This window comes from Variovorax sp. Soil_C_26 (assembly GCF_057657075.1).
In genome coordinates, this window is record NZ_JBDGJC010000006.1 from 109,350 (window position 1) to 219,412 (window position 110,063).

Below are 110,063 nucleotides of genomic sequence, written 5' to 3' on the forward strand. Positions count from 1 at the left end.
GCTCACCTCGGCCGGCACGCCGGTGGTGTTGAGTTCGCGCAGCTTGGCCTGCAGCGCGACGGCCGACGCCTCGGCCGCAGCGGTGGTGTCGAGGTCGAGCGCCACGCCGTCGGCAATGGCGCGCAGCGCCTCGGCATCCATGAAGTTGCGCAGCCGCGCGATCACGGCCTCGGCCAGCTGGTGCTTGCGCGCCAGCTCGGCCAGGGTGTCGCCGGAGAGCGTGGTCGAATTGGGCCCGCCCGTTTCGACGCTGGCATCCTTGAGCGCGACCTTGAGCAGGAAGGCGTCGAGCGCGGGGCCGTCCTTCAGGTATTGCTCTTCCTTGCCGACCTTCACCTTGTAGAGCGGCGGCTGCGCGATGTAGATGTGGCCGCGCTCGACCAGCTCGGGCATCTGCCGGTAGAAAAACGTGAGCAGCAGCGTGCGGATGTGGGCGCCGTCGACGTCGGCGTCGGTCATGATGATGATGCGGTGGTAGCGCAGCTTGGCGACGTTGAAGTCGTCGGCCCCGCCGCCTGCACTGCTGCCGCCCGCGCGGCCGATGCCGGTGCCCAGAGCGGTGATCATGGTGAGGATTTCGTTGCTGGTGAGCAGCTTCTCGTAGCGCGCCTTCTCGACGTTCAGGATCTTGCCGCGCAGCGGCAGGATGGCCTGGAACTTCCGGTCACGGCCCTGCTTGGCGGAGCCGCCGGCGGAGTCGCCCTCCACCAGGTAGACCTCGCACAGCGCCGGGTCCTTCTCCTGGCAGTCGGCCAGCTTGCCCGGCAGGCCCATGCCGTCGAGCACGCCCTTGCGGCGTGTCATTTCGCGGGCCTTGCGCGCGGCTTCGCGGGCACGGGCCGCTTCGATGATCTTGCCGCAGATGGTCTTGGCGTCGCTCGGGCGCTCCTGCAGGTAGTCGGTGAGCAGGCGCCCGACGATGTCCTCGACCGGCGCGCGCACTTCGCTCGACACCAGCTTGTCCTTGGTCTGGCTCGAGAACTTGGGCTCGGGCACCTTCACGCTCAGCACGCAGCACAGGCCCTCGCGCATGTCGTCGCCGGTGACCTCGACCTTCGCTTTCTTGGCGAATTCGTTTTCTTCGATGTACTTGTTGATGACGCGCGTCATCGCCGCGCGCAGCCCGGTGAGGTGGGTGCCGCCGTCGCGCTGCGGAATGTTGTTGGTGAAGCACAGCACCTGCTCGTTGTAGCCGCTGTTCCACTGCATGGCGACTTCGACGCCGATGTGCGTGCCCGGGATGCCGCCGTAGGTGTCGGCCGGCTTCTCGCCCATGGCGTAGAAGACGTTCGGGTGCAGGACGGTCTTGCCCTTGTTGATGAAGTCGACGAAGCCCTTGACGCCGCCGGCGCCAGAGAAATCGTCTTCCTTGCCGCTGCGCTCGTCCTTCAGGCGGATGCGCACGCCGTTGTTCAGGAAGCTCAGCTCGCGCAGCCGCTTCGAGAGGATCTCGTAGTGGAAGTCGGCGTTCTCCTTGAAGATCTCGGCGTCGGGCAGGAAGTGCACCTCGGTGCCGCGCTTGTCGGTTTCTCCGATGATCCGCATCGGCGACACCTCGACGCCGTTCACGGTCTCGAGCAGCCGGTTCTGCACGAACCCGCGGCTGAACTCGAGCTCGTGGATCTTGCCTTCGCGCCGCACCACCAGGCGCAGCATCACGCTCAGCGCGTTCACGCAGCTCACGCCCACGCCGTGCAGGCCGCCCGAGACCTTGTAGCTGTTCTGGTTGAACTTGCCGCCCGCGTGCAGTTCGGTCAGCGCGATCTCGGAGGCCGAGCGCTTGGGCTCGTGCTTGTCGTCCATCTTCACGCCGGTGGGAATGCCGCGGCCGTTGTCGGTGACGGAGATCGAGTTGTCGGAGTGGATGGTCACGACGATGTCGTCGCAGTGCCCCGCGAGCGCCTCGTCGATCGAGTTGTCGACCACCTCGAACACCAGGTGGTGCAGGCCCGTGCCGTCGGAGGTGTCGCCGATGTACATGCCAGGGCGCTTGCGCACGGCCTCCAGCCCCTCGAGGATCGTGATCGAGCCTTCGCCGTAGCTGCTGTCGGCGGGCGTGATCTCGAACGGCACCGCACCCTCGATTTCGGGCGTGTAGACCGGTTCGGTGTGGGGTACTTCGGGCTTGTTGTCTTCTGCACTCATTCGGATATTCCTCTGTCGCTCACGGCATTCACGGGATGTTTCGGGCTTGGGGAGCCTGTTTTTCCTGCCTCTTGAAAGCGCAAACCCGCGGAGGGCCGCGGGCTGTCTGCGCAAGGCGCTGTGTTTCTTTTCGTCTAGATCCGCATCGGCATCACGACGTACTTGAAGGATGCGTTCTCGGGGATGGTCAGGAGCGCCGAGCTGTTCGAGTCGGCGAGGTCCAGCTTGACCATGTCCTGGCCCATGTTGGTGAGCGCATCGATCAGGTAGGTCACGTTGAAGCCGATCTCGATGCTGTCGCCGCCGTAGTCGATGTCGAGCTCGTCCTGCGCCTCTTCCTGCTCGGCGTTGTTCGACGCGATGCGCAGGGTACCGGGCTCGATGTTGAGCCGCACGCCCTTGAACTTCTCGCTCGTCAGGATGGCGGTGCGCTGCAGGCTCGCGAGCAGCGGCGCGCGGCCGAGCGTGACGCTGTTCTTGTGGTTCTTCGGGATCACGCGGTTGTAGTCGGGGAACTTGCCCTCGACCAGCTTGGTGACGAATTCCATGCCGCCGAAGCTGAACTTGGCCTGGTTGTTCGCGAACTGCATCTCGATGGCGCCCTCGGCGTCGGACAGCAGGCGCTGCATCTCGAGCACGGTCTTGCGCGGCAGGATCACCTCCTGGCGGGGCACTTCGACGTCGAGCGTGGCCGACGAGAATGCCAGCCGGTGGCCGTCGGTGGCCACGAGGCTCAGCTGCTTGCCTTCGGCCACGAACAGGATGCCGTTGAGGTAGTAGCGGATGTCGTGCACCGCCATTGCGAACGACACTTGCGAGAGCAGGTCCTTGAGCGTCTTCTGCGGCACGCTGAAGACAGGACCGAAATTGGCGGCTTCCTGCACCAGCGGGAAGTCCTCGGCCGGCAACGACTGCAGCGTGAAGCGGCTCTTGCCGCCCTTGAGCACCAGCTTGCTCGCGCTCGACTCGAGGCTCACGGTCTGGTCGGCCGGCATGGTGCGCAGGATGTCGATCAGCTTGCGCGCGCCGATGGTGGTGGTGAAGTTGCCTTCGTCGCCGCCGAGTTCGGCCGTGGTGCGGATCTGGATCTCGAGGTCGCTGGTGGTCAGCTGGATCTGGCCGCCGGTCTTGCGAATCAGCACGTTGGCGAGGATCGGCAGCGTGTGGCGCCGCTCCACGATGCCCGCCACCGACTGCAGCGCGGCAAGGACCTTGTCCTGGGTTGCCTTCAAAACGATCATGTCTTCTTCCTCTTCTCTTTTATCTCTTCGAATCCGCTGAAGGTGCCATTCTCCGCTGTCGCGAGGCGCCGTTTCGGCCATTCCGATGACATTCGCGTGTCAGCCCTTGAGCGTCTGCTCGAGCACGTGGAGCTGCTGGTTGAGCTCGGTGAGCTGCTGGCGCTCGCCCGAGATCTTGCGCACCGCGTGCAGCACCGTCGTGTGGTCGCGCCCGCCGAACAGCTCGCCGATTTCCGGCAGGCTTTTCTGGGTGAGCTCCTTGGCCAGGTACATCGCGATCTGCCGCGGCCGCGCGATGCTGGCCGGGCGCTTCTTGCTGTACATGTCGGCGACCTTGATCTTGTAGTAGTCGGCCACCGTCTTCTGGATGTTTTCGACCGAGATCTGCCGGTTCTGGATGGACAGCAAGTCGCGCAGCGCCTCGCGCGCCAGGGCGATCGAGATCTCCTTCTGGTTGAAGCGCGAGTACGCAAGGATCTTGCGCAGTGCGCCTTCGAGCTCGCGCACGTTCGAGCGCACGTTCTTGGCGACGAAGAAGGCCACTTCCTCGGGCATCTCGGCCGATTCGGCGCGCGCCTTGTTGATCAGGATCGCGACGCGCATCTCGAGTTCGGGCGGCTCGATGGCCACGGTCAGGCCCGAATCGAAACGCGAGACCAGCCGCTCGTGGATGTCGGCCAGGCCCTTCGGATAGGTGTCGCTGGTCATCACGATGTGCGACTTCTTGGCCAGCAGCGCCTCGAACGCGTTGAAGAATTCTTCCTGCGTGCGGTCCTTGTTGGCGAAGAACTGCACGTCGTCGATCAGCAGCAGGTCGAGCGAGTGGTAGCGTTCCTTGAACTCGTCGAAGGTCTTGCGCTGATAGGCCTTGACCACATCCGAGACGAACTGTTCGGCGTGGATGTAGAGAACTTTGGAATCGGGCCGGTCGGCCAGCAGCCGGTTGCCCACCGCATGCATCAGGTGGGTCTTGCCCAGCCCCACGCCGCCATAGATGAACAGCGGGTTGTACAGGTGACCCGGCATGCCGGCCACGTGCATGGCCGCGGCGCGCGCCATGCGGTTGGCTGTGCCCTCGACCAGCGTGTCGAAGGTCAGGCCCGAGTTGAGGCGGTTCTTGAAGCCGGCAGCGGCCGGCTCCTCGCCGGGGCCGGCCACGTCGCGGGGCACATCGGTTTCGGCCAGCACCGCGACCGGTACAGAGCGCACGGGCGCCTCACGCGGAGCAAGCGCTAACTCTACTGTGACAGGCTGGCCGTACATCTTCTCGGCCATGGCGGCGATCTTGCCGGCGTATTGGGCCCGGATCCAGTCGAGCTTGAAGCGGTTCGCCACAAACACCGTCATGCGCGAGAGATCGTCCGCGACCTGCGCCGTCAGGGGCTTGATCCAGGTGTTGAATTGCTGCTCGGACAGCTCTTGGGCGAGCTGGTCGACACAGGCCTGCCAGAGGCTTTCACCGATGCCGTCAGTCGACATGGGTGCTTGTAAAAGTAGTGTGTCCCTCGTCCATTTTTTGGTATATGTATTGTGGATATTCTCTGCTGCAAGCGGCCTGCATTCTAACTTGTCAAAACCTTATCCACACCCCTGGAAGGGCACATAAAGGCCCGCAATCCTGCTGGAAGTTTGGCGGCGCGCCGAATGTTTGCGATAATTTCGGGTTTCCCTGAAAACCTTGTTGCGTTCTTCGGGGAGCCTTCGAACCCGGTTCGATACAAGAGTCGAATAACGCTCCCAGCGCCCGCATGACTGCTGCGGCCTTCCAGGCCCGGCGGGGATACTGCGGATCTCGGGGGCACCAGCAGGAAATCTCATCATGAAACGCACTTACCAAGCTTCCAAAGTCCGCCGCGCCCGTACCCACGGCTTCCTGGTCCGCATGAAGACCCGCGGCGGCCGTGCCGTCATCAACGCACGCCGCGCCAAGGGCCGCAAGCGCCTGGCCGTCTGACGACAGCCGATCCCCTGCCGTTGCCAGCAGCCGAACCGCCCGCGCCAGCTCCCGCAGCCAGCGTTCCCGGCGCGTCCGGCCCGGCTTCCATGCAGCGGCTCAAGACCCGCGCGCAGTTCCAGGCCGTCCTCGCAGGTGCAACCGTGGCGCGCACCGCGCATTTCGCATTACATCGCTGCGCGCTCGACACCACGTCGAGCGCGCAGCCCTTGTTTGCGTCCGATGATGTCTGGCTCGGGGCCATGGTGCCCAAGCGCTGGGCGCGTCGCGCGGTCACGCGCAACGCGATCAAGCGGCAGATCTATGCCGTGAGCGCCACGCACGGCGGCGGCCTGCCGCATGCCGCCCATGTGGTGCGCCTGCGCGCAGCCTTCGATCGCAAGGAATTCGTGAGCGCCACCTCGGACCGGCTCAAGGCCGCCGTGCGTGCCGAGCTGCAGCAGTTGCTGGCGCGCGCCGCACGCCCCGCTCCGGCGCCATCGCGATGATGAAGCGCCTGCTGATCGCGCTCGTGAAGGGCTACCGCCTGCTGCTGAGCCCCTGGCTCGGCCAGTCGTGCCGCTTCGCGCCGACCTGCTCGGTCTATTCGATCGAGGCGCTCGAGGTCCACGGTGCCTGGAAAGGCAGCTACCTGACCCTGTACCGCATTGCGCGTTGCCAGCCCTGGTGCCAGGGCGGGCACGATCCGGTTCCACCGAAATCACAGCGTCGCACTGAGCGGTCAGGCTCGCTGTTTTCGTCTCTTCTCTCCTCCGACAAGAAGTCTTCGTCATGAACGATATACGCCGCACGATCCTGTGGGTGATCTTTGGTTTCTCGCTGGTGCTGCTGTGGGACCAGTGGCAGGTCTTCAACGGCAACAAGCCGACCTTCCTGCCTTCGACCAAGCCGGCCGCCGTGGCCGCCAACACCCCTGCCGACGCCGCACCCGGCGCCGGCAGCAGCGTGCCAGTTGCCGCCGCCCCCGCGGGCGCCGGTGCCGTGCCCACGCAGACCGCGCCGGCGGCGCCGCGCGAGCAGGTCAGCGTGACGACCGACCTGTTCAAGGCGGTGATCGACAGCGAGGGCGCGACGGTCAACCACCTCGAGCTGCTGCAGTACGAGGAAACGGAAGGCAGCAGCAAGCACGTCGTGCTGTTCGACAGCAGCTCGCCGGCCACGCGCTACGTGGCCCAGACCGGCCTTTTGAACCAGGCCGGGAGCGAGCGCTTCCCGAACCACCTGACGCCGATGACGTCGAAGGCCGGCCCGCGCGAGATGGCGCCTGGTCAGGACACGCTCGAGGTGAGCTTCGAAAGCGAGCCCGCCGGCGGCCTCAAGTACGTCAAGACCTATGTTTTTCGGCGCGGCGACTACGCGATTCGCGTGCGCCATGAGGTCGTCAACGTGAGCGACCAGCCGCGCGACGCGCAGCTCTACCTGCAGCTGCTGCGCCACGGCACCGTGGCCTCGAGCACGATGTTCGGCACCAACACTTTCACCGGTCCGGCAGCCTACACCGAAGAGAAGAAGTTCCATAAGCTCGACTTCGCGGACATCACGAAGAACAAGGTCGAGCCGCCGCCCGCCGCGAACGACGGATGGATCGCAATGGTCCAGCACTACTTCGTCTCGGCCTGGCTGCTCAAGGGCGACCCAGCCAGCGAACAGCTGCGGCGCGAATTCCGCGTCAAGGACCTGGGCAACAACCTCTACACCGTCGCGATGGTGGCCACGCTGCCGAAGATCGACCCGGGCCAGACCCAGGTCGTCAACACGGCGCTGTTCGCCGGCCCCGAGGAAGAGCAGAAGCTCGAGGCGATCGCGCCGGGCCTCGACCTCGTCAAGGACTACGGCATCTTCGCGATCATCTCCAAGCCGCTGTACTGGCTGCTGTACCAGCTGCACGGCATCCTGGGCAACTGGGGCTGGGCGATCGTGGCGCTGGTGGTGCTGCTGAAGGCGGCCTTCTACTGGCTCAATGCCAAGGCCTACGCGAGCATGGCCAAGATGAAGGCCGTCAACCCGAAGATCATGGAAATGCGCGAGCGGCTCAAGGACAAGCCGCAGGAGATGCAGCAGGAAATGATGCGGATCTACAAGACCGAGAAGGTCAACCCGATGGGTGGCTGCTTCCCGATCCTGATCCAGATCCCGGTGTTCATCGCGCTCTACTGGGTGCTGCTCTCGTCGGTCGAGATGCGCCATGCGCCCTGGATCGGCTGGATCACCGACCTGTCGGCGCCCGACCCCTGGTACATCCTGCCGATCGTGATGACGCTCACTTCGCTGTTCCAGACCTGGCTCAACCCGACGCCGCCCGATCCGATGCAGGCCAAGCTGATGTGGATCATGCCGCTCGCGTTCAGCGTGATGTTCATCTTCTTCCCGGCCGGCCTGGTGCTGTACTGGATCACGAACAACGTGCTGTCGATCGCGCAGCAGTGGTTCATCAACAAGCGCCTGGGCGTGCTCGGCAAGTAGCCGCACAGCGCCCCAGCCATCCCCGAAGGGCCGCGCAAGCGGCCCTTTTTTGCTGAAAGAATCCACCCATGCTCGCCCGCACCACCGATCCCATCGCCGCCATCGCCACCGCCCCGGGGCGCGGGGCGGTGGGCATCGTGCGCGTGTCGGGCGTACGGCTGGCGCCGCTGGTCGATGCGATCTGCGGCCGCCCGCTCAAGCCGCGCGAGGCGACCTACCTGCCGTTCCGCGATGCCGAGGGGGCGCCGATCGACCATGGGCTGGCCATCCACTTCCCGTCGCCGGCCTCCTTCACCGGCGAGGACGTGCTCGAGCTCCAGGCGCACGGCGGCGCGGTGGTGCTGCAGCTGCTGCTGGCGCGCTGCCTCGAGGCCGCGGCCGAACCCGATCCGGTCACTGGCCGCCCCCGCCTGCCCGGGCTGCGCGTGGCCGAGCCTGGCGAGTTCAGCCAGCGCGCCTTTCTCAACGGCAAGATCGATCTCGCGCAGGCCGAGGCCATTGCCGACCTGATCGACGCCAGCACCGAGGCGGCCGCGCGCAGCGCCGGGCGCTCGCTGTCGGGCGCCTTCTCGCGTGAGATCCATGTGCTGCGCGATGCGCTGATCCACCTGCGCATGCTGGTCGAGGCCACGCTCGACTTTCCCGAGGAAGAGATCGACTTTCTCCAGAAGGCCGATGCCGCCGGCCAGCTTGCCGCGCTGCAGGCGCAACTGGCGGCGGTGCAGCAGCGTGCGCGCCAGGGCGCGCTGCTGCGCGAGGGCATCAAGGTGGTGATCGCCGGCCAACCCAATGCGGGCAAGAGTTCGCTGCTCAACGCGCTGGCGGGCGCCGAACTCGCCATCGTGAGCGCGGTCGCCGGCACCACGCGCGACGTGGTGTCGCAGACCATCCAGATCCACGGCGTGCCGCTGCATGTGGCCGACACCGCGGGCCTGCGCGAGAGCAGCGACGAGGTCGAGCAGATCGGCGTGGCGCGTGCCTGGGGCCAGATCGAGAGCGCCGATGCGGTGCTCTTCCTGCACGACCTGACGCGCGCGGACCAGCCGGCGCACGCTGCCGCCGACGCCGACATCCTTCGCCTGCTGCAGCAGAAGCTGCCCGCCAGCGTGCCGGTGCTGCACGTCTGGAACAAGCAGGACGCCGCGTCCGCAGCGGCCCCGCCGGAAGGCCTCGCGCTGTCGGCCAAGACCGGCCTCGGCATCGAGGCGCTGCGCGAGCAGCTGCTGGCGCTGGCCGGCTGGCAGGCGGTGCCCGAAGGCACCTACCTCGCGCGCGCACGCCATGTGCAGGCTCTGGGCCGGGTCGAGGGCCATCTCGCACTGGCTGCCGACCACCTGGCGGCGCGGGCCCAGTCGCTCGACCTGCTCGCCGAGGAGCTGCGCCTGGCGCAGAACGCGCTCAACGAGATCACCGGCGAATTCGGCGCGGACGATCTGCTGGGCGTCATCTTTTCGCGCTTCTGCATCGGCAAATAGCGATCCGGGTCGCGAAAACCTCACGACATGTGATCGAAACCCGCGTCCTTCGCCGATACTCCGGCGCAAAGATCCGGGGGTTGAGGAACACATGTCCATCCAGAACCTGAGCCGCGCCATTGCGGACAACAACAGCAGCGACGCCTTTGCGCTCACGCTCAACGTGCAGCAGTGGGAAACGCTCGCAGGCTACCTGCAGCCGATCGACACCGCGGTCGGCGACATCCTGATCGAACAGGGCACGCACGACCGCTCGGTGTACTTCGTCGAGAGCGGCGCGATCAGCGTGCACCGCGTGAGCAGCAAGGAGCAGATGAAGCTCGCCGTTCTCATGTCAGGCGCGGTCGTCGGCGAGGGCTCGTTCTTCTCGCGCGAGCCCCATCCGGCCAACGTGGTGGTCACCGGTGCGGGGCGCGTCTGGCGCCTCACGGCGATCCGCTTCGCCGAGATGTCGAACCGCCAGCCGAACCTGGCGCTCGAGATCGCGATGGGGCTCGGTGCGGTGATCGCCAAGCGCATGGCGCACCGGTCCAAGCGCGTCGCGGTGACCTGAGCGGGTCGTCCCACCAAGGTTTTCGGCGCAAGCGGCTCAGCCCTTCTGCAGTCGCTCGATTGCCACCGCGAGCGCGGCGGGCTTGCCCGAGAGCACCAGGGTGTCGCCGTCCACCAGCACCGTGTCGCCGTTCACCGCCTGGGCGTGGCCCTGGCGCCGCAGGGTCGCGACGCGCACGCCGAGCGTGTCGAGCGCCAGGCGCGCGAGCGACTGGCCGACCGCGCGTGCGCCGGGGTTGAGCGTGAAGGTGTTGAGCCGCTCGTGGTCGATCTCGTCGGCGTTGTCGTCGTCGGCACCGTGGAAGTAGCCGCGCAGCAGGTTGTAGCGCGCATCGCGCAGGTCCTGCACCACGCGGATCACGCGCCGCATCGGCACGCCGACCAGCGCGAGCGCGTGGCTCGCGAGCATCAGCGAACCCTCGATGGCTTCGGGCACCACCTCGGTCGCGCCGGCGGCGCGCAGTTTCTCGAGATCGAGATCGTCCTGCGTGCGCACGATCACCGGCACCTGCGGCGCATGGGCGCGCGTGTTGGCCAGCACCTTCATTGCGCCTGGCACGTCGAGGTAGGTCACCACTACGGCGCTCGCGCGCGCCAGGCCCGCGGCCATCAGCGCCTGCAGCCGCGCGGCATCGCCGAACACCACGGAGTCGCCCGCGGCGGCGGCCTGGCGCACGCGGTCGGGGTCGAGATCGAGGGCCATGTAGGGAATGCCCTCACGCTCGAGGATGCGCGCGAGGTTCTGGCCGCAGCGCCCGTAGCCGCAGATGATCACGTGCTGCGCGGTGTTGATGGTCTTGCGCGCGATCGTGGTCATCTGCAGCGACTGCTGCAGCCAGTCGCTCGCCACCAGCTTGCGCACGATGGCGTTGGTGTACATCACGATGAACGGCGTCGCGAGCATCGAGAGCACCATCGAGGCCAGCACCGGATGCGCAAGCCATTCGGGCAGCAGCGCGCGGTCCTGGGCCAGCGTCAGCAGCACGAAGCCGAATTCGCCCGCCTGCGCGAGGTAGAGGCCGGTGCGCAGCGACACCCCGGCCGTTGCCCCGAGCACCCGTGCCAGCAGCGTCACGAGCGCCAGCTTGAATGCCAGCGGCAGCACCAGCAGCACCGCCACCAGGGCCCAGCGCTCGACCACGATGTGCCAGTCGAGCGACATGCCCACCGTGATGAAGAAAAGCCCCAGCAGCACGTCGTGGAACGGGCGGATGTCGGTCTCGACCTGGTGCTTGTATTCGGTCTCCGACACCAGCATGCCCGCGATGAAGGCGCCGAGCGCCAGGCTCAAGCCCGCCAGTTCGGTCAGCCATGCAAGCCCGAGCGTCATCAGCAGCACGTTCAGGATGAAGAGCTCTTCGCTGCGCCGGCGCGCCACCAGCGTGAGCCACCAGCGCATGACGCGCGGCCCGCCATAGAGCAGCACGCCGATCAGCAGCACCGCCTTGACCAGCGCGTAGCCGAGGGCCGTGGCCAGCGTCTCGGGCGGCGCCCCCAGCGCCGGAATCATCACCAGCAACGGCACCACCGCCAAATCCTGGAACAGCAGCACGCCCATGACGCGCCGCCCGTGCTCGCTTTCGAGCTCGAGCCGCTCGGCCATCAGCTTGACCACGATCGCCGTGCTGCTCATGGTCAGCGCGCCCGACAGCGCCAGCGCGGTCTGCCAGCCGAGCTGCCAGGCCGCCGGGAGCCAGGAGGCGATCAGCAGCGCCCCGGCCGTGGCGAGCGCCATCGTCAGCAGCACCTGCAGCAGGCCCAGCCCGAACACATGCTTTCGCATCGCGCGCAGCTTGGGCAGGCTAAACTCCAGCCCGATCACGAACATCAGGAACACCACGCCGAACTCGCCGAGATGGCGGATGCCTTCGGAGTTCTGTGCCAATGCGAACGCATGCGGCCCGATCAGCACGCCGGCCGACAGATAGCCGAGCATCGGCGGCAGCTTGAGCGAGCGGCACGCCACCACGCCGATCACTGCGGCGAGCAGGTACAACAGCGTGAGGTCGAACGAAGACATGGCTGGATGCTAGTCGAAGGGACTACAGCAATGTCCGTGCCCTGCGCCGCCCCGTAAAATCCGGCGATGAGTTCCGCTCCCCTGCCCCCCGCGGTCAACGCCGATGCCGTGCTCGCGCGGGCGCGCGCCACCTTCGACATCGAATCCGAGGCCGTGAGCGGCCTCAAGTCGCGCGTGGGCCCGAGCTTCGTCGAGGCGGTGCAGAAGATCCTCGAGGTGCGCGGGCGCGTGGTCGTCATGGGCATGGGCAAGAGCGGCCATGTCGGGCGCAAGATCGCCGCCACGCTCGCCTCCACCGGCACACCGGCGATGTTCGTGCATCCAGCCGAGGCCAGCCACGGCGATCTCGGCATGATCAAGCCGGTCGACTTGGTGCTGGCCATTTCCAATAGCGGCGAGGTCGACGAACTCACCGTGATCCTGCCGGTGGTCAAGCGTCAGGGCGTGCCGCTGATCGCCATCACGGGCCGCCTCGAATCCACCCTTGCGCGCCATGCCGACATCGCGATCGACGCGGGCGTGGCGAAGGAAGCCTGTCCGCTTAACCTGGCGCCGACGGCAAGCACCACGGCCCAGATGGCCATGGGCGATGCGCTGGCCGTGGCCCTGCTCGACGCGCGCGGTTTCGGCTCCGAGGACTTCGCGCGCTCGCATCCGGGCGGCGCGCTCGGCCGCAAGCTGCTCACCCACGTGAGCGATGTCATGCGCTCGGGCGACGATGTGCCGCGCGTGCCGCCCACGGCCACCCTCAGCGACCTGATGCGCGAGATGAGCGCCAAGGGACTGGGCGCGACGGCGGTGGTCGATGCGGAGGGCCGTGCCATCGGCATCTTCACCGACGGCGACCTGCGCCGCCAGGTCGAAACCGGCGGCGACCTGCGCGGCCTCACCGCGGCCGACGTGATGCACCCCGGCCCGCGTACGCTGCGTGCCGATGCCCTGGCGGCCGAAGCCGCCGAACTGATGGAAGAGCACCGCATCACCAGCGTGCTCATCGTCGACCCGGCGGGGCTCCTGATCGGCGCGCTCAGCATCAACGACCTGATGCGCGCGAAGGTCATCTGATGCCGATCGACTTCCAGGCCGAGACCTTGCTCGCCGCGCAGGACGTGCGCATCGCGTTCTTCGACATCGACGGGGTGCTGACCGACGGCGGCGTCTATTTCACCGAGCATGGCGAAACCCTCAAGCGCTTCAGCATCCTCGACGGCTACGGCCTCAAGCTGCTGCGCCTGGCCGGCATCACGCCTGCAGTCATCACCGGGCGCGACTCCAAGCCGCTGCGCGTGCGGCTCGAGGCGCTCGGCATCGAGCACGTGCGCTACGGCACCGAAGACAAGCTGCCGGCGGCCGAGGCCATGCTCGCGCAACTGGGCTTCAGCTGGGCGCAGGCCGCAGCCATCGGCGACGACTGGCCCGACCTGCCAGTGCTCGCGCGTGTCGGCTTCGCGGCGGCTCCGGCCAACGCGCACGCCGAGGTCCGCGCCACCGCGAACTACGTCACCCGCGCCCGCGGCGGCGAGGGCGCGGCGCGCGAATTCTGCGATCTGCTGCTGACCGCCTGCGGCCAATACCGGCGCCTGCTCGACGCCGCGCGGGGTCCGGCGCCATGAAGCGTGGCTGGGACCTGCTGCGCGACGGGCTCGATCGCGCCACCATCTACCTGCCGATCATCCTGACCGCGGCGGTCGCGCTCGGCACCTACTGGCTGGTGCGCAACGCGCCCAAGCTGCTCGAGCCCACCGTGAAGGTCGCGCCCACGCACGAGCCCGATTACTTCATGCGCGGCTTCGTGATCAAGAACTACCTGCCCAACGGCGACCTGCGCAGCGAACTCCACGGCAAGGAAGGCCGGCACTACCCCGACACCGACACCATAGAGGTCGACGAGCTGCGCATGCGCTCGGTGTCGCCGCAGGGCTTCACCACGCGCGCCACCGCGAACCGCGGGCTGTCGAACTCCGACGCCAGCGAGATCCAGTTGTTCGGCAATGCCATCGTCATCCGCGACCCGGCCCTGCAGCCCAACGGCAAGACCACGCCGCGGCTCGAGTTCCGTGGCGAGTTCCTGCATGTGTACCTCGACACCGAACGGGTCACCTCGAACAAGCCCGTCACGCTGATCCGCGGTACCGACCAGTTCACCGCCGACAACCTCAATTACGACAACCTGAGCGGGGTCGCCAACCTGACCGGCCGCGTGCGCGGCGTCCTCGTGCCCTCGGCGGCCGCCGGCAAGGCGCGCTGAACGAGGCCGGGCACCGAAGAAGGCAACCATGGGCACCGCCGCACCACCGCTTGTCTTCATCACCGGCGCTTCGAGCGGCATCGGCCAGGCCCTGGCCGCCTGCTTCTACGACGCGGGCTACCGGTTGGCCCTGGTGGCCCGGCGTACAGCCGAGATCGAGGCCTGGGCCGCCACGCGCCAGCTCGATGCGTCGCGCTGGCGCATTTACGGCGCCGACGTGGCGCAGACCGACAGCATCGTTGCCGCGGGCGAGGCCTGCATCGCCGAGCAAGGCCTGCCCGACGTGGTGATCGCCAATGCCGGCATCAGCGTGGGCGTCGACACCGCCGAGCGCGACGACATCGAGGTGATGGCGCGCACTTTCGCCACCAACAACGTCGGCCTGATGGCCACCTTCCATCCGTTCGTCGCCGCCATGCGCCAGCGCGGCAGCGGGCGGCTCGTCGGCATCGCGAGCGTGGCGGCCATCCGAGGTCTGCCGGGCCACGGCGCCTATTGCGCCAGCAAGGCCGGCGTGGTCGCGTACTGCGAAAGCCTGCGCGGCGAATTGCACAAGAGCGGCGTCAGGGTCGTGACGATCTGCCCGGGTTATATCGACACGCCGCTGACGCGCGGCAACCGCTATGGCATGCCCTTCCTCATGCAGCCCGAGGACTTTGCGGCGCAGGCGCTGCGCATCATCGAGGCCGGCAGCAGTTACCGCGTGATCCCCTGGCAGATGGGCGTCGTCGCCAAGCTCATGCGCATGGTGCCGAACGCGCTGTTCGACCGCGCGGTGCAAGGGCGCGGCCGCAAGAAGCGCAGCGGCGAGCGCTGAACGCCCTGTCGCCGGATAACGAAAAAGGCTCCCGAAGGAGCCTTTTCTTTGCGTGTCCGTGCGCGTGCAGGACTCAGTAGCCGCCGTTGCCGCCACCGCCATAGCCGCCACCACCGCCCGAGCGGCCGCCGCCGCGGGGGCCGGCACCGTAGGGGCTGCGGAAACCGCCGTCGCCACCACCACCGCCGCCGCCACTGCGGCCACCGCCGCCGTAGCCCCCGCCACCACCGGAGCGGCCGCCGCCACCACCGCCGCCGCCGTAGCCGCCACCACCACCGTTGCCACCGCCGCCGCCATAGCCACCACCGCCGCCGCCGTAACCACCACCGCCGCCACCGTAACCGCCGCTGCGCGGGGGACGCGCTTCCATCGGGCGCGCTTCATTGACAACGATGCTGCGGCCACCGAGCGGCTGGCCGTTCATGCCATTGATGGCCGCCTGCGCTTCCGCGTCGCTGCCCATTTCGACGAAGCCGAAGCCCTTGGAGCGGCCCGTGTCGCGCTCCATCATGACCTTGGCGCTGGCCACCGAGCCGAATTGTCCGAAAGCCTGTTCGAGATCACCGTCGCGCACCGAGTAAGGCAGGTTGCCGACATACAGTTTGTTGCCCATCCAGGGACTCCTATAAACACATGGCAGGAAAAGCGACGGAGTCCCGAAAGCATGACTCAAACGAGAGCTGTCGAGTCGCGCGAAACTGACCGATCACCGAACTGCCTCCTCGCAAATTGAAGAGGGAGGCTCGTGCATTATGGGTGAAATATGTGAAATGCAAGCAGGAATTTGCTGCCGCCTGTAGTGCCTTCAAAATTTAGAAAAAGTTAGCGCACGCTTTCGGCTGAGGGAGGGCGACCGGCCGCAGCAGGTAGAATCTGCCGCGTCATTGGGGAGTAGCCGCCTTCCATTTGCGAGAAGGGCCCGCGTCAACAGACTTGTCCTGCCCCACACGGGACATGGCGCGTGCAGTGAACACACCTGGCGAGACCTTTGACCGTGCAACTTCGGGAATTTGGCCGAAGGTGTTGCACGGTCAATTGCGTCCTTCGGCCCAAGGAACCCTTTTTCTCATGGAAGCTTTTCTCGTTGCAACCGGCGTGGTCGCGCTCGCCGAAATGGGCGACAAGACCCAGTTGCTGGCCCTTCTGCTCGCGGCGCGTTTCAGAAAGCCCTGGCCGATCGTGCTCGGCATCCTTGTCGCCACGGTCGTCAACCATGCGCTGGCCGGTGCCGTCGGCAACTACATCACGCGCTGGGTCGGCCCCGAGATGCTGCGCTGGATCCTCGGCGGGTCGTTCGTCGCGATGGCGGCATGGATGCTCATTCCCGACAAGCTCGACGACGACGAGGCACCCGCTACCTCCCACTACGGCGTTTTCGGCACCACGCTGGTCGCCTTCTTCCTCGCCGAGATGGGCGACAAGACGCAGATCGCAACGGTGATGCTGGCGGCCCGTTTCACCGAGGCGTACCTCTGGGTGGTCGTGGGCACCACGCTCGGCATGATGCTGGCCAACGCGCCCGTGGTGTGGCTCGGCGAGCGGATCGTGCGCCGGGTGCCGATCAAACTCGTGCACGGCATCTCCGCGGCAATTTTCCTCGTGCTCGGCATCGCCATGATCGCCGGCTGGCCCTGAACGAGCGGCGCCGCGCACCGTTGCGCGGCTATACTTTGTCTTGCGCCGATTTGCTTCAGCTTGCGGGCGCTTTATAAATTCAGCTAAAGACAGTCAGTTGGCGAACAACCCGGCTCGTTTTTGGCGAGGCCGGGTTTTTTCATTCATGTCGTCAACTCCTTTGGTTGTCTCCGCGCAGTCGATGCAGTTCGCGGGCCCGCTGGCCCTGCGCAGCGGTGCCTCGCTCGCGGACTACACGCTGGCCTACGAAACCTACGGCACGCTGAATGCCGAGCGAAGCAACGCGGTGCTGGTGTGCCATGCGCTCAATGCCTCGCACCACGTGGCCGGCACCTATGCAGGCCAGGACCGCTCCGAGGGCTGGTGGGACAACATGGTCGGGCCGGGCAAGCCGGTCGACACCGACCGCTTCTTCGTGATTGGTGTGAACAACCTCGGCTCCTGCTTCGGATCGACCGGGCCGATGCACGTCAATCCGGCCACCGGGCGCGTGTACGGCGCCGACTTTCCCGTCGTCACGGTCGAGGACTGGGTCGACGCCCAGGCCGTGATGCTCGATGCGCTCGGCATCCGCACGCTCGCGGCCGTCATGGGCGGCAGCCTCGGCGGAATGCAGGCGCTCTCGTGGACGCTGCAGTACCCCGAGCGCGTGCGCCATGCGGTGGTGGTGGCCAGCGCGCCCAACCTCACGGCCGAGAACATCGCCTTCAACGAAGTGGCGCGCCGCGCCATCGTCACCGACCCTGATTTCCACGGCGGGCATTTCTACCAACACGGCGTGGTGCCCAAGCGCGGCCTGCGCATCGCCCGCATGATCGGCCACATCACCTACCTCAGCGACGACGTCATGAACGCGAAGTTCGGCCGCATCCTGCGCAGCGCCGTCGAGGGCGAGGCCGAGGGGCTCGACTACCGCTATTCGACGCAGGAGGTCGAGTTCCAGATCGAGAGCTACCTGCGCTACCAGGGCGACAAGTTCAGCGAGTACTTCGATGCCAACACCTACCTGCTGATCACGCGCGCGCTCGACTACTTCGACCCCGCGCGCGCGCATGGCGGCGACCTCAGCGAAGCGCTGGCGCGCGCCACGGCCAAGTTCCTGCTCGTGAGCTTCAAGACCGACTGGCGTTTTTCGCCGGCGCGCAGCCGCGAGCTCGTGAAGGCGCTGCTCGACAATCGCCGCAACGTGAGCTACGCCGAGATCGACGCACCGCATGGGCACGATGCGTTCCTGCTCGACGACGTGCGCTACATGGGCGTGGTGCGCTCCTATTTCGAGCGCGTGGCGCACGAGATCGAGGCCGAAGCGAGCACGGAGGTGGTGCAGTGAGCGACATCGAAACCCAGCGCGTCATCGCGGCGCTCGTGCCCGAGGGCGCGCGCGTGCTCGACCTCGGCTGCGGCGACGGCGCCCTGCTCGACCTGCTGCAGCGCGAGCGCGGCTGCAGCGGCTACGGCGTCGAGATCGCCGACGGCAACGTGCTGAAGTGCATCCGGCGCGGCGTCGACGTGATCCAGTTGAACCTCGACGAGGGCCTCGCGATGTTCGACGACGCTTCGTTCGACGTGGTGCTGCAGATCGACACGCTGCAGCACCTGCGCAATGCCGAAGTGATGCTGCGCGAGACCGCGCGCGTCGGCCGCATCGGCATCGTGGCTTTTCCGAATTTCGCGCACTGGCCGAACCGGATCAGCATCGCGCGCGGGCGCATGCCGGTCACCCGGCGCCTGCCCTACCAGTGGTACGACACGCCCAACATCCGCGTTGGCACCTTCAAGGACTTCGAAGTGCTTGCGCAGAAGAACCAGCTTCGCGTGCTCGACGCTTTCGGCCTGCAGGACGGCCGCTCGGTGCGCTGGCTGCCCAATGCCCGCGCGGGCACGGCCGTGTTCAAGTTCGAGCGGGGCGGTTGAACGCGCTCGGCGGAACGTGAGCTTCACGCTGGCGCAACCGGTCCACAGCGAACTGGTCATCCGCAAGAGCCGCTTCATCGGCTGCGTGCAGTCCGTGCCCGACCGCGCGGCCGCGCAGGCCATCGTGGCCGCGCTGCGCACCGAGCACCCTGCGGCCGCGCATGTGTGCTGGGCCTTGATGGCGGGCGGCCAGTCGGCTGCGAACGACGACGGGGAACCGGGCGGCACGGCGGGCAGGCCGATGCTCGAGGTGCTGCGCCACCAGCAGATCGAAGGCGCACTCGCAACGGTCGTGCGCTACTTCGGCGGCGTGAAGCTCGGTGCCGGCGGCCTGGTGCGGGCCTATACCGACGCCGTGGCGCAGGCGCTGCTCGGCGCTCCGCTCGTGCCGTTGGTGCGCCAGCGCAGCCTGCAATGCGCCGTGCCTTATGCGCTCGAAGGCCTGGTGCGGCGCGAACTCGCCGCAGCGGGGGCGGTGCTCGACGGCATCACGCACGGGGATGTGGTGCGCTTCGACTTCAGGCTGCCGGAGTCGGATGCCGAGGCCTTCATCGCACGCCTCGGCGATGCTGCGCAAGGGCGCGTCGCCTGGCAGCCGGTGTGAGCCGGCGCGGCGGCGGTGCGGGCGGCGTGGGCGGTGGCGTCATCGCGAGGATGCCGCGGCCTGCGAGCGGCACGTCGTCGTCGTCGCCGGGTCCGCGGCGCGCCATCTCGGCCGTGACGATGCCCGTCGGTACCGCCAGCACACCCCAGCCGAGCAGCATCATGACCGACGCGATCGCGCGGCCGAGGTCGGTCTTCGGCACCAGGTCGCCGAAGCCGACCGTGGCCATGGTCGAGATGGCCCAGTAGATCGCCACCGGAATGCTCGTGAAGCCGTGGACCGGCCCTTCGACGACATACATCAGCGTGCCCATCACCAGCACCACCAGCATCACGAAGCCCACGAACACCGTGATCTTGCGCCGGCTCGCCGCCACGGCAGACACCAGCGCGCGGTATTCCACCGAGTAGCGCGAGAGCTTGAAGATCCGGAACACGCGCAAGAGCCGCAGCACGCGTACGTCGATCAGGTAGGCGAGCTCGGGTGCGAAGGCCACCAGGTAAGTCGGCAGCAGCGCGAGCAGGTCGATCACGCCGTAGAAGCTCAACGCGTAGCGCAGCGGCCTGTTCACGCAGGCGAGGCGCGCGATGTACTCGAGCGTGAACAACGCGGTGAACGTCCATTCGAGCGCGCTGAACAGCGGGCGCCACTGCTCGCGAATCGACTGCACGCTGTCGAGGATCACCACCAGCACGCTGGCCACGATCACCGCGATCAGTGCCAGGTCGAACGCGAGCCCCGCTCGCGTGTCGGCCTCGAAGATCACGGTGAACATGTCGCGCCGCCAGCCGCTCGCCGGCTTGTCGAAGCGCGCGTCGGTGGTCGACGAGACGGCGAAGGTCCGGGCAGCGGGAGCGGAATTCGGTCGGGTCATCTGGATGAAGCTGGCGAGGTCGCGGGATGACTGCGATTGTGGCAATGTGCACGCAGCCGCGATTTATTCAGTTACGTTTATTGCGCAATTAAGTGTCGTGCGCGCCAATGGCGTTCTTACGATAGACCCTTTGTTGAGGAGCTCCCCATTGGCTACACAGTCCCCCTTTTTCGGCAAGCGTGATCGTGACACCGATTCGTTGACCTCCCGTCCCGCGCCGCTGGTGGGCTCGGGCACCAATCTGTCGGGTTCGCCCGTCAATCCGTCGTCGCTCGCCGGCCAGCAGGGCGGCCTCGGCGCCACCGCGGCGGCACCCGCTGCCAAGGAAGGCGGCAGCAAGCTCACCGTCGGCCCGAACATCAAGCTCAAGGGCGTTGAGATCACCGATTGCGACACGCTCGTCGTCGAGGGTCTGGTCGAAGCCACGATGGATTCGCGCCTGATGCAGATCGCCGAACAGGGCGAGTTCAAGGGCTCGGCCGAGATCGACATCGCCGAGATCCGCGGCATCTTCGACGGCAACCTCACGGTGCGCGAAAAGCTCGTGATCCACGCGACCGGCAAGGTTACCGGCAAGGTCCGCTACGGCAAGATCGTGATCGAGGAAGGCGGCCAGATTTCCGGCGAGATCAGCTTCGGCGCCAAGGCTTCGCAAGCCTAAGGGCGCGCCGCGCCTGCTACGCGGCGGGCGGGGTCCATCCGAGGCGCTCGAGCAGGGCGCCGGCCGCGGCTGGTGCCTTTTCCTTGGCGCCATTGATGAAATAGACGAACACCTCGCGCTTCTTCGGCGACGCGGTCCATGCCTGCGCGCGCTCGGCCCAGGCGTCGAGCGCCTTTGGCGCATAGCCGGTCTTCTGGCTCGCATCGGCCATCATGAGCCGCGCATAGGCGACGTCGCCTTCGGGTTCCTCGAACGAGGGGAACTTGTCCGCGTCGGTGAACACCGTCGACACCTTGTATTTCTTCGCGAGCGCCTTGTAGGCCGGCGTGATGAAGCTCTCGTGGCGCACGTCCATTACATGGCGCAGCGTGCGGCTGCCCTCCTTCTTCGGCAGCAGCGCAAGGAAGGCCTCGAAGTCTTCGGCATCGAACTGCTTCGTCGGCATGAACTGCCACACGATCGGGCCGAGCTTGTCGCCGAGTTCGCCCACGCCGCTGTCGATGAAACGCGCGATCGACTCGCCCGCGGTGGCGAGCACCTTGCGGTTGGTCGTGAAACGCGACGCCTTCATCGAGAACACGAAATCGTCGGGCGCCTCGCCATGCCATTTGCGGAAGGTCTCGGGCTTGAAGGTGCTGTAGTAGGTGCCGTTGACCTCGATGGCGCTCACCTTGCGGCTCGCATAGCCGAGCTCCTTGGCATGGGCGAGTCCCTTGGGATAGAAGTTGTCGCGCCAGGGCTCGTAGGTCCAGCCGCCGATGCCCACTCTGATGTCCGTCGTCCGCGTCGATGTTGCCTTGGTCACGTTGCGCTCCGGGTTGGGAACGCCGCACTCTACGCGGGGTTGGCGCGAGGCGCAAAATGCGCTTTTGCCTTCCTGCGGAGAACCCCGATGAACGCCCCCCTGCACCGCGAAATGCCCGCCGGCACGCTCGACGCCCAGCGCGCTCTGTCCGACGTCACCACCCAATGGGATGGCGACATCCTCCGGCAGCTCACCGACTACATCGCCATTCCAGCCAAGTCGCCGGGCTTCGACAAGGATTGGTCGGCCAACGGGCACCTCGAGACCGTGCTGCGCAATGCGGCGGCCTGGGTCGAGGCGCAGAAGGTCGAAGGCCTGAAGCTCGAGATCGTGCGCCTCGAGGGCCGCACGCCGGTCTTATTCTTCGAAGTGCCGGCCACCGGCACCGACATGACCGGGACGGTGCTGATGTACGGCCATCTCGACAAGCAGCCCGAGTTCACCGGCTGGCGCAACGACCTCGGCCCCTGGACGCCCAAGTACGAGAACGGCCTGCTCTACGGCCGCGGCGGCGCCGACGACGGCTATGCGGTCTACGCGAGCATCGCGGCGCTGAAGGCGCTCAAGAACCAGGGCGCAGCGCATCCGCGCATCGTGGGCCTGATCGAGACCTGCGAGGAAAGCGGCTCGTACGACCTGCTGCCCTACGTCGACGCGCTGCGTGCGCGGCTCGGCGAGGTCGAGCTCGTGATCTGCCTCGATTCGGGCGCCGGCAACTACGACCAGCTGTGGCTCACGACCTCGCTGCGCGGCATGGCCAGCGGCACGCTCAAGGTCGAGGTGCTGACCGAAGGCATCCATTCGGGCGACGCCTCGGGCCTGGTGCCCTCCAGCTTTCGCATCATGCGGCAGGTGCTCGACCGGCTCGAGGACAGCAAGACCGGCCGCCTGCTGCCCGCGAGCTTCCACTGCGAAGTGCCGCCCGACCGCCTCGACCAGGCCAGGGCCACGGCCGCGATCCTCGGCGAAGAGCTCTACAAGCGATTTCCGTGGGCGCATTACGACTGCGGCGGCTCGACCATGTTCGCGCTGCCGACCACCACCGACCCGGTAGAGGCGCTGCTCAACCGCACCTGGAAGCCCACGCTGTCGGTGACCGGCGCCGAAGGTTTTCCGGCACTGAAGGATGCGGGCAATGTGCTGCGTCCCTACACCGCCTTCAAGCTGTCGCTGCGCCTGCCGCCGCTCGTCGATGCGGCCCAGGCGGTGCAGGAGCTCAAGACCTTGCTCGAGGACAACGCCCCCTACCAGGCCCGCGTCACCTTCGAAAGCGGCGGCGGCGCCACCGGCTGGAACGCGCCCACGATCACGCCATGGTTCGAGGACGCGCTCAACAAGGCCTCGAACGCGCATTTCGGTGCCTCCTGCGGCTACATCGGCCAGGGCGGCACGATCCCGCTGATGAACATGCTGAGCGCCGGTTTCCCGACCGCCCAGATGATGGTCTGCGGCGTGCTCGGGCCCAAGAGCAATGCGCATGGCCCGAACGAGTTCCTGCATGTGCCCTATGCCAAGAAGCTCACCGCCGCCGTGGCGGAGGTGATCGCGGCGCTGCCGGCGGCCCACCGCGCCGCGGCCGCCGCGTAGGGTCGGTCAGGCCTTCGCGGCTGCCGCTTCTGCCGCGGCGCGCCGGTTGCGCTGCGCGAGCCACAGCAGCGCAGCGCCCGTGATTGCCACCGGCACCAGCGAACCGTAGTTCAGCAGCTGCCAGCCCTGCGTGGTCACCAGCACGCCCGAGGCGAACGAGGTCACGGCGAGCGTGCCGAAGATGCAGAAGTTGAGCGCACCCTGCGCCCGGTCGCGCTCTTCGGCGGTGTAGGCCGTGAGCGAGAGCGTCGTGCTGCCGGTGAAGAGGAAGTTCCAGCCCACGCCCAGCAGGAACAGCGCCACCAGGAAGTGATGCAGGTCCACGCCCGAGAGTGCGACGGCGATGCAGGCCAGGTTGAGCGCCAATCCCACGCCCATGATGGACAGCGCGCCGAAGCGGCGGATCAGGTGGCCGGTGAAGAAACCGGGCGCGAACATGCCGATCACGTGCCACTCGAGCACCAGCGCCGCGTCCGAAAACGGCAGGCTGCAGACCTGCATCGCGATCGGGGTCGCGGCCATCAGCAGGTTCATCACACCGTAGCCCAGCGCGCCCCCCGCTGCGGCGACGATGAACACCGGCTGCCGCATGATCTCGGCCAGCGGCCGCCCGCTCCCGCGCGCGCCCTCGCGGCGCGGCGGTGCCGGCGGAAACTCGATGAAGCGCATGAACAGCATCGACAGCAGCGCCACCGCAGCAAGCGCCACGTAAGCGCCCGCGAACGGCACCGTCAACGCCTCGCGCGTGGCGGTGGCCAGGTTGGGACCGAGCACCGCGCCGATCAAGCCGCCCGCCATCACCAGCGAGACCGCTTTCTCGCGCCATTCAGGGCCCGCGAGCTCGGCCGCCGCAAAGCGATAGAGGCTCGCATTGGCGCTGTAGTAGCCGGCCACCACCGTGGCGAAGCACAGCAGCCAGAAGTTGTGGGTGACCGCCGCAAAGGCGCACAGCAGCGCCGAGCCGAACGCCACCGCGAGGCCGATCTGGAACGACCCGCGGCGACCGAAGCGCCGCTGGGTGCGCGCCACCACGCCGGTGGCGAGCGCGCCGCCCACCACGTAGCCCATCACCGGCAGCGTCGCCATCCAGCCCACCGGCGCGATGCTCAGGCCGACCAGGCCATTGATCGCGATGAAGGTGACGTTGTTGGTCAGGAACAGGCCCTGGCAGATGGCAAGCAGCCAGAGATTGCGGTTCATGGCGGTACGGCAAGAAAAAGCGCCCCGGAGGGCGCGGGATCCACGGCGTGCAAGGCGGGGCTCACCCCTGCCTGTTCTGCAGCAGGCCGCCGAGCGTTCCGAGCAGGTCGTTCGGGTTGTCCACGCCTTGCTCCGGCAGCTTGCCGTTGGGCGTGAGCTGATCGATGAGCACCGGCAGCATGGTGGCCAGCATCGGCAGCAGCGATTGCGCGTTGATGCCGAGCTTGGCCGCGATGTTGGCGATGGTGTCGCTGCCGAGCGCGTCCTGCAGCTGGCCGCCGGAGACCGGCTGGTTCTCTCCCTTGCCGATCCACGAGCCGACCACATCGCCCATGCCGGCCTGCTCGAACTTCGAGACCAGCCCGCCGAGCCCGCCCTGGCCGCCGCTGTTGGAAAGCAGGCTGCCGAGCACGCCCGCGAGCCCGCCGAGTTCTCCCATGCCTGCGCCTGGCGACGACGGCTGCTGCTGAGAGGCGGCGCCGCCGAGCACTTGACCGAGTACCGAATCGAGCATTCCCATGGCCATTCCTTAAGAGAGTGAGAGGACCTGACGGAGCTTACTTGGTGCGCGCCGGCCGCTTGGGCAGCAGCGCAGGGCTCACGTTCTGGACGCCGACCAGGCCGAGCACCGTCACGAGCGAATTCTGCGCGCCCTTCCATGCATCTGTCACGTCGATCGATTCGCTCAGCGCGTGGAAGCCCGCGGCCTTGCCGCCGCCGCCGATGATGATGGCCGGGATGCCGTACGACATCGGCACGTTGGCGTCGGTGCTGCCGCCGCGCAGCAGCGTCTTGTGGCCGAAGGCGCTGTTCGAGCGCGTGGCCGCCTCGACGATCACCGAGTCGGCCGGCGTGCGCCCGCCGGGCCGGTCGCCGATCAGCTTGTTGCTGGCGCTCAGCGTACCGACGCTCCAGCGCTTGTTCTCCTCGGCCACGGCTTCGTCGATGGCGGCGAGGATCTTCTTCTCGGTCTCGAGCAGCGAGGCCATGTCGTCCGAGCGGATGTCGATCGCCATGCGCGCGTCGGGCGCGATGGTGTTGACCGAAGTGCCGCCGCCCACCGTGCCGACGGTGAAGGTGGTCTTCGGGAAGCTCGGCGTGCGCACCTCGGCGATCTTGGCGATCGCGCGGCCCATGCCGTGGATCGCGCTCGGCACCTGGCCGAAGGCCGCGAAGCTGTGCCCGCCCGGCCCCTTGAACGTGACTTCGTAGCGGTGGCTCGCGGTGCCGAGGATCAGCACGTTGCCGTCGGGCGAGGGCTCGAGCCCGACCATGCCGTCGATGTCCAGGTGGTCGCGGAAGATCGCCTTCATGCCGCGCAGGTTGCCGAGCTCTTCCTCGCCGACGTTGCCGACGAACAGCAGGTCGCCCACGGTCTGGACCTTCTGCTCGTTGAGCACCTTGAGCCACGACAGCAGCACCGCGAGGCCGCGCGTGTCGTCCGCGATGCCGGGCGCGTGGAGCTTGCCGTCGCGCTCCTTCACCTTCACGTCGGTGCCGGCGGGAAACACGGTGTCGAGGTGGGCCGACACCAGCAGCTTCGGGCCGTTACCCGTTCCCTTGCGCAAGCCCACCACGTTGCCTTCGGCGTCGATGCGCGCATCTGCGAGGCCGAGCGCCTTCATGCGCGCGAGAAAGGCCTCGGCACGCTTCTGCTCCTTGAACGGCGGCGCTTCGATCTCGGTCAGCATCTTCAGGTCGTCAACCGAGCGCTCGTGGTCGGCCTTGACCGCCTCGAGCAGCTTCTGCACCGTGGGCGCCGCCATCAGCTGGCTGAAGGCCTTCTCCACCTCGGGCGACACCTGGACCGGCGTGGGCGCCACGGCATTGTTCTGGGCCTGCGCGCCCTGCACCGCGCAGAACATCGCGAGGACCAGCGGGGCGAGCGGAGCAAGGCGGCGAAGGGTGCGTGGCGAGCGAAGCATGGCGTGAAGGTCCTTGTCGTGTCGTGGTGAATATCGGTGAAGAAGCAAGGCGGCCCGCGGTGGCGCTACGGCCCGGCGAGCGAGACCAGCGCGGCGAGCGCCGCGGTCTCCGCGCGCAGCACGCGCGCGCCGAGCGTGACCGGCGTGAAGCCGCAGGCCAGCGCCTCCTGTTCCTCGGTGCTGCTCAAGCCGCCTTCGGGGCCGCTCAGGACCCGCACCGCGCGGTCGGCCGGCAAGGATGCGGCGGCCTCGCCGAGGCGCCGCGTGCCATCGGCAAGGCTCAGCACCAGGCGCAGTGCGGCGTCGTTCGTGCCGGCGCCGGCCGCGGCCCAGTCGGCGACCTTCGAGAAGGCCCGCACCGGATGAATTAGCGGCACGCGGTTGCGCCCGCACTGCTCGCAAGCCGCGATCGCGATGGCTTCCCAGTGCGCCCGCTTCTTCTCGGCGCGCTCGCCCGAAAGGCGCAGCACGCCGTGCGCCGTGGCCAGCGGCTGGATGCTCGCCACGCCGAGTTCGGTGGCCTTCTCGACCAGCCAATCCATGCGCTCATTGGCCGGCATGCCGACCGCCAGGTGCACCGGGCGCGGGGCTTCGCGTTCGATCGGGGTGTGGCCGCCGACCACGACCGAGACCTCGCTGCGTCCCATGCGCTCGACCGTCGCCTGGTATTCGCCGCCCGCGCCGTCGAACAGCGTGATCGCGTCGCCCGGCTGCAGCCGCAGCACTTGCACATGGCGCGCCGCGCCCGGCGGCAGTGCGAGCGTGGTGCCGGCGGCCAGGGGGACGGCGCAGTGGAAACGGGGCACCCGTTCTAGACCCGGCCGTAGGCAAAGCCGACCAGCGGCGAGCTGCCTTCGATCTCGTCGATCACGCGCAGCAGTGGCGTGAGCTCCATGTAGCGGCTGGCGGTGGAGCGGATGTAGCCGATGAAGCGCGGCGTGTCGGCCAGGTAGCGCGGCTTGCCGTCGCGCAGCGTGAGGCGCGCGAAGATGCCGGCCACCTTGAGGTGGCGCTGCAGCCCCATCCACTCGACCGCGCGGTAGAAGGCGCCGAAGTCCGCGTCGACCGGCAGCCCGGCCTTGCGCGCGGCCTCCCAGTAGCGCACGGTGACGTCGAGCACGAATTCCTCGTCCCAGCTCAGGAAGGCATCGCGCAGCAGGCTCGCGATGTCGTAGCTGATCGGGCCGTAGACCGCGTCCTGGAAGTCGAGCACGCCGAGGCCGGGGCCGGCCGAGCCGCCGCCGGGCCGCCCCAAGGCGGCGAGCGCCCCCTCGGGGGGCAGCGAGGACACGCCAGTGCCGAGCGTGGGGGCCACATCCATCATGAGGTTGCGCGGCATGAAGTCGCGGTGCACGTAGACGCTCGGCGACGCGAGATTGCTCTCGACGATCAGCCTGAAGCTGCGCTCCAGCCGTTCCTTGAGCTTGCCCTCGACGGCGATGCCGCGATGCCGCCCGATGTACCACTCGGGGAACAGCGCCAGCTCGCGCTCGAGCAGCGCCCGGTCATAGAGGGGCAGCACGCCGGGCCTGGAGGCCAGCTGCCAGCGGATCAGCGCGTCGATGGCCTGGCCATAGAGCGGGCGGCTCGCCTCGGGGCGGGCCGGGTCGATCACGTCGAGCATGGTCTGGCGGCCGAGGTCGTCGAGCAACAGGAAGCCGTTGGCCCGGTCCCATTCGAGCACCTGCGGCGCCTTCACGCCGGCCTCGGCCATCAGGCGCGCGACCTGCACGAAGGGCTCGCTGTTCTCCTTGTCGGGCGGAGCGTCCATGACGATGCGCGTGCCCGCGGCGCCGCTGGCATCGACACGGAAATAGCGCCGGAAGCTCGCATCGGCCGAGGCGAGGCGCACGCTGCCGGGCAGCAGGCCGTGCGCGCCGGCGATGCCCGCCAGCCATGCGTCGAAGGCCGCGGCGCGTCCGGGATCGGCCCAGGTCACGGGAATGGCAGGGGCGGCGGGCTTGGCGGCCGGGAGCGAAGGTGCTGTCATGGATAATCGATTCTACAAATCCGCCTGGCGCGGCAACTCCGGCGGCCCTTGCAAGTCGAACGGGTTGCCGCCGGCTCCCGCAAACCGGCCGGCCTGCCGCGCCGTCCTCCCGACGATCCTTCGTTCTGACCGATGCCTACGATCCAAAGCTTCCCCGTTTGGCACCTTGTGCATTCGCAGCGCCGCCCTGCCAGCGTGCGGGCTGCCTGCGGAACGACGCGGCGGGAGGCCTGATGCGCCAGCGTGCAGTCTTCAGGCGCTCCGGTCCGCCCCTGCCGTTGGCGCTGCTGTCGCTGGCGCTGCTTCATGCGCACGGCGCCTGGGCGCAGCCGGCCGGCGGCCTCGACGGCCCGCTCACGCTCAAGCGCACGCCGCAGCTCACCGAGACCTTGCCCGAGGCCGTGCGCAGCCAGCTGCCGAGCCTGATCACCGGCGACCGCCTCTCGGGCCGCCAGGACCTCGAAACCGTCGTCGAAGGCAACGCCACGCTGCGGCGCGGCGATCTCGCCATCTCGGCCGACCGGCTCGAGTACTACCAGCCCGACGACCGCGCCAAGGCGCGCGGCAACGTGCGCGTCAACCAGGCCGGCAACGTGTACGAGGGCCCCGAGCTCGAGCTCAAGCTCGAGACCTTCGAGGGCTTCTTCAACAACGTGCGCTACAGCTTCCTCGCGACCGGCGGCCACGGCGACGCGCAGCGCATCGACTTCGTCGACAGCAACGTCTCGGTGGCCCGCACCGCCACCTACACCACCTGCCGCCGCGAGGACTTTCCCGGCTGGATGCCGGCCTGGCTATTGAGCGCGGCCACGCTGACCACCGACACCGAGGAGAACGTCGGCGTCGCGACCGACGCGCGGCTGAGCTTCATGGGCATCAGCACGCCGCCGCTGCCGAGCGTGAGCTTTCCGCTGTCCAACGAGCGCAAGAGCGGGCTGCTGCCGCCCACGATCGGGATCGACAACACCAACGGCATCGAAATCTCGCAGCCGTACTACTGGAACATCGCGCCGAACCGCGACGCCACGTTCACGCCCACGCTCATGAGCAAGCGCGGCCTCAACCTGGGTTCCGAGTTCCGCTACCTCGAGAAGGACTACAGCGGCAGCATCCGGCTCGACCTGATGGGCAGCGACCGCCTGGTGGGCCAGCGCTACAACGAGGCGAGTGCGCTGCAGCAGCAGCAACTCGCCAACGGCGAGATCTCGGCGTCGGACCTGTCGTTCGGCCGCAGGCCCGGCACCAAGCGCTGGGGCATCTGGGCCAACCACCACCAGGATTTCGATGCCCGGGCGCTGGGGCTCGATTCACTGTCGGCCAACATCAACATCAACCGTGTCAGCGACGACGATTACTGGCGCGACTTCACGCGCACGCCGACGCTGGCGCAGCGCCAGCTGCCCAACGAAGCCTCGCTCAACTGGAGCAAGGGCGACTGGAACGGCGGCATCCGGGCGCTGCGCTACCAGACGCTGCAGTACAGCCTGGCGCCGATCGTGCCGTCGTACGACCGGATGCCGCAGATCACGGCCAACTACAACAAGTACGACTGGCACGGTTTCGACGTTGCGCTGAACCTCGACTACACGCGCTTCCGCGTCAACAGCATCCTGGCTGGCCAGCCGGGCTTCGACGTGGTCCAGCAGTCGCAGCCCGACGGCGACCGGGCGCTCGCGGTGGCCACGATCAGCCGGCCGTTCATCACGCCGAGTTCCTTCGTCATTCCGAAGCTGCAGCTGAACACGGCCTCGTACAACTACTACCGGCCGCAGGCCGACGTGCCGCGGCTCACGCTCAACGGGATCCAGTACGTCAACGGCGTCCCGTACAACCCGAACGCGCTGTATTTCTTTCCGACCTCGAGCAACCGCACGGTGCCGACCTTCAGCCTCGATAGCGGGCTGATCTTCGAGCGTGACGCGAGCTACTTCGGGCGTGCCTTCCGCCAGACGCTGGAGCCGCGCGCGTACTACGTCTACACGCCGTTCCGCAACCAGAACATGCTGCCGAACTACGATTCGGCAGAGAACGACTTCAGCTTCGCGACCATCTACACCGAGAACGCGTTCTCGGGCAACGACCGCATCTCCGACACCAACACGCTCACGCTCGGGGTGACCTCGCGCCTGATCGACCCCGACACCGGCGTCGAGGCCGCGCGTTTCGGCGTGGCGCAGCGGCTGCGCTTCAGCGACCAGCGCGTCATCCTGCCGGGCGGCGCACCGGTGACCGACCGTGCGAGCGACCTGCTCGTCGGCGCACAGATCAACTGGACGCCCAAGTGGAGCCTGGACACGGTCGTGCAGTACAACCCCGACACGCAGCGCTCCGAGCGCGCGGCCATCAGCGCGCGCTACAACCCCGGGCCGTACCGCAACCTCAGCGCCGCGTTCCGCTACCAGGCGCCGAACACGTCGAGCACCACGAGCATCCCGCTCTCCACCGACGGCAACAAGTCGATCGACGTCGGCTGGCAATGGCCGATCAACGACCTGTGGGGCGACAAGGGCAAGGACCTCGGCCCCGGCAAGGGCCAGGGCGGTGGCCGCTGGTACGCGGTGGGTCGGCTCAACTACAGCCTGCAGGACAGGAAACTCACCGACGGCGTGCTCGGCCTCGAGTACGACGGCTGCTGCTGGATCGGCCGCGTGGTGCTGCAGCGCATCACCACCGGCCAGGTGACGGCCAACACCCGCATCATGTTCCAGCTCGAATTCGTCGGCTTCTCGAGCATCGGGTCGAGCCCCATGCAGGCCTTGCGGACGAACATCCAGCGCTACCAACCCCTGCGCCAGCCGACCGAAGGGCCGAGCCGCTTCACCAATTACGACTGAGACGAGATTGAGCAACGCCATGAAACACACACGTTCCATCCTGACCCTGGGCTGCCTGCTGGCAATGGCCGCAAGCGCGGGCGCGCAGCAGGGGCTGCGTCCCGGCGGCGGCAGCGGCATCACGGACATCATGCGCGCAGGCCCTCGCCTCGCGCCGCCGGCGCCGCGCACCGCGCCGTCGAGTGCGCCACCGGTGCAGCGCGCGGCCGAATACATCGTCGCACTGGTCAACTCGGAGCCGATCACCAACACCGACGTGCAGTCGCGCGTGACGCGCCTGGTCCGCGAAAACCCCGAGGCCGAGCGCGTGCCCCGCGCCGAGCTCACGCGCCTCGTGCTCGAGCGCCTGATCTCCGAGCGCGCGCAGCTCCAGCTGGCGAAAGAAAGCGGCATCAAGGTGGACGACGTCGCCATCGACCAGGCCGAGCAGACCGTGGCGCGGCAGAACCAGCTCAGCGTCGAGGAGTTGCGCCGCCGTGTGATGGCCGAAGGCCTCTCGCCGCGCCAGTTCCGCGAAGACCTGCGCGACCAGCTGCTGCTCACGCGGCTGCGCGACCGCGAGGTCGAGTCGAAGGTCAAGGTCAGCGACGCCGAAGCCGACGAGTACCTGCGCGACCAGCGCAACGCGCCCAACAAGGACGCGTCGCTGCAGAACATCAACCTCGCCCACCTGCTCGTCGCCGTGCCCGAGAACGCCACCGAAGCCCAGCTGGCCACGCTGCAGCAGAAGGCGCAGGGCCTCGCGCAGCGCGCCCGTTCGGGCGAGGACTTCGCCAAGCTGGTGCAGGAGAACTCCGACTCGCCCGACCGTGCCAATGGCGGCGCCATCGGCATGCGCACCGCCGACCGCTATCCGCCGCTGTTCGTTGAAGCCGTCCAGTCGACGCAGGTCAACGGCATCGCCGGGCCCATCCGTTCGGGCGCGGGCTTCCATGTGCTCAAGGTGCTCGCCAAGGCGCAGATCGGCGCGGCCGATGCCACCGTCACGCAGACGCAGGTGCGTCACATCCTGCTGCTGAACGACCCCAAGCGCACCACCGCCCAGGCCGTGGCGCAGCTGGCCGAGTTCAAGCGCCGGCTGCAGGCCGGCACGGCGGATTTCGCCGGCCTCGCGCGCGACAACTCGCAGGATGCGAGCGCCAAGGAAGGCGGCGATCTCGGCTGGTCGCGGCCCGGGCAGTTCGTGCCCGAGTTCGAGGAAGCCATGGACCGACTCGCGCCCGGCCAGATCAGCGACCCCGTGGTGTCGCGCTTCGGCGTGCACCTGATCCAGGTGGTCGGCCGGCGCGAAGCCAAGCTCACCCAGGAAGAGCAGCGCGAGGCCGCCCGCGCCGTGCTGCGCGAGCAGCGCGTGGAGGAAGCTTCCAACACCTGGATGCAGGAAGTGCGCGCGCGCGCCTACGTCGAGTACCGCGAACCGCCGCAGTCCTGATGGCACGGCACGTCGCCCGCAAGCGGTTCGGTCAGCACTTCCTGTCCGACGGCGGGATCATCGATGCGATCGTCGGCGAGATCGCGCCGCAGCCCGGCGATGCCATGGTCGAGATCGGCCCGGGGCTCGCGGCGCTCACGCAGCCGCTGGTCGAACGGCTCGGCCGCCTCACGGTCATCGAGCTCGACCGCGACCTCGCGAAGCGCCTGCGCGAGCATCCGCAGCTCGACGTCATCGAGTCGGACGTCCTCAAGGTCGACTTCGTCGAGGTGGCGGGCCGGTTCGCCACGCCGCTGCGCGTGGTGGGCAACCTGCCCTACAACATCTCGACGCCGATCCTGTTCCACCTGCTGGGCGTCGCCCACCTCGTGGCCGACCAGCACTTCATGCTGCAGAAGGAAGTGATCGATCGCATGGTGGCCAGGCCCGCCACGGCCGACTACAGCCGCCTGAGCGTGATGCTGCAATGGCGCTACGACATGGCGAACGTGCTGTTCGTGCCGCCCGAGAGCTTCGATCCGCCGCCCCGTGTCGACAGCGCCGTGGTGCGCATGGTGCCGCTCGCGCAGCCGCCGGCCGTCGACGCCGCCCGCCTCGGCGAGATCGTCCAGGTGGCGTTCAGCCAGCGCCGCAAGATCATGCGCCACACGCTCGGCAAGTGGCTCGAGCAGCACGGCTTCAACGGCGAGTTCGACCTCCAGCGCCGCGCCGAGGAAGTCCCGGTGCCCGAATACGTCGCCCTCGCCCAAGCCGTCCCCCCACCCCAATAGGAAAAGCCCGCCGGAGAGGCGGGCTTTCGTTCGGGAAACACCGCGGAACTGGCTTCGCCAGGCCGCAGGTGTTGCCCCCTCGAGGGGGAGGCGGCTACACGAAGTGAGCCGCTTCGGGGGTGGGTCAGGCTGCAGCGAGCCAGTAGCCCGCGTTGAAGGGGCTGCTCATGCGCAACGCCAGCGGCGAGACGTCGACCAGTTTGTCGGTCGGCATTTTTTCGCCTTCGGGTTCTGCAGCGGCCGCATTCGCGGTGTTGCCGTTGTTGATGTCGATGCCATCGAGTGCTGCGCCGTTGGTCGGCTGAGCCTCGTTCGCCCGTTCTGCTTGGCTGGTGGATGCAGAACGGGCTACAGAAAAGAATAGAAGCACCGGAATGGGACTTTCCGGTCTCCCCAGTAGTCGGCGGCATCCCGGAAGATGTCGAGCAGTTGCTCGCGCGCTTCCTTGTCGAACTTGACGTTGGCCGGGATCTGCTCGAGCACGATCACGAAACCGGGCTGCGGGCCCGATTTATGCAACGGATCGGTCATGCAGTCGTACAGCGCGTCGAAGTTCTTGCCGAAGTGCGCCGGAAAGGTGAATTGCTGGGCGATCAGGTCTAGCACGTCCTGCTTGGTCTGGGCATTGCCCAGGTTCGCATACAGGAAATGCTGGCCCGCCGCGTTGGCGGCGTCCTGCAGTTCGTTCACGCGGAAGGCGCGAATCGACTGCACGATGTTCGGTCTCACGGAACGAAGGGGTTGAGTCATCTCCGCTGTTTTTTCCATAGTCATCATCATTTCTTCGCAGCGCCTCGGGGCGCCGCTCATGTCTTTGTCATCGCTCATGGCGCGATTCGCCTGAAACTCGCATAGTGGTCCGCCGTGTACCAGCAGGCCTCGGGGGCTGTTTTCTGCGCGCCGCCGCAGACGATGCGCCGCGCACCGCGGTCGCGCGAGCCCGGCGTTGCCACCGTGTACTCGCGGTAATGACCGCGCCGCGCCGGCGGCAAGAGTCGCTCGCGGTTGCCGAATACCGTGCCGTCCTTGTCGTATCGGAAGGGGCCGCCGTTCAGAATGGCCTCATAGGTTCGCCGGCCCTGTGCCGGCAATTCGGACAAGGCGATGGTTTCCTGGGCAGACTTTCCGGTGCTGAACCATTCGCGGGCCCCCGCCCCCGTCGCCAACGCCGCCAGCATCAAGCCGGTGAGCGCAAACTTAGTGACTGAGGACGTGATCGAGGCGTAAGCCGCCATGGGGCACCACAAGAAAAGAGCGGGGATTCCGAACCGCGGTCAACCTTGGGGTTAACCCGCAAATTCAAGCCCGCGAGTGTGCACCACGCTGGCGAAAATAGCAAGCGACTGCTCAAAGTTTGAGCAGTGCAATGGGATGGTGCGTGGCGCCTCAAGTGGGCGGCCACTTCCCTCCATTCGCCTATCGTTCCGCGTTGGCGTCGGCCACTGTCAAGGCCGTCATGTTCACGATGCGCCGAACAGTCGCGCTGGCCGTGAGAATGTGCACAGGTTTGGCTGCGCCGAGCAGCACCGGCCCGATCGCGATGTTGCCGCCGGCCGCTGTCTTGAGCAGGTTGTAAGAAATATTGGCTGCGTCGATGTTCGGAAAAACCAGCAGGTTGGCATCGCCCGCGAGCGCGCTGTGCGGCATGACGACCGCGCGCTGCTTGCTGTCGAGCGCCACGTCGCCGTGCATCTCGCCGTCCACCTCGAGCCAGGGCGCCTGCACGCGCAGCAGGTCGAGCGTGCGGCGCATCTTCACCGCGCTGGGCTCGTTGCTGGTGCCGAAGTTCGAATGCGACAGCAGCGCCGCCTTGGGCTTGAGGCCGAAACGCATCATCTCCTCCGCCGCCATCGTGGTGATCTCGGCCAGTTCCTCGGGCGAGGGGTCGTAGTTGACGTGGGTGTCGACCAGGAACACCTGGCGGTCGGGCAGCAGCAGGCCGTTCATGCAGGCGTAGACCGGCACGTCCTGGGGCGTGCTGGCGCAGCCGCCGGGGCGCTTGCCGATCACCTGGTCGATGTAGTGCAGGTGGATCAGCGTGGTGCCCCAGGTGCCGCAGATCATGCCGTCGACCTCGTCCTTGTGCAGCAGCATCGCGCCGATCAGCGTGAGGCGGCGGCGCATCTCGATCTTGGCGGTCTGCACCGTCTGGCCCTTGCGCTCGGTCATGCGGTGGTAGGTCTGCCAGAAGTCGCGGTAGCGGTGGTCCTGCTCGACGTTGACGATGTCGTAGTCGAGCTCTTCCTTCAGGCGCAGGCCGAACTTCTCGATGCGCTGCGCGATGATGGCCGGGCGGCCGATCAGCGTGGGCCGCGCAATGCCTTCGTCGACCACGATCTGCGCGGCGCGCAGCACGCGCTCTTCCTCGCCCTCACAGTAGGCGACGCGCTTCTTGGCCGCGCGCTTGGCGGCGTCGAAGATCGGCTTCATCGTGGTGCCCGAGGCATAGACGAAGCTCTGCAGCCGGTCGCGGTACGCGTCCATGTCCTTGATCGGACGCGAGGCCACGCCGCTCTCCTCGGCGGCCTTGGCCACCGCCGGCGCGATCTTCATCATCAGGCGCGGATCGAAGGGCTTCGGGATCAGGTACTCGGGGCCGAAGGTCAGCTTTTCGCCGACGTAGGCGGCCGCCACGCGCTCGCTCTGCTCGGCCTGGGCAAGTTCGGCGATCGCATGCACCGCAGCGATCTCCATCTCGTCGGTGATCGTGGTCGCGCCCGAGTCGAGCGCGCCGCGGAAGATGTACGGGAAGCACAGGACGTTGTTGACCTGATTCGGGTAGTCGGTGCGGCCGGTAGCCATGATCACGTCGGGACGCACCGCATGGGCCTCTTCGGGCGAGATCTCCGGGTTCGGGTTGGCGAGCGCGAAGATCACCGGACGCGGCGCCATGCGCGCCACCATTGCGGACTTGAGCACGCCGCCGGCCGACAGGCCCAGGAACACGTCGGCGCCCTCGATCACCTCGGCCAGCGTGCGCGCCGAAGTCTTCTGCATGTACACGCGCTTGTCGTCGTCCATGAGCTCGGTGCGGCCTTCGTAGACCACGCCGGCCAGGTCGGTCACGAAGATGTTCTCGCGCTTCAAGCCCACCTTGAGCAGCAGGTTCAGGCAGGCCAGCGCCGCGGCGCCTGCGCCCGAGGTCACGAGCTTGACGTCGCTGATGTCCTTGCCCGCGACCTTGAGGCCGTTGAGCATGGCCGCGGCCACCGTGATCGCGGTGCCGTGCTGGTCGTCGTGGAACACCGGGATCTTCATGCGCTTGCGCAGCTCGCGCTCGATGTAGAAGCAGTCGGGTGCCTTGATGTCCTCGAGGTTGATGGCGCCGAAGGTCGGCTCCAGTGCCGCGATGACCTCGACGAGCTTCACCGGGTCCTTCTCGTCGATCTCGATGTCGAACACGTCCACGCCGGCGAACTTCTTGAACAGCACGCCCTTGCCTTCCATCACCGGCTTGGAGGCCAGCGGGCCGATGTCGCCGAGGCCGAGCACCGCGGTGCCATTGGTGATCACCGCCACCAGGTTGCCCCGCGCCGTGTACTTGAAGGCATTGGCCGGGTCCTTGACGATCTCCTCGCAGGGTGCGGCCACGCCGGGCGAATAGGCCAGCGACAGGTCGCGCTGGTTGACCATTTGCTTGGTGGCGGCGATGGCAATCTTGCCCGGCACCGGAAACTCGTGGTACTCGAGGGCAGCGCGCCGCAACTGCGCGCGCTTGTCTTCGGGCGTGGGGGTCGAGGGGGTCGAATCGGACATGGGCCGTTGCTCCTAGCAGCGCTTCTTCTGGGGGCGCCGATTGTAGACCTGGGCCTGTGGCGGCAGGCCGCGAGGCTGCGGGTGACGCCATTCTGTTAACACGCTGTGGCAATATGCGCGGTCTGGGGAAAAACACACGAGGAGCGACCATGGCCCTGATGGATTTCATCAAGAAGCAGTTCATCGACATCATCCAGTGGACCGAGTCGGGCGACGGCACGCTCTCCTGGCGCTTCCCGATGGCGGAGATGGAAATTCAGCATGGCGCCTCGCTCACCGTGCGCGAGTCGCAGGTCGCGGTGTTCGTCAACGAAGGCCAGGTGGCCGACGTGTTCGGCCCCGGCATGTACAAGCTCACGACACAGACCCTGCCGGTGCTCACGTACCTGAAGAACTGGGACAAGCTGTTCGAGTCCCCGTTCAAGAGCGACGTCTACTTCTTCAGCACGCGCCAGCAGGTCGACCAGAAATGGGGCACGCCCCAGCCGATCACGATCCGCGACAAAGACTTCGGCGCCGTGCGCCTGCGCGCCTTCGGCAACTACAGCTTCCGCATCGGCGATGCCAAGCGTTTCCACACCGAGATCTCCGGCACGCGCGAGATCTACAGCGTCTCGGACCTGGACGGCCAATTGCGCGGGCTGGTGCTGCAGAACATCAGCAATGCCATTGCCGCGAGCGGCGTTCCCTTTCTCGACCTGGCGGCCAACCAGATCCAGTTTGCGCAGGCGCTCGCCGCGCAGCTCGTGCCCGAGTTCGAGAAGATCGGCATCAAGCTCGAGAACATCACGGTGCAGAACGTCTCGCTGCCCGAAGAGCTGCAGAAGGTGCTCGACCAGAAGATCGGCATGGGCATGGTCGGCAACGACATGGGCAAGTTCATGCAGTACCAGACGGCGCAGGCCATCCCGAAGTTCGCCGAGGGTTCGGGCAACGGCGGCGGCGGCATCGCGGGCGACGCCATGGGGCTCGGCGCCGGCGTGGCGCTCGGCCAGGTGCTGGCGCAGAACCTCGCGCAGGGCCTGAGCCCGAATGCGGCGGCGCAGGCGGCCGCCACGCAGCAGCAGCCGGCCGTGGCGGTGGTGAGCCCGAACGACGTCATGACCACGCTCGAGAAGCTCGGCGAGCTCAAGACCAAGGGCATCCTGACGCAGGAAGAGTTCGACGCCAAGAAGGCCGAACTGCTGAAAAAGCTGGTTTAAACACCGGCGATGGCTGAGCAACCAGGCGCCCAGCGCGCCTACCGTGCGCCCTGCCCCGGCTGCGGCGCGCCGGTCGAATTCAGGTCCGCGCAATCGACGCATGCGGTGTGCCCGTATTGCCAGAGCACCGTCGTGCGCCAGGGCGAGACGCTCGCGCGCATCGGCAAGATGGCGGAGCTGTTCGACGACTTCAGCCCGCTGCAGTTGTTGGCCGCCGGACGCATCAACGATCAGCCGTTCACCCTTGTCGGGCGGCTGCAGTACGGCCATGCCGGCGCACGCTGGACCGAATGGATCGCGGCGCTGGAGGACGGCCGCAGCGGCATCCTCAGCGAAGACAACGGTGCCTACGTCTTCTCGCTGCCCTACGACTTGCAGCGCACCGCGCCGCCCCCCGTCGACCTGCGCGTGGGCGCGACCAGCGCCTTCAATGGCCAGAGCTTCACCGTGTCGTCGAACGAGCAGGTCGCGCTGCTGTCGGCCCAGGGCGAACTGTCGCACTTGCCCGAACTCGGCCGCGCGTTCCCGATGGTCGAGCTGCGCAGCGAGAACGGGCTGGTGCTCGGCATCGACTACGGCACGCATCCGCCCACGGCCCATCTCGGGCGTTCGGTGCAGCTCGAAGACCTGCAGCTCACGGGCCTGCGCGACGAATCCGCCAAGGACGAGAAGGGCCGCGCGTTCAACTGCCCGAACTGCGGGGCGCCGATCACCGTCAACCTGGCTGACAGCAAGAGCATCACCTGCCGCTCGTGCAACAGCATCGTCGACCTCACGCACGGCATTGGCGGCGAACTGCGGCATGCGGCGCAGGACGAGCCGGTCCGTCCGCTGATTCCGCTCGGCAGCATTGGCCAGCTGCAGGGCGTGCAATGGCAGGTGGTGGGTTTTCAGCACCGCATGGGCGTGGAGCCCGGCGACGACGAGCACTTCGGCTGGAACGAATACCTGCTCTACAACCAGAAGCGCGGCTTCAGCTTCCTGGTCGACGCCGAGGACGGCTGGAGCATGGTCAAGCCGACCACCGGCGCGCCGCGGATGGCCGAGAACGGCAGCAGCGCCACCTACCTCGGCAAGCGCTACCCGCAGCAGTACGCCTACAACGCCGAGACCACCTACGTGGCGGGCGAGTTCTATTGGCAGGTCGAGCGCGGGCAGAAGACGTTCAACCGCGACTTCGCCGACGGCCGCTCGCTGCTGTCGATGGAGCGCTCGGCCAACGAACTCACATGGTCGTCGGGCAACAGGCTCGACAGCGGCGCGGTCTCGGCCGCCTTCAAGCTCGACGACAAGAAGGACATGTTCACGCGCAGCGACGCGCTGCCGGTCAGCGCTGCGTCGGGCATGGGCTGCGGCACCATCATCCTGATCATCGTCGTGCTCTTCATCGTGCTGATCGTGCTGAGCACCTGCAGCGGCCGCAGCAGCGGTTCGTCGACCGGCGGCTACCGCGGATCGGGCGGCTCTTACGGCGGCTACTCGAGCGGCGGCGGCCACAAATGAGCAACAACCCCACACCAACTACGACTGGAGGTCCCCATGGGATTTGAATGGCTGAAACCGGGCGTGGTCCTCGGATCGCTCGTCTATGCGCTGATCGGCGTGCTGATCTTCTGGCTGTGCTTTCTCATCATCGACAAGCTCACGCCCTACGACCTCTGGAACGAGATCGTCGAGAAGCAGAACGTCGCGCTCGGGCTGGTGGTGGCGGCGATGAGCCTGGGCATCAGCATCATCGTGGCGGCCGCCATCCATTGACGGTCGCGCAGTCCGGCCCGAAGGGCCCGCAGCCGGTCGAGATCGCGCTGCTCGCCAGCGTCTTCGTCGTGGCCGCCTGCGGACTCGTCTACGAGCTCACCGCGGCCGCGCTGAGCTCGTACCTGCTCGGCGACTCGGTGCTGCAGTTCAGCACCATCATCGGCACCTACCTGTTCGCGATGGGTGTGGGCTCGTGGCTGTCGCGCTACTTCGAACGCCAGCTGCCGGCGCACTTCCTGCGCATCGAGCTGCTGGTGGCGCTGATCGGCGGCGCGCTGCCCGCCGTGCTGTTCCTGGCCAACGCCTACGTGCCCGGCGCCTTCCGGCTGCTGCTGTACGGGCTCGTGATGGTGGTTGGCACGCTGGTCGGGCTCGAGATCCCGCTCGTGATGCGCATCCTCAAGCGCAACGTGGTGCTCAAGAACCTCGTGTCGCAGGTGCTGACCTTCGACTACCTCGGCGCGCTCGCCGTGTCGGTGGCCTTTCCGCTCGTGCTCGTGCCGCAGCTCGGCATGATCCGCACCGGGCTGCTGTTCGGCATCTTGAATGCGGCGGTCGCCCTGTGGGCGCTCTGGCTGTTTCGCCACGAGATGCGGCGGGTCGGCGCGCACTTCGTCGCGTGCCTGCTCTCGCTGGCCGCGCTGGTGGCGGGCTTTGCAGGCGCCGACCACATCACCACGCTGGCCGAAGACCGGTTCTACCAGGAGCCGATCGTCTTCAGCGCCAGTTCGCCCTACCAGCGCATCGTGGTCACGGGCGGGCCGCTCGGCCACCGCCTGTTCCTCAACGGCAACCTGCAGTTCGCGGAGCGCGACGAGTACCGCTACCACGAGGCGCTGGTGCACCCAGCGATGGCCGCCCACGGCGCGCCGAAGAAGGTCGCGGTGCTCGGCGGCGGCGACGGCATGGCGGTGCGCGAGGTGCTCAGGTACCCGTCGGTCGAATCGGTCACGCTGGTCGAGCTCGACCCGAACATGACGAAGCTCTTCACCGGGCACGAGACGCTGGCCGCGCTCAACGGCCATGCGCTGTCGTCGCCGAAGGTGAAGGTCGTCAACACCGATGCGTTCCAGTGGCTGCAGCAGCAAGGCGGGGCGGACGACACCTATGACGTGATCGTGGTCGACTTTCCCGACCCCACCAACTTCGCGATCGGCAAGCTCTACACCGGCAGCTTCTACGCGCTGCTCGACCGGCGGCTCGCGGCGAGCGGCTACGCGGTGGTGCAGACCACGTCGCCGCTGGTGGCGCGCAAGAGCTACTGGACCGTGGCGACCACCATCGAATCGGTCGGCCTGCGCGCCGCGCCGTACCACGCGCATGTGCCGAGCTTCGGCGAGTGGGGCTTCATCATCGCGAGCCGCCGTCCTTACCGGCTGCCCGACGCGCTGCCTTTGGGCCTGCGCTTTCTCTCGCCCGCCACGCTGCCCCTGATGTTCGACTTCCCGGTCGACATGGCGCGCGTGCCGGCCGAGGTGAACCGGCTGTCCAACCAGGTCTTGGTCACCACCTACGAGCGCGAGTGGGGCAAGGTGATGGGGCACGAGTGAACAGAGGCCCTGGCATGCAGCGACGCGAATTCCTCGGCGTGGCGGCGGGCGCGGCCGGGGCCTTGGCGCTGGCCGGCTGCGAACCGGCGCCTTCGGCCATCGAGGGCGGGTTCGTCGGCAGCGATGTGGCGCGCGGCCATGCACTGCGCGACGGCGCGCTGAACGGCCGGCCGGTCGCGGCCACGCGCAAGGTGCGCGTGGTGATCGCCGGCGGCGGCGTGGCGGGCCTCGCGGCGGCGCGCGCGCTGCGCCTTGCGGGCATCGAGGATTTCGCCCTGCTCGAACTCGAGGACGCAGCGGGCGGCAACGCGCGCGGCGGCATGCTCGGTGGCGTGCCCTGCCCGCTCGGCGCGCACTACCTGCCGGTGCCCGGCGACGATGCGCACGAGGTGCAGGACCTGCTCGAGGAGCTCGGCCTGCGCCGGCGCGAGGCGGGCCGCTGGGTCTACGACGAGCGCACCCTCTGCCACAGTCCGCAGGAGCGTCTGTTCTTCCAGGGCGAATGGCAGGAGGGCCTGCTGCCCGTGCAGGGCGTCGGCGCGGACACGCATGCGCAGTACCGCCGCTTCGCCCGCCGCATCGGCGAACTGCAGCGCGCCGCGCGCTTCGCCATTCCCACGCTGCGCGCAGCGCTCACGCCCGCGCTGCTCGCGCTCGACGCCCTGCCCTTCTCGCGCTGGCTCGACGGCGAAGGCTTCGGCGATGCGCACTTGCGCTGGTACCTCGACTACTGCTGCCGCGACGACTACGGCGCCGGCATCGACCATGTGTCGGCCTGGGCCGGCATCCACTACTTCGCGAGCCGGCACGGCTTCCATGCGCCCGGCGAGAGCGATGCGGATGCGTCGGAGCGCGAAGGCATCCTCACCTGGCCCGAAGGCAACGGCTGGCTCACCCAACAGCTCGCCGCGCCGCTCGGCGAGCGGCTGCGCACCGGCCAGGTGGTCGCGCGCATCGCGCAGCTGCGCGGCGGCGTCGAGGTCGATGCGTGGGACGCCGCATCGCAGTCGCTGGTGCGCTGGCAGGCCGAGCGCTGCATCGTTGCACTGCCGGTGTTCATCGCCGCGCGCGTGGTCGAGAACGCGCCGCGCGTGCTCGCCGACGCCGCGGCCCACATCGGCCATGCGCCCTGGCTCGTGGCCAACGTGCACCTGCGCGCGCCGCTCGCCGACCGCCCCGGTGCACCGCCGAGCTGGGACAACGTCGTCTATGGCACGCGCGGCCTCGGTTACGTCGATGCGCGCCACCAGTCGCTCGACCCGACGCCGCGCGGCACGGTGCTGAGCTGGTACCGGCCGCTCGGCCCGAGCCGCCACGACGAGGGCGCGGATGGCCGGCGCCTGCTGCTCGAACGGCCGTGGACCGGTTGGCGCGACGAGCTGCTCGCGGAGTTGTCGGTGCCGCATCCCGACCTGGCCGCGCTCGCCACACGCATGGGGATCGTGCGCTACGGCCATGCCATGGCCGTGCCGGTACCGGGCCTGCTCGCGCGGCTCGGCGCGGCCGACGGCGATGCCGCGCACCGCGGCCACATCACCACGGGCCGCCTCTCATTCGCGCACGCGGACTGGTCGGGCTATTCGATCTTCGAAGAAGCGTTCACGCGCGGGCACCTGGCGGGGGCGGCGGTGGCATGACGCTGCCGGCCCGTGTCACTGCGCCGTCACGGCGCGGCGGCATCGTCTCGCGTTTCGAGCGAGACCTTTCGATCCATGAAGATGCGCCTTTCCGTTCTTTCCTTCGCCGCCGCTGCCGGCGCCCTGGCCGGTGCCGCCGCCGCGCAGGCCCAGACCGCGTTTCCCGCCACGCTCGCCGGCCACGCCGTGCTGCCCGCACAGAGCTTCGTCGCCGTGCCCAAGGACGCGCCGGCCGACTTGCGGCTGAGCGGCAAGTTCACCTCGGGCAAGCGCGTGGAAGCGTCGGGCACGGTCGAGGGCCTGTCGGGCGGCCGCGGCACGGGCGTGTCGCTGCCGTTCCAGGGCCAGCCGCTGCAGGGTCACTCGGGCATCAAGAAGATGGACGATGGCTCGTTCTGGGTGCTCACCGACAACGGGGCCGGCGCCAAGGCCAATTCGCCCGACTTCATGCTCTACCTGAACCGCTACAAGGTGGATTTCGCGAGCGGCAGGTTCGATCGCCTCGACACGGTCTTCCTGCACGATCCCGACAAGAAGGTGCCGTTCCGCATCGTCCATGAAGGCACGAAGCAGCGCTACCTCACGGGCTCGGACTTCGACCCCGAGAGCTTCCAGTTCGCGGGCGGCGCGCTGTGGATCGGCGACGAGTTCGGCCCGTTCCTGATCAAGGCCGACCTGAAGGGCAAGGTGCTCGCGGTGTTCGACACCCAGGTCGGCGGCAAGGCCGTGCGCTCGCCCGACCATCCGGCCGTCACCACGCCCGGCGCGCCGGGCGGCGCGGTCGATTTTCAGGTCAGGCGCTCGAAGGGCTTCGAGGGCATGGCCGCGTCGAAGGACGGTACCAAGCTCTATGCGCTGCTCGAAGGGCCGGTGTGGAATGCCGAAGCCAAGGACTACGAGCGCGTCGACGGCAAGGAGGCGCTGCGCGTGTTGGAGTTCGACGTGGCGAGCGAGAAATGGACCGGGCGCCACTGGCACTACGTGCTCGAGGCGAACGGCCACGCCATCGGCGACTTCAACATGATCGATGGCACCACCGGCCTGGTCATCGAGCGCGACAACGGCGAAGGTACGGCCGACAAGGCCTGCCCCGAAGGCCAGAAGCGCAGCGACTGCTTCCACGACCTCGCGAAGTTCAAGCGCGTCTACAAGATCGAGATGGGCGACGCAAACGTGGGCGCCGCGGTGCGCAAGATCGGCTACATCGACCTGCTGAACATCGCCGACCCCGCCAAGCGCGCGCGCAAGCCGCTCAACGACGGCGTGCTCAAGTTCCCGTTCTTCACCATCGAGAACGTCGACGTGGTCGATGCGACGCACATCGTGGTCGGCAACGACAACAACTTGCCGTTCTCGAGCAGCCGCGAGCCGAACAAGGCCGACGACAACGAGCTGGTGCTGCTCGAGGCGGGGGCGCTGCTGCAGGCCAAGTAGCAGCGGCACGCGCCCTCAGCCGCGCATCAGCGCCTCGATCTCGTCGGCCTTCACCGGCACCCCGCGCGTGATGAGCTCGCAGGCGGTGTCGGTGACGATCGCGTCGTCCTCGATGCGGATGCCGATGTGGTGGAACTGCTCGGGCACGCCCTCGCCCGGGCGCACATAGATGCCGGGTTCGAGCGTCAGCACCATGCCTGGGCGCAGGATGCGGCTCGGGCGGTTCTTGATGACTTCGTTCGACAGCGGGTCCTTGCGCTCGCTCACCTCGCCGACCTGCGTCGGCTCGACATAGCTGCCGCAGTCGTGCACGTCCATGCCGAGCCAGTGGCCGGTGCGGTGCATGTAGAACTGGAAGTACGCGCGCTTGTCGATCACGTCGTCGACGCTGCCGACCTTGTTGGCATCGAGCAGCCCGAGGTCGAGCATGCCTTGCGAGAGCACGCGCACGGCCGCATCGTGCGGATCGTTGAAACGGTTGCCGGCCTTGGTGGCCGCTACCGAGGCGTCCTGGCTCGCGAGCACCAGGTCGTAGAGAGCGCGCTGCGGCCCGCTGAACCTGCCATCGGCCGGGAAGGTGCGCGTGATGTCGCTCGCATAGCCGTCGAGTTCGCAGCCCGCGTCGATCAGCACCAGCTCGCCGGCGCGCACCGGTGCGGCGTCGGCGCGGTAGTGCAGCACGCAGGCATTGGCGCCCGCGGCCACGATCGAGCCATAGGCCGGGTACTGCGAACCGCCAAGCCGAAATGCGTGCAGCAGCTCGGCGTCGAGGTGGTATTCGCGCACGTCCTTGCCCTCGCGCAGCATGCGCGCCGACAGCTGCATCGCGCGCACGTGCGCGTGGGCGCTGATGTCTGCGGCGCGGCGCATGATGTCCTGCTCGTGCGCGTCCTTCACGAGCCGCATCTCGTCGAGCGGGCTGCAGAGGTCGCGCTGCGCGTCGGGGCACAGCGCGCCGAAGCGCACGCGCGCGCGCACCGACTGCAGCCAGCCGTCGATGCGGGTTTCCAGGCCCTGGTGGGTGGCGAACGGGTACCAGACGACGTCGCGGTTCTCGAGCAGCTTCGGCAGCCGGGCGTCGAGCTCGCCGACCGAGAGGGCCGCGTCCACGCCGAGCGCTTCGGGCGCGGCCTCGGGGCCGAGGCGGTAGCCGTCCCAGATTTCGCGCTCCAGGTCTTTGGGCGCGCAGAACAGCGTCGCGCGGCCGTCGCCAGCCAGCACCAGCCAGGCGTTCGGCTCGGTGAAGCCGGTCAGGTAATAGAAGTAGCTGTCGTGACGGAACAGGAAGTCGCTGTCGCGGTTGCGCTGGCGCTCGGGCGCGGTCGGCACGATGGCAATGCCGTCCTTGCCGAGCTGCGAGGCGAGGCGCGCGCGGCGCTCGGCGTAGATATGGCGTTCTGCTGGGGTCATGTTGGCGTGTTCAGTTGAAGAAGCCGCTCCGGCGTGCCCACGTCGGTCCAGGGGCCGGTGTGGAGTTCGGCGCTCACGCATTCATTGTCCATCGCGGCGCGCAGGATCGGCGCCAGCGGGGCTTTGGCGCCTTGGGGGTTGCCCGGCGGAATGTCGCAATAGGGCGGCGCGAACAGCGCGCGGCGGTAGAGGCCGATGGTCGAGAAGGTGTATTTTTTTTCGCTCGCCTGGTTCAGCGCGAGCCCGTCGGCCGAAAGCCCGAAATCCCCGCGCGGGTTGTGCGGCGGGTTCGGCACCAGCCACAGGTGGGCGAGCTTGCCACTGGCCGCGAAGCGGTCGACCACCGCCTGCTCGAACACGAAGCCGGGCGCGAACACGTCGCCCGCCGCGACCCAGAAGATGTCGCCGAGCAGCGGCAGCGCGCGCACGATGCCGCCGGCGGTCTCGAGCGCACCGCCGAAGTCACGGCCCTCGTCGGAGTAGGCGATCGTCAGCGCGCCATGCCCTTCGAGCACGGGCCGCGGTCCGAAGCGGCGCACGATCTGCTCGCCGAGCCAGGCCGTGTTGACCACCAGATCGGTGAAGCCACCGGCTGCCAGCGCCTCCATGGGCCACTGCATCAGCGGCTTGCCCTGCACTTCGAGCAGCGGCTTGGGGCACGCGTCGGTGAGCGGGCGCATCCGTTCGCCGCGGCCCGCCGCGAGGATCATCGCCTTGGCGCTCACGGCCCGACCCGTCCGCGCTGTAGTGCATTGCGTTCGCTGCGCGCAGGCTGGAATAGCGCCACCAGGCAGTCCATCAGCGCCTGCGCCTTGGCGGAATGGTCGGCACCGAAGTTGCACACGTACACGTCGAGCGTGACGCCGCGCAGCTCGGGCCAGGTGTGCAGGCACAGGTGCGATTCGGCCAGCAGCACCGTGGCGGTGACGCCGCCCGGCCCCTGCGGCGTGGCCGGGAAGCCGTGCACCAGCTGCCCGACCGGCTGCAGCCCGGCGGCCTCGACGGCCTTGACGCAGACGGCGCCGAGCGCCTCCTTGTCGGTCAGCCACTGCATCGCGCATTGGCAGTCGTGGAGGTCGGCGGTGAGGTGCAGCCCGTGCATGGGGGCAACTCTAGCAGTCCGCGCCACCCGCGCCGGCACGTAAACCGCGTCCGCAGGGTCCCCGGTGCCTGGTCGGGTGTTCGACCGCTGCCGGAGGCGGTCCGGGCAGGCCCGGTAAAATCGCGGGTTCTCCCCAATCCACACACCCGAAAGTCCAACGCCCATGGCAAACCAAGCCCTGATGGCCAACGCGATCCGCGCGCTGGCCATGGATGCCGTCCAACAAGCAAACTCCGGCCATCCGGGCGCACCGATGGGCATGGCCGAGATGGCCGTCGCACTCTGGGGCGAGCACCTGCGCTACAACCCCGCGAACCCGCACTGGTTCGACCGCGACCGCTTCGTGCTCTCGAACGGCCACGCCTCGATGCTGCTCTACGCGGTGCTGCACCTGTCGGGCTACGACCTGCCGATCGACGAGATCAGGAACTTCCGCCAGCTGCACAGCAAGACCGCGGGCCACCCCGAGGTCGACGTGACCCCCGGCGTCGAGACCACCACCGGCCCGCTGGGCCAGGGCATCACCAATGCCGTGGGCTTCGCGCTGGCCGAGAAGCTGCTCGCGGCCGAGTTCAACCGCAAGGACCACGCGGTCGTCGACCACCATACCTACGCCTTCCTGGGCGACGGCTGCATGATGGAAGGCATCAGCCACGAAGCCTGCGCGCTCGCGGGCGCCTGGCACCTGAACAAGCTGATCGCGCTGTACGACGACAACGGCATCAGCATCGACGGACAGGTCAAGCCCTGGTTCATCGACAACACCGAAGAGCGCTTCAAGGCCTACGGATGGAACGTGATCGGCCCGGTCGACGGCAACGACGTCGCCGCAGTGTCGAAGGCCGTCGCCAAGGCCAAGAAGGAAGACAGCCGCCCGACGCTGATCATCTGCAAGACCACTATCGGCAAGGGCAGCCCGAACCGCGCCGGTACCGCCAAGGCGCACGGCGAGGCGCTCGGCGCCGACGAGATCAAGCTCACGCGCGAATCGCTGGGCTGGACCGCGCCGGCCTTCGAGATCCCGGCCGAGGTGTACGCCGCATGGGACCACAAGGCCGAGGGCGCCAAGGCCGAAGCCGCCTGGAACGAGCGCTTCGCCGCCTATGCCCAGGCCTACCCCGGCCTGGCCGCCGAGTTCACCCGCCGCATGAAGGGCGAGCTGCCGAAGAACTTTCATCAGGTGGCGTTCGACACCGTGGTCGCCGCCCACACCAAGGGCGAGACCGTGGCCAGCCGCAAGGCCAGCCAGCTCGCGCTCGAGGCCTTCACCGCCGCGCTGCCCGAAATGCTCGGCGGCAGCGCCGACCTCACCGGCTCGAACCTCACCAACACCCAGAGCACCGCCGCGCTGCGCTTCGACGCCAAGACCGGCGCCGTGGTCATGAGCGCGCCCGCGCAGCAGCCCAACCAGGGTGCCGAGGACGAGCCCAAGCCCGACAGCACGGCCGACAAGGTCGAGCCGCCGCACGGCGTGATCGGCCGCCACATCAACTACGGCGTGCGCGAGTTCGGCATGGCCGCCATCATGAACGGCGTGGCGCTGCACGGCGGCTTCATTCCCTATGGCGGCACCTTCCTGACGTTCAGCGACTACAGCCGCAACGCGATCCGCATGGCCGCGCTCATGAAGCGCCGCGTGGTGCACGTCTTCACGCACGATTCCATCGGCCTCGGCGAAGACGGCCCGACGCACCAGTCGATCGAGCATGCGGCATCGCTGCGGCTGATCCCGAACCTGGACGTCTGGCGCCCGGGCGACACCGCCGAGACGGCCGTGGCCTGGGCCGTGGCGCTGCAGAACCAGTCGCGCCCCACGGCGCTGCTGCTGAGCCGCCAGAACATCGCCTATGCACCCAAGGGCGACCTGGGCGACATCAGCCGCGGTGCCTACGTGCTCGCCGAGCCCGAGGCCGTCGGCCTCAAGAGCAAGAAGACTGCGGCGGTCATCATCGCCACCGGTTCCGAAGTGCAGCTCGCGCTGGCCGCGCAGAAGCTGCTTGCCGAGAAGAAGATCGCCGTGCGCGTGGTCTCGATGCCCTCGACCACCACCTTCGACCGCCAGGACCTGGCCTACAAGAAGAGCGTGCTGCCGAAGAAGCTGCCGCGCATCGCGGTCGAGATGGGCTGCACCGCCGGTTGGTGGAAGTACGGCTGCGCGGCCGTCGTCGGCATCGACAGCTATGGCGAGTCGGCGCCGGCGCCCGTGCTGTTCAAGCACTTCGGCTTCACGGCGGAGAACGTCGCGGCCACCGTGGAAGCGGCGCTGCGCGACTGATCCGGCGTTTGGCCCTCTTCTCGCCCGAACACTAGTTTTTCAACCTTAGGAGCAAATCAGATGGCAATCAAACTCGGTATCAACGGCTTCGGTCGCATCGGCCGCAACGTGCTGCGCGCGGCCGTGCAGAACTTCAAGAACGACATCGAGATCGTCGCCATCAACGACCTGCTCGAGCCCGACTACCTGGCCTACATGCTCCAGTACGACTCGGTGCACGGCCGCTTCAAGGGCGAAGTCACGGTCGAAGGCAACACGCTCGTCGTCAACGGCAAGAAGATCCGCCTCACGCAGGAGCGCGATCCGGCGCAGCTGAAGTGGAACGAAGTCGGCGCCGACATCGTGCTCGAGTCGACCGGTCTCTTCCTCACCAAGGAAACCTGCCAGAAGCACCTGGACGCAGGCGCCAAGAAGGTGATCATGTCGGCCCCGTCGAAGGACGACACCCCGATGTTCGTCTACGGCGTGAACGACAAGAAGTACGCCGGCGAGGCGATCGTCAGCAACGCCAGCTGCACCACCAACTGCCTGGCACCGCTCGCCAAGGTGCTGAACGACAAGTGGGGCATCAAGCGCGGCCTGATGACCACCGTGCACGCCGCCACCGCCACGCAGAAGACCGTGGACGGCCCGAGCAACAAGGACTGGCGCGGCGGCCGCGGCATTCTCGAGAACATCATCCCCTCGAGCACCGGCGCCGCCAAGGCCGTGGGCGTGGTGATCCCCGAGCTCAACAAGAAGCTCACGGGCATGAGCTTCCGCGTGCCGACCTCCGACGTGTCGGTGGTCGATCTGACGGTCGAGCTCGAGAAGGAAGCTACCTACAAGGAAATCTGCGCCGAGATGAAGTCGCAGAGCGAAGGCGCGCTCAAGGGCGTGCTGGGCTACACCGAGGACAAGGTGGTGGCCACCGACTTCCGCGGCGACCCGCGCACCTCGATCTTCGATGCCGAAGCCGGCATTGCGCTCGACAGCACTTTCGTGAAGCTCGTGAGCTGGTATGACAACGAATGGGGCTACTCGAACAAGTGCCTGGAGATGGTGAAGGTCGTGTCGAAGTAAGGCTTCGCGGCTTCAATGAAAAACGCGCCCGAGGGCGCGTTTTCTTATGGCGAATGACGCAGCGACTCAGCGCAGCTTCTCGTTCCTGCGGATCTCGCTGCTCAGTTGCGACGTGAGTCGGGTTGCGGCGCGTCGCGCGGCGAGTCCGTAGTCGCCCTTGAATTCGCCGAATTCTGCCGTGCCGTTGCCGACCGCACGCACGCGCGCGACCTCTGCGCCCGCCGCGTCGCTCACGAGACAGTTCACTTCCGCGGTGAACGACGTCGGCGGCCAGGTGAGCCAGGACGACGAACTCGAGTCGGTCTTGATCTGCGGCGTGAACACCAGCGAGATGCCGGCGGCCTCGTTCGCCTTGGCATCGCCCGCGGTGCGCAGCACCACCACGTCGCGGTAGACCGCGCGCAGCGCATCGCGGATCGACTTCTCGAGGTCGCGGTAGGGGTAATAGCTCACCCGGTCGCCGCTGCCGCCCGCGGTGGTCACCTGCTGGTCGCGCTGGGCGTCGGTCATGACGTAAGCGACTTTCTTCGGTACGAGGTGCGCCACCGATCGCGGCGGCGCCGTCTCGGTGATCATGGTGATCGGATGGGAACAGGCCCCGAGCAGCGAGGCCATGGCGCCGGCCAGCAGAAGGCGGACGATGGCCCGAAGGAATGATGGCATGGTGCGGCTTGCTCCAGTGTCAGGGCGCGATGGCCGCGATGAACTGCGGGTCGGCATACACCTCGCGCAGCAGGGCCCGAACGAGCCTTGGATAGGCCGCCTGCCCCGCAGGCACCGCCACGATGTTGGCGTAGCTCGAATCGAAGGCGATCTCGCCCCGGTAGGTCTTGCGCAGCCGCTGCGCCGCTGCGCGCGAGACCACGATCTCCACGTCCATGCGGCCGGTGCCGTTGATCACGCCGAGGTCGAGTTCGTTGACCAGCAGGCGCGCCGCGATCCGCGTCGGCGCCTTGGGGTCGTAGACCGAGATCTCTCCCAGGTCGCGGACCAGCGCGTCTTCGAGATAGCGCGCGAAGCTGCCGCTTGGCGAAAGAAGCCTTGCACGCCGCAGCGCCAGGCTGTTGACGCTCGCGTTCGGATCGGTGGGCTGTACCCTTGCCACGGCCACCGCGCCCGGACGCGTGGCTTCGAGCCGGTCGAGCGCTTCGTAGTCGGCCGCATAGGGTGGCGCGGAAAGTTGGGCGCAGCCCGATGCCAGCAGCGCCGCGGCCAGCAGCCAGCGGCGCGTCCTGAAGATCGCCATGTCCTGATTCCCTCTTCGTGATGCCTGCTCCCGGCGCGAGGGTAGCAGGCATTGCGCCGCCTGCGAAGCCGGCTTCAGGCCGGCTCGAGCACGTGGATCAGCTTGCTCGCGACCAGCTCCTTGGTCTTCTCGCCATGGGCCTTCATGTGGGGCGCCACGGCATGCGCCTGCAGGTGGGCCAGCGTTTCCCACTTCTCGATCACGACGAAGGTATCGGGGCCGAAGCTCGCCTTCGAGGCCGGGATGCCCTGCGCGTCGATGGTGGCGCCGTATTCGATGCAGCCCGCCTCGGCCAGCACCGCTTCGCGGTTGGCGGCAAAGGCCTCGAGCAGTTGCGCGCGCTGGCCGGGCTTGGCGGTGATGACGGCGACGACGTGGATCATGAAAAAGGCTCCGTAGATGGTGGTGTTCTGGAACCGCCAAATCTACGAGATCGGCCGGCCCGGCGCCGGTCCCGTGCGTGACCCTGCTTCGCGCGCAGGCCGCGCGTCAACGGTCCGCCGCATCCTTCCACAGGTGCACCAGTGCCTCTGGCGCCTCGGCCTCGGGCACCTCGAAGCTGACCGAACTCGAGTGCATGGCACTGCTGCTGCTGCCTTGCACCAGCACTTCCACGCGGTAGAAGCGCTGGTCGCCGCCCGCAGCGCCCGGAGCGCTGGCAGCACCCGCGTGCGGTGCGGCGCTTTGCAACGCCGCGTCGATCTGCTGGCGCAGTTCTTCGCTGCAGTTGCCGAGCTGATAGCTGCGCGGGCGCGAAAGGCCCGGCACATAGGCCAGGCCACCCTCGCGCGTGAGGCGCACGATCGTGGCCTGGTCCAGGGGCGGAAGCTGAATCATGATGCGGTGACTCCCACGGTGTTCCATGCGGCGCCCACGGCCTGGTGAGCCGCGCTGCCGGCGCCGAAGCGCGTCGCGGCATTGTCCAGCGTCAGCTGGGCGAAGGCCGCAAAGTCGGCATCGCGGCGCAGCCGCCGGTCGCACACGGTGTCGTACCAGACCCGGCCCGCGCTCTCCCAGGCCATGCCCTGCAGCGCCGTGGCGGCAAGATGGAAGGCGCGGTTCGGAATGCCGGAATTGATGTGCACGCCGCCATTGTCCTGCCGCGTGGCGACGAAGTCGCGCATGTGGGCGGGCTGTGGGTCCTTGCCCAGCACTGGGTCGTCGTAGGCGGTGCCCGGCTCGGCCATCGAACGCAGCGCGCGGGCCTGCACCTTGTCGGTAAAGAGCCCGGCGCCCACGAGCCAGTCGGCCTGCTGCGCGGTCTGCTGCAGCAGGTACTGCTTGACCAGCACGCCGAAGACGTCGCAGACCGATTCGTTGAGCGCGCCCGACTGGCCCTCGTAGCGCAACGCCGACTCGTGGTCGATGACGCCGTGCGTGAGCTCGTGGCCGATGATGTCCACCGCGATGGTGAAGCGGTTCATGACCTCGCCGTCGCCGTCGCCGAACACCATCTGCCGCCCGTTCCAGAACGCGTTGTCGTAGTCGACACCGTAATGGACGCTGCCGACGAGCGGCAGGCCGGCGCCGTCGATGGAATCGCGCGCGTAGATCTCGCGGTACAGGCGGTAGGTGGCGCCGAGGTGGTCGTAGGCCTCGTCGGCCGCGACGTCGCCGGTGGCGGGTTGTCCTTCGGCGCGCACTAGCCGGCCCGGCAGGTCCATGGTGTGCCCCACATCGTGGATCGCGCGCTCGGGTGCATCGCGCCGCACGTAGCCCGGCGCCGGGCCCGACGACAGCGTGTGCGAAGCCACCGCCTCGCGCAGCCCGCGGTGCTCGCGGTCGATCATCAGCGTCTGCGCCGCCCGGGCGCTCGCATGGGGGCCGGCGCGCTCGGCAAGCCGGTCGAGCAGGTACGGCGGTATGAAGCTTGGCGCGAGGATCGGCGGCGGGCGAAGCGGCATGGGTGGGTCTCCGGTGGGCCTTGTCGGCGACGCGAATGACGGTAGCAGAAAGCGTCGACCGGGATCGCTTCAGGCCTTCGGCGGCGCGCCGTGCAGATGCCGAAAGCGAAATGACGCCTGCCACAACGTTACGACTGCAACACACACTCGCCGGGACCGCGCCTTGTCGAGGCCATAGGATGGAGGGCTGTCACACCCACCGGCCTGCCCATGTTCATCGTCAGCCTCACCTACACCCGCCCGCTCGAAGAAGTCGATGCCTTGATGGACCCGCACATGGCGTGGCTCAAGAAACACTATGCGAGCGGCCTGTTCGTGGCCTCGGGCCGTCAGGTTCCGCGCACGGGCGGCGTGATCCTGGCGCGATCGGGCGACCGCGAGGCGCTCGAAGCGGTGCTCGCGCGCGACCCCTTCGTGCAGGGCGGTGTCGCGCGGATGGACGTGACCGAGTTCGTGCCGAGCATGACGGCACTCGGCGTCGAGATGCTGAAGAGCTTCTGACGCCGCCCGGCGACTGAACCTTAGTCCCCTTGCGCGCCCGGCGCTTCCTCGCGTCCGTCCGGGTGCCGCGCAAAGCGCGCGGCATCCCGGCCGTGCACCGGCGCGGAGTCGGGCCAGGGCCAGCCGCCGAACTGCGTGCGCCGGTAGTCGGCCATGGTCTGGCTGATCTCGGCCTGCGTGTTCATCACGAAGGGCCCGTACTGCACCACAGGCTCGGCAATCGGGCGGCCCTGCAGCACGAGGAATTCGCTGTCCGCCCGATCGCCGGCGGCCAGTTCCACGGCCACGTCGGCGCGCAGCTCGACTGCCGCCGGGCCCTGCACGCGCTCGCCCGCGATGTGCGCCTCGGCACCCTTGAAGAAGTACAGCATGCGCCGGGTGCCTTCGCCCGTGGCGGCCGGCAGCGTCCAGCGCGCACTGGGCGTCATCTTCACGGTCCAGATCGCGACATCGGCATCGGCCTGTGCCGCCCATGAATCAGGCGGCGGCGCGAGCGCCTCGACCGCGTCGCGACTCTCGGATGTGCTGCCGAGCCGGCCCGCGATGACCGCGACCTCGGTGCGACCACCCTTCGCGTCGTCGGACACGAGGCGCGGGATCGCGTCGGACCAGAACATCGTGAAGTGCGGCTCGGCCATCTTGTGACGTGCCGGCAGGTTGAGCCAGATCTGGAACAGCTCGAGCGGATTGGGCGCGCCCGTGTCACGCAAGGGGAACATCTCGGCATGCACGATGCCCTTGCCTGCGGTGAGCCACTGGACATCGCCGCCTCCGAAGCGCGCCGTGGCGCCCAGCGAATCGGAATGGTCGATCAAGCCCTTGCGGACGATGGTCACCGTCTCGAAGCCGCGGTGCGGATGCGCCGGAAAGCCCGGCACCGTTTCGCCGTGGTACATGCTCCAGCCGTCGGTGCGGCTGAAGTCCTGGCCGATCTGGCGGCCGGTCAGCGGCGCATCGGGGCCCATTTGCGCATTGCCCTTCGGATAGGCATCGTCGTGGTAGACGCAGAACAGGAAGGGGTCGATCGTCGCCCAGGGAAAGCCCAAGGGCTGGATCTTCACGATGGGGCTGCGGTGGTCTTTGTCGTCGGTCATGCCGGTGTTCCTTCTTGGCAAGTGGGGCATGGCCGTATCTGCCACGCCGGTCCCTTGCATGTCGGGGTGCTCGCGGCGCGCGGTAGACCCCTTTCGCGCAACGGTGAGGAGCGCGTATGGAACGATGGGCATGGCTCGGACTCCTGCGCTTCGCTTCAGGCGCCCTGCTGTGGCATCTCGGCGTTCGGGTCCATGTACACCAATTCCCAGAGGTGCCCGTCGATGTCCTGGAAACCGTGCCCGTACATGAACCCGAGGTCCTGCGGCGGGCGCGGCAGCGTGCCGCCCGCCGCCACGGCCTTGGCCACCAACTCGTCGACCTCGGCGCGGCTCTCGCACGAGAGGCACAGCAGCACCTCGGTGCTCTTGCTGGTGTCGGTGAGGCTCTTGTCCGTGAAGGTCTTGAAGAAGTCCTCGACCAGCAGCATCGCGTGGATGCTGCCCTCCTCGATGACCATGCAGGCCGCGTTCGCGTCGGTGAACTTCGGGTTGAAGCTGTAGCCGAGCGCGCCGAAGAAGGCCTTGGACTTGTCGAGGTCCTTGACGGGAAGATTCACGAAGATCTGCTTGGTGGCCATGGAGTGTTCCTTGGATCGATGAGGTGTGGATCGGATAGGGGACGGCGTGTTGTGTACACCGTCCACAAACGATAACAAAGAAAATGTACGGCGTCCACATCTATTTTCATGCGCGCCGATTTTCCGGTTCGATCACGGCAGGGCATCATGGCCGCATGGAAATCGAGTTCAAGTTCTGCATTCCCCCCGACCGCCTGAAGTCCGTCGAGGCCGCCCTGCGGCGCGGCACCGTGGCTCGCACACGGCTGCAGGCGCGCTACTTCGACACCGAAGACCAGCGGCTGGCCGCCGCGGGCATCGTGCTGCGCCTGCGCAAGGAAGGCCCGCGCTGGGTCCAGACCGCCAAGGCCACGGGCGACAACGCACTGCACCGCCTGGAGCACAACGTCGACCTCGGTACCGTCGGCGCGGGCCGTGCGGCGCCTGCGATCGATCCGCAGCGCCACCAGGGCACGCCGGTGGGCGACCGTCTCGCCGCGGTGCTGGCCGAGCGCGGCGCCACGCTGGTGGAACGCCAGTCCACTGACATCGTGCGGCTGACCCGCGACGTGCGCACGACGGGCGCCGGGGCCGCGGTGGTGGAGATGGCGCTCGACGTGGGCAAGGTCGTGGCGCATGCCGGCACGCCGATGCAGCGCGAATCGCCGGTGTGCGAACTCGAGATCGAGCTCAAGCGCGGCGACGTGCAGGGCCTGGTGGCGCTGGCACAACGGTGGTCGCAGCAGCATGGCCTTTGGTTCGGCACCGTGTCCAAGGCCGAACGCGGCGCGCGCCTGCTGGCGGGGCTCGAGCGGGTCCCGGCCGTCAAGGCCGAGGCGCCGCGCTTCGCCAGCGACGCCGCCAAGGGGATCGGCGGCCGCGCGATGCAGCAGGCCGTGGTGGCGTCCTGCCTGGCGCAGATCCTGCCCAATGCCAGCGAGATCGCGGCCGGCAGCAGCGACGAGGAGCAGGTGCATCAGCTGCGCATCGGCATCCGCCGCTTGCGCACTGCATTGCGTGAACTGGCGGAACTCGATGCGGATAGCGCAGGGTTCGATGCCGCCGCCTGGGAACCGCCGCTCGTGGCCGCCTTCCGTGCGCTCGGCACCGTGCGAGATCGCGAGCAGGTGGCGCAGCTGGCCGAGGCGCAATGGCGCGATCTGCCGACCGAAGCGCAACCGCCGGCGCTTGCGGCCCTGGGGGGCGGCGAAGGCAGCGCCGACGAATCGAACTCGCCCGGCGACGTGGTGCGCGCCCCGGCCTTCCAGTCGGTGCTGGTTTCGCTGATCGGCTTCACCGCGGCGGCGCCCGGCGACGCCGGCCTGTCCGCGGGCGATGCCCGGCGTTTTTTGCGCCAGCGGCTGCGGCGCCTGCACCGGCAGGCGGTGCGTGACGGCCGGCGCTTCGAATCCCTGCCCACCGAGGCGCAGCACCGCGTGCGCAAGCGGCTCAAGCGCCTGCGCTACCTGGCCGAGTTCGTGGCGCCGCTGTTCGAGGCGGGCAAGGCCGGGCGCTACCTCGAGCGCCTGCGCCCCGCACAGGACGCACTCGGGGCGTACAACGACGAAGCGGTGGCGCTCGCGCTCTACCGGGAGGCCGCCGACCGCGACCCGCGGGCCTGGTTCGCGGTCGGCTGGTTCAGCGCCCGCCGCGCCGCGGGGGCCAAGGCCTGCCGGAAGGCGCTCGACCGGATCGCGGATGCGCCCCGGTTCTGGAAGCGGCGGTAGTTAGCAGCCGCCGGCGACGGGCTCAGTGGTGGTGCCCGTGTGCCCCATGCACATGCCGGTGCTCGATTTCCACCGGCAGCGCCTCGCGCACATCCGTCACGGTCAGGCTGAACTTCAGCGCCTTGCCGGCCCAGGGGTGGTTGCCGTCGAGCAGCACGACGGGGCCTTTGATCTTCGTCACGGTGAACACATGCTCGCGGCCGTCGTCGAGCCGGCCCTGCAGCTGGCCGCCCACCTTCACGCCGGGCGGAAAGTCGGTCTTGGGAATGGTGCGCACCAGCGATTCCTCGCGCTGGCCGAACGCGTCCTCGGGCGCGAGGTTCAGCGTGGCCTGGAAGCCCTTTTCCTTGCCTTCGAGGGCTTCCTCGATCTTGGGCAGCGTGTTCTCGTAGCCGCCGTGCAGGTAGGCCATGGGCTCGGGGTTCGCCTCGATGAGCTTGCCCTGGGCATCGGCCACCTTGTACTTGAGCGTGACGACGGTGTCTTTTGCGATTTTCATGGTGTGCATTTTCAGTGCAAACGAGAAGGTCGTGCAGCGTGCGTCCGGCGGGCGGCTGCGCCAGAATCGCTCGCACCGCACCACTTTCGCCGCCCGCCCTGCCCGCCATGAACATCGTCGACGCCTTCCTTGCCAGCGCCTCCCGCTTCGTCGAGATCCGGCGCGACATCCACGCCCATCCCGAACTCGGCTTCGAGGAACACCGCACCGCCGAAAAGGTGGCCGGGCTGCTCGCCGAATGGGGCATCGAGGTGCACCGCGGCATCGCGGGCACCGGGCTGGTGGGCGTGCTGCGCAAGGGCACGAGCGCGCGCACGATCGGGCTGCGCGCCGACATGGACGCGCTGCCGCTCGAGGAAGCCAACGCCTTCGCCCACCGGTCCACGCACGCCGGGCGCATGCACGCCTGCGGACACGACGGCCACACGACGATGCTGCTGGCCGCGGCCTGGCATCTGTCGCAGCAGGGGCCGGATGATTTCGACGGCACGGTGCATCTCATCTTCCAGCCGGCCGAGGAGATGGGCAAGGCGGGCGCGAAGAAGATGATCGACGAGGGCCTGTTCGAGCGCTTCCCCTGCGACGCGGTGTTCGCGCTGCACAACTTTCCCGTCGGCGAGGTGGGCCGCTTCGCGCTCAACGAGGGCGCGCTGATGGCATCGAGCAACACCTACAAGGTCACGATGCAGGGCCGCGGCACGCATGCGTCGATGCCGCACACCGGCATCGATCCGGTGGCGGCGGTGGTCACGCTCGCGCAGCAGCTGCAGACCATCGTCGCGCGCACCATTCCGAGCACCGAACGTGCCCTGCTCGCGGTCACGCAGCTGCAGGGCTCCGATGCGCCGAACGTGATTCCCGACCTGGCTTCCGTCGGCGGCACCATCCGCACCTTCTCGGTCGAGGCGATCGACCGGATCGAGGCGCGCCTGCGCGAGGTCGCCGCGGGCGTGGCCGCGGCGCACGGCTGCACGGCCGACGTGTTCTTCAAGCGCTCGTCGCCGCCCGTCGTCAACCATGCGGCCGAGGCGCGTTTCGCGGCCGGCGTGATGCGCGAGGTGGTGGGCGACGACATGGTCACCGACGACTTCCCCGCCGTGATGGGCGCCGAGGACTTCGCGCACATGCTGCTGGCGCGGCCCGGCTGCTATGCCTTCCTGGGCAACGGCGACGGCGATCACCGGCTCGAGGGCCACGGGCCCGGGCCTTGCATCATCCACAACACCTCGTTCGATTTCAACGACGAGATCATCCCGATCGGTGCCAGCTACTTCGTGAAGCTGGTGCAGCGCTGGCTGCCGTCGGGCACCTGAAGAAGTTTTCCCTTCCCTTCCTGTTGATGATGAAAGCGGCCCCTCGATGAACTCCACGACTTCCCTCACCCGACGTTCTCTCGTGGCTGCCGCGGCAGCCGCCCTGGCCGTGGGCGGCGCCGGCCTCGCCCATGCGCAGCAGCGCGTGGTCCACATCGTCGTGCCTTTCGGCACCGGCGCGGTGCAGGACACGGTGGCACGTGCCTTCAACAGCGAACTGGGCGCGGCGCTCAATGCCAGCGCCGTGGTCGAGAACCGCGCGGGTGCGGGCGGCACCGTGGGCGCGGCCGTGGTGGCCAAGGCAGCGCCGAACGGCAACACGCTCGTCCTCGCGGCCGCAAGCCACCACATCGCGGGCTTCCTCTACAACAAGCTGCCGTACGACCCGCTGAAGGACTTCGCCGGCGTGGCCTACATCGGCAACGCGGGCTATGTGCTGGCGGTGGCGAGCGGGCTCAACGTGTCGAACACCGCCGACTTCATCAAGGAGGTTAAGGCCAACCCGGGCAAGTACAACTACGCGTCGGCGGGCAACGGCAGCGCCACGCACCTTGCGATGGCTTCGTTCCTCGCGAAAGCGGGTCTGCAGATGACGCACATCCCGACCAAGTCGACCGGCGAAGCGGTCAACGAGGTGCTGGCGGGCCGGGTGCAGGCGGTCATCTCCTCGAGCATCGGCGTTATGGGCTTCCAGGCCGATCAGCGCATGAAGCTGCTCGCCTCCACCGGCCAGGCGCGCAGCCCCTTCCTGCCGCAGCTGCCGACCGTGGCCGAAAGCGGCCTGCCCGGCTATGCCTTCGATTCGTGGATCGGCCTGCTGGCGCCAGCCGGCACGCCCAAGGCCGAGGTCGAGCGTCTCAACGCGGCCGCCAACAAGGTGCTGGCCGAGCCCGCGATCCAGGAGCGCTTCAAGCGCCTGGGTGTGGAGCCGCGCACGCAGACGGCCGAAGCGTTCCAGAAGCTGCTGCGCGCGGACTGGGACGCCATGGGCGCTGTGGTGAAGGCCTCGGGCGCGAAGGTCGATTGACGACCTGGCTTAGCGCGCGGCGGGCACCGCCAGCGGCGGCAGTACGCCGCGCTGGGCACGCTGGCTGAGCCAGATGCTCGCGATCACCACCAGGATGCCCACGACCTGCAGCACCGACAAGGTCTGCCCGAGCAGCGCCCAGCCGAGGATCACGGCCGTCACGGGGCTCAGGAAGGTCAACGGCGCGACGGCCGCCGATTCGAGCCGGGCCACGCCGCGGAACCAGATGATGTAGGTCACGGCGGCGCCGATCAGGCCGAGCCAGGCGAAGCCGAGCCAGTTCGTGGCCGTGAGCACGGGCAGCGGCGGCTCGAGCCAGAGCGCAAAGGGCAGCAGCAGCAGGCCGCCCGCGGTCAGTTGCCAGGCCGTGAAGGCCAGTGCCGAAACCGGCGGCTGCCAGCGGCGGCTCAGCACCGTACCGAAAGCCATCGACACCGCGGCAGCGAAGGCCGCGGCAATGCCGATCGCATCGAGCCGGGCATTCGGTGTGAGCACCAGCAATGCCACGCCACCGATGCCGACCACGGCTGCGGCCACCGACAGCGCGCGCACGGTCGCGCCGAGGAAGAAGCGCGCGAGGAACACCACGAACAGCGGCTGCACCGAGGTGATCGTCGCCGCCACGCCGCCCGGCAGGCGGTAGGCGGCAAGGAACAGCATCGCCCAGAGGATCGAGAAGTTCAGCGCGCCCAGCACCGCAATGCGGCCCCACCAGGCGCGCTCGGGCAGCTGGCGCACGATCAAAAGCAACAGCAGCCCCGCCGGCAGCGCCCGCAGCAGCGCGACCGTGAGCGGATAGTTCGCGGGCAGCATCTCTGTGGTCACCACATAGGTGCTGCCCCAGATGGCGGGTGCGGTCGCGGTGAGCAGGACGTCGGTGGTGCGGCGGGTCATCGGCTCGACTGTAGCCAGATGTCGAAGACCGGGCGCTGGCCCGGCCTGCTCAGCTGTCGGGCGCGGCGGTCGGCGCGGGTGCCGGCCAGCCGAGCAGCTCGGCCAGGCGCTGCACGGTCCACTCGGCCTCGGCAGGCGAGACGCCGGCCTCGGGCGTCGAAAGCCCCGCATGGATGCGCCGCAGGATCTCGCTCTCGACCGGCACCTCGGTGTGGTGCTGGATCTGCGCGTGCGCTACCAGGTGGCTGGCGAGGTCCTCGCAGACTTCGTAGCGCTCGCGCACCACCCCGATCGGCGCCAGCAGCCGTTGCCGTGCATCGCTGTAGACCGCGAAGAACGAAGGCGGAATGAAGATCTGGTTGTCGTCGGACATCGAAGGCCTGGCAATGCAGTGGCTGCTGCGGTGGCTTGCAATGACAAAACGCGCCCGCGGGCGCGTTCGTCGTTCGTGGCCGGCTGCAGTTGCTGCGAGCCGGCCGCGCAAGCGGGTCAGCCGCCCTTCTTGGCGCGCTTGCCGGGGTTCTTCTTGCTGCGCGTGGCGGTGCCGCGTTCGAGGCTGACCTTCTGGCCGCCACCGGTCCTGGGCAGGGCGTAGCCGGCCAGTGGCGTCGGCTTCGGGCTGGCAATGCGGTCGGCTTCGGTGCGAATTTTCTTGGGCATGGAAAAGCTCGGATAAAAAAGTGGATGTTCGAGGCGCAATTAGGCCACAGCGGGGATTTTGCCTGCCAGAAGCCGAAGCAGCGGCTGTGACAGGGCTTGTTTCTCTCTAGAGTTCGAGCAGGCGCACCTTCACGCTCTTGCCTTTCACGCGCCCGCCCGCGAGCTTGCGCGCCGCCTCGGCCGCGATCTCGCGTGCCACGGCCACATAGGTCGAGAACTCGTTGACGTTGATCTTGCCGATCTGCTCTTTCGCATAGCCGCAGTCGCCGGTGAGCGCGCCCAACACGTCGCCGGCGCGGATCTTTTCCTTGCGGCCGCCGACGATCTGCAGCGTGGCCATCGGCGGCGAAAGCGGCGCACCCTGGCCCGGCGTGAGCTCGGCCAACGGATGCCATTCGGATTCGCGGCCTTGCAGCTGCTCGATCTTGCCGACGCTGCCCATCTCGTTCATGCTCGCCAGGTTCAGCGCGAGGCCTTCGGCGCCGCCCTGCTGGCCGACGCGGCCGGTGCGGCCGATGCGGTGGATGTGGATCTCGGCATCGGGCGTCACGTCGACGTTGATCACGGCCTCGAGCTGCGCGATGTCGAGCCCGCGCGCGGCGACGTCGGTGGCCACCAGCACCGAGCAGCTGCGGTTGGCGAACTGCACCAGCACCTGGTCGCGCTCGCGCTGCTCGAGTTCGCCGAACAGCGCCAGCGCGCTGAAGCCTTGGGCCTGCAGCACCTGCACGAGGTCGCGGCACTGCTGCTTGGTGTTGCAGAACGCCAGCGTGCTGGCCGGGCGGAAATGATCGAGCAGCAGGCCGACGGCATGCAGCCGTTCGCTGTCCTTCACCTGGTACCAGCGCTGGCGGATCTTGCTGCCCTCATGCTGGGCCTGCACCGTGATCTGCTGCGGGCTCTTCATGAACTGCTGCGCGAGCTTGGCGATGCCTTCGGGATATGTCGCCGAGAACAGCAGCGTCTGCCGCTCCTTCGGGCACTGGCGCGCGACCTTGACGATGTCCTCGAAGAAGCCCATGTCGAGCATGCGGTCGGCTTCGTCGAGCACCAGGGTGTTGAGCCCGGCGAGGTCGAGGTTGCCGCGCTCGAGGTGGTCCATGATCCGGCCCGGCGTGCCCACGACGATGTGCGCGCCGTGTTCCAGGCTCGCGATCTGCCCGCGCAGCGCCACGCCACCGCAGAGCGTGACGACCTTGATGTTCTCTTCGGCGCGCGCAAGACGGCGGATCTCGGTCGTGACCTGGTCGGCCAGCTCACGCGTCGGGCACAGCACCATCGCCTGCACCGCGAAGCGGCGCGCGTTGAGGTTGGCGAGCAGCGCCAGCGCGAAGGCCGCGGTCTTGCCGCTGCCGGTCTTGGCCTGCGCGATCAGGTCCTGGCCGAGCAGCGCCGGCGGCAGGCTGGCCGCCTGGATCGGCGTCATCTGCAGATAGCCGAGCTGCATGAGGTTGGCCAGCATCTGCGGCGAGAGCGGCAGTGTGGCGAAGCCGGTCTTGTCGGCCGGGGGGCCGCTGGCTGGGGAATCGTGGGGGGTCATCGTGCGGCAGCCGAATAGGTTCGCAAAAAAGCAAAAGGCCTTGCCGCGCGCCCGAGGCCGGGCGCCGCAAGGCCCAATGGCTCGTCGCGGATCAGCGGCGAGGGCCGTTGTTGCCGGAGGTCGGCGGGGGGCCGCGGCGCTCCAGGTGACGGAAGGTGATGCGGCCCTTGGTCAGGTCGTAGGGCGAGAGTTCGAGCGAGACCTTGTCGCCCGCCAGGATGCGGATGTGGTGCTTGCGCATCTTGCCGCCGCTGTAGGCGATCAGCTGGTGGCCGTTGTCGAGCGTGACACGGTAGCGCGAGTCGGGCAGGACTTCGGTCACTGCGCCGTTCATTTCGATGAGTTCTTCCTTGGGCATTGTGCGATTACCTCTGAGTCGTCCGATAAGTGTGTGTTGGAGATGGAATCTGGCGTCTTTGTTTCAGCCGGAGCCCGGCAGCGCGAACGCGCCGTGGCACGACTGCTTGTCTTTGCGCACTGCCGGGGCAATGCGCCATTCGCTTCAACAAGAACGAAGACAGTGGTGGCATACATGGGCGCCCGGTCTGGCGCTCCAACACACTGTGAAACCGGCCTGTCACTGATTCACTGATTTACTGAATCGTCAGTGCACAGGCTGGCGGTTGACGAATAACTCCGCCGTGGTCATCGAAACGAACCCGACATTATAGCCCGCAAGGCATGACTGTTGCTTGTCAGTCCTTGCCGAGGCCTCGCGTCGGCCGCTATCCCAGGCCCAGAACGCGCCGGTTTGCCGCCACGTCCACGCCGCCAGCGGCAAAATCGTCGAAGGCCCGATCGGCCACGCGGATGATGTGGTCGGCGATGAATTTCGCGCCCTCGCGCGCCCCGTCTTCGGGGTGCTTGATGCAGCACTCCCACTCCAGCACGGCCCAGCCCGGAAAGTCGTACTGCGCCATCTTCGAGAAGATGGCCCGGAAGTCGACTTGCCCGTCGCCCAGCGAGCGGAAGCGCCCGGCCCGGTTGATCCAGCTCTGGAAGCCGCCGTACACGCCCTGCTTGCCCGTCGGGTTGAACTCGGCATCCTTCACATGGAAGATCTTGATGCGCTCGTGGTAGTGGTCGATGTACGCGAGGTAATCGAGCTGCTGCAGCATGAAATGACTCGGGTCGTACAGCAGGCAGGCGCGCGGGTGGTTGTTCACGCGTTCCAGAAACATTTCGTAGCTCACGCCGTCGTGCAGGTCTTCGCCCGGATGGATCTCGTAGCCCACGTCGACGCCCGCCGCATCGAAGGCGTCGAGGATCGGGCGCCAGCGGCGCGCCAGCTCGTCGAAGGCCTCCTCGATCAGCCCCGGCGGGCGCGGCGGCCACGAGTAGAGGTACGGCCAGGCCAGCGCACCCGAGAAGGTCGCATGGGCGCTGAGCCCGAGGTTGGCCGACGCCTTGGCCGCGAGGTGCAGCTGCTCGACCGCCCATTGCTGGCGCCGCACCGGATCGCCGCGCACCTCGGGTGCCGCGAAGCCGTCGAAGCCCGCGTCGTAAGCGGGATGCACCGCGACCAGCTGGCCCTGCAGGTGGGTCGACAGCTCGGTGATCTCGATCGCGTGGCCCGCGAGCATGCCCTTGACCTCGTCGCAGTAGGTCCTGCTCTCGGCGGCGCGGCGCAGGTCGAACAGGCGTGCGTCCCAGCTTGGGATCTGCACGCCCTTGTAGCCCAGGCCGGCGGCCCAGCCGGCGATGGCGTCGAGCGAATTGAACGGGGCCTGGTCCCCGGCGAACTGAGCCAGGAATATGGCCGGGCCCTTGATCGTTTTCATGGCGTGTCTTCCTTCCGTGTCGTGGCGGCGTTGAAAGCATACTTGGCGTTTCGTCCGACCCGGTCCGAGAAGCTCAAGCGACACAATGGACTTTCCTTTTCGCACAGCTCGCCCCGAACGTTCCGAGATGCCCCAACCCGTCTCCGCCCGGCTGAAGATCGGCCTCTCCGCCTGCTTTTCGCACGCGGACCCTGCGCGTTCGCTGTTCACCAACAAGACGTTGCAGTATGTCGAGCAGTCCATCGCACACTGGCTCATGTCGGCCGGCGCGATGGTCGTGATGGTGCCCTGCCCCACGGGCGAGACCGCGCGTGGCGACACCAAGCTCTCGCACTACGCCGAATGGCTCGACGGCGTGGTGATGCATGGTGGCGCCGACGTCTGGCCCGGCAGCTACGGCGAGGCGCCGCTCAAGGATGCCTGGCTCGGCGACCGCCTCCGCGACCTCTATGATCTCGCGCTGGTGGAGGCCTTCGAGCAGGCCGGCAAGCCGATCTTCGGCGTCTGCCGCGGGCTGCAACTGATCAACGTGGCTTTCGGCGGCACGCTCTACCAGGACATCGAGGCGCAGCACCAGCATCCCGAGACCCGGCGGCACCGCGACCCGGTCACCTACGACCAGAATTTCCACGACATCGAGATCGTCGAGGGCACGCGGCTGTCGAAGCTCTACCCCGAGGTGCAGACCGCGCGGGTCAATAGCATCCACCACCAAGGCGTGAAGGACCTGGCGCCGGGCTTCGAGATCGAGGCCTGGAGCCTGCCCGACCGCGTGCCCGAGGCGATCCGCCGCCGCCCCGAGAAGGGGCGCAGCTACATCGCCGCCACGCAGTGGCACCCCGAATTCCACAAGTACGGCAGCACCGAGACGGTCGACGACACGCCGATCCTGCACGACTTCCTCTGGGCCTGCGCGACCGCAAAGGTGGCGCCACGCAGCGAGCCCGACAGCGGGCCCGGCCGGATCCGCGACCGTGCGGCGCGGGTGCTGCGCCAGGCGCTGCTGCGGCGCTGAGGGGCGGTCGCGCCCGCGCTGCCGGTGTTATCGGCGCTCGGAGCGGTTCGTCGTTCCGCTGACGCCGGCGTCGATGGTGCCGAACACCGTGATGCCGCTGCCCGACGAGGCCGCGGGGCCGCTGCCGCCGGCCGACCCCGTGCCCGCACAGCCCGCCGCCAGCGCGGCGGTCAGTACGGCAAGAACAACTGCAATGAATGGCTTCACGGATAACTCCAGGCATGGGTGGGACTGAAGCCCACTATAGGCCGATGCGGCGCCGGCCGCGCCGCAACACACCCGATGGCGGCAGGGTTGTCTTCTTCGCTCAGCGCGGGTCGGTGGCCAGCAGCATCTCGACCATCGAACGCAGGTCGGCCTGGAGCCGCGCGGCGCCGCTCTCCTCGAGCGCCAGCGTGGCTTCGTCCATGTAGAGCCTGCGGTTGATCTCGACCTGGATGCTGTGCCGGTGTCCGGCTGGGCGGCCGTTGCGGCGCACCAGCTCGACGCCCTTGTAGGGATGGTTGTAGTCCACGCTGTAGCCGCGCGCGCGCAGGTGCTCGCAGATGCGCTGCGACAGCGCCGGATCGGCGGTGCTGCCATCGCGGTCGCCGATCACGAAATCGGCGTGCACGAGGCCTGGGAAATCGGTCGCATGGCTACCCGCGACCGCCGGCATCGAATGGCAGTTGATGTGGATGCTGTAGCCGTGCCGCGCATGCGCCGCCTCGATCGCCTCGGCCACGGCGGCATGGTAGGGGCGCCAGCAGTGGTCGATGCGCGCGCGGACCTCGTCCACCGTGAGCAGGCGGTCGTAGATCGGCAGCCCCTCGTCCGTGAGCTTCCAGATCAGGCCCTTGCCGAGCCTCACCTTCGACAGCACCCGCGGATCGTCCGACAGCGGCCCGTCCCACGCACCGTCGAGCAGCGAGGTGTCGAGCTCGGTGAGGTCGCGGTTGGCGTCGAGGTAGCTGCGCGGAAAGTGCGCCTCGATCCACGCGACGCCCAGGGCCGATGCGAAGGCGTAGAGCTTCTCGACGTGGGTGTCCTCGGCGCGGCGCAAGGTGGCGAGGTCGCACACCGGCCGGAAATCGTCAGGGTAGATCGTGCCGCTGTGCGGCGAATCGAGCACCAGCGGCGTGTGCCCGGCGATGCTTGTCACCTGGGCGCGGGTCTGGATCAGTTTCAGGACAGGATGCATAGGCGGTCAGTCCAGTCGGATGCGCGCAAAGGCCGCGACCTTCTTCATCTTCTCGATTTCGCTGTCAATCTGCTTCGCGAACTCGGCCGGCGTCGTGCCCGAGGCATAGAGCCCCTGCAGCGCGAGGCGTTCGCGCACCGAGGCGTCCTTCAGCGCCGTGGCCACCGCCTGCTGCATGCGCTGCGCGATGCCGGCCGGCGTGCCGGCCGGCGCCACCAGGCCGAACCACGACGGGTCGTTGTTGGCCGGGTAACCCAGTTCGCGGTAGGTCGGCACCTCGGGCAGCACGTCGAGCCGGCCGCTCCACGACACGGCCAGCGCCACCAGCTTGCCCGCCTTCACGTGCGGCAGCGAGGAGGCGACCTGGTCGAAGTACACCGGCACCTGGCCCGCGAGCACGTCGTTGATCGCCGGGCCTGCACCGCGGTAGGGGATGTGCACCATCGAGGTTCCGGTACTGCTCTTGAAGAGTTCGCCCCACATGTGGCCGATGGTGCCGTTGCCCGGCGAGGCGTACGACACCTTGCCGGGGTTGGCCTTCAGGTACGCCACGAGTTCCGCGAAGCTCTTCACCGGCAGCACCTGCGGATTGATGACGACCACGCCCGGTGCCTTGACCAGCTCGGTCACGGCCACGAAGCCCTTGACCGGGTCATAGGGCAGCTTCTGGTAGACGGCCGGGTTCACGCCATGCGTGGACAGCGTGGCCACGCCGAAGGCGAGGCCATCGGGTGCGGACCGGGCCACCTCGGCCATGCCGATGGAGCCGCCCGCGCCGGCGCGGTTGTCGATGACCACCGGCTGCTGCAGGATCTTGGCGAGCGGCTCGGAGAGCACGCGCGCGGTGATGTCGGTGGCGCCGCCGGGCGGGAAGGGCACGATCAGCCGAATCGGCCGGCCTTGGGCCAAAGACATTCCAGGAACGACCGAAGCAGCGGCCAGTGCGGAGAGAAAATAACGACGTTGCATGGGGAATCTTCCAATGAGGCGAGGGTGAAAAGGCAAGAAGTTGCCCTTCACATCAAGCAAAGGATAGACCAGTTAATATTCTGATCTGGAATGTTTTGATGGGCATCCTTCCACCATGTCGCTGCGCCGCCTGAACCCACCGCTGAACCTGCTGCGCGCTTTCTCGACGGTGGTGCGCTTCGGCAGCGTGTCACGCGCGGCGGAGGCGCTGCACCTCACGCAGGGCGCCGTCAGCAAGCAGGTGCAGGAACTCGAGCGCTGGATCGGCGTGCCGCTGTTCGAGCGCGCGCGCAAGCGGCTGGCGCTCACCCCCGCGGGCGAGCGCTACGAGAAGGCGGTGCGCGCGGTGCTCGCCCAGCTCGAGGCGGCCACGCTCGAACTCATCACCAGCGGCGACGGTGGCGGGGCGCTGCATCTCTCGACGCTGCCGACCTTCGGCGCCAAATGGCTGATTCCGCGCCTGCCCGACTTCCAGCGCCGCCATCCGCAGATCACGCTGCACTTCGTGCCTTTCGTGCATGGCTACGACTTCGAGCGGCCCGAACTCGACTGCGCGATCCTGTTCGGCGACGGCCACTGGCCCGGTGCCCGCTCGCACTACCTCGCGGGGCAGGATGTGGCGCTGATTGCGCCGCGCGCGGAACTGGCCGAAGTGCGCATCCGCACGCCGCAGGACGTGGCGCGCTGCACGCTGCTGCGCCATGTGACGGTGCCGCAGTCGTGGCTGCAATGGAGCGAGGCGCACGGCGTGCACGGGCTCGATCCGCTGGCCGGCCCGCAGTTCGACCAGTTCCAGACCATGATCCGCGCCGTGATGGTGGGCATGGGCGTGGCACTGGTGCCGCGCTGCCTGGTGCAGGACGACATCGCTGCCGGCCTGGTCGACGAGCCGCTGCCCGAAGGCGGCTACCGCGGCGCCGAAGGCTATTGGTTCTGCTACCCCGAAGGGCGCGGCCAGCTCGCCACGCTCGACCATTTCCGGCGCTGGCTGCTGGCGGACGTGGACCGGCAGGCGGAACCCGCCGGCTGAGCCGGCTACTCGGGCTTGGCGCCCGAAGCCTTGACCGCCGCGCCCCAGCGGCCGATCTCGCTCGCCACGAAGCGGTCGAACTCGGCGCCCGTGGTCGGTGCAGGCTCGGAGCCGCGATCGCGGATGAAGCGCGCCATCTGCTCGGTCTTGAGGATCTCGGTCACTTCCTGGTTCAGCCGCGCCGTGATGTCGGCCGGCGTGCCGCGCGGCGCCATCAGCCCGAGCCAGCCCACGGCCTCGAAGTCCTTCGTGCCCGCCACGCCGCTCTCGCGCACCGTGGGCACGTCGGGCAACTGCGACGAGCGCTTGGCCGAGGTGACCGCCAGCGCCACCGCCTTGCCCGACTTGATGTGCGGCAGCGCCGCCGTGACCGAGTCGACCATCAGCGGCACCTGGTTGCCGAGGAAGTCCGCCTGCGCCGGACCGCTGCCGCGGTAGGGGATGTGGGTCATGAACACGCGCGCCGCCGACTTGAACATCTCGCCCGACAGATGCTGCGTGCCGCCGATGCCCGCGCTCGCATAGCTGAGCTTGCCTGGCTCGGCCTTCGCGCGCGCGGTGAGGTCGGCCATGCTGCGGATGCCGCTCTCGGGCGTGGCCAGGAACACCAGCGGCACCGTGGCGATCAGCGAGATGCCCACGAGGTCCTTGCGCGGATCGAAGCCTGGCTTGGCGTAGAGCGTCTGATTGACCGCCATGGCGCTGCCCGCCACCACCAGCGTGTAGCCGTCGGCCGGCGAGCGCACCACGAAGTCGGTGCCGATGTTGCTGCCCGCGCCGGCCTTGTTGTCGACGATGACCGGCTGGCCCAGCCGCTTGCCGAGCTGCTCGGCGAGCGCGCGCGCGAAGATGTCGGTAGCCTGCCCGGGCGGGAAGGGCACCACCAGCTTGACGGGCTTGTCGGGCCAGGCGGCGGCCTGGGCCGCACCGGCGGCGAACGTGCAGGCCGCAGCGAGCGCGAGGGTGAAATGTCTGCGCTGCATGGCCATCATGGCGCCGACAGGTGCTTGCCCACGATGCCGGCGAGCTCGAACATCGTCACCTGGTCCTTGCCGAACACCGGTTTGAGCTTGGCGTCGGCGTTGATCGCGCGCTTGTTGTTGGCATCCTGCAGGCCGTTGGCCTTGATGTAGTCCCAGAGCTTCTTGATGACCTCGGTGCGCGCCACCGGTTCGGCGCCGATCACCGCGGCCAGCGATTCGCTGGGCTTCAGGCCCGCGCCGGGCTTGCGCGGCGTAGCCGCCTTCTTTGCGGCCGGCGCCTTCTTTGCCGCCGGGGTCTTGCCAGCCGCCGTCTTCTTGGCCGCGGCGGTCTTCTTGGCCGCGGGCGCAGCCTTGCCGAAGGTCTTGCGCGGCGGGAATTTGCTGCCCCCTTCGCGCGGTGCGAATTCGAAGGTCACCTTGCCTTCCTCGGCGTTCCAGGTCAGGAAGGCCTTGAAGGCGCGGCGCGTGCGCATGCTCACGAACTTGTCGAGCAGGTCGGTCTTGCCCGTGGCGAGCAGCTTTTCCATCTGCGCGCGCTCCACCGGCTGTTGCAGGATGATCTTGCCGGTCTTGAAGGTGCAGCTCGGCGTCGGCTGCGCGTTGGTGGGCACCGACTTCTCGCAGACGTAGTTGCTGCCGTGCTCGAACACCGGCGCGCCGCAGATGGGGCAGGGGCCCAGCGTGTCCTGCGCGCTGAAATCGATGATCTCGCCGGTGTCGCCGTTCTTGTCGTCGCCGAAGTCGAACTCGAGCTTCCAGTTCTTGGCTTCCTCCCCGTCGTACTTCAGGATGATCTCGGAGGTGAACGGCCAGCCGGCCTTGGAGCGGAAGCCCTCGAGCGGGCCGATGTGTTTGTCGCGCAGCAGCGCCTCGGCCTCGGCCACCTCGAAGGTGCGCCCCGCCGGCGACTTGCCGAACGAGAAGCCGCAGGGCTCCTGGCCCGCCTTGCCGGTGCAGCTGTAGCGGCGGTAGTTCTCCTTCACCACGCCGGCGCAGTTGGGGCAGGGCGTGGCAAGCGTGGCGTAGTCGCCCGGTACGGTGTCGCGGTCGTACTCCTTGGCCTTCTTGACGATGTGCTCCGTCATGCTGGCGATCTCGCGCATGAAGGCATCGCGGCTGAGCGCGCCCTTCTCCATTTGCGCGAGCTTGTATTCCCACTCGCCCGTGAGCTCGGCCTTGGAGAGTTCTTCCACGCCCAGGCCGCGCAGCAGCGTCATCAGCTGGAAGGCCTTGGCCGTCGGGATCAGCTCGCGGCCCTCGCGCAGCATGTATTTCTCGGCGATCAGGCCTTCGATGGTGGCGGCGCGGGTGGCTGGCGTGCCCAGGCCTTTTTCCTGCATCGCCTCGCGCAATTCGTCGTCGTCGATGGTCTTGCCGGCGCCTTCCATCGCGCCCAGCAGCGTGGCTTCCGAGTAGCGTGCCGGCGGCCGGGTCTTGAGCGCCTTGAGGTCGGCGGACTCGGTCTGCACAGTTTCGCCCGGTTTCACCACGACGAGGTTCTTGCCGTCCTTCTCGTCGTCGTCGTTGACCGCTTCCTTGCCCCAGATCGCGAGCCAGCCCGGCTTGACCAGCACCTTGCCGTCGCTACGGAACGGGTACTTCTTGCCGCCCGCTTCGACCGTGCTGATACGGGTGGTCACCTGGAATTCGGCGCTCGGGAAGAACACCGACATGAAGCGGCGCACCACGAAGTCGTACAGCTTCTGCTCGGCGTCGGACAGGCCGCTCGGTGCCTGCAGCGTCGGAATGATCGCGAAGTGGTCCGACACCTTGGCGTTGTCGAAGATGCGCTTGTTGGGTTTCACGTAGCTGCCGTCGACGGCCTGCTGCGCGAACGGCGCGAGGTGCTTCATGCCGCTGGTGGCGAGCATCCTCATCGTGTCCTTGACGACCGGCAGGTAGTCCTCGGGCAGCGCGCGCGAATCGGTCCGCGGATAGGTCAGCGCCTTGTGGCGCTCGTACAGGCTCTGCGCCAGCGCCAGCGTGGTCTTGGCCGAGAAGCCGAAGCGGCCGTTGGCCTCGCGCTGCAGCGAGGTCAGGTCGAACAGCATGGGCGAGGCCTGCGTGGTGGGCTTGCTCTCCTCGGTGACGGTGGCGGGCTTGCCGCGCGCCGCATCGGCGATCTCGCGCGCTTCGCGCTCGCTCCACACGCGGTCGGCGCGGATCTCGGCGTCGGCCGCGCCGTCGGGGCCCGGCGGCGGCTTCTTGAAGTTGGCGTCGAACCACTTGCCGGGGTACTGGCCGGCCTCGGCCTGGAACACGCCGTGGATTTCCCAGTAGTCGCGGCTCACGAACTTGCGGATCTTTTCCTCGCGCTCGACCACCACCGACAGCGTGGGCGTCTGCACGCGGCCCACGGTAGTCAGAAAGAAGCCGCCGTCGCGCGAATTGAACGCGGTCATGGCGCGCGTGCCGTTGATGCCCACGAGCCAGTCGGCTTCGGAGCGCGATCGCGCGGCGTCGGCCAGGCCCTGCATCTGCTTTTCGGTGCGCAGCGCATCGAAGCCGTCGCGGATGGCCTGCGGCGTCATCGATTGCAGCCACAGCCGCTTGACGGGCTTGTTGAGGCCGGTCTTGCCGCCCGCGTACTGCTCGATCAAGCGGAAGATCAGCTCGCCCTCGCGGCCCGCGTCGCAGGCATTGATGAGCTGCGTCACGTCCTTGCGCTTGGCCTGCTTGACCACGGCGTTCAGGCGCGTCTTCGTCTTGTCGACCGGCTTCAGGTCGAAATGCGGCGGAATCACCGGCAGGTTCGCGAAGCTCCACTTGCCGCGCTTCACGTCGAATTCCTCGGGCGCCTGGATTTCGACCAGGTGACCGACGGCGCTGGTCACGACGTAGCTTTCGCTCTCGAAATGCTCGTCGTGTTTCTCGAACTTGCCGGCGACCGGCGTCAGCGCACGGACGATGTCCTGCGCCACCGACGGCTTTTCTGCGATTACCAACGTCTTCATCAACATTTCCTAAAAAACAGTTCCCAGGCCGCCGCCGAGCCGCCTCAAGGCGGCCTGCGGCCCTCTCGGGGGGCAGCGACGACACGGAGTGCGGAGCGTGGGGGCCACATACAATCTGCGGCTTCCCGCGTGCGCACGCGCACACGCGCATGTGTGCATATTCAACCTAACAGACTTCGGCGATGCCTTCCAAATCCACACTTTCCGGCGGCCGCCGCATCCAGACGCGGCGCTCGTCCGTCCATGGCAACGGCGTCTTCGCCGTCCAGGACATCGCGGAAGGCGAGAAGTTGATCGAATACAAGGGCGAGGTCATCAGCTGGAAAGAGGCGCTGCGCCGCCATCCGCACGACCCCGCCCAGCCGAACCACACCTTCTATTTCCACATCGACGACGGCCGCGTGATCGACGGCAACGTCGACGGCAACGCCGCGCGCTGGATCAATCATTCGTGCGATCCGAACTGCGAGGCCGACGAGGTCGATGGGCGCGTTTATATCAAGGCGCTGCGCAACATCGCTGCAGGAGAAGAGCTCAACTACGACTACGGCCTGATCATCGACGAGCCCTATACGCCGAAGCTGCTGTCCGAATTTCCGTGCTGGTGCGGTGCGGAGAATTGCCGCGGCACGCTGCTGACGCCGAAGGACGAAGACGAGGAAAAGAAAAAAAAGAAGAAGAAGAAGAAAAAAGCCAAGAAGGCCGAGAAGAAAGCCGAGAAAAAGGCTGACGAAAAAGCCGAAAAGAAGGCGGACAAGAAAGCGGAAAAAAAGAAGTCCGGCAAGGCCAGGAAAGACTGAGCGCATGACCACCACGGCCGCCTGGTTCGAAGACCGCATCGCCGCCGCCGTGGCGCCGCTGCTGCCGGGCTTTGCGGTCGAGATCGCGGCCGAGATCGACTCGACCAATGCCGAACTGATGCGCCGCGCGCGCGCCGGCCGCACCGAGCCCGTGCTGCTCGTGGCCGAGCACCAGACCGCGGGGCGCGGCCGCCTCGGGCGGCCCTGGCACAGCGCGCAGCCGCAGGGCGAGAGCGCCGGCCCCTCGTCGCTGATGTTCTCGCTGGGCCTGCCGCTCGCACCGCGCGACTGGTCGGGGCTGTCGCTCGCCGTCGGCGTGAGCGTGGCCGAGAGCCTCGATCCCTCGGGTGAGGCGAAGGTCGCGCTCAAGTGGCCCAACGACCTGTGGGTCGACGACCGCAAGCTCGTCGGCATTCTGATCGAAACCGCCATGCCGCAAGGCGTGCAGGCCGCCGTGCCGGCACCGCCGCGCTACGTCGTGATCGGCATCGGCATCAACATCGGTCCGCGCGATGGCGACGGCATGCGCACGCCGCCCGCGTGGCTGCGCCAGTGGCGCCCCGAGGCCCGCGCGCCCGAAGTGCTGGCCGAGCTGGCCGCGCCCCTGGTGCGCAGCGTGCAGGACTTCGAAGCGCGCGGCTTCGCGCCCTTTGCCGAGCGTTTTGCCGCACGCGATGCGCTGCGCGGGCGCGAGGTCCACCTCAGCGACGGCACGGCCGGCCTGTGCGAGGGCGTGGCCTGGGGCGGCGAACTGCAGGTGCGCACCGCCGAGGGGCTGCAGATGATCTCGAGCGACGAGGTCAGCGTGCGACCGCGCGGCATGGCCTTCTGACTAACGGGCGTTCGCCATGAAGCTGCGTCTCGTCCTCGTCGTCCTGGTGCTCGCCAACGTGGGCTACTGGCTCTGGTCGCGCGGCGACCTCGCGGGTTTCGGCATGGCGCCCGCGAGCCTGGACGAGCGCGAACCGCACCGCCTTGCGCGCCAGGTCCATCCCGAGTGGCTCCAGATCCGCAAGGACGGCGGCAGCGCCGCCCCCTGACGGCGCTGCTGGTCGGTCAGGGCGCCGCTGCCTCGCCCTCGAAGCGCACCGTGAAGCGCGCGCCCGGCGGCTGCCGCTCGGGGTGCGCATCCTCGAGCTTCACCTGCGCATGGTGCAGGTTGGCAATCTCGCGCACGATCGGCAGGCCCAGCCCCGAGCCGTCGGCTTCGTTGCCGAGCACGCGGTAGAAGGGTTCGAACACGAGCTCCCGATCGGCCTCGGCGATGCCGGGCCCGTTGTCCTCCACCTGCAGCAGCACCACCTGGCCGAAGGGATCGGCCAGCACCCGCGCGGTGATGACGCCCGGGCGCTCGGCGGTGGAGGGCGTGTAGTTGATCGCGTTGTCGAGCAGGTTGCGCGCCAGTTCCTTCAGCAGCGTCGGATTGCCTTCGACCACCACACCCGGCGCGCCTGGCTGAGCCCCGTCGTAGCCCAGGTCGACGCGTTTCTCGATGGCGCGCGGCACCGCCTCGCGCACCACCTCGATCATGAGCCGTGCGAGATCGCAGGGCTGGCGCGCGGTGCCCGCACCGGTGCTCTCGGCGCGTGCGAGCGAGAGCAGCTGGTTCACCGTGTGGGTGGCGCGCACGCTCGCGCGGCCGATCTGCTTGAGCGACTGCTTGAGCTCGTCCGCGTTGGCGCCTTCGCGCTGCGCCAGGTCGGCCTGCATGCGCAGGCCCGCGAGCGGCGTCTTGAGCTGGTGCGCCGCGTCGGCGAGGAAGCGCTTCTGCGTGTGGATCGAGTCGTTTAGCTTGTCGAGCAGCTCGTTCACCGAGGAGACCAGCGGCACCACCTCGAGCGGCACCGACGATTCGTCGAGCGGGCTCAGGTCGCCGGGGCGGCGCTCGCGGATGCGCGCCTCCACCACCGACAGCGGCTTGATGCCGCGCACCAGTGCCAGCCAGATCAGCAGCACCGCCAGCGGCATGATCGCGAACTGCGGCAGCAGCACGCCCTTGATGATCTCGGTCGCGAGGATCGACTGCTTCTCGCGCGTCTCGGCCACCTGCAGCAGCGCAGGCGCCGCATCGTCGTTGCTGGCCAGCCAGAGCGAGGCCACGCGAACCTGTCGGCCGCGCATCTCGCCATTGCTCAGCATCACCACGCCCACGACCGGCGGCTCGTCGAAGCTGGGGTGCGGCACGTCGGCTTCGCCGCTCAGCAGCTTGCCGCGGTTGTCGAGGACCTGGTAGTAGACGCGGTCCGCACCGTCGGCACGCAGGATCTCGCGCGCGGCCTGCGGCAGCACGAACGCCGTCTGGCCCTGCTGCACCGTGGCGAGCCGCGCCAGCGTCTGCACGTTGTATTCGAGCGCCCGGTCGAACGGCGCATTCGCGATGCCCTGCGCCACGAGCCAGGTCACGCCGATGCTCACCGGCACCAGCAGCAGCAACGGCGTGAGCATCCAGTCGAGGATCTCGCCGAAGAGGGAGCGCTGTGCGCGCTGGAAGAGTTTCAAGCGGAAGCCCTGCAACTAAAAGAATCGAAAGCGTGACGTAGTGCGAATGCGAGGGAGTTCCTGGCGCAATCCGCGCGCCGCCCGGTTGTAGTCTCGCCGGGCAGTTTCTGCGATTCGAACAATATTCAGGAGGTTTCCATGAGAGATTATTTGCCGCGCGGGTGCCCCAAACCGGTTTGGGCGGCCACGACCTTGGCGCTGGGCATCGCATTGACCGGCTGCGGCGGTGGAGGCAGCGGTGGCGGCGGCGGACTACCGGTGTTTCCAGTGGCTTCTGCGCCTGCACCGGCTCCCGCACCTCGTCCAGACCAGGAGCCGTTTCCTGGCAGCGAGCCGCTGCCTTCGTTGGCGGCACCGCAACCGGGTTCGACTGCTGCGGCGGGCAATGGCAGCGAAGGCCTCTACTATTCGACGACCGAAATCGTGTTCCTGGGTGGAGACGGCAGCATCGCGACGAAGTTTCCGAGCGGAATCTTGTGGGGGTCGATCGCGGTCGATCGCCTGAACTGGTCTTTCAATGCAGATACTGAGTACTGGCCGTACTCTTTGCCGACTGAGTCGGTAACGGGTTCCGGCACATTCGAGCCGCAGAAATCCATGACGGGCAACCATGTTCGAGGGACTTCCGCCTCTCGCCCATTCGGGCCCTTCGAATACGAGGTCAGCAACGCATTGGCCGTTTCGCAGGAAAGTGTCCTTGGTCGTTGGTCCAGTTTGGACAAGAACGAGTCTCTCAGCATTTCTATCGATGTCGGCGCGCAAGGCGCTTTCACGGGAGAGACAGCGGGCGAGCAGATTGGCGTCTGCCGTATCTCGGGCGCGATCACGCAGGCGCAGCCCGGCACGGCCAAGAACATGTATGGCTTTACCATGAATGCGGTGGATGCCAGCAACAGCGACAGCGAGAAATGCCTGCTGATAACGGACTCCGCCTATCAGGGTCCGGCTGCTATTGCATTTTCTGCCGCTGGCTTCTATGACATCAACGGCTACTATCGAAACATCGTGTTCCTGGCTCGAAATCGGAAGGGGGGCATGTTCTGGGCCGCCCTGCGCAAACAGCGGTGAGGCCGCAGAAGATCCAGGGCATCAACCTTGGATCTTCTCCAGACAGTAGCCCAGTCCGCGCACGGTCGCGATGCGCACCGGCCCCTTCTCGATCTTCTTGCGCAGCCGGTGGATGTAGACCTCGATCGCGTTGAGGCTCACTTCCTCGCCCCATTCGCAGAGGCGCTCCACCAACTGGTCCTTGCTGACCAGGCGCCCGGCGCGCTGCAACAGCACCTCGAGCAGGCCGAGTTCGCGCGCCGAGAGTTCGACCATCTTGCCTTCGATGGTGGCGACGCGGCCGGCCTGGTCGTAGACCAGCGGGCCGTGGCGGATGGTGTTGCTGGTGGCGCCCATGCCGCGCCGCGTGAGCGCCCGCACGCGCGCCTCGAGCTCCTGCAGACTGAACGGCTTGGCCATGTAGTCGTCGGCGCCGTGGTCCAGGCCCTTGACGCGCTCCTCCACGCTGTCGGCCGCGGTGAGCACCAGCACCGGCAATTGCGAACCGCGTGCGCGCAGGCGCTTGAGGATCTCGATGCCGTGCAGGCTCGGCAGGCCGAGGTCGAGGATCAGCAGGTCGAACTCGTTGTGCGTCATGAGCGCGGTATCGGCCTGCGAGCCGTTCGCCACGTGGTCGACCGCCGCGCCGGAGGTGCGCAGGCTGCGCAGCAGGGCGTCGGCCAGCACCTGGTCATCCTCCGCAATCAGAATCCGCATGCGCCACCTCCGGCCGGTTCGGGCGCCGCGCTGGCGCCCTTCACATTTGTATGTCTCCGGCCGAGTCTAGCCCGCTGTGTAGGCTTCGAGACCGATGGTTACCACGGTGGCGACGTCATGGCCGACGCTGTCGCGGAACTCGCGTTCGGCCTGCGTCACGGCACTGCGGAAGGCGTCGAGCCAGGCCAGCCCGTCGGCGGTGAAGCGCACGCGACGCGCCCGCGCGTCGAGCGGATCGGGCCCGCGCGTGACCAGTCCCCAGGCCTCGCACTGGTCCACCAGGGCGCCCATGGCCTGCTTGGTCATGCCCGCGCGGTCGGCCAGGTCGGTGAGGCGTGAACCCTCGCGCGCCAGGTGCCGGGTGATGTGGATGTGTGCGGCACTCACCTGCGCGCGCGCCGCGAGGTTCGAGAGCGCCAGCGGCACCTCGACGTCGTGCGCCATGAGTTCGAGCACGCGCGCGTCGAATCGCCGCATGGCGTGGCCCAGCAGGCGGCCCAAATGGGTCTGTCGCCATGCGTCGGGGTCGGGGGGGAATGCAATGTCGGCCACGGGCAAATGGTAAAGCAAACTGACCAAAAAATGGGTTTACTCGAATTCACCAAGCCCTACACTACTGTTCAAGCATCCAGCCTGTGGTTAAAAGCAGAGCGCTGGCAGTCGCACACAAGTCATTGATTTTTCAGGAGTTTCCACATGGACACAGTCGTCAAGGGCGCAAGCATCTCGGTCGCCAACAGTGAAAAGGCCAAGGCCCTGCAGGCCGCGCTGGCGCAGATCGAAAAGCAGTTCGGCAAGGGCACGATCATGCGGCTCGGCGAAGGCGAAGCGCTCGAAGACATCCAGGTGGTCTCCACCGGCTCGCTGGGCCTGGACATCGCCCTGGGCGTCGGCGGCCTGCCGCGCGGCCGCGTGATCGAGATCTACGGCCCGGAATCGTCGGGCAAGACCACGCTCACGCTGCAGGTCATCGCCTCCATGCAGAAGCAGGCCGGCACCTGCGCCTTCGTCGATGCCGAGCACGCGCTCGACGTGCAATACGCCCAGAAGCTCGGCGTGAACCTGTCCGACCTGCTGATCAGCCAGCCCGACACCGGTGAGCAGGCGCTCGAGATCGTCGATTCGCTGGTGCGTTCGGGCGCGGTCGACCTGATCGTGATCGACTCGGTCGCCGCGCTCACGCCCAAGGCCGAAATCGAAGGCGAAATGGGTGATTCCCTGCCCGGCCTGCAGGCTCGCCTGATGAGCCAGGCGCTGCGCAAGCTCACCGCCACGATCAAGAAGACCAACTGCATGGTCATCTTCATCAACCAGATCCGCATGAAGATCGGCGTGATGTTCGGCTCGCCCGAAACCACCACCGGCGGCAATGCGCTGAAGTTCTACGCCTCGGTGCGCCTCGACATCCGCCGCATCGGCACCATCAAGAAGGGCGACGAGGCCATCGGCAACGAAACCAAGGTCAAGGTGGTGAAGAACAAGGTGTCGCCGCCCTTCAAGACGGCCGAGTTCGACATCCTGTTCGGCGAGGGCATCAGCCGCGAGGGCGAGATCATCGACATGGGCGTCACAGCCAAGATTCTCGACAAGTCGGGCGCCTGGTACGCCTACAACGGCGAGAAGATCGGCCAGGGCCGAGACAACGCGCGCGAGTTCCTGCGCGAGAACCCCGAGCTGTCGCGCGAGATCGAGAACAAGGTGCGAGAGTCGCTGGGCATTCCGCTGCTGGCGGCCGATGCCGACGCGCTGCCGCCCGAAAAGGCCGAGAAGCCTGCGAAGGCGGCCAAGGCCGACAAGGGCGAGTAAGGCGAGGGTGCACGGCCGTTGCAGGCCGTGCACGCGAAAGAGACGCATGGCTTTTGGTGCTCCTTCCCTCAAAGGCCGGGCGCTGCGGCTCCTGAGCCAGCGCGAGCATTCGCGCGCGGAACTCGAACGCAAGCTGGCAAAGCACGAGGAAGAGCCCGGCACGCTGGCCCGCGCGCTCGATGAACTCGCCGCCAAGGACTTCATCAGCGAGCCGCGGGTGGTGGCTTCGGTGCTGCACCAGCGTGCCGCGCGCTCGGGCGCATTGAAGGTGCGGCAGGAGCTGCAAGCCAAGGGCATCGCGCCCGAAGCCATCGCCCAGGCGGTGGCAAGCTTGCAGGACACCGAAGTCGAACGCGCCACCGCGCTGTGGCGCCGCCGTTTCGATGCGCCGCCTGCCGATGCGAAGGAGCGGGCGAAGCAAACGCGGTTCCTGCTCGCGCGCGGTTTCTCGGGTGCGGTGGTGGCCAAGGTCCTCAGGAGCGATTTCGATGAACCCACAGACGACGAATGACGAAACCCACGGCGCGCCATCGCGCGTCGTCACGCAGCGCGTGACCTGCGACTGGCGCCGCGCCTATGCACTCGCCGCCGATCCGGCGCGGCTGCCCGACTGGGCCAGCGGCCTGGCCCAAAGCGCGCTGGTGCCGCAGGGCGATCACTGGACGGTGAGCACGCCAGAAAGCGGCGAGGTCCGCATGCGCTTTGCGCCCGCCAACGACTTCGGCGTGCTCGACCATTGGGTGGCGCCCGAAGGCGTGCCCGAGGTCTACCTGCCGTTTCGCGTGATCAGCGTGGCGCCGGGCGTGTGCGAGCTGCAGTTCACGCTGCTGCGGCAGCCGCACATGGACGATGCCGCGTTCGAGCGCGACGCCGACTGGATCGCGCGCGACCTGCAGTCGCTGCGCCAGCTGCTCGAAGCGGCCTGACGCGCGGTTCGCTGTTGGGCGTCTGAGCGGCGCTCAGAGCGCCAGCATCAGCTTGAGGTTCTGCACCGCGGCGCCGCTCGCGCCCTTGCCGAGGTTGTCGAGCCGCGCGATCACCACGGCGTGGTGGTGGTCTTCGTTGGGGAACACGCGCAGCTCGAGCTGGTTGGTGTCGTTGAGCGCCAGCGCGTCGAGCTTGCCGTCCTCGGTGGGCGGCAGCACCTTGACGAATTGCTCAGGCGTGTTGCTCTTTGCATAGTGCGCGGCCAGGGCCTCGTGCAGGTCGCCGGCCTTGGGCTTGCCGGGCAGCAGGTCGAGGTGCAGCGGCAGCTGCACGAGCATGCCCTGCTTGAAGTTGCCGACCGAGGGGATGAAGACGGGCCGGCGGGTGAGGCCGGTGTACGTCATGATCTCGGGGATGTGCTTGTGCTTGAGGCCGAGCGCATAGGTTTCGAACAGCGCCGCCTCGCCCTTCTCGTAGGCCTCGATCATGGTGCGGCCGCCGCCCGAATAGCCGCTGACCGAGGGCAGCGAGATCGGGAAGTCGGCCGGCAGCAGGCCCGCGTCGACCAGCGGACGCACGATCGCGATGGCACCGGTGGCGTAGCAGCCAGGATTGCCGACGCGGTCGGCCGCGGCCACGGCCTGCCAATGGCCGGCGACGAGTTCGGGGAAGCCGAACACCCAGCCGGGCGCCACGCGGTGCGCGGTGGAGGCGTCGATGATCTTGGGCTTCTTGCCGGGCAGCTGGTCGATCAGCGCGACCGACTCGCGGGCCGCATCGTCGTGCAGACACAGCACCACGAGATCGACACCGGCCATGAGCTCGCGCTTGGCGTTGACGTCTTTTCGCAGCTCGGGCGCAATGCTCACGAGTTCGATCTGCGGCATCGTCTGGAGCCGCTCGCGAATTTGCAAGCCGGTGGTACCGGCTTCGCCGTCGATGAAAACCTTGGCCATGATGGGGTGCCCGATGTGTACGTATTGACCGCAACCGCGCGTCGAGTATTGGTGCGGCGCACCATGATACAGTCCGCGGTTGTTCGCCGCCCCCAGCCGCCAGGCTGCCGTCGCCCGCGAGCAACAGAGCAGAAACAGCTTCAGACGCCAGATCTCCCGTTCTCAACCCCCTCCTTCCGAGAGACATCCCTCATGAAGATCCACGAGTACCAAGGCAAGGAAATTCTTGCCAAGTTCGGCGTGCCGGTGCCGCGCGGCATTCCGGCCTATACGGTTCAGGAGGCGGTCGAGGCCGCCCAGAAGCTTGGGGGCCCGGTGTGGGTCGTCAAGGCCCAGATCCACGCGGGCGGCCGCGGCAAGGGCGGCGGCGTCAAGGTGGCCAAGTCGATCGACGACGTCAAGAAGCTGGCCGGCGAGATCCTCGGCATGCAGCTCAAGACGCACCAGACCGGCCCCGAAGGCCAGAAGGTGCGCCGCCTCTACATCGAAGACGGCGCCGACATCCACAAGGAATACTACGTCTCGGCCGTGACCGACCGCGCGACGCAGAAGGTCGCGTTCATCGCCTCGAGCGAAGGCGGCATGGACATCGAGGAAGTGGCCCATTCCACCCCCGAGAAGATCATCACGGTGTATGCCGATCCCAAGGACGGCCTGACCGACGCGCAAGCCAAGGAAATCGCCGACGGCATCGGCATGCCGGCCGATTCGACCGCGCAGACGGTCGACATCCTGAAGAAGCTCTACGCCTGTTACATGGAGACGGACGCCTCGCTGGTCGAGATCAACCCGCTCAACCGTGACAGCAAGGGCAAGGTCATGGCGCTGGACGCCAAGTTCAACTTCGACAGCAACGCGCTGTTCCGCCACCCCGAGATCGTCGCTCTGCGCGACCTCGACGAAGAAGACCCGGCCGAAGTCGAGGCCTCGAAGTTCGACCTGGCCTACATCAGCCTCGACGGCAACATCGGCTGCCTGGTGAACGGCGCGGGCCTGGCCATGGCCACCATGGACACCATCAAGCTGTTCGGCGGCGAGCCGGCCAACTTCCTGGACGTGGGCGGCGGCGCCACCCCCGAGAAGGTCACCGAAGCCTTCAAGATCATGCTGAAGAACAAGAACGTCGAGGCCATCCTCGTCAACATCTTCGGCGGCATCATGAAGTGCGACACCATCGCGACCGGCGTGATCGCAGCCTGCAAGGCCGTGAACCTGCAAGTGCCGCTGGTCGTGCGCATGAAGGGCACGAACGAAGCCGAAGGCAAGAAGCTGCTGGCCGATTCGGGCCTGCCGATCATCAGCGCCGACACCATGGCGGACGCGGCCCAGAAGGTTGTCGCAGCGGTCAAGAAGGCCTAAGGAACAAGTCATGTCGATCTACATCAACAAAGACACCAAAGTCATCACGCAAGGCATCACCGGCAAGACCGGCCAGTTCCACACCGAGAAGTGCCAGGAATACGCGAACGGCAAGAACGCCTTCGTGGCCGGTGTGAACCCCAAGAAGGCCGGCGAGTCGATCTTCAACATCCCGATCTTCGGTTCGGTGAAGGAAGCCGCCCAGCAGACCGGCGCCACCGTGTCGGTGATCTACGTGCCGCCGGCAGGCGCAGCCGCCGCCATCTGGGAAGCCGTCGAGGCCGACCTCGACATGGCGATCTGCATCACCGAAGGCATTCCGGTTCGCGACATGCTCGAAGTGCGCAACAGGATGAAGGCCAAAGAAGCCGCCGGCGGCAAGAAGACGCTGCTGCTCGGCCCGAACTGCCCCGGCCTCATCACGCCCGACGAAATCAAGATCGGCATCATGCCCGGCCACATCCACCGCAAGGGACGCATCGGCGTGGTCTCGCGTTCGGGCACGCTCACGTACGAAGCCGTGGCACAGCTCACCGAAATCGGCCTCGGCCAATCCTCGGCAGTCGGTATCGGCGGCGACCCGATCAATGGCCTGAAGCACATCGACGTGATGCAGGCCTTTAACGACGATCCCGATACCGACGCCGTCATCATGATCGGCGAGATCGGCGGCCCCGACGAAGCCGACGCGGCCCGCTGGTGCAAGGACAACATGAAGAAGCCGGTCGTCGGCTTCATCGCCGGCGTCACGGCGCCTCCGGGCAAGCGCATGGGCCACGCCGGCGCGCTGATCTCGGGCGGCGCCGACACGGCCGAAGCCAAGCTGGCCATCATGGAAGAGTGCGGCTTCACCGTGACCCGCAACTTCTCGGAACTGGCCAAGCTGCTCAAGGCGAAGATCTAAGCTTTCGCGTCCTCGCGCAACCACGCCAAAAGAAAAGCGCCCGCATGACCTGCGGGCGCTTTTTTCGCTGCGGGGCCATCGCGCAAGGCAGTACGCTCATGATCAGGCCCATGGAACACTTTTCGATCATCGTCATGCTGCGGCGCGCCTGAACCAAGATGGCGACTGCCGGCGCGTCCTTCTTTACCGCACGCCCCCCGCTTCACTGGGAGTTCGCGGCGCTGACCGATGTCGGCCTCGCGCGCACCCACAACGAGGACGACCTGCTGGTCGACCCGGCGCTTGGCCTGGCGGTGCTGGCCGATGGCATGGGCGGCTACAAGGGCGGCGAGGTCGCCAGCGCCATGGCCGTGTCCCTGGTGCAGGCCAGCTTTGCGCGCTGGTTCGCACAGGGCGGGTTGCAGGCTCCAGGGCGCGTGGTGCGCCGCGCGCTGCAAGCGGCCACCGACGAGGCGAATGCCGCGATCCTCGGCGCCGGCATCCGCAATGCCGATCTCCAGGGCATGGGCACGACACTCGTGCTGGCGGCCTTCAGGCCGCAGCGCGTGCTGGTCGGCCACATCGGCGATTCACGCTGCTACCGGCTGCGCAACAACAAGCTCGAGCAGCTCACGCGCGACCATTCGCTGCGGCAGCAGCAGCTCGACGCCGGGGCGATCACCGCCGAGGAAGCCCTGGTTTCCCCGCACCGAAACTTGGTGACGCGCGCCGTCGGCGTCGAGCCGCAGGTGGTGCTCGAGACCCACGAGCACACGGCCCGGCCCGACGATCTCTACCTGCTTTGCTCCGACGGGCTCAGCGAGATGATTCCGGATGCGCAGCTTTTCACGCTTTTGACCCAGGACATCGGGCTGCAGCAGAAGGCCTCGCTTTTGATTGCAGTTGCAAACGACAATGGCGGCCGCGACAACATCGCTGTTGTCCTGGCCAGGGCGCGCACAGAAAACGACGCGCCGGAAGCCGCATAGTTGCAGGCTTGGCGACGGCGCGTCGCCCCGGCCTGCGGTCGACACAGGAAATCATGCAATCGGGGACTCGGCCATGCCGAAAATGATCATTGCGATCGAAGGTGAGGTCGTCGGGCAATTGGCGCTCGCCAAGGATCGGACCACGCTCGGACGGCGCGCCTACAACGACATCGTGATCGACAATCCCGCTGTCAGCGGCGAGCATGCGCTGCTCCACATGACGCGCGGCGGCGAAGTCGAAATTGAAGACCTCAACAGCACCAACGGCACCTATATCAACGGACACGTGGTCCAGAAGCAGGTGCTTCGGGAGAACGACGTCATCGACATCGGTGGCTGCCGGATCCATTTCCGCGCGCGCAACAACCCGGCGGCAAACGCAGGGGCAGCGCTCGAAGCGTCCGTCAGCAGCGGCTTCCCCGAGCCCATCTCGCTGTCGTCGGCGCCCACGGAGGCCGGTGCCTTGGTCGGTTTCGGCACGCCAGTGCTGCGCGTGCTCTCGGGCAGCGAGCCCGGCCAGGAGCTCCCGCTGCAGAAGGTGGTCACCACCATCGGCCGGCCGGGCGTGGCCGTGGCGGTGGTCACGCGCCGCCGGCAGGGCTATGTGGCCGCCAGCGTCATGGGCGCCGTCACGCTCAACGGCGCGCCGCTTGGCACCGAAGCCGTGGCGCTGCAGGAGCGCGACGTGCTCGAGCTCAGCGGCGAGACACGCATGGAATTCGTGCGGGTCTGACGGGCCTCGCCTTGCTGCACGCCCTCGCGAGCGTCTGACGCGATGAAAGCGCTGGGGCGACACTGGCCGCGCATTGCCATCACGCTGCTGCCCGTGCTGGTGGCGCTGACCCATGCCATGGGCGCATGGCACCTGAACGCGCTCGACCGCCTCGACCGTCTGATCTACGACACCCGCCTGCGCGCCACGATGCCGCGCACCTTCGATCCGCGTATCGTGATCGTGGACGTCGACGACGACAGCCTTGCACGGCAGGGCCAATGGCCCTGGGGGCGCGACACGCTCGCCCGGCTCACCACCGAACTCATGCAGCGGCAGCAGGCCGCCGTGGTGGGATTCGACGTGATGTTCATCGAGCCGGACCGCAGTTCTGGCCTGGACCAGCTTCGCCAGATCGCCCGCGGTCCGCTGCGGGACGTGCCAGCCCTCGGCGCCGAAGTGGAGCGGCTCGCGCCCGTGCTCGACAACGACCTTGTCTTCGCCAGGGCGCTCGAAGGCCAACCCGTGGCGCTCGGCTACTACTTCACGCGCACCGAAACACCGACCGCGAAGGGGGCCTTGCCGGCGGCCCCGCTGCTCGAGGCCGGCGCGTTCCCGCCCGGCAGCGGCTACGCCACCGGCTGGAACGGCTTTGGCGCGAGCCTGCCCGTGTTGGCAGCCGCCGCCCCGGCCTCGGGTTTTCTCAACACGCTCCATCACGCGGCCAGCGACGGCGTCATTCGTTCCGTTCCGCTCATCGCCCGCTACCAGGGAAAGCACGGGCAGCCGGGCTACTACGAGTCCTTCGGGCTCTCGGTCTACCGGCTCGCCAGCGGATCGCCGGCCGTGCTGCCGGCCTTTGTGGATGGGGCCGGTGAGACGCGGCTCCATTCGCTGATCGTCGGCGACCTGCGCGTGCCCGTGGACGACGCCGCTCGTATGCAGGTTCCCTACCGGGGCCTCGGCGGCGCGCAGGGCGGATCATTCCGCTATGTGCCAGCCGCCGCTGTGCTGGAAGGACAACTCGCCCCCGGCGAACTGCAGGGGCGCATCGTGCTCGTGGGGGCCACGGCGCCTGGCCTGCAGGATCTGCGGGCCACGCCCGTGAGTTCGGCGTTCCCGGGCGTCGAGGTGCATGCCAACCTCGTCTCGGCCATGCTCGACCGCCGCCTGCTCACCGTGCCCGACTACGCCACAGGCTACGAGGTGCTCAACATCATCGCCGCGGGACTCATCCTCGCGCTGGGCCTCACGCTGCTCCAGGCGCCGCGGGCCGTGCTGCTCGGTATCGGCACCATCGCCGTCCTCGTGGGGGCCAACAACTGGCTCTACCTCGGCTTCGGCCTTGTGCTGCCGTTGGCCTCGATGCTGGTCATGGCGACGTCAGCCTTCGTCCTCAACATGGGGTGGGGCTATTTCGTCGAGGCCCGCGCGCGGCGCGGTCTGGTCCGGCTGTTCGGCACCTACGTGCCCCCGCAACTGGTCGACGAGATGCTGGTCAAGCCGGGGCGCTACAGCATGCGCGCCCAAAGCAGGCAAATGACCGTGATGTTCTGCGACATGCGCGAATTCACACGCATCTCGGAGCACATGCCGCCGGCCGATGTGCAGGCCTTCCTCAACAAGCATTTCAGCCGCCTTGCCAGCATCATCAGCACCCACCGCGGCACCGTCGACAAATACATGGGCGACTGCGTCATGGCGTTCTGGGGCGCGCCCATCGAGACGGCGGACCATGCCACCCTGGCCGTGCGCGCCGCGCTCGACATGGCGCAGGCCGTGCGCGAACTCAACAGGAGCCATCTGGCCGACGGGCGGCCCGAGATCAGCGTGGGCATCGGCATCAACAGCGGCGTGATGAGCGTGGGCGACATGGGTTCGGCGGCGCGCCGCAGCTACACCGTGGTGGGCGACGCGGTCAACCTCGCCTCGCGCCTCGAAGGACTGAGCGCTTACTACGGCGTGGAGATCGTCGCGAGCGGCGCCACGCGTGAATTGGCGCCCGGGTTCGTCTGGCAGGAACTCGACAGCGTTCTCGTCCGGGGCAGGGCGCAGCCGGTCTCGGTCTTCACGCCGCTGGCGCTCGAGCCCGGGCAGGAATCGGACGAGAACCACCTCCAGTCCGAGACACTGCAGCGCTGGGCCGGGGTGCTCGCCGCCTACCGCAGCCAGGACTGGGCGACCGGCCGAAACCTGCTCGACCCTTTGCTCGCCGAGGATGCCAAAAAAGTCCTTTACCAGCTCTACGCGCAGCGTTTAGCCTCAATGGCGTTGCGGCCCCAGGACCCTGAGTGGGATGGTGCAACCCGGTTCGAAAGCAAATGACCACGCACTGAAGCAGGGGGTCTTCCACAATGCAGGTTCGCGTGCTGGGTTGCTCTGGTGCCATTGCCAAAGACTGTCGCACCACCTCGTTCCTGGTCGACACCGACTTGCTCGTCGATGCCGGCACAGGCGTTGGCGACCTCACGCTCGACGAAATGGCGCGCATCGACGACGTGGTGCTCACCCACTGCCACCTCGACCATATCGCCGCGCTGCCGTTGCTGCTCGATGCCGTCGGCGGACGCCGCAACCGGCCGCTGTCCGTGCATGCGCTGCCGGCCACCATCGCGGCGCTTCGCGCCCATGTGTTCAACAACGTCATCTGGCCCGATTTCGAGCGAATCCCGAGCACTACTGCGCCCTTCGTCAGTTTTCACGAGATCGCCGTCGGGCAGAGCCTGACGGTCGGCAGCGCCATCGCCAAGCATGTCGAGGTCCTACCGGCCGTGCACACCGTGCCGGCCTGCGGCTTCGCCGTCTGCCACGCCGGTGGCGGCGCCTATTGGGTCTTCTCAGGCGACACCGAACGCAACCCCCCGTTCTGGGACCGCATCAATGCACTCGACGTGGCCGTGCTCGTGATCGAAACCGCCTTCAGCAACCGTGAAAAGGCACTCGCCGAGCGCAGCCTGCACCTGTCGCCCCTGGCACTCGCCGAAGAACTGGCCCACATCGATCCGGGCAAGCACTACCCGATCTACATCACCCACACCAAGCCGGCGGAGACCGAAGAAATCATGAGCCAGATCCAGGTGCTGAACGGGCAGCTCGCAGGGCTGGGGCAGCGGGATATTCGGTGGTTGAAGGCGAGTGGGGTATTGAGTCTTTGAGGCGAGGCCCGCTTGAGCGACATCTTTGTCGCTGGCGCTGAACAAAGTTGTCGCTGTTTGTAAAGGATCGGAAATTTATCACTTGGTTTGTTTGCAAAGCGCTCCGCATTGCGGGTGGCACAGATGCTGCGGAATGCATCGCAGCTTCGGCGCGGTGCCGGGGTGGTTAGCAAACCAATCGGGAGTGATAAATGAAGCGTCTTTCTATTGCACGTCATGTGCAGAAGGGTTTTACCCTTATTGAATTGATGATCGTGGTGGCGATCATCGGGATTTTGGCGGCTATTGCAATTCCTCAATACCAGACCTACGTGGCGAAATCGCAAGTCTCTCGCGTGATGGCAGAGGCAGGTGCAATGAAGACCGCTATCGAAGCCTGCATCCTTGAAGGGAAGACTGCCGTGGGGATCGCTGCCGGAGAATGCGACCCGCAAGCGACTGGTTCCAACTTGGTAACGGGCACCACTCAAGGGAACGCCATTCCGACTGGTACAGGTGTCCCGCAGGTCACCAATCCGCTCGTCGCCGCGACAACGATTACCGCCACGTTTGGCAACAACGCAGCAGCGGCTCTAGCAGCGGCCAATTCAAACCAGCTCCGTTGGACTCGTGATGCGAACGGTTCATGGTCTTGCACGACCAGCGTCTTGGCAAAATACCGTCCCTCTGGCTGCTCTGCTGGCCTTTGATGGCCTTTAGCTTCTTCTCAAAAGCCGCCTGCAAGGCGGCTTTTATATGTACCTCTCCTGCAGATCCGTATCCGCGCAAATTTGCTGCAGCTTCCTACTCCACAGTCGTCACTTCCCGCCAATTCAACAAGCGCAGCGACGACCCTTTGCCGAAATCGATCTTCGGGTCAGGTTTTTCGGCATTGACGTCGCCTCCCATGCCGCGGGTTTTTCCGTTTTGGTTGTAGATCTGAAGGTCGATGATGGCCGAACCATGGCTGTAATACGCCGCTCCGTTCACCAGCGCTGTGATTCCCGAGCCGAAGTTCACTGCGTAGATCCGGCTTTGACCCGATGGGCTGCATGCATTGCCCGTCGTGAGCAGGCTCGAAAACAGCACCACACCGTTGAACGAAGTCGGGTTCAGCACCATGCGCCAGGCGATGGTCGTGTCTTTGCCGAGATCGTGGAACCAGCCGCGCGTGTCGCCGAAGCTGACGGGTGTTGTCTTTTCTAAGTTGGCTTTGGTGATCTCGGTCAACATGCTGCGCGTGATGGGGTAGGTGCCACCCGTCGCGAAGCTCGCCGCATTGCCATCGACGATCGCATAGAAGCTCTGCATGGCCGTCGAGCTGATGTCCACGGTATCGAGCAGTTGGCCGGTTCCGAGCAGGACGTAGCGCTTCTTGGTCTTCGGATCGATCTCGACCAAGGGCTGGGTCGTGATGGGCTGCGGATTGCCGTTGGTGTTCGCGTCGGTCAGCGTCGCGAGCTTCAGGGGCGCGGGGTAGTAGCCCGAGCTGCCTTTGGCGGCTGTCACGTCGAACCGCCAGAGTTGCCCGTTCAGGTCGCCGGCATAGATGGCATCGGCGGTGCCGTCGGTGAAGTCGGTGATGTAGGCGGTCGCCTGTGCGAGTCCGTCCGACGCATTGCCGGTTTGCACTTTCTCGAGCAAGGCACCGGTCCTCGGGTTCACGAAGTAGACGTAGCCGAAGCCGTCGCCGTTGTTGTAGCCTGAGGTGAGCACCACCACCCAGCCGTATTTCTTCGTCTTCAGCACGATCGGCGTACCGAAGCTGAAGCCCAGCGTGTTGCCGACGCCTGCCGTGGCCGCGGTGAACTCCCAGAGCACCTTGGTCTTGACGGTGTCCTCGGTCAGCATGTTGGCGGGGTCGGTGATGTCGATGGCGTAGAAGCCCTTGCCGCCCTTGCCAAGTCCGCCGATCAGCAGGGTGCGCCAGTCGGCACCGCTGCCGCTCGCCGTGGTCGTGAAGGTGCCACCCGCGCTGTTGAAGTCGATGTCGAAGGCCCTGGGCGTCGCGTCGACGTAGTAGCGGTGCTCGTAGTCGGGATTGCCGAGTTGGCGCAGCCCGTCGACGGTCGGCGTGGCCGGATTGCTCGGGCCCGAGAACAGGGGGCTGGGCACGTAGGCGAACTGTTCCTTGCCGGCGTTCGTGCCTTCAAGGGCACCGTTGAAGGCGTGCAGCATGCCGTCATTTGCGCCCACGTAGACCATGGTCGGCCGGCTGACGTAGGTTTTCTTGAACGCGGCGTATCCCGGATTCACGGTATTCGAGAGCGGGGCCGCGGGCGGGCCCACGGGCGTGACCTTGGCGTTCACGACGTCGCCGAGCAGCAGCGTACGACGGCGGTAGGGCTTGGTGTCGTCGGTCGCGGTTCGTTCCTTGCTGCGGTCTCCGCGCAGGTAGTTGAGGAAGTCCGTGCTGTCGTTCCCCGCGGCCCAGGGCGTGTCGAGCGCGGACAGCTGTGCCGATGTGACGTTGCCGGCGCGGAACGGCACGCCGGCCGTGCCGTTCCAGGTCACCACCTGGCGCGCGGTGTCCCAGCCGGTGCCGGTCAGTTGATCCTCGAGCGTCTTGGCGGTGTTCCAGCGCTCGGTGGTGGTCGGAACGTCGTTCGGAAAGGTGAGCAGGCTGCCGCTCACGACGCCGGTCCATCCGTTGGAGTCGTATTGGGCCGCATAGGACGCGGCACCCGACGACGAGATCTGCGCGCCCGACAGCGAGAACGAGGTGGTGAAGGACTTGATGGCGTTGGCAATGCTGGCGAAGGCGCGGGTCAGGCCGTCCACCATGGCGTCGGGCCGCCCGGCCGTGAAGTAGTTGTCCGGCCGTGGCTGGGTCGTGCCCGAGCCGCGCGTGTCGGTGAGCATGTCGGTGCTGGTCGCCCACCAGGCCTGCGGGATGGGGCCCGTGAAGGTGTAGGGATCGAAATCCTTCAGGTCGGAGGGGATCTTGAGACCGCCGAACTTGGCGGCCAGATAGAACTGGTTGTTCGCCTGGAATGCCTGCTCGAGCACGTCGACCCAGTAGGTCTGGACCGTCTGCTTGCCGATCGTGTTGGGCTGATTGGCCACGTCAGGACGGATGTCCTTGGCGTTGGCGTCATAGGCGAGCCCGGCCATGCGCGCCGAATTGTTGCTGCAGCAATTGTTCGAGATGTTCGTTCGCGTGCCGAGGTTGTCGCCCATGCCCTGCAATTGGCCCACCTTGTTGGTCGCCGTGACTGCGTTGACGGAGGCGTCCTTTTCTACCTTGTCCGGCAGGGCAGGCTCGTCGGCCCGGTTCGTGTTGCCCGGCACGTTCTTGTCGCCGTGGGTGTAGATGTCACCGATGCCCAGCACGAAATTCCGTTGGCACGAATACTGGATGGGATCGTCCCAGTTCTTGATGACCGGAAAACCGTCGAGGCGCGTGGCGGTGGTGGCTTTGTCCGTGGTGTTGAGGTTGCTCCACTCCGGCACGTTGCCCAGGTTCCGGAAGTAGCGCAGCGCGGCGTAATAAAGTTCGCTGACCGGGTCGTTCGACTTGTAGTTGCCCGGGACCAGCTGGCCGAACTTGTTCAGGTAGTTGATCACGCCGCTGTCGCTGATCGTCACACCGTTGGCGTTGGTGTCGGAGGCGTCCTTGGAATCAGGGTTGGGGACGAAGACCCCGTTCTCGTCCCACTCCCTCAGCAGGTTGGTGACGTCCGGAACCCCAGGCTCCGGCTTCGTCGGACCGACGAATTTCTGACGCGCCCGCAACACGGCGCCATCGCGCCCATTGCCGGTTTCGTTGAGGTAGCCGAAGGCGCTGAAGCGCATCCTTCGCGCGTACTGCTGGATCAGGCCCTCGGGCTTCCAGCCGGATGCGTACTGCTTGCAATTGCTTTCCACGCCACCCGGAGCGGTCGGCACGCACACCCGGTTGCGCATCGTGTAATCCTTGGAACCCGCCGCGCTGACATTGCTTGTGAAGATGCTGAAGGCATCGTCGCCTGGCTTCTTCCACCAGAACTGCAGCGTTGCATCGCCACTGTTCTCGTAGTACTCGATCTTGACGTCGAAGCTCTGCCCCGCGGTCAGGGTCACCGTCGTGTCGTAGTTGGTCGCACCCTGATCGATCCACTTGTCGATCTTGAGAACGTTCGAGATCCACAGGCGCACGCCGTCGTCCGCACGGACGCGGAAGGTATAGGTGCCGGCGGTGGGCGCGGTGAAGGTGCCCGTGTACCGCGCGGTGAAGTTGTTCGCGCCCACATCGGATACCGGCTCTTTCGAGCCCCACGTGTGGTCGGCGGTGTCCTCGGCCACAGTTGCTGTCGGCTTGCCGGAGAAGCCCTTGTTGGCGTTCTTGTAGTACTCGCCCTTCAGCGCCCCGCCAGTGGTGGTGACGCGCATTGCATAGGCCAGGCCATTGACTGCGACGGAAAGGCTGGTCGCGGAGATGAAGGGGGTTGCGCCGGCGATCTCGGCCACAGGCAAGGTGCGGTCGGGGAAGAGGCCCTGACCCGAGTGGTAGCCTTTTTCGAGGATGGTCTCGCTGGGCGTGTCCACCACGCGTCGGCCGCCGGTCATCGCCCATCGGAACGGATCGATGGTCGCGGTCGCGGCCCAGTTCAGGAAATTGCCGCTCCAGGTGCCGGTGACCGCATTGCACTTGCGCCCCGTGGCGACGCCCGTCGGGTTGAAGTAGCTCTTGTCGCCGGTGTTGGTTTCGTTGCGCGTGGTGTCGGCGACGTAGCTGTAGCACTTGTTGGGATCGAAATAGCCCAGGAAGGTGCTGGCGCTGGAATAGTTCGCCGTGTGTGCCGTGCGCGAGGCGGTCGGCCACTCCACTGACAGTGCCAGTGCCAGGTTGCCGGGCACGTTCGAGGTCGAGAACACCGGCTGGTTCGCCAGGCTGGCTGCATGGACGGCGCCGCCCAGGCCCAGCAGGCATGCAGCGGCGGCGAAGGCCCGGGTCAGGCAAGGCACAGGAGCGGACGATGAGTTCATGGCAAGTGCGCGATGCGTCATTCGGGATTTCGGAAAGAGGTCTGCAGGAACACCTGCGTGTCGCGTGGGCCATCCACCCGGATGCTCAGCCGGTAGACGACGGCCTTGGGTGGCGCCGGGCGCCCGGACTCCTGCACGCTGCCGCCGCGCACATCGTTGCTCGCGGGCGCATACACGCAGTTGGCCTTGCCCGGCACGCCGACGTCGTTGCAGAGGCGGTCGATCACGTAGCGCACGCGGACCTGATCCTTGCGCGCGGCATCCTGGATGTCGTTCGCCGTGCTCGCCACCACGTTGAATGCATCGTCGCTGCCGAGCAGCACGGTCGGGATGCCGCGCCCGTTCGACGGCAGTTCCTTCGCGCTGTAGTTGAACGCCTTCGCACTGGCATGGTTGGCCGTGTCGGCAGAGAGCGCACCGCCGGTGTCTTTGTCGAACAGCGCCAGCACCTTGGCCGCGGCCTGTTCGCCCTGGTTGACCAGGTCGCGCTTGAACGCCAGGTTGCCGGCGCTCGACAGTGAGGTGTTCATCGATCGCACCACGGCCACGCCGCCGGCGAGAAGCACCACCAGCACGATCAGGCACAACAGGAGCACGACGCCGCGTTGCTCTGCGCGGTGGGGATGCCGGGAAGGACGAAGGATCATGATCTGGACAGCAGCAGCATATTGCGCAGCGGGACGGTGAATTCGACGACGCGGTACCGGTACTTGCGCCGGCCGTCTCCGGCCGGAAACGCGACCGCGTCGCGGGCCACGTCCGTGTCGGCAAAGATCTCGGGAATGCCGAAGCTGACGTCATCCTTCTCGGCAATGCTGCTGCGCAGGATCACCGCAACACGCACGGCCGCGATCTTCTTTGCCGCCTTGGCAAGGTCTTCGGGTGTCTTCCCCGTATTGGCCATCAAGCCGGCCAGGTCGTAGTCCGTCGCATCGGGGGCGGCCCAGCCGTCCAACGTTCCGTTCTCGTCCGTGTCGATGCCGTAGATCGCGTGCATCTCCATGACGCCATCGGCGAGAGCCTGCGACTCGTCATTGCCGTTGATCCGCAGCAGGTCGTGGCTCATCAGCGTGCGGTCGCTGTTCACCCCGAACAGCGTGAACTGGATGTTGCCGCCGGCGTCCGCGATGTTGCCCAGCATGGTGAGATTCGCCGAGCCGCCGATCACCAGGTCGGACAGGGTGGTTCCTGCGCCCGCTGTGTAGTAGTCGCCCTTCAGCGTCAGCAGTTCGTTGGCCGCGGCATCGGCGAAGGCGGGGTCGACCTGCTCGACCAGGCAGTCGGCGACGTCGGGATTGCTGACCAGCGCCACGTCTCGTGCCTTGATGCGCACCGTGTTGTCGAGGCGCAGGATGTCCGCGCTCGCACCGAGAGAAATGATCTGACGCGGCACGTCGCCCGCCGCCGCGTCGCTGCCCATCACCATCAGCACGTCCGAGACGCCGTCGGGCGACTGGCCCTTGCCGATCACCACCGGCAACACGCGAAGGTTGGCGGCGCCGGCCGCACCGCCGAGGAACTTCTCGAACGGCGCCGGAAACGCCGTGGTGCGCGGCAGGATTGCGGCGTTCTTGCGCTTGGCCTGTACCTTGCACCCGAACACGCCCAGGTTCCACGACTGGGTCAGGCCGGAGCCGGCGCTTCGCAGGGCGCGATCAAGCACGTGGGCCGCATAGGCGCCCGTCTGCCCCATGTCGTTGACCGCGGTGGTGGTGCGCTTGGTCGATTCGCCGAAGATGACGGCGCTGGTGACGGCCAGTGTCACCACGAGCCCGATGGCCATGGCGACCAGCAGTTCGACCAGCGTCAGGCCGCGCGCGTGCCGGGCCCCGAAAGTGTGCAGCTTGTAGCTCATGGCGGCAGGACGACGATGCGCGTCGTGAGTTGGCTGTCGGTGTCGTGCGAGGGCGCGCGCCATTTGATGGTCACGTTGGCCGCAATGCCGTCGACCTCCACCTCGCCGACGCCGGCGGGCAGGCCGCCGGTCGTCGGCTCGGCCACGCGCTCTTTCCATTGGTCGAGCTTTTCGGCCGGAAGGGTCGCCGATCCATGGAGCACCATCTGGGCGGCGACCTCGTTGGCAAGCAACGCCGCGCGGTTGCGGTCTTCGGCATCGTTCGAAAAGCCGATGGCGCGCGCCTGCAGGCCGATGAGGCCCAGCAAGCCGAGCGAAAACAACAGCACCGAAACAAGTATTTCGAGCAGCGCCACGCCGGCTTGCGCACGGCGGCGAAGAGGGCCCAGCTTTCTCTTGTTCATGACTGGCAACCGTCCGGATGGCTGTCCGAAAGAGTCTTGGCGGGATCGCAGAGGCGCACCTGGCCGCCCAATGCCACCGTGACCTTCAACTGGCGATCGCCTTCGACCTCGTCGCTCATGCGAACGGTGAAGGCATGCACCGGAGGCGTTCCGGACGGGAGCTCGCACTCCGCATCGGTCACACCGGGGCTGGCATTCTCAGCCAGGCGGCCGATCGAACTGAAGCAGAGCGCCATGGGCCCGTCGATCACCACACCCGAGCCGACATCACGCAGGATGCCGGCTTCGATGAAAGCGCTGCCCCCCCCAGCCGCCAGTGCCACCGTGCTGATGGCCCAGTTGCTTCCGTTCGCCTTGGCCGTGTAGCCGTTCGCCTTGGGCTTGTCTTCCGTCAGCGAAAAGACCACCTGGCGGCTTCGGCGCGTGGCCTCGGCCTGGGCATTCCGCAGGCCGTTCTGGAGCGAATCGGCCACCGTGCGGACCTTGTTGTTGCGCACCCAGCCGATCATCGACGGCATGGCCAGCGCACCCAGCAAGGCCAGGATCGCCACGGTGACGATCATCTCGACCAGGGTGAAGCCCCGCGCGCGCGGGAGGGCACGCTGGTTCAGCACGCCTGCCCTTTCTTCACGATCCAGGAGGTGTCGCAAGTGCTGGTCCAGCCCGACCATCCCGAGGGCATCTTGGCCGTGGCGCGGACGTTCTGGTGGTCGATCGTGTAGATCACATCCTCGGCGGGTCCCGACCCGGTCGCCCTGAGCCTGAAGGTCGTGGCGGTGGGCGCGTCGGCGTCTGCGCAAGAGACCTCGAATTTGCCGAAGGTGCGCTTCTTGACATCGACGCCGGCATTGCAAGGCGGCAGGATGGTTGCGGAAACCTTCGCGTAGGTCCGGTTGTCCTGGTAGTAGCGTTCCATGTCGGCGCGCATGGCGGCCAGTGCGTTGGTGCCGTCGACCAGATGGCCGCGTCGCACATAGTCCTGGTAGCTGGGGATCGCGATGGCCGCAAGGATCCCGATGATCGCGACCGTGATCATCACTTCGATCAAGGTGAAACCTTGTAGATGCTTCATGCGCGGGTGCGAAATAGGGTGGTTCATGGCAGATCTTTCGCGCTCGGGCATGCGCCGAAGCGCCCAAGACACAGTTGGGTGACGTTCGTCCAAGAATGTCTCCAAATGTTTCTTTTTGCAAAACCGCTCGTCTCCCGCTCACAGCCATTCGTCGGCCGCTCGTCGGCACAATCGGCCGAATGACTTCCCGCGCAGCCACGTCCGTCGAGGCCGTCGCTCTTTCTCCGAACGTTGTCCTCGGCCTCCGTGCCGGGCTGGTGGCGTTTCCCTTCCTCTGCCCGCTGGTCGCGGGCCCTTCGGTCCAGGCCTGGCAACTGCTCGCCACCTGGCTCTGCGTCGCGGCGATGCTGTTCGCGATGCCGGCCGGCCTGCCGGCGCGCCGTGTCCGGGCTTGGTTGGCCGCTTGCGCGGCCGCCGTCGTGCTGTCTTCCTTGTTCGTGGCCTCACCCGGCACGGCGGCGCTGTGGCTTCCGCCCGTGGTGGCGCTCGGCGGCGTGGTGGCCGCGGCCTGCGTGGGTGCCGGCATGGCGCGCGGCGGCCCGTCGATGGCGGCCGTGCTGGCCTGGGGCGTGCTGGTCGCGGGCCTGGTCAGCGCGGTGCTCGGCCTGCTGCAGTACTACGGCCTGGCCGAGCCGCTGGTGCCCTGGACCACCACGCCCGCGCTGGGGCAGGCCTACGGCAACCTGCGCCAGCGCAACCAGTTCGCCACGCTGATCAGCATGGCGCTGGTGGCGGCACTCTGGATTCATGCGACACGGCAGCAGCCATCGGCGCGGGGCGGTCGCTGGTCGGCGTCGGCCATCCTGCTGCTGCTCGTGGCCGCGGCTGCGTCGACATCGCGCACCGGCTTGCTCCAGCTGCTGTCGATCACCGGCGTGGTCTCCTGGATTGCTTGGCAGGAGCGGCGCAGGGCGAAAACAAAACCAGAAGGAAGTGCCCGCTTCGTGCTGCCGCCTTCCTGGGCCTTGCTTGCGATGATTCCGATCTACTTCGCCTTGGCCTGGCTGCTGCCGCAGCTCGCTGCTGGCGAAGTCGAAGGCATGATGCGCCGACTGCAGGAGGGCGCGCCCGGCGACCACACGCGGCTGGTGCTCTGGCGCAACGTGCTTTCGCTGATCGCCGAGCGCCCCTGGGTGGGTTGGGGCTGGGGCGAGCTTTCGTTCGCGCACTTCAGCACCTTGTACGAGGGGTCGCGATTCCCCGAGATCCTCGACAACGCGCACAACCTGCCGCTGCACCTGGCGGTCGAGCTGGGCGTGCCGGTGTCGGTGCTGGTCTGCGGCAGTTTCGCGTGGATGGTGTGGGCGGCACGGCCCTGGCGCGAGCATGATCCCGCTCGGCTCATGGCGTGGGGCATGCTGGGCGCTGTCACGCTGCACAGCCTGCTCGAATATCCGCTCTGGTATGGGCCGTTCCAGCTGGTCTTCGGGCTCTGCCTCGGCCTGTTGTGGCCCGGGTCGCCCAATGGGAAGCCGCGCGCCAAGCCGCGGTGTCTCGCGCCGCCGGTGCCGGCTTCGGCCGCCGCGGCCGTGCTGCTCGCAGTGGTCGGCTATGCCGGCTGGGACTACATCCGGGTCAGCCAGATCTACCTGCCGCGCGGCGAGCGCCTGCCGGCTTACGAAGACGACACGCTCGCCAAGGCGCGGCGATCCTGGCTGTTCGCGCGGCAAGCGGGCTTCGCCGGGCTGACGCTCACGGCCGTGACGCCGGCCAACGCCGCCGCCGTGCACGCGCTGGCCGAGCGGACGATGCACTTTTCGCCCGAGCCACGCGTGATCGTCAAGCTGATCGAGAGCGCCGAACTGCTCGGCCGGCACGCCGAGGCGCGCGCCCAGGCCGAACGCTTCCGCATCGCCTTTCCGGGCGAATACGAGCGCTGGCTACGGGGCGAAGCCACTGACCGCCGCGGCGCGCCGTAGCGCCCAAAGCTGTCAGCCGGCCACGTAGCTCCCCGACTTGCCGCCGTGCTTCTCCAGCACATGCACGTCGGTGATCCGCATCCCCCGGTCCACGGCCTTGCACATGTCGTAGATGGTGAGCAGCGCCACCTGCACGGCGGTCAGGGCTTCCATCTCGACACCGGTCGGGCCCACGGTCTCCACCGTGGCGGTGCAGGTCACTTGCGGTGCCTGGCCCGTCTCGGCCAGCGTGAACGCGAGCGCGACGCGCGTGAGCGCCAACGGGTGGCACAGCGGGATCAGGTCGCTGGTCTTCTTGGCCGCCTGGATGCCGGCGATGCGCGCGATGCCGAGCACGTCGCCCTTCTTCGCGGTGCCCGTCTGGATCAGGGCCAGCGTGGCGGGCTGCATCTCGATGCGGCCGGTCGCCACGGCCACGCGGTGCGTGGCGGGCTTGGCCGCAACGTCGACCATGTGGGCCTGGCCCTGCGCGTCAAAATGGGTGAGGGAACTACTCATGGGGTGAACATTCCGTAGGGAGATGCATCATACGAGCCCGAGCCATCGACGAGGAATGCCGCGCTTGACGACCACTTCTGCCAAGACCCCGAGACCCTCTTCTGCCGTGCCTGTGCTGCGGTCGCTCTGTGCGGCCGTGCTGATCGCGTCGCAGGTGCTGCTGCCGGTGCCGGCCCGGGCGCAGCTGCAGGTGCTGCCGGGCCTGGGCGATGGCGGTGAAATGACCGCCAGTGCCGAACGCCAGCTTGGCGACCAGATTGCGCGCGAGCTCTATCGCGACACCGACTACGTCGACGATCCGGTGGTCGGCGCCTACGTGCGAGAGATCTGGCAGCGCCTGCTCGCGGCAGCGCGCCAGCGCGGCGAGCTCACGCCCGAGCTCGACGAGCGCTTTGCCTGGGTGGTGCTGCTCGGGCGCGACCGCAACATCAATGCCTTTGCGCTGCCGGGCGGCTACCTCGGCCTGAACATGGGCCTGATCGCCGCGGTGGGCAGCCGCGACGAACTGGCGACGGTGCTCGGCCACGAGCTGTCGCACGTCACGCAACGCCACATCTCGCGCATGATGAATCAGCAGGGCAAGCAGATGCCGCTGATGATCGCGGGCCTGATCCTCGGCATGATCGCGGCCAGCAAGAGCCGCAATGCCGATGCGGGGCAGGCCGTCATCATGGGCAGCCAGGCGCTCTTCATGCAGAACCAGCTGAGCTTCTCGCGCGACATGGAGCGCGAGGCCGACCGCGTGGGCTTCGGCGTGATGACGCAGGCCGGCTTCGCGCCGCAGGGGGCGGCCACCATGTTCGAGAAGCTGCAGTACGCCTCGCGGCTCAACGACAACGGCTCGTACCCGTACCTGCGCAGCCATCCGCTCAATTCCGAGCGCATTTCCGACATGCAGGGGCGCTTCCAATTTCGCATGGATGCAGTCGAGCCCTTGCCGCTCGCCATGGACCACGCGATGGTGGCCGCGCGCGCCCGCGCGCTCACGCGGCCGGGCGTCGATGTGCTGCGGCTCTGGATCGATGCGGCCGGCAGCGGCGAGTTCGTGCGCAGCAGCCCGGCCCAGCAGGCGGGCACGCTGTACGCCGCGGCCTTCGCGGCCAAGGAACTGCGCGACCACAAGGCGGCCGGTGCGTTGGCCGAGCGGCTCGCGGTGCGCGTAGCCGACGACGCTTCCGCCGCCAAGCTGGCCCGCTGGCTGCAAGCCGAGATCGCATTGGCGTCCGGCGATGCGCCGCGCGCCGCTGGCCTGCTCGATGTCAAGTCGAAAGAGCGGCCCGAGATGCTGCTCGCGGCCGATGCCGCCGTGGCAACGCGCCAGCCCGCGCCGCTGGTGCCGGTGCTGCGCGACTGGGTGGCCGCGAACCCGCGCGACGCGACGGCGTGGCGCGCGCTGGCCAGCCTGTACGGCGCGCAGAACGACACGGTGCGCGCCGTGCGTGCTGAGGCCGAGGCCAACGTGGCGATCCTCGACTATCCGGCGGCGCGCGACCGCCTCAAGGCGGCGCAGGAACTCATGCGCCGGCCGGGCACGCCCGTCGATCACTACGAGGCCTCGATCATCGACAGCCGCGCGCGGGCGGTCGACGTGCTGGTGAAGCGGCAGGCGGAAGAGCCGCCGCTCAGGTAGCGCGGTGGCTCAGCGTTTCGAGAGCAGGCCGCCGAGCGCGGCCTCGATGAGGAGGCCCAGCAGCGAATAGATCAGCGAGCCGATCAGTGCCGCCAGGAAGCCATTGACCTGGAAGCCGCCGAGCAGCCCCGAGGCGGCCCAGAACAGCAGCGCATTGATCACGAACAGGAACAGCCCGAGCGTGACGATCGTGACCGGCAGCGTCAGCACCACCAGCACGGGCCTGACGACCATGTTGAGCAGGCCGACGATGGCGGCCGCGATCAGTGCCACCCCGAAGTTGTTGATCTGGACGCCGGGATAGATGTAGGCCACCGCGAGCAGCGCCACGGCGCTGAGCAGCCATTTGATGATGATGCGCATGGCCGCAGGATAACCCAGGCACCCCAAAAACAACGAGCCCCGGGGCGTTGCCGCACCGGGGCTCGTCGGGGAAGCGCTGCGCGCCTATTCGGCCAGTTCGTTGGCCAGCACCAGCAGCGTGCCCATGCCCATCACGGCACCCGGGAAGGTCCAGCCCGACTGGCGCCGCGGCGCCTGGTCGGGCGTGATCGGCTCGAGGTCGACGCCGATCTTGGGACGCCGGGCGTCGACGACGTGCGTGGCGGCATGCTCGCGCTTCAGCTGCTGCGTGAGCTCGGTGAGCGGCCCCTTGGCGAGCACCGGCGTGACCTGCCCGCCATTGCGCTCGAGCAGCGGCAGCAACTGAGCCTGCACCTTGCTGAACCACTTGGCGCGCCAGTTCTCACGCGCGCTATGGCTCACCCATTTGCTGATGCGGTGTGTCATGCGGGGTGCGCAGGCAACGAGCACCCAATGCCGGGCCACCACGCTGTCCGCGTCCGGAGCGAGTTCGGCGAACTGCTCTGCGGCGTAGCCGGCGTCGTCGACATAGAGAATGATCTTTTCCACGGTCCGCTCCTCGATGGGGTGGTGGGAGTGGCAGAGGCTGCCGAAGAGCGGCCTCTGCCGACGGCTGCAAGCGATCAGCTGCCGGTCGTGGTGGCAGTTTCGACAGGAGGATGCCGGCGCGCCTGGCGCGCGGCCACCCACTTGCCGATGACCAGCACCAGCAGCGCACCGAAGATGCCTGCGCCGTAGCGGATCAGGTCGGTCTGCGGCACCTTCGGCACCCAGGTCCAGGCAGCGGTGTTCGCCAGGGCGGGGTCGGACACGGCCATCGTGCCGGCAATCCAGCCCAGCAGCATGCCGCCGAGCGTGATGATCATCGGGAAGCGGTCCATCAGCTTGATGACCAGCTGGCTGCCCCAGACGATGATCGGGATGCTCACGAGCAGGCCGAAGATCACGAGCGGCATCTGATGTGCTTCGCCGGCACCCTGTGCGGCACCCGCAATGGCGATCACGTTGTCCACGCTCATCACGAGGTCGGCAATGATCACGGTCTTGACCGCACCCCAGAGCTTGTCGCTGGCGGCGATGTTGCCGTGCGCATCGTCATGGTCGGGCGCAAGCAGCTTCACGCCGATCCACAGCAGCAGCACGGCACCGGCCAGCTTCAGGAACGGAATGGCCAGCAGCGTGAGCGCAAAGAAGATCAGGATGACCCGCAGCACGATGGCGCCTGCCGTGCCCCACAGGATGCCCTTCGTGCGCTGGGCGGGTGGCAGCTTGCGGCATGCCAGGGCGATGACGACGGCGTTGTCGCCGCCGAGCAGGATGTCGATCATGATGATCTGACCGACCGCGACCCAGAATTCCGGGGTCATGAACTGTTCCATAGATTCCTCTTGTCTTCGTGCGTGGCCGCCGATTCCGGGTGGAAGCGGCGGTCCGGCGCATGCGTTGCGTTTCGATTCATCCCGTGCAGGAAGTTCGAAGCGTGACGAAGACCGGGGTGACGACCGGGAGTCAGGAACGCTTCGACCAAACCTGCGCAGGTTCAAATCGAAGGTCTTGCTCGACGACACGCACCCCAAAGCAAGGCACGCGTCGCCCGACAGGCCGGAAGTGTTGTGCTTCGTATTGACGACCTGTCGATTCCCGCCATCGTGAATGGCAGTCGGGAGCTACTCCCCTTCGTGCGCGAATTAGATCATCGCGGCCCCCGATCTGGCAACCGAAAGTTTTCGGCAGTTTTGCACGGCTGGCTGGAAAGCCTTGTTAAATCTGCCTTGTGAGCTATCGAATTCATAGCACTGATTAACCTCCGGCGGCCCTCGGGAATTGCGGGACTATGATCGCCGCTCGCTGTTTCTTCTCTCCCATGGCCGCCATTCACATCACCGACATCGAGGCCGCCATCAACCATTGGCGCGCCAAAAGTCCCTCGCCTGACGGCATCACCCTGGCGCCGGAATTGCGCGCACTCGCCGAGGTCTACGCCCTCATGGTGTTCCACCACGAGGACGAGGTCGCCGAAGCCGGTTTCCCCGCCGAGGCCTGGGCCGCCTGGCTCGACTGGTACCACAGCACCCCCGACACGCCCTGCATCGCGATCTGCTCCACCAGCCAGGGCGACGACGAATGCAAGGGCTGCGGCCGCAGCTTCGACGAGGTGCAGCACTGGCCCGCGATGACGCCGGCCGAAAAGCGCGTCACCTGGCGCCGTATCACCATGGAAGATTCGGCATGGCGCTTCAACCGCTATGCGGAACGTGCGCGCGAGGCCGCGCCGCCGCAGTGGCCCGACGACCCGGCCGAGCCGCTCGGCCCGGACGACACCCCCTGAAAGGCCAGCGCATGCGCCGCCTCGCCCAAGCCCCCAACCTCGCGATCGCCACCCTGTGGGTGCATGCTTTGCGCGAGGAGGGCATCGAGGCCACCGTGCAGCGCGAATTCCTCGGCGCCGCGATGGGCCACCTGCCGCCCGATCAGTGCCTGCCCGAGATCTGGATCGACGACGACAGCCGGTTCGAGCTGGCGCAGCAGGTGCTGCATGCGGCGCAGCACCGGCCGCAGCGCGATTGGCGCTGCAGCTGCGGCGAGCGCGTCGAGGGGGGCTTCGAGCAGTGCTGGCAGTGCGGCCGCATGATGCCGGCGGCCTGACGAAAAACCGAGAGAGGCGCGCTGCCTACTTCCAGCGCTTCAGCTCGACGTCGATGCTGCGGCTGCCGTCGCCCAGCGTCAACGTGTTTTCCTGGATCGTCGCCTGCAGCTGCATGCTGCGCTGCGCGAGCAGGGCCAGCGCCTGTGAGGCTTCGGTGGGTACGCGGTACACCTGCAGGTTCTGCGGCCGCGCGAGCTTGCCTTCGATGCCGCGCCACCAGATCTCGGCCGCGTGGTTGAAGCAGTAGACGATCACCTCGTCCGCCTTGCCGCACGCCTTGATGACGGGTTTGTCCTCGGGCTGGCCGACCTCGATCCAGAGCTTGGTCTCGCCCGTGAAGTCGCGCAGCCAGACGTCGGGCTCCTCGACGTTCGACAGTCCCGCGCCGAAGGCCAGCGTGCCGTCGCCGTGGCACACGTCCTGCAGCTTGTGCGCATTGAGCGCCAGCGCGACGAGCCGGATCATCATGCGCTCGTCGGTCTCGCTGGGATGGCGCGCCAGCGTCAGCGCGTGGTCGGCGTAGTAGCCGTGGTCGATATCGGCCACCGCGACGGTGGCCTTGAAGATGGTGGATTTGAGGGCCATGGGTGCGCGAGTGTAGGCGCCCCCTCAGATTCGATTGGCGAGCTCCGCCGCCTTGCCCACGTAGCTCGCGGGCGTCATGGCCAGCAGCCGCGTCTTCTCGGCCTCGGGAATGTCGAGCGAGCGGATCAGCCCGTGCAGCGCCTCGGCCGTCACCGTCTTGCCGCGCGTCACTTCCTTGAGCTGCTCGTAGGCGCCCTGCACGCCGTAGCGGCGCATTACCGTCTGGATCGGCTCGGCCAGCACTTCCCACGAGGCATCGAGATCCTCCGCGAGCGCTTCCTCGTTGATCTCGAGCTTGCCGAGGCCCGTGGCCAGGCTGGCATAGGCCAGCGTCGCGTAACCGAAGGCCACGCCGATGTTGCGCAGCACGGTGCTGTCGGTCAGGTCGCGCTGCCAGCGGCTGACCGGCAGCTTCTCGCTGAGGTGGCGCAGCACCGCATTGGCCAGCCCCAGGTTGCCTTCGGCGTTCTCGAAATCGATCGGATTGACCTTGTGCGGCATGGTCGAGGAGCCGATCTCGCCCTTCTTGAGCCGCTGCTTGAAGTAGCCCAGGCTCACGTAGCCCCAGATGTCGCGCGAGAAATCCACCAGGATGGTGTTGGTGCGCGCCACCGCGTCGAACAGCTCGGCCATGTAGTCGTGCGGCTCGATCTGGATGCTGTAGGGCTGGAAGCTCAGGCCCAGGCCGAGCGGCGCGGGCGTTTCGACCACCTTGCGGCTGAACGCCTCCCAGTCGAAGTCGGGCCAGGCGGCGAGATGCGCGTTGTAGTTGCCCACCGCCCCGTTCATCTTGCCGAGCAACTGCACGGCCGCGATCTGGGCGCGGGCCTTCGACAGCCGCACCGCCACGTTGGCGATTTCCTTGCCGACCGTGGTCGGGCTCGCGGTCTGGCCGTGGGTGCGCGACAGCATCGACACGCCTGCGAACTGGTGCGCCATCTCGCGCAGCTTGGCGATCAGCCCGTCGATGGCGGGCAGCAGCACCTTCTCGCGGGCGGCCTGGATCTGCAGCGCGTGGCTGGTGTTGTTGATGTCCTCGCTGGTGCAGGCGAAGTGGACGAACTCGGCGGCAGCCAGCAGTTCCGGCCGCGCCTCGAACTTGGACTTGATCCAGTATTCGACCGCCTTCACGTCGTGGTTGGTGGTCTTTTCGATCTCCTTGATCGCGAGCGCATCGGCTTCGGAGAAGTGCGACACCAGGCCCAGCAGGTACTTGCGGGCGCCGCCCGTGAGCGGCTTGAATTCGGCGAAGCCGCAGTCCGACAGCGCGATGAACCATGCCACCTCGACCTGCACGCGCCGGTGCATGTAGCCCTGTTCGCTCATCAGCGGGCGCAATGCCGCGAGTTTGGCCGCATAGCGGCCGTCCAGTGGGGAGAGGGCGGAGACGGTGGAGAAGCTCATGCCCGAATTTTAGGCGGGCCGCCGTCCCGCATCCGCGACAGTTCGCAGGCTGCACTTTCCGGCCTTCCCCTAAAATGGCATCGAACAAACGTTACCAATCCAGAGGGAGAGAGTCTTCATGAAACTGATCGGATCGGCCGCCAGCCCCTATGTGCGCAAGGTGCGCGTGGTGTTGGCCGAGAAGCGGCTCGACTACCAGTTCGTGCTTGAAGACGTCTGGTCCGCTGACACCACCATCGCGCAGTCCAACCCGCTCGGGAAGGTGCCTTGCCTCGTCATGGAAGGCGGCGACGCGATGTTCGATTCCCGCGTGATTGTCGAATACCTCGACACCCTGTCTCCCGTGGGCAAGCTCATTCCCCAGCAGGGCCGTGAGCGCGCCGAGGTCAAGACCTGGGAGGCGCTGGCCGATGGCGTGATGGATGCGGGCGTGCTGTGGCGCCTCGAGGCGACCTGGAGCGGCCGCGGCGACGCCGAGCGCAGCGCGGCCTGGATCGCGCGCCAGCGCGCCAAGGTCGAGGGCGGCATTGGGGCCATGGCCAAGGGGCTCGCCGACAAGCCCTTCTGCAGCGGCATCCACCTGAGCCTTTCGGACATCGCGGTGGGTTGTGCGCTCGGCTGGGTCGGGCTCCGCTTTCCCGAGATCGACTGGCGCGGCGCGCACGGCAATCTGGCCAAGCTGTACGACAAGCTGATGCTGCGGCCCAGCTTCATCGATACGCAACCGTGAAAAAAGGCGCCTCTGGCGCCTTTTTCAATGGCGGGAAGCCTTTTCAGCTGCGCCTGTTCCCATCAAACAATACAAAAATGCTGCGAGGCGCCCCGACGCGAAGGAGGGAGGGAGGGAGGAGGAGAAGAATCACCTCGGGATTTCAACCAGACTGGACGCCTGGAAGACCTCGCAACATGAAAAACCGGAGAGCATTGGCTGCCCACGCTCGCTATGAGCACAGTGTGCCAGCCCGGTTCCCGCCCCAGTGGTAAACGTTTGTGACCATCGGTTGCGACACGTCATCAGGTTTCAGTTCGCTGCGAGCTGGCCTTCGATGGCCTTCACGAAGGCGGCCTCATCCGGCGCCGTCATGCTCGACCAGGCCTGCACCACTTTGCCGTCGCGCCCGATCAGGTATTTGTAGAAATTCCATTTCGGTGTCGTGCCCGAAGCGAGCGCGAGCTGCTTGAACAGCGGGTTGGCCTCCGCGCCGCGCACCGAGGTCTTGGCGAACATCGGAAACTTCACGCCGAAGGTGCTTTCGCAGAAATCGGCGATTTCCTTGTTGGAGCCCGATTCCTGCGAGAAGTCGTTGGACGGAAAACCGAGCACCACGAGGCCGCGCGCCCGATATTTGCTGTCGAGTGCCTCCAGCCCCTTGTATTGCGGGGTGAAGCCGCAGAAGCTCGCGGTGTTCACCACCAGCACCACCTTGCCCGAATACTGGCACAACGACTGGGGTTTCTCGTCCTGCAGGCGCGGGAAAGAGTGCTGAAGCACTGCCGGGCACGCGGCGCCTGCGGCCGCCGCCGCGGCTGGCGGGTTCGCTGCACCGGCGGAGGCCTGCGCGAGCGCGGTGCCGGGGGCCAGCAGGCCTGCAGCGATGGCGGCAAGCGGCCAACGAAAGGGGATTCGCATGGGAACTCCTAGTGTCAATAAGTGCACGAATCCGGCGTATCGGACACTGCGTACAAACGCATCATCGCCCGTCTGTCACAGGCAGGCCAAGCTCAGCCGACTAAAATCGACGGCCTTAGAAAGATTTTGATGCTTTATCCAGAACTCTTCAGACAACTCGAATCCGTCCGCTGGGACATGGACAAGGACATTCCCTGGCAGTCGTTCGATGCGTCACTGCTGTCTGATGAGCAGGCGCAAACCATCAAAATGAACGCCATCACAGAGTGGGCGGCGCTGCCGGCCACCGAGATGTTCCTGCGCGACAACCGCCACGATAGTGATTTCTCGGCCTTCATGTCGATCTGGTTCTTCGAGGAGCAGAAGCATTCGCTGGTGCTCATGGAGTACCTCAAGCGCTTCAGCCCCCAGCATGCGCCGACCGAGCAGGAACTGCACGAGGTCCGCTTCGATTTCGACCCGGCGCCGCCGCTCGAGACGCTGATGCTGCATTTCTGCGGCGAGATTCGCCTCAACCACTGGTACCGCCGCGCCGCGCAGTGGCATACCGAGCCGGTCATCAAGCACATCTACACCACGCTGAGCCAGGACGAGGCCCGCCATGGCGGCGCCTACCTGCGCTACATGAAGCGCGCGATGGAAAAATTCGGCGACGAGGCGCGTGCCGCCTTCACCAAGGTCGGCGTGCTGATGGCCAGTGCCCGCCGCACCGCGCAGGCGCTGCATCCGACCAACCTGCACGTCAACAAGGCGCTGTTCCCGAACGACACGATCCAGAGCCGCATGCCCGACCCGGACTGGCTCGAGCACTGGCTCGACAAGCAGATCAAGTTCGATGCGGTCTGGGAGAGCAAGGTCGGCGAGCGCATCCTGCACAACCTGAGCCTGCTGATGGACCGCAGCTTCAAGACCGTGCAGGAACTCAACCGCTACCGCAAGGAACTGGCCGCGACCGTCGCGCCCAAGTCCGAATACCAGGGCGCCTGAGCCCGGTCGGCCCTGCCCGGGCGGCGCGCCTGTCACAAAACCGGTTGGTCGCCCGTCTTGCGAGCATGGACGACCCGACTCTCGCTTTCGACAGCCACCGCCGCCGCCTTCAAGGCATCGCCTACCGCATGCTCGGCTCCGTTGCCGAGGCCGAAGAGGTTGTGCAGGACGCCTGGCTGCGCTGGCATGAAGCCGACAAGACGCGCCTCGAGAGTGCCGAAGCCTGGCTGGTCACCGTCGTCACCCGCCTCTCGATCGACCGCCTGCGCGCCGCCAAGGTCCAGCGCGAGCACTACATCGGCGCCTGGATGCCCGAGCCGACGCTCACCGACGGGCCGACTTCGCCCGAGGAATTGCTCGAGCGCGCGGACAACGTCTCGATCGCCTTCCTTGCCGTGCTCGAACGCCTCGCACCGGAGGCGCGCGCCGCGTTCCTGCTGCGCGAAGTGTTCGACGCCGACTACGACGAGATCGCCAGCACGCTCGGCAAAAGCGAGGCCGCCTGCCGGCAGCTGGTACACCGCGCGAAGGCCCAGCTGCAGGAGGCGCGCCCGCGCTTCGTGGTGCCGCGCGAGACCCACGAGCGCCTGCTGCGTGCCTTTGCCGATGCCGCGGCGCGCGGCAGCCTGCACGATCTCAAGGCGCTGATGGCCGAAGACGCCGAGCTGATCGGCGACGGTGGCGGCAAGGTGCAGACCTTCAGCAAGGCACTGCGCGGCAGCCGGCGCGTGGCGCTGCTCTACTTCGCGCTCTGGCGCCGTATGGGCGCGGCGGTCCGTATGGAATTCGTCGACATCAATGGCGAGCCGGGCCTGCTGCGCTTCATCGACGGACAACTCGAATCCGCCCAAACCTTCGAGATCGACGGCGAGCGCATCGCGCGCATCCGCGTGCAGCGCAATCCGGACAAACTGGCGCGCATTGCAAGCCGCTTTTCTTCAGGTCAGTCTGTCGCCGGGATCTAAACCGCGTCAGAACAGCAGCGACGGCAACCACAGCGAGAGCTGCGGCAGATAGGTCACGAGCACCAGGAAACTGAGCAGTATCAAGGTCCACGGCAGCGCGG

General features: G+C 67.3%; 110 protein-coding genes and 1 riboswitch (2 of these 111 cut by a window edge). Of the genes, 54 read left to right on the forward strand and 56 right to left on the reverse strand.

The window, feature by feature from the left end:
* The 3 genes from gyrB to dnaA form a co-directional block, all read right to left on the reverse strand.
* A protein-coding gene (gene gyrB, locus AC3A6G_RS18290; protein WP_487874263.1) for a DNA topoisomerase (ATP-hydrolyzing) subunit B crosses the window boundary here: on the reverse strand, positions 1-2,145 show its 5' portion. The gene continues 480 nt to the left of window position 1, outside the view; 2,145 of the gene's 2,625 nt are visible here — the first part of the coding sequence; its start codon is at positions 2,143-2,145; its stop codon lies off the left edge, out of view.
* A 134-nt stretch (positions 2,146-2,279) separates the two neighbouring features.
* Positions 2,280-3,386, reverse strand: coding sequence for a DNA polymerase III subunit beta (dnaN, locus tag AC3A6G_RS18295; protein WP_487860755.1), 1,107 nt, complete (start codon positions 3,384-3,386; stop codon positions 2,280-2,282).
* A 99-nt stretch (positions 3,387-3,485) separates the two neighbouring features.
* Positions 3,486-4,865: a chromosomal replication initiator protein DnaA gene (dnaA, locus tag AC3A6G_RS18300; protein ID WP_487860756.1), complete on the reverse strand. Its 1,380-nt coding sequence runs from the start codon at positions 4,863-4,865 to the stop codon at positions 3,486-3,488.
* 340 nt (positions 4,866-5,205) lie between these two features.
* On the opposite strand from dnaA, the gene rpmH reads away from it, so the two are divergent.
* From rpmH to AC3A6G_RS18330, 6 genes are all read left to right on the forward strand, one after another.
* Positions 5,206-5,340 (forward strand): 50S ribosomal protein L34, encoded by a 135-nt coding sequence (rpmH, locus tag AC3A6G_RS18305; RefSeq protein ID WP_007834827.1) that lies wholly within the window; start codon positions 5,206-5,208, stop codon positions 5,338-5,340.
* Positions 5,341-5,429: 89 nt separating this feature from the next.
* The gene (locus AC3A6G_RS18310; RefSeq protein WP_487860757.1) at positions 5,430-5,828 is read left to right on the forward strand and encodes a ribonuclease P protein component; all 399 of its coding nucleotides are present in this window, start codon (positions 5,430-5,432) and stop codon (positions 5,826-5,828) included.
* Entirely contained in the window at positions 5,828-6,115 is a 288-nt protein-coding gene (yidD, locus tag AC3A6G_RS18315; RefSeq protein WP_487860758.1) for a membrane protein insertion efficiency factor YidD, read from the forward strand. Before AC3A6G_RS18310 ends, yidD begins: the two co-directional genes overlap by 1 nt.
* A complete protein-coding gene (yidC, locus tag AC3A6G_RS18320; protein ID WP_487874264.1) occupies positions 6,112-7,803 on the forward strand; it encodes a membrane protein insertase YidC in 1,692 nt (563 codons plus the stop codon). Before yidD ends, yidC begins: the two co-directional genes overlap by 4 nt.
* Positions 7,804-7,871: 68 nt before the next feature.
* Positions 7,872-9,278 (forward strand): tRNA uridine-5-carboxymethylaminomethyl(34) synthesis GTPase MnmE, encoded by a 1,407-nt coding sequence (gene mnmE, locus AC3A6G_RS18325; RefSeq protein ID WP_487874265.1) that lies wholly within the window; start codon positions 7,872-7,874, stop codon positions 9,276-9,278.
* Positions 9,279-9,369: 91 nt separating this feature from the next.
* Positions 9,370-9,831 (forward strand): Crp/Fnr family transcriptional regulator, encoded by a 462-nt coding sequence (locus AC3A6G_RS18330; protein ID WP_487860761.1) that lies wholly within the window; start codon positions 9,370-9,372, stop codon positions 9,829-9,831.
* Between the two features lie 36 nt (positions 9,832-9,867).
* Here AC3A6G_RS18330 and AC3A6G_RS18335 read toward each other — a convergent pair whose 3' ends face one another.
* The gene (locus AC3A6G_RS18335) at positions 9,868-11,850 is read right to left on the reverse strand and encodes a monovalent cation:proton antiporter-2 (CPA2) family protein (RefSeq protein ID WP_487860762.1); all 1,983 of its coding nucleotides are present in this window, start codon (positions 11,848-11,850) and stop codon (positions 9,868-9,870) included.
* A 66-nt stretch (positions 11,851-11,916) separates the two neighbouring features.
* Between AC3A6G_RS18335 and AC3A6G_RS18340 the strand changes: the two genes are divergently transcribed.
* Genes AC3A6G_RS18340 through AC3A6G_RS18355 form a run of 4 tightly spaced genes read left to right on the forward strand, consistent with a single transcriptional unit; the run spans position 11,917 to position 14,915 of the window.
* A complete protein-coding gene (locus tag AC3A6G_RS18340) occupies positions 11,917-12,915 on the forward strand; it encodes a KpsF/GutQ family sugar-phosphate isomerase (RefSeq protein ID WP_487860763.1) in 999 nt (332 codons plus the stop codon).
* Positions 12,915-13,463, forward strand: coding sequence for a KdsC family phosphatase (locus AC3A6G_RS18345; RefSeq protein ID WP_487864490.1), 549 nt, complete (start codon positions 12,915-12,917; stop codon positions 13,461-13,463). The genes AC3A6G_RS18340 and AC3A6G_RS18345 overlap by 1 nt, the downstream gene beginning before the upstream one ends.
* Positions 13,460-14,098, forward strand: a complete 639-nt coding sequence (gene lptC, locus AC3A6G_RS18350; protein ID WP_487864491.1) for an LPS export ABC transporter periplasmic protein LptC — start codon at positions 13,460-13,462, stop codon at positions 14,096-14,098. Before AC3A6G_RS18345 ends, lptC begins: the two co-directional genes overlap by 4 nt.
* Positions 14,099-14,126: 28 nt before the next feature.
* Positions 14,127-14,915 carry an SDR family oxidoreductase gene (locus AC3A6G_RS18355; RefSeq protein ID WP_487874266.1) on the forward strand — a complete coding sequence of 263 codons (789 nt, stop codon included), beginning with the start codon at positions 14,127-14,129 and terminating at the stop codon, positions 14,913-14,915.
* 73 nt (positions 14,916-14,988) lie between these two features.
* Here the strand turns inward: AC3A6G_RS18355 and rbp are convergent, their stop codons facing one another.
* Positions 14,989-15,528 (reverse strand): RNA-binding regulator, encoded by a 540-nt coding sequence (gene rbp, locus AC3A6G_RS18360; RefSeq protein WP_487874267.1) that lies wholly within the window; start codon positions 15,526-15,528, stop codon positions 14,989-14,991.
* A gap of 259 nt (positions 15,529-15,787) precedes the next feature.
* A riboswitch (yybP-ykoY riboswitch) is annotated at positions 15,788-15,977 on the forward strand.
* 6 nt (positions 15,978-15,983) lie between these two features.
* On the opposite strand from rbp, the gene AC3A6G_RS18365 reads away from it, so the two are divergent.
* The 4 genes from AC3A6G_RS18365 (at position 15,984) to AC3A6G_RS18380 (ending at position 19,068) form a co-directional block, all read left to right on the forward strand.
* Complete coding sequence (locus AC3A6G_RS18365; protein ID WP_487864494.1) at positions 15,984-16,550, forward strand: TMEM165/GDT1 family protein; 567 nt, start codon at positions 15,984-15,986, stop codon at positions 16,548-16,550.
* A gap of 145 nt (positions 16,551-16,695) precedes the next feature.
* Positions 16,696-17,880, forward strand: coding sequence for a homoserine O-succinyltransferase MetX (gene metX / locus AC3A6G_RS18370; RefSeq protein ID WP_487860769.1), 1,185 nt, complete (start codon positions 16,696-16,698; stop codon positions 17,878-17,880).
* Complete coding sequence (gene metW / locus AC3A6G_RS18375) at positions 17,877-18,464, forward strand: methionine biosynthesis protein MetW (RefSeq protein ID WP_487860770.1); 588 nt, start codon at positions 17,877-17,879, stop codon at positions 18,462-18,464. Before metX ends, metW begins: the two co-directional genes overlap by 4 nt.
* 16 nt (positions 18,465-18,480) lie before the next feature.
* A complete protein-coding gene (locus AC3A6G_RS18380) occupies positions 18,481-19,068 on the forward strand; it encodes an IMPACT family protein (RefSeq protein WP_487874268.1) in 588 nt (195 codons plus the stop codon).
* Here AC3A6G_RS18380 and AC3A6G_RS18385 read toward each other — a convergent pair.
* The gene (locus AC3A6G_RS18385) at positions 19,013-19,942 is read right to left on the reverse strand and encodes an ion transporter (protein ID WP_487860772.1); all 930 of its coding nucleotides are present in this window, start codon (positions 19,940-19,942) and stop codon (positions 19,013-19,015) included. The two genes, AC3A6G_RS18380 and AC3A6G_RS18385, sit on opposite strands and share 56 nt — an antisense overlap.
* Before the next feature lie 148 nt (positions 19,943-20,090).
* Here AC3A6G_RS18385 and AC3A6G_RS18390 point away from each other — a divergent pair, with 148 nt between their 5' ends.
* Positions 20,091-20,603, forward strand: coding sequence for a bactofilin family protein (locus tag AC3A6G_RS18390; protein ID WP_487860773.1), 513 nt, complete (start codon positions 20,091-20,093; stop codon positions 20,601-20,603).
* Between the two features lie 16 nt (positions 20,604-20,619).
* Here AC3A6G_RS18390 and AC3A6G_RS18395 read toward each other — a convergent pair whose 3' ends face one another.
* Positions 20,620-21,408 carry a DUF72 domain-containing protein gene (locus AC3A6G_RS18395; RefSeq protein ID WP_487864498.1) on the reverse strand — a complete coding sequence of 263 codons (789 nt, stop codon included), beginning with the start codon at positions 21,406-21,408 and terminating at the stop codon, positions 20,620-20,622.
* Between the two features lie 87 nt (positions 21,409-21,495).
* Here AC3A6G_RS18395 and AC3A6G_RS18400 point away from each other — a divergent pair, with 87 nt between their 5' ends.
* Positions 21,496-22,995: a M20 family metallopeptidase gene (locus tag AC3A6G_RS18400; RefSeq protein ID WP_487860775.1), complete on the forward strand. Its 1,500-nt coding sequence runs from the start codon at positions 21,496-21,498 to the stop codon at positions 22,993-22,995.
* Positions 22,996-23,001: 6 nt separating this feature from the next.
* On the opposite strand, the gene AC3A6G_RS18405 is transcribed toward AC3A6G_RS18400, so the two are convergent.
* The 5 genes from AC3A6G_RS18405 to AC3A6G_RS18425 all read right to left on the reverse strand — a co-directional run bounded on the left by AC3A6G_RS18405 (position 23,002) and on the right by AC3A6G_RS18425 (position 28,110).
* Positions 23,002-24,195 (reverse strand): MFS transporter, encoded by a 1,194-nt coding sequence (locus tag AC3A6G_RS18405; protein WP_487860776.1) that lies wholly within the window; start codon positions 24,193-24,195, stop codon positions 23,002-23,004.
* 61 nt (positions 24,196-24,256) lie between these two features.
* Complete coding sequence (locus tag AC3A6G_RS18410) at positions 24,257-24,715, reverse strand: YidB family protein (protein ID WP_487860777.1); 459 nt, start codon at positions 24,713-24,715, stop codon at positions 24,257-24,259.
* 37 nt (positions 24,716-24,752) lie between these two features.
* Positions 24,753-26,120, reverse strand: coding sequence for a M20/M25/M40 family metallo-hydrolase (locus AC3A6G_RS18415; protein ID WP_487874269.1), 1,368 nt, complete (start codon positions 26,118-26,120; stop codon positions 24,753-24,755).
* A gap of 65 nt (positions 26,121-26,185) precedes the next feature.
* Complete coding sequence (locus AC3A6G_RS18420; RefSeq protein ID WP_487874270.1) at positions 26,186-26,926, reverse strand: 16S rRNA (uracil(1498)-N(3))-methyltransferase; 741 nt, start codon at positions 26,924-26,926, stop codon at positions 26,186-26,188.
* Positions 26,927-26,931: 5 nt separating this feature from the next.
* Complete coding sequence (locus AC3A6G_RS18425; protein WP_487874271.1) at positions 26,932-28,110, reverse strand: aminoglycoside phosphotransferase family protein; 1,179 nt, start codon at positions 28,108-28,110, stop codon at positions 26,932-26,934.
* 233 nt (positions 28,111-28,343) lie between these two features.
* On the opposite strand from AC3A6G_RS18425, the gene AC3A6G_RS18430 reads away from it, so the two are divergent.
* The 3 genes from AC3A6G_RS18430 to rsmA are packed head-to-tail and all read left to right on the forward strand — an operon-like array spanning position 28,344 to position 33,146.
* Entirely contained in the window at positions 28,344-30,944 is a 2,601-nt protein-coding gene (locus AC3A6G_RS18430; RefSeq protein WP_487860781.1) for an LPS-assembly protein LptD, read from the forward strand.
* Between the two features lie 19 nt (positions 30,945-30,963).
* Entirely contained in the window at positions 30,964-32,376 is a 1,413-nt protein-coding gene (locus AC3A6G_RS18435) for a peptidylprolyl isomerase (protein WP_487860782.1), read from the forward strand.
* Entirely contained in the window at positions 32,376-33,146 is a 771-nt protein-coding gene (gene rsmA / locus AC3A6G_RS18440; protein ID WP_487864503.1) for a 16S rRNA (adenine(1518)-N(6)/adenine(1519)-N(6))-dimethyltransferase RsmA, read from the forward strand. The genes AC3A6G_RS18435 and rsmA overlap by 1 nt, the downstream gene beginning before the upstream one ends.
* Before the next feature lie 124 nt (positions 33,147-33,270).
* Here rsmA and AC3A6G_RS18445 read toward each other — a convergent pair whose 3' ends face one another.
* From AC3A6G_RS18445 to AC3A6G_RS18460, 4 genes are all read right to left on the reverse strand, one after another.
* Positions 33,271-33,516: a hypothetical protein gene (locus tag AC3A6G_RS18445; RefSeq protein ID WP_487864504.1), complete on the reverse strand. Its 246-nt coding sequence runs from the start codon at positions 33,514-33,516 to the stop codon at positions 33,271-33,273.
* A complete protein-coding gene (locus AC3A6G_RS18450; RefSeq protein WP_487874396.1) occupies positions 33,495-33,920 on the reverse strand; it encodes a barstar family protein in 426 nt (141 codons plus the stop codon). Before AC3A6G_RS18450 ends, AC3A6G_RS18445 begins: the two co-directional genes overlap by 22 nt.
* Before the next feature lie 50 nt (positions 33,921-33,970).
* Positions 33,971-34,381, reverse strand: a complete 411-nt coding sequence (locus AC3A6G_RS18455; protein ID WP_487860785.1) for a guanyl-specific ribonuclease — start codon at positions 34,379-34,381, stop codon at positions 33,971-33,973.
* A gap of 181 nt (positions 34,382-34,562) precedes the next feature.
* Positions 34,563-36,902, reverse strand: coding sequence for an NADP-dependent malic enzyme (locus tag AC3A6G_RS18460; protein WP_487860786.1), 2,340 nt, complete (start codon positions 36,900-36,902; stop codon positions 34,563-34,565).
* A 149-nt stretch (positions 36,903-37,051) separates the two neighbouring features.
* Here AC3A6G_RS18460 and AC3A6G_RS18465 point away from each other — a divergent pair, with 149 nt between their 5' ends.
* The 6 genes from AC3A6G_RS18465 (at position 37,052) to AC3A6G_RS18490 (ending at position 44,483) form a co-directional block, all read left to right on the forward strand.
* Complete coding sequence (locus AC3A6G_RS18465) at positions 37,052-38,104, forward strand: SPFH domain-containing protein (RefSeq protein ID WP_487860787.1); 1,053 nt, start codon at positions 37,052-37,054, stop codon at positions 38,102-38,104.
* Between the two features lie 9 nt (positions 38,105-38,113).
* Entirely contained in the window at positions 38,114-39,607 is a 1,494-nt protein-coding gene (locus tag AC3A6G_RS18470; protein ID WP_487860788.1) for a DUF4178 domain-containing protein, read from the forward strand.
* A gap of 36 nt (positions 39,608-39,643) precedes the next feature.
* Complete coding sequence (locus AC3A6G_RS18475) at positions 39,644-39,862, forward strand: DUF350 domain-containing protein (RefSeq protein WP_487860789.1); 219 nt, start codon at positions 39,644-39,646, stop codon at positions 39,860-39,862.
* The gene (locus AC3A6G_RS18480; RefSeq protein WP_487864507.1) at positions 39,859-41,412 is read left to right on the forward strand and encodes a polyamine aminopropyltransferase; all 1,554 of its coding nucleotides are present in this window, start codon (positions 39,859-39,861) and stop codon (positions 41,410-41,412) included. Before AC3A6G_RS18475 ends, AC3A6G_RS18480 begins: the two co-directional genes overlap by 4 nt.
* 14 nt (positions 41,413-41,426) lie before the next feature.
* Positions 41,427-43,049, forward strand: a complete 1,623-nt coding sequence (locus AC3A6G_RS18485) for an FAD-dependent oxidoreductase (protein ID WP_487874272.1) — start codon at positions 41,427-41,429, stop codon at positions 43,047-43,049.
* An 81-nt stretch (positions 43,050-43,130) separates the two neighbouring features.
* Entirely contained in the window at positions 43,131-44,483 is a 1,353-nt protein-coding gene (locus AC3A6G_RS18490; RefSeq protein WP_487861091.1) for an esterase-like activity of phytase family protein, read from the forward strand.
* Between the two features lie 15 nt (positions 44,484-44,498).
* Here AC3A6G_RS18490 and AC3A6G_RS18495 read toward each other — a convergent pair whose 3' ends face one another.
* The 3 genes from AC3A6G_RS18495 to speD are packed head-to-tail and all read right to left on the reverse strand — an operon-like array spanning position 44,499 to position 46,995.
* Positions 44,499-45,893, reverse strand: coding sequence for an aminopeptidase P N-terminal domain-containing protein (locus AC3A6G_RS18495; protein ID WP_487874273.1), 1,395 nt, complete (start codon positions 45,891-45,893; stop codon positions 44,499-44,501).
* Positions 45,890-46,603, reverse strand: a complete 714-nt coding sequence (locus AC3A6G_RS18500; protein ID WP_487874397.1) for a nucleotidyltransferase family protein — start codon at positions 46,601-46,603, stop codon at positions 45,890-45,892. The genes AC3A6G_RS18495 and AC3A6G_RS18500 overlap by 4 nt, the downstream gene beginning before the upstream one ends.
* Before the next feature lie 11 nt (positions 46,604-46,614).
* Positions 46,615-46,995 (reverse strand): adenosylmethionine decarboxylase, encoded by a 381-nt coding sequence (gene speD, locus AC3A6G_RS18505; RefSeq protein WP_487874274.1) that lies wholly within the window; start codon positions 46,993-46,995, stop codon positions 46,615-46,617.
* A gap of 163 nt (positions 46,996-47,158) precedes the next feature.
* On the opposite strand from speD, the gene AC3A6G_RS18510 reads away from it, so the two are divergent.
* A complete protein-coding gene (locus AC3A6G_RS18510) occupies positions 47,159-49,270 on the forward strand; it encodes a transketolase family protein (protein WP_487874275.1) in 2,112 nt (703 codons plus the stop codon).
* Between the two features lie 60 nt (positions 49,271-49,330).
* Complete coding sequence (gene gap, locus AC3A6G_RS18515; protein WP_487874276.1) at positions 49,331-50,332, forward strand: type I glyceraldehyde-3-phosphate dehydrogenase; 1,002 nt, start codon at positions 49,331-49,333, stop codon at positions 50,330-50,332.
* Positions 50,333-50,398: 66 nt separating this feature from the next.
* Here the strand turns inward: gap and AC3A6G_RS18520 are convergent, their stop codons facing one another.
* From AC3A6G_RS18520 to AC3A6G_RS18540, 5 genes are all read right to left on the reverse strand, one after another.
* Entirely contained in the window at positions 50,399-50,995 is a 597-nt protein-coding gene (locus AC3A6G_RS18520; protein ID WP_487874277.1) for a hypothetical protein, read from the reverse strand.
* A gap of 19 nt (positions 50,996-51,014) precedes the next feature.
* Complete coding sequence (locus AC3A6G_RS18525) at positions 51,015-51,578, reverse strand: hypothetical protein (protein ID WP_487860797.1); 564 nt, start codon at positions 51,576-51,578, stop codon at positions 51,015-51,017.
* A gap of 74 nt (positions 51,579-51,652) precedes the next feature.
* Positions 51,653-51,961 (reverse strand): putative quinol monooxygenase, encoded by a 309-nt coding sequence (locus tag AC3A6G_RS18530; RefSeq protein WP_487874278.1) that lies wholly within the window; start codon positions 51,959-51,961, stop codon positions 51,653-51,655.
* A gap of 106 nt (positions 51,962-52,067) precedes the next feature.
* Positions 52,068-52,415: a protealysin inhibitor emfourin gene (locus AC3A6G_RS18535; RefSeq protein ID WP_487874279.1), complete on the reverse strand. Its 348-nt coding sequence runs from the start codon at positions 52,413-52,415 to the stop codon at positions 52,068-52,070.
* A complete protein-coding gene (locus AC3A6G_RS18540; RefSeq protein ID WP_487874280.1) occupies positions 52,412-53,482 on the reverse strand; it encodes a M4 family metallopeptidase in 1,071 nt (356 codons plus the stop codon). The genes AC3A6G_RS18535 and AC3A6G_RS18540 overlap by 4 nt, the downstream gene beginning before the upstream one ends.
* Before the next feature lie 210 nt (positions 53,483-53,692).
* Between AC3A6G_RS18540 and AC3A6G_RS18545 the strand changes: the two genes are divergently transcribed.
* Positions 53,693-53,983, forward strand: a complete 291-nt coding sequence (locus AC3A6G_RS18545; RefSeq protein WP_487874281.1) for a YciI family protein — start codon at positions 53,693-53,695, stop codon at positions 53,981-53,983.
* 20 nt (positions 53,984-54,003) lie between these two features.
* Here the strand turns inward: AC3A6G_RS18545 and AC3A6G_RS18550 are convergent, their stop codons facing one another.
* Entirely contained in the window at positions 54,004-55,077 is a 1,074-nt protein-coding gene (locus AC3A6G_RS18550) for a pirin family protein (RefSeq protein ID WP_487864511.1), read from the reverse strand.
* A 155-nt stretch (positions 55,078-55,232) separates the two neighbouring features.
* A complete protein-coding gene (locus tag AC3A6G_RS18555) occupies positions 55,233-55,655 on the reverse strand; it encodes a VOC family protein (RefSeq protein ID WP_487860803.1) in 423 nt (140 codons plus the stop codon).
* 155 nt (positions 55,656-55,810) lie between these two features.
* Here AC3A6G_RS18555 and AC3A6G_RS18560 point away from each other — a divergent pair, with 155 nt between their 5' ends.
* The gene (locus AC3A6G_RS18560) at positions 55,811-57,361 is read left to right on the forward strand and encodes a CYTH and CHAD domain-containing protein (protein WP_487874282.1); all 1,551 of its coding nucleotides are present in this window, start codon (positions 55,811-55,813) and stop codon (positions 57,359-57,361) included.
* A 22-nt stretch (positions 57,362-57,383) separates the two neighbouring features.
* Here the strand turns inward: AC3A6G_RS18560 and AC3A6G_RS18565 are convergent, their stop codons facing one another.
* A complete protein-coding gene (locus AC3A6G_RS18565; RefSeq protein ID WP_487860805.1) occupies positions 57,384-57,860 on the reverse strand; it encodes an FKBP-type peptidyl-prolyl cis-trans isomerase in 477 nt (158 codons plus the stop codon).
* Positions 57,861-57,967: 107 nt separating this feature from the next.
* On the opposite strand from AC3A6G_RS18565, the gene AC3A6G_RS18570 reads away from it, so the two are divergent.
* Together AC3A6G_RS18570 and AC3A6G_RS18575 are read left to right on the forward strand one after the other, a co-directional pair.
* Positions 57,968-59,173: a M20 aminoacylase family protein gene (locus AC3A6G_RS18570; protein WP_487874283.1), complete on the forward strand. Its 1,206-nt coding sequence runs from the start codon at positions 57,968-57,970 to the stop codon at positions 59,171-59,173.
* A gap of 46 nt (positions 59,174-59,219) precedes the next feature.
* Positions 59,220-60,200 carry a tripartite tricarboxylate transporter substrate-binding protein gene (locus AC3A6G_RS18575; RefSeq protein ID WP_487874284.1) on the forward strand — a complete coding sequence of 327 codons (981 nt, stop codon included), beginning with the start codon at positions 59,220-59,222 and terminating at the stop codon, positions 60,198-60,200.
* A gap of 9 nt (positions 60,201-60,209) precedes the next feature.
* Here the strand turns inward: AC3A6G_RS18575 and AC3A6G_RS18580 are convergent, their stop codons facing one another.
* From AC3A6G_RS18580 to AC3A6G_RS18605, 6 genes are all read right to left on the reverse strand, one after another.
* The gene (locus AC3A6G_RS18580; RefSeq protein ID WP_487874285.1) at positions 60,210-61,094 is read right to left on the reverse strand and encodes an EamA family transporter; all 885 of its coding nucleotides are present in this window, start codon (positions 61,092-61,094) and stop codon (positions 60,210-60,212) included.
* 49 nt (positions 61,095-61,143) lie between these two features.
* Positions 61,144-61,467 (reverse strand): hypothetical protein, encoded by a 324-nt coding sequence (locus tag AC3A6G_RS18585; protein WP_487860809.1) that lies wholly within the window; start codon positions 61,465-61,467, stop codon positions 61,144-61,146.
* Between the two features lie 116 nt (positions 61,468-61,583).
* On the reverse strand, positions 61,584-61,754 hold the full coding sequence (locus AC3A6G_RS18590; RefSeq protein WP_487860810.1) for a hypothetical protein: 171 nt from the start codon (positions 61,752-61,754) through the stop codon (positions 61,584-61,586).
* Between the two features lie 106 nt (positions 61,755-61,860).
* Complete coding sequence (dbpA, locus tag AC3A6G_RS18595; protein WP_487874286.1) at positions 61,861-63,294, reverse strand: ATP-dependent RNA helicase DbpA; 1,434 nt, start codon at positions 63,292-63,294, stop codon at positions 61,861-61,863.
* A 91-nt stretch (positions 63,295-63,385) separates the two neighbouring features.
* Positions 63,386-63,652 (reverse strand): translation initiation factor IF-1, encoded by a 267-nt coding sequence (gene infA / locus AC3A6G_RS18600; protein ID WP_487860812.1) that lies wholly within the window; start codon positions 63,650-63,652, stop codon positions 63,386-63,388.
* Positions 63,653-64,019: 367 nt separating this feature from the next.
* Positions 64,020-65,075 (reverse strand): sugar phosphate isomerase/epimerase family protein, encoded by a 1,056-nt coding sequence (locus AC3A6G_RS18605; protein ID WP_487874287.1) that lies wholly within the window; start codon positions 65,073-65,075, stop codon positions 64,020-64,022.
* Positions 65,076-65,202: 127 nt separating this feature from the next.
* On the opposite strand from AC3A6G_RS18605, the gene AC3A6G_RS18610 reads away from it, so the two are divergent.
* On the forward strand, positions 65,203-66,090 hold the full coding sequence (locus AC3A6G_RS18610; RefSeq protein WP_487874288.1) for a gamma-glutamyl-gamma-aminobutyrate hydrolase family protein: 888 nt from the start codon (positions 65,203-65,205) through the stop codon (positions 66,088-66,090).
* Between the two features lie 27 nt (positions 66,091-66,117).
* Here AC3A6G_RS18610 and AC3A6G_RS18615 read toward each other — a convergent pair whose 3' ends face one another.
* From AC3A6G_RS18615 to AC3A6G_RS18625, 3 genes are all read right to left on the reverse strand, one after another.
* The gene (locus AC3A6G_RS18615; RefSeq protein WP_487864518.1) at positions 66,118-66,297 is read right to left on the reverse strand and encodes a hypothetical protein; all 180 of its coding nucleotides are present in this window, start codon (positions 66,295-66,297) and stop codon (positions 66,118-66,120) included.
* 100 nt (positions 66,298-66,397) lie between these two features.
* The gene (locus AC3A6G_RS18620) at positions 66,398-67,270 is read right to left on the reverse strand and encodes an N-formylglutamate amidohydrolase (RefSeq protein WP_487874289.1); all 873 of its coding nucleotides are present in this window, start codon (positions 67,268-67,270) and stop codon (positions 66,398-66,400) included.
* 6 nt (positions 67,271-67,276) lie between these two features.
* Positions 67,277-68,239 (reverse strand): tripartite tricarboxylate transporter substrate binding protein BugE, encoded by a 963-nt coding sequence (locus AC3A6G_RS18625; RefSeq protein ID WP_487864519.1) that lies wholly within the window; start codon positions 68,237-68,239, stop codon positions 67,277-67,279.
* Between the two features lie 115 nt (positions 68,240-68,354).
* Here AC3A6G_RS18625 and AC3A6G_RS18630 point away from each other — a divergent pair, with 115 nt between their 5' ends.
* Positions 68,355-69,269, forward strand: coding sequence for a LysR substrate-binding domain-containing protein (locus AC3A6G_RS18630; RefSeq protein WP_487864520.1), 915 nt, complete (start codon positions 68,355-68,357; stop codon positions 69,267-69,269).
* Between the two features lie 5 nt (positions 69,270-69,274).
* Here the strand turns inward: AC3A6G_RS18630 and AC3A6G_RS18635 are convergent, their stop codons facing one another.
* Positions 69,275-70,252, reverse strand: a complete 978-nt coding sequence (locus AC3A6G_RS18635) for a tripartite tricarboxylate transporter substrate binding protein (protein ID WP_487874290.1) — start codon at positions 70,250-70,252, stop codon at positions 69,275-69,277.
* A gap of 5 nt (positions 70,253-70,257) precedes the next feature.
* On the reverse strand, positions 70,258-73,206 hold the full coding sequence (locus tag AC3A6G_RS18640) for a DNA topoisomerase III (protein ID WP_487874291.1): 2,949 nt from the start codon (positions 73,204-73,206) through the stop codon (positions 70,258-70,260).
* Between the two features lie 182 nt (positions 73,207-73,388).
* Here AC3A6G_RS18640 and AC3A6G_RS18645 point away from each other — a divergent pair, with 182 nt between their 5' ends.
* Genes AC3A6G_RS18645 through AC3A6G_RS18655 form a run of 3 tightly spaced genes read left to right on the forward strand, consistent with a single transcriptional unit; the run spans position 73,389 to position 75,046 of the window.
* Positions 73,389-74,006 (forward strand): SET domain-containing protein, encoded by a 618-nt coding sequence (locus tag AC3A6G_RS18645; RefSeq protein WP_487874292.1) that lies wholly within the window; start codon positions 73,389-73,391, stop codon positions 74,004-74,006.
* A 4-nt stretch (positions 74,007-74,010) separates the two neighbouring features.
* Entirely contained in the window at positions 74,011-74,838 is an 828-nt protein-coding gene (locus tag AC3A6G_RS18650) for a biotin--[acetyl-CoA-carboxylase] ligase (RefSeq protein ID WP_487874293.1), read from the forward strand.
* A gap of 16 nt (positions 74,839-74,854) precedes the next feature.
* Positions 74,855-75,046 (forward strand): sporulation protein, encoded by a 192-nt coding sequence (locus tag AC3A6G_RS18655; protein WP_487860823.1) that lies wholly within the window; start codon positions 74,855-74,857, stop codon positions 75,044-75,046.
* 16 nt (positions 75,047-75,062) lie between these two features.
* Here AC3A6G_RS18655 and AC3A6G_RS18660 read toward each other — a convergent pair whose 3' ends face one another.
* The gene (locus AC3A6G_RS18660) at positions 75,063-76,505 is read right to left on the reverse strand and encodes a sensor histidine kinase N-terminal domain-containing protein (protein WP_487864526.1); all 1,443 of its coding nucleotides are present in this window, start codon (positions 76,503-76,505) and stop codon (positions 75,063-75,065) included.
* Between the two features lie 138 nt (positions 76,506-76,643).
* Here AC3A6G_RS18660 and AC3A6G_RS18665 point away from each other — a divergent pair, with 138 nt between their 5' ends.
* Positions 76,644-77,573 carry a hypothetical protein gene (locus AC3A6G_RS18665; protein ID WP_487864527.1) on the forward strand — a complete coding sequence of 310 codons (930 nt, stop codon included), beginning with the start codon at positions 76,644-76,646 and terminating at the stop codon, positions 77,571-77,573.
* Between the two features lie 21 nt (positions 77,574-77,594).
* On the opposite strand, the gene AC3A6G_RS18670 is transcribed toward AC3A6G_RS18665, so the two are convergent.
* On the reverse strand, positions 77,595-78,269 hold the full coding sequence (locus AC3A6G_RS18670; protein ID WP_487860826.1) for a response regulator: 675 nt from the start codon (positions 78,267-78,269) through the stop codon (positions 77,595-77,597).
* A 66-nt stretch (positions 78,270-78,335) separates the two neighbouring features.
* Complete coding sequence (locus AC3A6G_RS18675) at positions 78,336-78,821, reverse strand: MarR family winged helix-turn-helix transcriptional regulator (RefSeq protein ID WP_487860827.1); 486 nt, start codon at positions 78,819-78,821, stop codon at positions 78,336-78,338.
* A 144-nt stretch (positions 78,822-78,965) separates the two neighbouring features.
* Between AC3A6G_RS18675 and recA the strand changes: the two genes are divergently transcribed.
* Genes recA through AC3A6G_RS18690 form a run of 3 tightly spaced genes read left to right on the forward strand, consistent with a single transcriptional unit; the run spans position 78,966 to position 81,001 of the window.
* Positions 78,966-80,075 (forward strand): recombinase RecA, encoded by a 1,110-nt coding sequence (gene recA / locus AC3A6G_RS18680; RefSeq protein ID WP_487860828.1) that lies wholly within the window; start codon positions 78,966-78,968, stop codon positions 80,073-80,075.
* A gap of 46 nt (positions 80,076-80,121) precedes the next feature.
* Positions 80,122-80,586, forward strand: coding sequence for a recombination regulator RecX (gene recX, locus AC3A6G_RS18685; RefSeq protein ID WP_487860829.1), 465 nt, complete (start codon positions 80,122-80,124; stop codon positions 80,584-80,586).
* Positions 80,564-81,001: an SRPBCC family protein gene (locus AC3A6G_RS18690; protein WP_487874294.1), complete on the forward strand. Its 438-nt coding sequence runs from the start codon at positions 80,564-80,566 to the stop codon at positions 80,999-81,001. Before recX ends, AC3A6G_RS18690 begins: the two co-directional genes overlap by 23 nt.
* Positions 81,002-81,034: 33 nt before the next feature.
* On the opposite strand, the gene argC is transcribed toward AC3A6G_RS18690, so the two are convergent.
* Entirely contained in the window at positions 81,035-81,958 is a 924-nt protein-coding gene (gene argC / locus AC3A6G_RS18695) for an N-acetyl-gamma-glutamyl-phosphate reductase (RefSeq protein WP_487864530.1), read from the reverse strand.
* 192 nt (positions 81,959-82,150) lie between these two features.
* Here argC and sucC point away from each other — a divergent pair, with 192 nt between their 5' ends.
* From sucC to AC3A6G_RS18730, 7 genes are all read left to right on the forward strand, one after another.
* Positions 82,151-83,317, forward strand: coding sequence for an ADP-forming succinate--CoA ligase subunit beta (sucC, locus tag AC3A6G_RS18700; RefSeq protein ID WP_487860832.1), 1,167 nt, complete (start codon positions 82,151-82,153; stop codon positions 83,315-83,317).
* 10 nt (positions 83,318-83,327) lie between these two features.
* On the forward strand, positions 83,328-84,221 hold the full coding sequence (gene sucD, locus AC3A6G_RS18705) for a succinate--CoA ligase subunit alpha (protein ID WP_487860833.1): 894 nt from the start codon (positions 83,328-83,330) through the stop codon (positions 84,219-84,221).
* Positions 84,222-84,379: 158 nt separating this feature from the next.
* The gene (locus AC3A6G_RS18710) at positions 84,380-85,189 is read left to right on the forward strand and encodes a Stp1/IreP family PP2C-type Ser/Thr phosphatase (protein ID WP_487874295.1); all 810 of its coding nucleotides are present in this window, start codon (positions 84,380-84,382) and stop codon (positions 85,187-85,189) included.
* A gap of 73 nt (positions 85,190-85,262) precedes the next feature.
* Positions 85,263-85,922, forward strand: coding sequence for an FHA domain-containing protein (locus AC3A6G_RS18715; protein ID WP_487874296.1), 660 nt, complete (start codon positions 85,263-85,265; stop codon positions 85,920-85,922).
* A gap of 42 nt (positions 85,923-85,964) precedes the next feature.
* On the forward strand, positions 85,965-88,226 hold the full coding sequence (locus AC3A6G_RS18720) for a CHASE2 domain-containing protein (protein ID WP_487874297.1): 2,262 nt from the start codon (positions 85,965-85,967) through the stop codon (positions 88,224-88,226).
* A 29-nt stretch (positions 88,227-88,255) separates the two neighbouring features.
* Positions 88,256-89,056 carry a 3',5'-cyclic-nucleotide phosphodiesterase gene (locus AC3A6G_RS18725; protein ID WP_487874298.1) on the forward strand — a complete coding sequence of 267 codons (801 nt, stop codon included), beginning with the start codon at positions 88,256-88,258 and terminating at the stop codon, positions 89,054-89,056.
* A gap of 191 nt (positions 89,057-89,247) precedes the next feature.
* The gene (locus tag AC3A6G_RS18730) at positions 89,248-89,745 is read left to right on the forward strand and encodes a pilin (protein ID WP_487874299.1); all 498 of its coding nucleotides are present in this window, start codon (positions 89,248-89,250) and stop codon (positions 89,743-89,745) included.
* Between the two features lie 94 nt (positions 89,746-89,839).
* Here AC3A6G_RS18730 and AC3A6G_RS18735 read toward each other — a convergent pair whose 3' ends face one another.
* From AC3A6G_RS18735 to AC3A6G_RS18760, 6 genes are read right to left on the reverse strand one after another with little or no spacing between them, the layout of a single operon-like run.
* Complete coding sequence (locus AC3A6G_RS18735; protein WP_487874300.1) at positions 89,840-94,003, reverse strand: PilC/PilY family type IV pilus protein; 4,164 nt, start codon at positions 94,001-94,003, stop codon at positions 89,840-89,842.
* Between the two features lie 17 nt (positions 94,004-94,020).
* Positions 94,021-94,650, reverse strand: a complete 630-nt coding sequence (locus AC3A6G_RS18740; RefSeq protein ID WP_487860840.1) for a pilus assembly PilX family protein — start codon at positions 94,648-94,650, stop codon at positions 94,021-94,023.
* The gene (locus AC3A6G_RS18745) at positions 94,647-95,858 is read right to left on the reverse strand and encodes a PilW family protein (protein WP_487864539.1); all 1,212 of its coding nucleotides are present in this window, start codon (positions 95,856-95,858) and stop codon (positions 94,647-94,649) included. Before AC3A6G_RS18745 ends, AC3A6G_RS18740 begins: the two co-directional genes overlap by 4 nt.
* The gene (locus AC3A6G_RS18750) at positions 95,855-96,262 is read right to left on the reverse strand and encodes a type IV pilus modification PilV family protein (protein WP_487874301.1); all 408 of its coding nucleotides are present in this window, start codon (positions 96,260-96,262) and stop codon (positions 95,855-95,857) included. Before AC3A6G_RS18750 ends, AC3A6G_RS18745 begins: the two co-directional genes overlap by 4 nt.
* Entirely contained in the window at positions 96,259-96,933 is a 675-nt protein-coding gene (locus AC3A6G_RS18755; protein WP_487874302.1) for a pilus assembly FimT family protein, read from the reverse strand. The genes AC3A6G_RS18750 and AC3A6G_RS18755 overlap by 4 nt, the downstream gene beginning before the upstream one ends.
* Positions 96,870-97,427, reverse strand: a complete 558-nt coding sequence (locus AC3A6G_RS18760; protein WP_487860844.1) for a type IV pilin protein — start codon at positions 97,425-97,427, stop codon at positions 96,870-96,872. Before AC3A6G_RS18760 ends, AC3A6G_RS18755 begins: the two co-directional genes overlap by 64 nt.
* A gap of 86 nt (positions 97,428-97,513) precedes the next feature.
* On the opposite strand from AC3A6G_RS18760, the gene AC3A6G_RS18765 reads away from it, so the two are divergent.
* A complete protein-coding gene (locus tag AC3A6G_RS18765) occupies positions 97,514-99,253 on the forward strand; it encodes a PglL family O-oligosaccharyltransferase (protein WP_487874303.1) in 1,740 nt (579 codons plus the stop codon).
* A gap of 12 nt (positions 99,254-99,265) precedes the next feature.
* Here AC3A6G_RS18765 and moaC read toward each other — a convergent pair whose 3' ends face one another.
* Positions 99,266-99,751: a cyclic pyranopterin monophosphate synthase MoaC gene (moaC, locus tag AC3A6G_RS18770; protein ID WP_487874304.1), complete on the reverse strand. Its 486-nt coding sequence runs from the start codon at positions 99,749-99,751 to the stop codon at positions 99,266-99,268.
* Positions 99,752-99,806: 55 nt separating this feature from the next.
* Here moaC and AC3A6G_RS18775 point away from each other — a divergent pair, with 55 nt between their 5' ends.
* Positions 99,807-101,381, forward strand: a complete 1,575-nt coding sequence (locus tag AC3A6G_RS18775; protein ID WP_487874305.1) for a M48 family metalloprotease — start codon at positions 99,807-99,809, stop codon at positions 101,379-101,381.
* A gap of 9 nt (positions 101,382-101,390) precedes the next feature.
* Here AC3A6G_RS18775 and AC3A6G_RS18780 read toward each other — a convergent pair whose 3' ends face one another.
* The 3 genes from AC3A6G_RS18780 to AC3A6G_RS18790 form a co-directional block, all read right to left on the reverse strand.
* Positions 101,391-101,744 (reverse strand): phage holin family protein, encoded by a 354-nt coding sequence (locus AC3A6G_RS18780; protein WP_487860848.1) that lies wholly within the window; start codon positions 101,742-101,744, stop codon positions 101,391-101,393.
* 84 nt (positions 101,745-101,828) lie between these two features.
* Entirely contained in the window at positions 101,829-102,293 is a 465-nt protein-coding gene (locus AC3A6G_RS18785; protein WP_487860849.1) for a hypothetical protein, read from the reverse strand.
* Positions 102,294-102,367: 74 nt separating this feature from the next.
* Complete coding sequence (locus AC3A6G_RS18790; protein WP_487874306.1) at positions 102,368-103,123, reverse strand: TerC family protein; 756 nt, start codon at positions 103,121-103,123, stop codon at positions 102,368-102,370.
* 485 nt (positions 103,124-103,608) lie between these two features.
* Here AC3A6G_RS18790 and AC3A6G_RS18795 point away from each other — a divergent pair, with 485 nt between their 5' ends.
* Positions 103,609-104,073, forward strand: coding sequence for a DUF3717 domain-containing protein (locus AC3A6G_RS18795; protein WP_487874307.1), 465 nt, complete (start codon positions 103,609-103,611; stop codon positions 104,071-104,073).
* Between the two features lie 11 nt (positions 104,074-104,084).
* Positions 104,085-104,390 carry a putative signal transducing protein gene (locus AC3A6G_RS18800; RefSeq protein WP_487860852.1) on the forward strand — a complete coding sequence of 102 codons (306 nt, stop codon included), beginning with the start codon at positions 104,085-104,087 and terminating at the stop codon, positions 104,388-104,390.
* A 25-nt stretch (positions 104,391-104,415) separates the two neighbouring features.
* Here AC3A6G_RS18800 and AC3A6G_RS18805 read toward each other — a convergent pair whose 3' ends face one another.
* Both AC3A6G_RS18805 and purB read right to left on the reverse strand, forming a co-directional pair.
* Positions 104,416-104,976 carry a YaeQ family protein gene (locus tag AC3A6G_RS18805; RefSeq protein ID WP_487860853.1) on the reverse strand — a complete coding sequence of 187 codons (561 nt, stop codon included), beginning with the start codon at positions 104,974-104,976 and terminating at the stop codon, positions 104,416-104,418.
* Between the two features lie 24 nt (positions 104,977-105,000).
* Positions 105,001-106,380, reverse strand: coding sequence for an adenylosuccinate lyase (purB, locus tag AC3A6G_RS18810; protein ID WP_487864549.1), 1,380 nt, complete (start codon positions 106,378-106,380; stop codon positions 105,001-105,003).
* Positions 106,381-106,498: 118 nt separating this feature from the next.
* Here purB and AC3A6G_RS18815 point away from each other — a divergent pair, with 118 nt between their 5' ends.
* Positions 106,499-107,110: a glutathione S-transferase N-terminal domain-containing protein gene (locus tag AC3A6G_RS18815; RefSeq protein ID WP_487874308.1), complete on the forward strand. Its 612-nt coding sequence runs from the start codon at positions 106,499-106,501 to the stop codon at positions 107,108-107,110.
* Positions 107,111-107,401: 291 nt separating this feature from the next.
* On the opposite strand, the gene AC3A6G_RS18820 is transcribed toward AC3A6G_RS18815, so the two are convergent.
* Positions 107,402-108,010, reverse strand: a complete 609-nt coding sequence (locus tag AC3A6G_RS18820; protein ID WP_487860856.1) for a glutathione peroxidase — start codon at positions 108,008-108,010, stop codon at positions 107,402-107,404.
* A gap of 129 nt (positions 108,011-108,139) precedes the next feature.
* Between AC3A6G_RS18820 and AC3A6G_RS18825 the strand changes: the two genes are divergently transcribed.
* Positions 108,140-108,997, forward strand: coding sequence for a ferritin family protein (locus AC3A6G_RS18825; protein ID WP_487860857.1), 858 nt, complete (start codon positions 108,140-108,142; stop codon positions 108,995-108,997).
* A 65-nt stretch (positions 108,998-109,062) separates the two neighbouring features.
* A complete protein-coding gene (locus AC3A6G_RS18830) occupies positions 109,063-109,962 on the forward strand; it encodes an RNA polymerase sigma-70 factor (RefSeq protein WP_487874309.1) in 900 nt (299 codons plus the stop codon).
* A 6-nt stretch (positions 109,963-109,968) separates the two neighbouring features.
* Here the strand turns inward: AC3A6G_RS18830 and AC3A6G_RS18835 are convergent, their stop codons facing one another.
* Positions 109,969-110,063, reverse strand: the final stretch of a protein-coding gene (locus tag AC3A6G_RS18835) for a TRAP transporter large permease (protein ID WP_487874310.1). It continues 1,183 nt past the right edge of the window; the window shows 95 of its 1,278 coding nt (coding positions 1,184-1,278); its start codon lies beyond the right edge, outside the window; it ends in the stop codon at positions 109,969-109,971.

Bases quoted from the DNA above. Each gene is read 5' to 3' on its own strand.
- AC3A6G_RS18475 (WP_487860789.1), top strand. From the start codon at position 39,644: ATGGGATTTGAATGGCTGAAACCGGGCGTGGTCCTCGGATCGCTCGTC.
- mnmE (WP_487874265.1), top strand. From the start codon at position 7,872: ATGCTCGCCCGCACCACCGATCCCATCGCCGCCATCGCCACCGCCCCG.
- AC3A6G_RS18815 (WP_487874308.1), top strand. From the start codon at position 106,499: ATGAAACTGATCGGATCGGCCGCCAGCCCCTATGTGCGCAAGGTGCGC.
- dnaA (WP_487860756.1), bottom strand. From the start codon at position 4,865: ATGTCGACTGACGGCATCGGTGAAAGCCTCTGGCAGGCCTGTGTCGAC.
- AC3A6G_RS18465 (WP_487860787.1), top strand. From the start codon at position 37,052: ATGGCCCTGATGGATTTCATCAAGAAGCAGTTCATCGACATCATCCAG.
- AC3A6G_RS18800 (WP_487860852.1), top strand. From the start codon at position 104,085: ATGCGCCGCCTCGCCCAAGCCCCCAACCTCGCGATCGCCACCCTGTGG.
- AC3A6G_RS18550 (WP_487864511.1), bottom strand. From the start codon at position 55,077: ATGACCGACGACAAAGACCACCGCAGCCCCATCGTGAAGATCCAGCCC.
- AC3A6G_RS18690 (WP_487874294.1), top strand. From the start codon at position 80,564: ATGAACCCACAGACGACGAATGACGAAACCCACGGCGCGCCATCGCGC.
- AC3A6G_RS18485 (WP_487874272.1), top strand. From the start codon at position 41,427: ATGCAGCGACGCGAATTCCTCGGCGTGGCGGCGGGCGCGGCCGGGGCC.
- gap (WP_487874276.1), top strand. From the start codon at position 49,331: ATGGCAATCAAACTCGGTATCAACGGCTTCGGTCGCATCGGCCGCAAC.
- yidC (WP_487874264.1), top strand. From the start codon at position 6,112: ATGAACGATATACGCCGCACGATCCTGTGGGTGATCTTTGGTTTCTCG.
- sucD (WP_487860833.1), top strand. From the start codon at position 83,328: ATGTCGATCTACATCAACAAAGACACCAAAGTCATCACGCAAGGCATC.
- AC3A6G_RS18605 (WP_487874287.1), bottom strand. From the start codon at position 65,075: ATGAAAACGATCAAGGGCCCGGCCATATTCCTGGCTCAGTTCGCCGGG.
- AC3A6G_RS18355 (WP_487874266.1), top strand. From the start codon at position 14,127: ATGGGCACCGCCGCACCACCGCTTGTCTTCATCACCGGCGCTTCGAGC.
- AC3A6G_RS18805 (WP_487860853.1), bottom strand. From the start codon at position 104,976: ATGGCCCTCAAATCCACCATCTTCAAGGCCACCGTCGCGGTGGCCGAT.
- AC3A6G_RS18520 (WP_487874277.1), bottom strand. From the start codon at position 50,995: ATGCCATCATTCCTTCGGGCCATCGTCCGCCTTCTGCTGGCCGGCGCC.
- AC3A6G_RS18720 (WP_487874297.1), top strand. From the start codon at position 85,965: ATGAAAGCGCTGGGGCGACACTGGCCGCGCATTGCCATCACGCTGCTG.
- AC3A6G_RS18790 (WP_487874306.1), bottom strand. From the start codon at position 103,123: ATGGAACAGTTCATGACCCCGGAATTCTGGGTCGCGGTCGGTCAGATC.
- AC3A6G_RS18625 (WP_487864519.1), bottom strand. From the start codon at position 68,239: ATGCAACGTCGTTATTTTCTCTCCGCACTGGCCGCTGCTTCGGTCGTT.
- AC3A6G_RS18795 (WP_487874307.1), top strand. From the start codon at position 103,609: ATGGCCGCCATTCACATCACCGACATCGAGGCCGCCATCAACCATTGG.
- AC3A6G_RS18500 (WP_487874397.1), bottom strand. From the start codon at position 46,603: ATGATCCTCGCGGCGGGCCGCGGCGAACGGATGCGCCCGCTCACCGAC.
- AC3A6G_RS18710 (WP_487874295.1), top strand. From the start codon at position 84,380: ATGGCGACTGCCGGCGCGTCCTTCTTTACCGCACGCCCCCCGCTTCAC.
- AC3A6G_RS18585 (WP_487860809.1), bottom strand. From the start codon at position 61,467: ATGTCCGACGACAACCAGATCTTCATTCCGCCTTCGTTCTTCGCGGTC.
- AC3A6G_RS18755 (WP_487874302.1), bottom strand. From the start codon at position 96,933: ATGGTCGGGCTGGACCAGCACTTGCGACACCTCCTGGATCGTGAAGAA.
- moaC (WP_487874304.1), bottom strand. From the start codon at position 99,751: ATGAGTAGTTCCCTCACCCATTTTGACGCGCAGGGCCAGGCCCACATG.
- metX (WP_487860769.1), top strand. From the start codon at position 16,696: ATGTCGTCAACTCCTTTGGTTGTCTCCGCGCAGTCGATGCAGTTCGCG.
- AC3A6G_RS18780 (WP_487860848.1), bottom strand. From the start codon at position 101,744: ATGCGCATCATCATCAAATGGCTGCTCAGCGCCGTGGCGCTGCTCGCG.
- AC3A6G_RS18740 (WP_487860840.1), bottom strand. From the start codon at position 94,650: ATGATCCTTCGTCCTTCCCGGCATCCCCACCGCGCAGAGCAACGCGGC.
- AC3A6G_RS18565 (WP_487860805.1), bottom strand. From the start codon at position 57,860: ATGAAAATCGCAAAAGACACCGTCGTCACGCTCAAGTACAAGGTGGCC.
- AC3A6G_RS18640 (WP_487874291.1), bottom strand. From the start codon at position 73,206: ATGAAGACGTTGGTAATCGCAGAAAAGCCGTCGGTGGCGCAGGACATC.
- AC3A6G_RS18405 (WP_487860776.1), bottom strand. From the start codon at position 24,195: ATGAACCGCAATCTCTGGCTGCTTGCCATCTGCCAGGGCCTGTTCCTG.
- dbpA (WP_487874286.1), bottom strand. From the start codon at position 63,294: ATGACCCCCCACGATTCCCCAGCCAGCGGCCCCCCGGCCGACAAGACC.
- AC3A6G_RS18470 (WP_487860788.1), top strand. From the start codon at position 38,114: ATGGCTGAGCAACCAGGCGCCCAGCGCGCCTACCGTGCGCCCTGCCCC.
- AC3A6G_RS18820 (WP_487860856.1), bottom strand. From the start codon at position 108,010: ATGCGAATCCCCTTTCGTTGGCCGCTTGCCGCCATCGCTGCAGGCCTG.
- dnaN (WP_487860755.1), bottom strand. From the start codon at position 3,386: ATGATCGTTTTGAAGGCAACCCAGGACAAGGTCCTTGCCGCGCTGCAG.
- AC3A6G_RS18730 (WP_487874299.1), top strand. From the start codon at position 89,248: ATGAAGCGTCTTTCTATTGCACGTCATGTGCAGAAGGGTTTTACCCTT.
- AC3A6G_RS18345 (WP_487864490.1), top strand. From the start codon at position 12,915: ATGCCGATCGACTTCCAGGCCGAGACCTTGCTCGCCGCGCAGGACGTG.
- sucC (WP_487860832.1), top strand. From the start codon at position 82,151: ATGAAGATCCACGAGTACCAAGGCAAGGAAATTCTTGCCAAGTTCGGC.
- AC3A6G_RS18750 (WP_487874301.1), bottom strand. From the start codon at position 96,262: ATGAACAAGAGAAAGCTGGGCCCTCTTCGCCGCCGTGCGCAAGCCGGC.
- AC3A6G_RS18410 (WP_487860777.1), bottom strand. From the start codon at position 24,715: ATGGGAATGCTCGATTCGGTACTCGGTCAAGTGCTCGGCGGCGCCGCC.
- AC3A6G_RS18645 (WP_487874292.1), top strand. From the start codon at position 73,389: ATGCCTTCCAAATCCACACTTTCCGGCGGCCGCCGCATCCAGACGCGG.
- AC3A6G_RS18775 (WP_487874305.1), top strand. From the start codon at position 99,807: ATGCCGCGCTTGACGACCACTTCTGCCAAGACCCCGAGACCCTCTTCT.
- AC3A6G_RS18590 (WP_487860810.1), bottom strand. From the start codon at position 61,754: ATGCCCAAGAAAATTCGCACCGAAGCCGACCGCATTGCCAGCCCGAAG.
- AC3A6G_RS18715 (WP_487874296.1), top strand. From the start codon at position 85,263: ATGCCGAAAATGATCATTGCGATCGAAGGTGAGGTCGTCGGGCAATTG.
- AC3A6G_RS18490 (WP_487861091.1), top strand. From the start codon at position 43,131: ATGCGCCTTTCCGTTCTTTCCTTCGCCGCCGCTGCCGGCGCCCTGGCC.
- AC3A6G_RS18555 (WP_487860803.1), bottom strand. From the start codon at position 55,655: ATGGCCACCAAGCAGATCTTCGTGAATCTTCCCGTCAAGGACCTCGAC.
- AC3A6G_RS18570 (WP_487874283.1), top strand. From the start codon at position 57,968: ATGAACATCGTCGACGCCTTCCTTGCCAGCGCCTCCCGCTTCGTCGAG.
- rpmH (WP_007834827.1), top strand. From the start codon at position 5,206: ATGAAACGCACTTACCAAGCTTCCAAAGTCCGCCGCGCCCGTACCCAC.
- AC3A6G_RS18635 (WP_487874290.1), bottom strand. From the start codon at position 70,252: ATGCAGCGCAGACATTTCACCCTCGCGCTCGCTGCGGCCTGCACGTTC.
- AC3A6G_RS18400 (WP_487860775.1), top strand. From the start codon at position 21,496: ATGAACGCCCCCCTGCACCGCGAAATGCCCGCCGGCACGCTCGACGCC.
- rsmA (WP_487864503.1), top strand. From the start codon at position 32,376: ATGGCACGGCACGTCGCCCGCAAGCGGTTCGGTCAGCACTTCCTGTCC.
- AC3A6G_RS18670 (WP_487860826.1), bottom strand. From the start codon at position 78,269: ATGCGGATTCTGATTGCGGAGGATGACCAGGTGCTGGCCGACGCCCTG.
- argC (WP_487864530.1), bottom strand. From the start codon at position 81,958: ATGGCCAAGGTTTTCATCGACGGCGAAGCCGGTACCACCGGCTTGCAA.
- AC3A6G_RS18365 (WP_487864494.1), top strand. From the start codon at position 15,984: ATGGAAGCTTTTCTCGTTGCAACCGGCGTGGTCGCGCTCGCCGAAATG.
- AC3A6G_RS18545 (WP_487874281.1), top strand. From the start codon at position 53,693: ATGTTCATCGTCAGCCTCACCTACACCCGCCCGCTCGAAGAAGTCGAT.
- AC3A6G_RS18575 (WP_487874284.1), top strand. From the start codon at position 59,220: ATGAACTCCACGACTTCCCTCACCCGACGTTCTCTCGTGGCTGCCGCG.
- AC3A6G_RS18535 (WP_487874279.1), bottom strand. From the start codon at position 52,415: ATGATTCAGCTTCCGCCCCTGGACCAGGCCACGATCGTGCGCCTCACG.
- AC3A6G_RS18630 (WP_487864520.1), top strand. From the start codon at position 68,355: ATGTCGCTGCGCCGCCTGAACCCACCGCTGAACCTGCTGCGCGCTTTC.
- AC3A6G_RS18825 (WP_487860857.1), top strand. From the start codon at position 108,140: ATGCTTTATCCAGAACTCTTCAGACAACTCGAATCCGTCCGCTGGGAC.
- AC3A6G_RS18655 (WP_487860823.1), top strand. From the start codon at position 74,855: ATGAAGCTGCGTCTCGTCCTCGTCGTCCTGGTGCTCGCCAACGTGGGC.
- AC3A6G_RS18560 (WP_487874282.1), top strand. From the start codon at position 55,811: ATGGAAATCGAGTTCAAGTTCTGCATTCCCCCCGACCGCCTGAAGTCC.
- AC3A6G_RS18455 (WP_487860785.1), bottom strand. From the start codon at position 34,381: ATGGCGGCTTACGCCTCGATCACGTCCTCAGTCACTAAGTTTGCGCTC.
- recX (WP_487860829.1), top strand. From the start codon at position 80,122: ATGGCTTTTGGTGCTCCTTCCCTCAAAGGCCGGGCGCTGCGGCTCCTG.
- AC3A6G_RS18425 (WP_487874271.1), bottom strand. From the start codon at position 28,110: ATGACAGCACCTTCGCTCCCGGCCGCCAAGCCCGCCGCCCCTGCCATT.
- AC3A6G_RS18530 (WP_487874278.1), bottom strand. From the start codon at position 51,961: ATGATCCACGTCGTCGCCGTCATCACCGCCAAGCCCGGCCAGCGCGCG.
- AC3A6G_RS18330 (WP_487860761.1), top strand. From the start codon at position 9,370: ATGTCCATCCAGAACCTGAGCCGCGCCATTGCGGACAACAACAGCAGC.
- AC3A6G_RS18310 (WP_487860757.1), top strand. From the start codon at position 5,430: ATGCAGCGGCTCAAGACCCGCGCGCAGTTCCAGGCCGTCCTCGCAGGT.
- AC3A6G_RS18725 (WP_487874298.1), top strand. From the start codon at position 88,256: ATGCAGGTTCGCGTGCTGGGTTGCTCTGGTGCCATTGCCAAAGACTGT.
- lptC (WP_487864491.1), top strand. From the start codon at position 13,460: ATGAAGCGTGGCTGGGACCTGCTGCGCGACGGGCTCGATCGCGCCACC.
- AC3A6G_RS18340 (WP_487860763.1), top strand. From the start codon at position 11,917: ATGAGTTCCGCTCCCCTGCCCCCCGCGGTCAACGCCGATGCCGTGCTC.
- AC3A6G_RS18510 (WP_487874275.1), top strand. From the start codon at position 47,159: ATGGCAAACCAAGCCCTGATGGCCAACGCGATCCGCGCGCTGGCCATG.
- AC3A6G_RS18580 (WP_487874285.1), bottom strand. From the start codon at position 61,094: ATGACCCGCCGCACCACCGACGTCCTGCTCACCGCGACCGCACCCGCC.
- AC3A6G_RS18460 (WP_487860786.1), bottom strand. From the start codon at position 36,902: ATGTCCGATTCGACCCCCTCGACCCCCACGCCCGAAGACAAGCGCGCG.
- speD (WP_487874274.1), bottom strand. From the start codon at position 46,995: ATGCACGGGCTGCACCTCACCGCCGACCTCCACGACTGCCAATGCGCG.
- AC3A6G_RS18385 (WP_487860772.1), bottom strand. From the start codon at position 19,942: ATGACCCGACCGAATTCCGCTCCCGCTGCCCGGACCTTCGCCGTCTCG.
- AC3A6G_RS18415 (WP_487874269.1), bottom strand. From the start codon at position 26,120: ATGCTTCGCTCGCCACGCACCCTTCGCCGCCTTGCTCCGCTCGCCCCG.
- recA (WP_487860828.1), top strand. From the start codon at position 78,966: ATGGACACAGTCGTCAAGGGCGCAAGCATCTCGGTCGCCAACAGTGAA.
- yidD (WP_487860758.1), top strand. From the start codon at position 5,828: ATGAAGCGCCTGCTGATCGCGCTCGTGAAGGGCTACCGCCTGCTGCTG.
- AC3A6G_RS18495 (WP_487874273.1), bottom strand. From the start codon at position 45,893: ATGACCCCAGCAGAACGCCATATCTACGCCGAGCGCCGCGCGCGCCTC.
- AC3A6G_RS18435 (WP_487860782.1), top strand. From the start codon at position 30,964: ATGAAACACACACGTTCCATCCTGACCCTGGGCTGCCTGCTGGCAATG.
- AC3A6G_RS18765 (WP_487874303.1), top strand. From the start codon at position 97,514: ATGACTTCCCGCGCAGCCACGTCCGTCGAGGCCGTCGCTCTTTCTCCG.
- AC3A6G_RS18745 (WP_487864539.1), bottom strand. From the start codon at position 95,858: ATGAGCTACAAGCTGCACACTTTCGGGGCCCGGCACGCGCGCGGCCTG.
- AC3A6G_RS18335 (WP_487860762.1), bottom strand. From the start codon at position 11,850: ATGTCTTCGTTCGACCTCACGCTGTTGTACCTGCTCGCCGCAGTGATC.
- AC3A6G_RS18525 (WP_487860797.1), bottom strand. From the start codon at position 51,578: ATGGCGATCTTCAGGACGCGCCGCTGGCTGCTGGCCGCGGCGCTGCTG.
- AC3A6G_RS18610 (WP_487874288.1), top strand. From the start codon at position 65,203: ATGCCCCAACCCGTCTCCGCCCGGCTGAAGATCGGCCTCTCCGCCTGC.
- rbp (WP_487874267.1), bottom strand. From the start codon at position 15,528: ATGGGCAACAAACTGTATGTCGGCAACCTGCCTTACTCGGTGCGCGAC.
- AC3A6G_RS18540 (WP_487874280.1), bottom strand. From the start codon at position 53,482: ATGCCGCTTCGCCCGCCGCCGATCCTCGCGCCAAGCTTCATACCGCCG.
- AC3A6G_RS18665 (WP_487864527.1), top strand. From the start codon at position 76,644: ATGAGAGATTATTTGCCGCGCGGGTGCCCCAAACCGGTTTGGGCGGCC.
- infA (WP_487860812.1), bottom strand. From the start codon at position 63,652: ATGCCCAAGGAAGAACTCATCGAAATGAACGGCGCAGTGACCGAAGTC.
- AC3A6G_RS18620 (WP_487874289.1), bottom strand. From the start codon at position 67,270: ATGCATCCTGTCCTGAAACTGATCCAGACCCGCGCCCAGGTGACAAGC.
- AC3A6G_RS18430 (WP_487860781.1), top strand. From the start codon at position 28,344: ATGCGCCAGCGTGCAGTCTTCAGGCGCTCCGGTCCGCCCCTGCCGTTG.
- AC3A6G_RS18735 (WP_487874300.1), bottom strand. From the start codon at position 94,003: ATGAACTCATCGTCCGCTCCTGTGCCTTGCCTGACCCGGGCCTTCGCC.
- purB (WP_487864549.1), bottom strand. From the start codon at position 106,380: ATGAGCTTCTCCACCGTCTCCGCCCTCTCCCCACTGGACGGCCGCTAT.
- AC3A6G_RS18650 (WP_487874293.1), top strand. From the start codon at position 74,011: ATGACCACCACGGCCGCCTGGTTCGAAGACCGCATCGCCGCCGCCGTG.
- AC3A6G_RS18830 (WP_487874309.1), top strand. From the start codon at position 109,063: ATGGACGACCCGACTCTCGCTTTCGACAGCCACCGCCGCCGCCTTCAA.
- AC3A6G_RS18450 (WP_487874396.1), bottom strand. From the start codon at position 33,920: ATGACTATGGAAAAAACAGCGGAGATGACTCAACCCCTTCGTTCCGTG.